At 73.0% G+C, this 115,343-nt stretch carries 77 protein-coding genes (2 of these 77 only partly in view); 36 read left to right on the top strand and 41 right to left on the bottom strand.

What is annotated here, in order from left to right; all coding sequences use genetic code 11:
• Both CP973_RS20260 and CP973_RS20255 read left to right on the top strand, forming a co-directional pair.
• A protein-coding gene (locus CP973_RS20260) for a GMC family oxidoreductase (RefSeq protein WP_150242702.1) crosses the window boundary here: on the top strand, positions 1–244 show its 3' end. The gene continues 1,247 nt to the left of window position 1, outside the view; 244 of the gene's 1,491 nt are visible here — the last part of the coding sequence; the start codon falls outside the window, past its left edge; its stop codon occupies positions 242–244.
• Between the two features lie 66 nt (positions 245–310).
• The gene (locus CP973_RS20255) at positions 311–1,252 is read left to right on the top strand and encodes an aldo/keto reductase (protein ID WP_244409620.1); all 942 of its coding nucleotides are present in this window, start codon (positions 311–313) and stop codon (positions 1,250–1,252) included.
• Between the two features lie 10 nt (positions 1,253–1,262).
• Here CP973_RS20255 and CP973_RS20250 read toward each other — a convergent pair whose 3' ends face one another.
• From CP973_RS20250 to CP973_RS20240, 3 genes are all read right to left on the bottom strand, one after another.
• Complete coding sequence (locus tag CP973_RS20250; protein WP_150242700.1) at positions 1,263–2,003, bottom strand: class I SAM-dependent DNA methyltransferase; 741 nt, start codon at positions 2,001–2,003, stop codon at positions 1,263–1,265.
• 208 nt (positions 2,004–2,211) lie between these two features.
• The gene (locus CP973_RS20245; RefSeq protein ID WP_150242698.1) at positions 2,212–2,994 is read right to left on the bottom strand and encodes a class I SAM-dependent methyltransferase; all 783 of its coding nucleotides are present in this window, start codon (positions 2,992–2,994) and stop codon (positions 2,212–2,214) included.
• A 322-nt stretch (positions 2,995–3,316) separates the two neighbouring features.
• Entirely contained in the window at positions 3,317–3,793 is a 477-nt protein-coding gene (locus tag CP973_RS20240; RefSeq protein WP_167538392.1) for a hypothetical protein, read from the bottom strand.
• A 467-nt stretch (positions 3,794–4,260) separates the two neighbouring features.
• Between CP973_RS20240 and CP973_RS20235 the strand changes: the two genes are divergently transcribed.
• Entirely contained in the window at positions 4,261–5,022 is a 762-nt protein-coding gene (locus CP973_RS20235) for a MerR family transcriptional regulator (protein ID WP_150242694.1), read from the top strand.
• Positions 5,023–5,349: 327 nt separating this feature from the next.
• On the opposite strand, the gene CP973_RS20230 is transcribed toward CP973_RS20235, so the two are convergent.
• Both CP973_RS20230 and CP973_RS20225 read right to left on the bottom strand, forming a co-directional pair.
• Complete coding sequence (locus CP973_RS20230) at positions 5,350–5,910, bottom strand: hypothetical protein (protein WP_167538391.1); 561 nt, start codon at positions 5,908–5,910, stop codon at positions 5,350–5,352.
• A gap of 413 nt (positions 5,911–6,323) precedes the next feature.
• A complete protein-coding gene (locus tag CP973_RS20225) occupies positions 6,324–7,313 on the bottom strand; it encodes an SDR family NAD(P)-dependent oxidoreductase (RefSeq protein ID WP_150242692.1) in 990 nt (329 codons plus the stop codon).
• A 194-nt stretch (positions 7,314–7,507) separates the two neighbouring features.
• Between CP973_RS20225 and CP973_RS20220 the strand changes: the two genes are divergently transcribed.
• The 13 genes from CP973_RS20220 (at position 7,508) to CP973_RS20160 (ending at position 36,410) form a co-directional block, all read left to right on the top strand.
• Positions 7,508–8,311 (top strand): alpha/beta fold hydrolase, encoded by an 804-nt coding sequence (locus tag CP973_RS20220; protein WP_150242690.1) that lies wholly within the window; start codon positions 7,508–7,510, stop codon positions 8,309–8,311.
• Entirely contained in the window at positions 8,311–9,579 is a 1,269-nt protein-coding gene (locus tag CP973_RS20215) for a SpoIIE family protein phosphatase (RefSeq protein ID WP_150242688.1), read from the top strand. The genes CP973_RS20220 and CP973_RS20215 overlap by 1 nt, the downstream gene beginning before the upstream one ends.
• Positions 9,580–9,617: 38 nt before the next feature.
• On the top strand, positions 9,618–9,956 hold the full coding sequence (locus CP973_RS20210; protein WP_150242686.1) for an STAS domain-containing protein: 339 nt from the start codon (positions 9,618–9,620) through the stop codon (positions 9,954–9,956).
• 160 nt (positions 9,957–10,116) lie between these two features.
• Entirely contained in the window at positions 10,117–10,551 is a 435-nt protein-coding gene (locus tag CP973_RS20205; protein ID WP_150242684.1) for a DUF2690 domain-containing protein, read from the top strand.
• A 164-nt stretch (positions 10,552–10,715) separates the two neighbouring features.
• Positions 10,716–11,606, top strand: a complete 891-nt coding sequence (locus CP973_RS20200) for a hypothetical protein (RefSeq protein WP_150242682.1) — start codon at positions 10,716–10,718, stop codon at positions 11,604–11,606.
• On the top strand, positions 11,599–13,365 hold the full coding sequence (locus CP973_RS20195) for a GMC family oxidoreductase N-terminal domain-containing protein (RefSeq protein WP_150242680.1): 1,767 nt from the start codon (positions 11,599–11,601) through the stop codon (positions 13,363–13,365). The genes CP973_RS20200 and CP973_RS20195 overlap by 8 nt, the downstream gene beginning before the upstream one ends.
• 113 nt (positions 13,366–13,478) lie before the next feature.
• Positions 13,479–15,446, top strand: coding sequence for a hypothetical protein (locus CP973_RS20190; protein WP_150242678.1), 1,968 nt, complete (start codon positions 13,479–13,481; stop codon positions 15,444–15,446).
• Between the two features lie 307 nt (positions 15,447–15,753).
• The gene (locus CP973_RS20185; RefSeq protein ID WP_150242676.1) at positions 15,754–16,422 is read left to right on the top strand and encodes a hypothetical protein; all 669 of its coding nucleotides are present in this window, start codon (positions 15,754–15,756) and stop codon (positions 16,420–16,422) included.
• 499 nt (positions 16,423–16,921) lie between these two features.
• Complete coding sequence (locus CP973_RS20180) at positions 16,922–17,836, top strand: phosphotransferase family protein (protein ID WP_167538390.1); 915 nt, start codon at positions 16,922–16,924, stop codon at positions 17,834–17,836.
• Positions 17,837–18,286: 450 nt separating this feature from the next.
• Positions 18,287–29,605, top strand: coding sequence for an amino acid adenylation domain-containing protein (locus CP973_RS20175; protein WP_167538389.1), 11,319 nt, complete (start codon positions 18,287–18,289; stop codon positions 29,603–29,605).
• Positions 29,602–31,458 carry a class I adenylate-forming enzyme family protein gene (locus tag CP973_RS20170; RefSeq protein WP_150242671.1) on the top strand — a complete coding sequence of 619 codons (1,857 nt, stop codon included), beginning with the start codon at positions 29,602–29,604 and terminating at the stop codon, positions 31,456–31,458. Before CP973_RS20175 ends, CP973_RS20170 begins: the two co-directional genes overlap by 4 nt.
• A complete protein-coding gene (locus tag CP973_RS20165) occupies positions 31,455–32,225 on the top strand; it encodes a hypothetical protein (protein WP_244409619.1) in 771 nt (256 codons plus the stop codon). Before CP973_RS20170 ends, CP973_RS20165 begins: the two co-directional genes overlap by 4 nt.
• 312 nt (positions 32,226–32,537) lie before the next feature.
• Positions 32,538–36,410: a WD40 repeat domain-containing protein gene (locus tag CP973_RS20160; protein WP_150242669.1), complete on the top strand. Its 3,873-nt coding sequence runs from the start codon at positions 32,538–32,540 to the stop codon at positions 36,408–36,410.
• Between the two features lie 413 nt (positions 36,411–36,823).
• On the opposite strand, the gene CP973_RS20155 is transcribed toward CP973_RS20160, so the two are convergent.
• Positions 36,824–37,225, bottom strand: coding sequence for a hypothetical protein (locus tag CP973_RS20155; protein WP_150242667.1), 402 nt, complete (start codon positions 37,223–37,225; stop codon positions 36,824–36,826).
• Between the two features lie 374 nt (positions 37,226–37,599).
• Here CP973_RS20155 and CP973_RS20150 point away from each other — a divergent pair, with 374 nt between their 5' ends.
• A complete protein-coding gene (locus CP973_RS20150) occupies positions 37,600–38,016 on the top strand; it encodes a hypothetical protein (protein ID WP_150242665.1) in 417 nt (138 codons plus the stop codon).
• A 288-nt stretch (positions 38,017–38,304) separates the two neighbouring features.
• Here CP973_RS20150 and gyrB read toward each other — a convergent pair whose 3' ends face one another.
• The 3 genes from gyrB to CP973_RS20135 form a co-directional block, all read right to left on the bottom strand.
• The gene (gyrB, locus tag CP973_RS20145) at positions 38,305–40,350 is read right to left on the bottom strand and encodes a DNA topoisomerase (ATP-hydrolyzing) subunit B (RefSeq protein WP_150242663.1); all 2,046 of its coding nucleotides are present in this window, start codon (positions 40,348–40,350) and stop codon (positions 38,305–38,307) included.
• Between the two features lie 432 nt (positions 40,351–40,782).
• Positions 40,783–41,052, bottom strand: coding sequence for a TMEM175 family protein (locus CP973_RS20140; RefSeq protein WP_150242661.1), 270 nt, complete (start codon positions 41,050–41,052; stop codon positions 40,783–40,785).
• Positions 41,053–41,512: 460 nt separating this feature from the next.
• Entirely contained in the window at positions 41,513–41,980 is a 468-nt protein-coding gene (locus CP973_RS20135; RefSeq protein ID WP_167538388.1) for an ATP-binding protein, read from the bottom strand.
• Positions 41,981–42,598: 618 nt separating this feature from the next.
• Between CP973_RS20135 and CP973_RS20130 the strand changes: the two genes are divergently transcribed.
• Positions 42,599–43,159 (top strand): STAS domain-containing protein, encoded by a 561-nt coding sequence (locus CP973_RS20130; RefSeq protein ID WP_167538387.1) that lies wholly within the window; start codon positions 42,599–42,601, stop codon positions 43,157–43,159.
• 173 nt (positions 43,160–43,332) lie between these two features.
• Entirely contained in the window at positions 43,333–43,749 is a 417-nt protein-coding gene (locus CP973_RS20125) for an STAS domain-containing protein (RefSeq protein ID WP_244409618.1), read from the top strand.
• Between the two features lie 49 nt (positions 43,750–43,798).
• On the opposite strand, the gene CP973_RS20120 is transcribed toward CP973_RS20125, so the two are convergent.
• The 8 genes from CP973_RS20120 to CP973_RS20085 all read right to left on the bottom strand — a co-directional run bounded on the left by CP973_RS20120 (position 43,799) and on the right by CP973_RS20085 (position 53,469).
• Positions 43,799–44,164 carry an STAS domain-containing protein gene (locus CP973_RS20120; RefSeq protein WP_150242656.1) on the bottom strand — a complete coding sequence of 122 codons (366 nt, stop codon included), beginning with the start codon at positions 44,162–44,164 and terminating at the stop codon, positions 43,799–43,801.
• Between the two features lie 478 nt (positions 44,165–44,642).
• Positions 44,643–45,032, bottom strand: coding sequence for an SH3 domain-containing protein (locus tag CP973_RS20115; protein ID WP_244409617.1), 390 nt, complete (start codon positions 45,030–45,032; stop codon positions 44,643–44,645).
• 136 nt (positions 45,033–45,168) lie between these two features.
• On the bottom strand, positions 45,169–45,480 hold the full coding sequence (locus CP973_RS20110) for a hypothetical protein (protein WP_150242654.1): 312 nt from the start codon (positions 45,478–45,480) through the stop codon (positions 45,169–45,171).
• A 105-nt stretch (positions 45,481–45,585) separates the two neighbouring features.
• A complete protein-coding gene (locus CP973_RS20105; RefSeq protein WP_150242653.1) occupies positions 45,586–47,307 on the bottom strand; it encodes an acyl-CoA dehydrogenase family protein in 1,722 nt (573 codons plus the stop codon).
• A gap of 130 nt (positions 47,308–47,437) precedes the next feature.
• Positions 47,438–47,995, bottom strand: a complete 558-nt coding sequence (locus CP973_RS20100) for a PadR family transcriptional regulator (RefSeq protein ID WP_150242651.1) — start codon at positions 47,993–47,995, stop codon at positions 47,438–47,440.
• Between the two features lie 110 nt (positions 47,996–48,105).
• The gene (locus tag CP973_RS20095; protein WP_150242648.1) at positions 48,106–49,320 is read right to left on the bottom strand and encodes a cytochrome P450; all 1,215 of its coding nucleotides are present in this window, start codon (positions 49,318–49,320) and stop codon (positions 48,106–48,108) included.
• Between the two features lie 48 nt (positions 49,321–49,368).
• Positions 49,369–50,598 (bottom strand): cytochrome P450, encoded by a 1,230-nt coding sequence (locus CP973_RS20090; protein ID WP_150242646.1) that lies wholly within the window; start codon positions 50,596–50,598, stop codon positions 49,369–49,371.
• 585 nt (positions 50,599–51,183) lie between these two features.
• Positions 51,184–53,469, bottom strand: coding sequence for an ATP-binding cassette domain-containing protein (locus tag CP973_RS20085; RefSeq protein ID WP_150242644.1), 2,286 nt, complete (start codon positions 53,467–53,469; stop codon positions 51,184–51,186).
• A 201-nt stretch (positions 53,470–53,670) separates the two neighbouring features.
• Here CP973_RS20085 and CP973_RS20080 point away from each other — a divergent pair, with 201 nt between their 5' ends.
• The 3 genes from CP973_RS20080 to CP973_RS20070 all read left to right on the top strand — a co-directional run bounded on the left by CP973_RS20080 (position 53,671) and on the right by CP973_RS20070 (position 55,821).
• Positions 53,671–54,456 carry a TetR/AcrR family transcriptional regulator C-terminal domain-containing protein gene (locus CP973_RS20080; RefSeq protein WP_150242642.1) on the top strand — a complete coding sequence of 262 codons (786 nt, stop codon included), beginning with the start codon at positions 53,671–53,673 and terminating at the stop codon, positions 54,454–54,456.
• An 83-nt stretch (positions 54,457–54,539) separates the two neighbouring features.
• Positions 54,540–55,319 (top strand): SDR family NAD(P)-dependent oxidoreductase, encoded by a 780-nt coding sequence (locus CP973_RS20075; RefSeq protein WP_150242640.1) that lies wholly within the window; start codon positions 54,540–54,542, stop codon positions 55,317–55,319.
• Positions 55,320–55,404: 85 nt separating this feature from the next.
• Positions 55,405–55,821 (top strand): DUF779 domain-containing protein, encoded by a 417-nt coding sequence (locus CP973_RS20070; protein WP_150243799.1) that lies wholly within the window; start codon positions 55,405–55,407, stop codon positions 55,819–55,821.
• 190 nt (positions 55,822–56,011) lie between these two features.
• Here the strand turns inward: CP973_RS20070 and CP973_RS20065 are convergent, their stop codons facing one another.
• Positions 56,012–56,959, bottom strand: a complete 948-nt coding sequence (locus tag CP973_RS20065) for a DUF1444 domain-containing protein (RefSeq protein ID WP_150242638.1) — start codon at positions 56,957–56,959, stop codon at positions 56,012–56,014.
• A gap of 362 nt (positions 56,960–57,321) precedes the next feature.
• Between CP973_RS20065 and CP973_RS20060 the strand changes: the two genes are divergently transcribed.
• Positions 57,322–57,852: a methylated-DNA--[protein]-cysteine S-methyltransferase gene (locus CP973_RS20060; RefSeq protein WP_150242636.1), complete on the top strand. Its 531-nt coding sequence runs from the start codon at positions 57,322–57,324 to the stop codon at positions 57,850–57,852.
• On the opposite strand, the gene CP973_RS20055 is transcribed toward CP973_RS20060, so the two are convergent.
• Positions 57,842–58,807 (bottom strand): TetR/AcrR family transcriptional regulator C-terminal domain-containing protein, encoded by a 966-nt coding sequence (locus CP973_RS20055; RefSeq protein WP_150242634.1) that lies wholly within the window; start codon positions 58,805–58,807, stop codon positions 57,842–57,844. The two genes, CP973_RS20060 and CP973_RS20055, sit on opposite strands and share 11 nt — an antisense overlap.
• A gap of 197 nt (positions 58,808–59,004) precedes the next feature.
• Here CP973_RS20055 and CP973_RS20050 point away from each other — a divergent pair, with 197 nt between their 5' ends.
• Together CP973_RS20050 and CP973_RS20045 are read left to right on the top strand one after the other, a co-directional pair.
• Positions 59,005–60,147 carry an FAD-dependent monooxygenase gene (locus CP973_RS20050; RefSeq protein WP_150242632.1) on the top strand — a complete coding sequence of 381 codons (1,143 nt, stop codon included), beginning with the start codon at positions 59,005–59,007 and terminating at the stop codon, positions 60,145–60,147.
• Between the two features lie 458 nt (positions 60,148–60,605).
• Positions 60,606–61,073 (top strand): RICIN domain-containing protein, encoded by a 468-nt coding sequence (locus CP973_RS20045; protein WP_150242630.1) that lies wholly within the window; start codon positions 60,606–60,608, stop codon positions 61,071–61,073.
• A gap of 29 nt (positions 61,074–61,102) precedes the next feature.
• Here CP973_RS20045 and CP973_RS20040 read toward each other — a convergent pair whose 3' ends face one another.
• Positions 61,103–62,206, bottom strand: a complete 1,104-nt coding sequence (locus CP973_RS20040; protein ID WP_150242628.1) for a Gfo/Idh/MocA family protein — start codon at positions 62,204–62,206, stop codon at positions 61,103–61,105.
• Between the two features lie 155 nt (positions 62,207–62,361).
• Here CP973_RS20040 and CP973_RS20035 point away from each other — a divergent pair, with 155 nt between their 5' ends.
• The 3 genes from CP973_RS20035 (at position 62,362) to CP973_RS20025 (ending at position 64,280) form a co-directional block, all read left to right on the top strand.
• Positions 62,362–62,709 (top strand): ArsR/SmtB family transcription factor, encoded by a 348-nt coding sequence (locus CP973_RS20035; protein WP_150242626.1) that lies wholly within the window; start codon positions 62,362–62,364, stop codon positions 62,707–62,709.
• 144 nt (positions 62,710–62,853) lie between these two features.
• Positions 62,854–63,447: a TetR/AcrR family transcriptional regulator gene (locus CP973_RS20030; RefSeq protein ID WP_150242624.1), complete on the top strand. Its 594-nt coding sequence runs from the start codon at positions 62,854–62,856 to the stop codon at positions 63,445–63,447.
• On the top strand, positions 63,444–64,280 hold the full coding sequence (locus tag CP973_RS20025; protein WP_150242622.1) for an alpha/beta fold hydrolase: 837 nt from the start codon (positions 63,444–63,446) through the stop codon (positions 64,278–64,280). Before CP973_RS20030 ends, CP973_RS20025 begins: the two co-directional genes overlap by 4 nt.
• A gap of 58 nt (positions 64,281–64,338) precedes the next feature.
• Here the strand turns inward: CP973_RS20025 and CP973_RS20020 are convergent, their stop codons facing one another.
• From CP973_RS20020 to CP973_RS19970, 11 genes are all read right to left on the bottom strand, one after another.
• The gene (locus tag CP973_RS20020; RefSeq protein WP_150242620.1) at positions 64,339–64,611 is read right to left on the bottom strand and encodes a DUF5133 domain-containing protein; all 273 of its coding nucleotides are present in this window, start codon (positions 64,609–64,611) and stop codon (positions 64,339–64,341) included.
• Between the two features lie 45 nt (positions 64,612–64,656).
• Positions 64,657–65,562, bottom strand: a complete 906-nt coding sequence (locus CP973_RS20015) for an RNA polymerase sigma factor SigF (protein WP_150242618.1) — start codon at positions 65,560–65,562, stop codon at positions 64,657–64,659.
• Between the two features lie 236 nt (positions 65,563–65,798).
• Positions 65,799–66,230 carry a DUF3662 domain-containing protein gene (locus tag CP973_RS20010; protein WP_150242616.1) on the bottom strand — a complete coding sequence of 144 codons (432 nt, stop codon included), beginning with the start codon at positions 66,228–66,230 and terminating at the stop codon, positions 65,799–65,801.
• An 89-nt stretch (positions 66,231–66,319) separates the two neighbouring features.
• Positions 66,320–66,571, bottom strand: coding sequence for a hypothetical protein (locus CP973_RS20005; protein ID WP_150242614.1), 252 nt, complete (start codon positions 66,569–66,571; stop codon positions 66,320–66,322).
• Positions 66,572–66,623: 52 nt separating this feature from the next.
• A complete protein-coding gene (locus CP973_RS20000; protein ID WP_150242612.1) occupies positions 66,624–67,457 on the bottom strand; it encodes an ABC transporter permease in 834 nt (277 codons plus the stop codon).
• Positions 67,454–68,407 (bottom strand): ABC transporter ATP-binding protein, encoded by a 954-nt coding sequence (locus CP973_RS19995; protein WP_150242610.1) that lies wholly within the window; start codon positions 68,405–68,407, stop codon positions 67,454–67,456. Before CP973_RS19995 ends, CP973_RS20000 begins: the two co-directional genes overlap by 4 nt.
• A 59-nt stretch (positions 68,408–68,466) precedes the next feature.
• On the bottom strand, positions 68,467–72,876 hold the full coding sequence (locus CP973_RS19990) for a non-ribosomal peptide synthetase (RefSeq protein WP_150242608.1): 4,410 nt from the start codon (positions 72,874–72,876) through the stop codon (positions 68,467–68,469).
• Positions 72,861–80,393: a non-ribosomal peptide synthetase gene (locus CP973_RS19985; protein ID WP_150242606.1), complete on the bottom strand. Its 7,533-nt coding sequence runs from the start codon at positions 80,391–80,393 to the stop codon at positions 72,861–72,863. Before CP973_RS19985 ends, CP973_RS19990 begins: the two co-directional genes overlap by 16 nt.
• Positions 80,390–91,201, bottom strand: a complete 10,812-nt coding sequence (locus tag CP973_RS19980) for a non-ribosomal peptide synthetase (RefSeq protein ID WP_150242603.1) — start codon at positions 91,199–91,201, stop codon at positions 80,390–80,392. Before CP973_RS19980 ends, CP973_RS19985 begins: the two co-directional genes overlap by 4 nt.
• Before the next feature lie 159 nt (positions 91,202–91,360).
• On the bottom strand, positions 91,361–92,566 hold the full coding sequence (locus tag CP973_RS19975) for a sensor histidine kinase (RefSeq protein ID WP_150242601.1): 1,206 nt from the start codon (positions 92,564–92,566) through the stop codon (positions 91,361–91,363).
• 10 nt (positions 92,567–92,576) lie between these two features.
• Positions 92,577–93,230, bottom strand: a complete 654-nt coding sequence (locus tag CP973_RS19970) for a response regulator transcription factor (RefSeq protein WP_150242599.1) — start codon at positions 93,228–93,230, stop codon at positions 92,577–92,579.
• Positions 93,231–93,401: 171 nt separating this feature from the next.
• Between CP973_RS19970 and CP973_RS40055 the strand changes: the two genes are divergently transcribed.
• Positions 93,402–93,914 carry a hypothetical protein gene (locus CP973_RS40055; RefSeq protein ID WP_167538386.1) on the top strand — a complete coding sequence of 171 codons (513 nt, stop codon included), beginning with the start codon at positions 93,402–93,404 and terminating at the stop codon, positions 93,912–93,914.
• Positions 93,915–94,375: 461 nt separating this feature from the next.
• The gene (locus tag CP973_RS19960) at positions 94,376–96,424 is read left to right on the top strand and encodes a transglycosylase domain-containing protein (protein WP_150242595.1); all 2,049 of its coding nucleotides are present in this window, start codon (positions 94,376–94,378) and stop codon (positions 96,422–96,424) included.
• A gap of 126 nt (positions 96,425–96,550) precedes the next feature.
• Here CP973_RS19960 and CP973_RS19955 read toward each other — a convergent pair whose 3' ends face one another.
• The 3 genes from CP973_RS19955 to CP973_RS19945 form a co-directional block, all read right to left on the bottom strand.
• Positions 96,551–97,828, bottom strand: a complete 1,278-nt coding sequence (locus tag CP973_RS19955) for a polysaccharide deacetylase family protein (RefSeq protein ID WP_150242593.1) — start codon at positions 97,826–97,828, stop codon at positions 96,551–96,553.
• A 144-nt stretch (positions 97,829–97,972) separates the two neighbouring features.
• Complete coding sequence (locus CP973_RS19950; RefSeq protein WP_244409616.1) at positions 97,973–99,106, bottom strand: amidase domain-containing protein; 1,134 nt, start codon at positions 99,104–99,106, stop codon at positions 97,973–97,975.
• A gap of 194 nt (positions 99,107–99,300) precedes the next feature.
• Positions 99,301–101,106: a glycoside hydrolase family 13 protein gene (locus tag CP973_RS19945; protein ID WP_150242591.1), complete on the bottom strand. Its 1,806-nt coding sequence runs from the start codon at positions 101,104–101,106 to the stop codon at positions 99,301–99,303.
• A 470-nt stretch (positions 101,107–101,576) separates the two neighbouring features.
• On the opposite strand from CP973_RS19945, the gene CP973_RS19935 reads away from it, so the two are divergent.
• Positions 101,577–102,320 carry a hypothetical protein gene (locus CP973_RS19935; RefSeq protein WP_150242589.1) on the top strand — a complete coding sequence of 248 codons (744 nt, stop codon included), beginning with the start codon at positions 101,577–101,579 and terminating at the stop codon, positions 102,318–102,320.
• 160 nt (positions 102,321–102,480) lie between these two features.
• On the opposite strand, the gene CP973_RS19930 is transcribed toward CP973_RS19935, so the two are convergent.
• Complete coding sequence (locus CP973_RS19930) at positions 102,481–105,207, bottom strand: FtsX-like permease family protein (protein WP_150242587.1); 2,727 nt, start codon at positions 105,205–105,207, stop codon at positions 102,481–102,483.
• A gap of 2 nt (positions 105,208–105,209) precedes the next feature.
• Positions 105,210–106,022 carry an ABC transporter ATP-binding protein gene (locus CP973_RS19925; RefSeq protein ID WP_150242585.1) on the bottom strand — a complete coding sequence of 271 codons (813 nt, stop codon included), beginning with the start codon at positions 106,020–106,022 and terminating at the stop codon, positions 105,210–105,212.
• A 262-nt stretch (positions 106,023–106,284) separates the two neighbouring features.
• Here CP973_RS19925 and CP973_RS19920 point away from each other — a divergent pair, with 262 nt between their 5' ends.
• Positions 106,285–107,484 (top strand): AAA family ATPase, encoded by a 1,200-nt coding sequence (locus tag CP973_RS19920; protein WP_150242582.1) that lies wholly within the window; start codon positions 106,285–106,287, stop codon positions 107,482–107,484.
• 20 nt (positions 107,485–107,504) lie between these two features.
• Positions 107,505–109,124 (top strand): VWA domain-containing protein, encoded by a 1,620-nt coding sequence (locus CP973_RS19915; protein ID WP_150242580.1) that lies wholly within the window; start codon positions 107,505–107,507, stop codon positions 109,122–109,124.
• Positions 109,125–109,160: 36 nt separating this feature from the next.
• Here the strand turns inward: CP973_RS19915 and CP973_RS19910 are convergent, their stop codons facing one another.
• On the bottom strand, positions 109,161–109,547 hold the full coding sequence (locus CP973_RS19910) for a VOC family protein (RefSeq protein ID WP_150242578.1): 387 nt from the start codon (positions 109,545–109,547) through the stop codon (positions 109,161–109,163).
• Positions 109,544–109,837: an ArsR/SmtB family transcription factor gene (locus tag CP973_RS19905; RefSeq protein WP_150242577.1), complete on the bottom strand. Its 294-nt coding sequence runs from the start codon at positions 109,835–109,837 to the stop codon at positions 109,544–109,546. Before CP973_RS19905 ends, CP973_RS19910 begins: the two co-directional genes overlap by 4 nt.
• A 129-nt stretch (positions 109,838–109,966) precedes the next feature.
• On the opposite strand from CP973_RS19905, the gene CP973_RS19900 reads away from it, so the two are divergent.
• Positions 109,967–110,578, top strand: coding sequence for a GPP34 family phosphoprotein (locus CP973_RS19900; RefSeq protein WP_150242575.1), 612 nt, complete (start codon positions 109,967–109,969; stop codon positions 110,576–110,578).
• 22 nt (positions 110,579–110,600) lie between these two features.
• Here the strand turns inward: CP973_RS19900 and CP973_RS19895 are convergent, their stop codons facing one another.
• On the bottom strand, positions 110,601–111,602 hold the full coding sequence (locus CP973_RS19895) for an ABC transporter substrate-binding protein (protein ID WP_167538385.1): 1,002 nt from the start codon (positions 111,600–111,602) through the stop codon (positions 110,601–110,603).
• Between the two features lie 203 nt (positions 111,603–111,805).
• Between CP973_RS19895 and CP973_RS19890 the strand changes: the two genes are divergently transcribed.
• Both CP973_RS19890 and CP973_RS19885 read left to right on the top strand, forming a co-directional pair.
• A complete protein-coding gene (locus CP973_RS19890) occupies positions 111,806–112,777 on the top strand; it encodes a FecCD family ABC transporter permease (protein ID WP_208853261.1) in 972 nt (323 codons plus the stop codon).
• 5 nt (positions 112,778–112,782) lie between these two features.
• Positions 112,783–113,838: a FecCD family ABC transporter permease gene (locus CP973_RS19885; RefSeq protein WP_167538462.1), complete on the top strand. Its 1,056-nt coding sequence runs from the start codon at positions 112,783–112,785 to the stop codon at positions 113,836–113,838.
• Here the strand turns inward: CP973_RS19885 and CP973_RS19880 are convergent.
• The gene (locus CP973_RS19880) at positions 113,738–114,841 is read right to left on the bottom strand and encodes a UDP-N-acetylmuramate dehydrogenase (protein WP_150242571.1); all 1,104 of its coding nucleotides are present in this window, start codon (positions 114,839–114,841) and stop codon (positions 113,738–113,740) included. The two genes, CP973_RS19885 and CP973_RS19880, sit on opposite strands and share 101 nt — an antisense overlap.
• 151 nt (positions 114,842–114,992) lie before the next feature.
• Positions 114,993–115,343 carry the final stretch of an NsdA family TPR-like regulatory protein gene (locus CP973_RS19875; RefSeq protein WP_150242569.1) on the bottom strand. The gene runs 957 nt beyond the window's last position, so 351 of the gene's 1,308 nt are visible here — the last part of the coding sequence; the start codon falls outside the window, past its right edge; its stop codon occupies positions 114,993–114,995.

Here is a 115,343-nt window from a genome sequence, read left to right as displayed (position 1 = left end):
GGCCCACACGCTGCCCGACGACGAACTCCGCGGCCGGGTGGGCACCTACTGGCATCCCGTGGGGACCTGCGCCATGGGGCCGGCGGACGACCCGCAGGCCGTGGTCGACGGGCAGGGCGCAGTCCACGGTGTGGCGGGACTGCGGGTGGCCGACGCCTCGATCCTGCCGACCGTGCCCGCCGCCAACACGCAGTTGCCGGTGCTGGCCGTCGCCGAGATGCTCGCCCAAACCCTCGGGACCTGACCGGCGTACCCCGCCCGGCACCCAGCCCCTCGCGCCCACACTCCTCACCCCCACCCCGGAGACCGCATGGCAGCACAGACCGACATCCGCAGACACAAGCTGGCCTACGGCTGCATGGGACTCGGCGGCGGCTGGGACACCCGGCCGTACACACCCCAGGACATCCAGCACGCCGAGACCGCGATCGAGGCGGCCCTGGCCGCCGGCATCACGGCGTTCGACCACGCCGACATCTACCGGCACGGCAAGTCGGAGGCCGTCTTCGGCGAGGTGCTCGCCCGTACGCCCGGGCTGCGGGAGCGCGTCGTCCTGCAGACCAAGTGCGGCATCCGGCTGCCCGAAGGCGACCGGCCCGGCCACTACGACCTGCGGGGAGTAAGCATCCTGCGGCGGGTCGAGGAGAGCCTCGCCCGGCTGCGCACCGACGTCCTGGACGTCCTCCTCCTGCACCGCCCCGACCCCCTCGCCGACCCGCAGGACATCGCCGGGGCGCTGGCCTCCCTCCACGCCCAGGGGCTGGTCCGCCAGTTCGGCGTGTCCAACATGAACGGCCCGCAGATCGCCGCCCTCCAAGCCCACCTGGACGTCCCCCTGGTCGTCAACCAGCTCGAAATGAGCCTGGACCGGCGCGACTGGGTGGAGTCGGGCGTCCTCGTCAACACACCGGCCGCCGCCCGGAACGGCTTCGTCCCGGGCACGCTGGAGCACTGCGCGGCCAACGGCATCCGACTGCAGTCCTGGGGCTCACTCGCCCGGGGCCGCCTCACCCACGCGGACACACCGGCGGGCCACCTCGTCACCGCCCTCGCCCGGCGCAAGGACACCACACCCGAAACCGTTCTCCTGTGGTGGCTCCGGCGCCACCCGGCAGGCATCACCCCCGTCGTGGGCACCACCCGCCCCGAGCGCATCGGTGCCTGCGCGGACGCGGTGCGCCGCGAGCCGGAACTCACCCACGAGGAGTGGTACGAGCTGTGGATCGCCGCACGGGGCGCCCCGCTCCCCTGACGGGCCGGCCTCAGGCCGGCTTGCGCCATACGGAGATGTGCTTCGCGGAGTCCTGGGTGAACGGCGTCCCGTCCCAGTCCGCGACGCGGCGTTCGAGCTCCAGCCCGGCGATCCGCGCCATCAGGTCGAGCTCCGCCGGCCAGGCGTAGCGGTGCCGGGAGGCGTCGCGACGGTACCGGTCGCCGTCGCCGTCGCGGGTGAAGTGGTGCGAGACGAGGAGCTGCTCGACGAGGTCGAAGGTGTCGAAGCCGAGGTGCCGCTCGGAGACGTCGAACGGCACCGCGGCCTGGCCGGGCGGCAGGAACCGCAGCGGCGGCACGCCCAGTTCGATGACGAACCGGCCGCCGGGCAGCAGATGGCGTGCGGCGTTGCGGAAGCACTCGACCTGCTCGTCCTGCGTGAGCAGGTTCGAGATGGTGTTGTAGACGAGATAGACCAGGGTGAACCCGCCGGGAACGACGGTGGTGGCCATGTCCCCGATGACCACCGGGAGCGCGTCCTCGTCGATCTTGCGCCGGAGCACCGCCGCCATGTGCTCGGACAGTTCGATGCCCACCACCGGCACGCCGCGCTCCCGGAGCGGGACGCCCACGCGTCCGGTCCCGATGGCGAACTCCAGCGCCCGGCCGTCTCCGGCGAGCCCGGACAGGAAGGCGAGAGTCGGTTGGAGAACGGCGGCCGAGGACATCTCGGTCTCTTCGGCGTCGTAGCGCTCGGCGGTCGCACGGCTCCACAGCTCACTGCTCGTCATGGGCGGCCACTTTGCCGGGCACCGAGGGGCGGTGTCGACGCATTTACGTTCCCGCCCGGCAGAGCGTGCACCGGGTGGATGAACGGTTCGCCGTTCATCCACCCGGGGTCGAGAAGGTCGTGCGTCCACCCGAGGCGGGCGGAGGTGGGGACCGGCCATGGGGCGACGCCAAGCCGAAGTCCCTCCGCGGTATGCCGCCGGCCGGACCCTAGTGGCGGGGCGCCGTTGCCGTCACCGCCCAAGTGCGGTGCGGGACCGCCAGCACCTCGCCGGGGAACTGCTCGCGCAGGACGCGGTGGAGGTCCTCGGTGAAGCGGGCGATGTCCTCCGGCGGCAGGCTCGCCCCCACCCCGGCGCTGGCCCGGATGCGGCCCACCCAGTCCTGCGGGGTGTACGGCACGGCCAGGTCGAAGGAGAACGTCTCGATGCCGGTGAACCCGGCGGTCGCCAGGTCGGTCAGCCACCGCGGGTACAGGCCCGTGCCGCCGCCCATCGTCCACCTCGGGTTGTAGGCGGTGATCAGCGACTCGGTGGCCTCGACCAGGTTGCCGGGCAGGGGCAGCCAGTCGAAGTGGGCGATGACGACGTGCCCGCCGGGACGCAGCAGCCGGCTCACCTCGGCCGCCGCCTTGGGGGCGTCGAACCAGTGCCAGCACTGCCCGGCCGACACCACGTCGAACGACGCCTCCGGCAGTCCTGTGTCCTCCGCCGTCGCCACCCGGTAGTCGACCTCGACACCCGCCGCGCGGTCCAGTTCCTTCGCCTGCTCCAGCAGCGCCGCGGCCGGGTCGAGGCCGGTCACGGTGGCGCCCGCCCGCGCGAACAGCCTGGCCAGGCTGCCGGTCCCGGTGCCGATGTCGAGCACGTCCTTGCCGGGCAGCTCAAGTCCGGCGGTGACGAGCCGTTCGACCAACTCGGGCGGGAACCCGGCACGGTGACGGCTGTAGTCCTGCGCGGTGAGCCCGAAATCGGGGTCGAACTGCTTCGTCATGCGGTGCCTCCGAAGGAAAACGGTGGTGCGGTTGCTGCCGCGCGGAAGGCGTCGCGGGACGCCCGCCGCGGAGTCGGTACGCAGTGATTCGGCGTCGTCACAGCGTAGTTGATCTGTTGTCGCCGCCGTCCGGACGCGTGTGTGAGGTGACGAGCGTCTCGGCCACGTACGGAAGGATCCCGCCCTTGCGCGCACTCTCCGCGGCGACCCCTCCGACCCCGTGTCGGTGGGCACCGTGGCCGGCCGCCGGGTGGCCTTCCTCCCCCGGCACGGCGCCGGCCAAGCGGACTCGACCTGCCGTGACCAGGCGGTACTACCGAGATCAATTCCCTTTCTGCCGGACCCGGTCCTTGAGCGTGTAACCGCCTGCGATCACCTTGGTGTCGGCGGCCGGGGCTGCGCAGGGGGTCACCTTCGGCCTGCCCTTGGCCGTCGGGCCGATGAGGCCGACCCGGCTGGGACCCGCGCCCTTGGGGGCCACGTAGAAGCTCGCCCCCATCCGGGAGTGCGGGGCCATTTCGTGCTGCCAGGCGTGGTGGGGGCTGGTGCGTTCGAGAGTGCCGGTCACGGTCGCGGTGGGGCCGCCGGTGGTCAGGCAGTCGACCTTGAAGTCGGCCCACAGGACCAGGGGCGGCCGGCCCGGCCGTGCCACCTTGTGGTAGAGGCGGAAGGTGCCCCAGGACGTGGCGGGCCGTCTGGAGCCGTCCGCCGGCTCGGCACGGTGGGCGTCGACGGTGAGTTGTACGTCGTCCGCGGCGACGGGGTAGTCCCCGCGGGCCCAGCCTTTCAGAGAGGACACCAGGGTGTCCGTGGGGGCGGCAGCGGTGCGGCCGGCCGGTGCGGCGGCCGTGGGCACTGCGGCCGTGGGCACTGCGGCCATGGCGGTTGCGGTGAGAAGAACGGCGGCACGTATGGGCTGGATCTGCACGGCGGTACTCCGTTTCGTCCGATCCTTGTCGCGCATCCGGTGCGCCCACCGCACCGCGCGCCTGCGGCTGTCCGGCTGCCTGCTATGTCCGGTGCGGGCACGCGTGTGGGTGGGCCCCTCGATCGTCGTCGCTGGCCGGTGGACGGCGCGTCAGCCTCTGGTCCGGGTCGCCTCCGCCGCACGGGTGAGCCTCTGGTGCGGCGGAAACGGTCCCGCGTCGCTCGATGCGCGCGTAAGAAGGATGGAGCCGGGCTTGAAGCTGCCGCAGCGGAAGCCTCTACCGTCCTGAGCAGGGCCGGAGATTCCGGCCCGGTGCGGCACGGGTGAGGGAGGCGGCGATGGCCTGGCCGATCGCGGAGGTCGCCCGGATGTCGGGGGTGACGGCCCGGACATTACGGCACTACGACGACATCGGCCTGCTGCCGCCGGCCCGGGTCGGGGCCAACGGCCACCGCTACTACGAGGAGCGCCAACTGCTGCGGCTGCAACAGGTTCTCGTGCTGCGGGCGCTGGGCCTGGGGCTGCCGGAGATCGGCCGGATCCTGGCCGCGCAGGTCGACGAGCTGGCGGCCCTGCGGGGCCACCACCGTCGGCTGCTCGCCGAGCGCGACCGGCTGGACGCCCTGGCCGGGACCGTCGCCCGCACGATCACCGGACTGGAGCGGTCCAGGAAGGGCGGCACGGACATGATCGGCATCAGCCGGCCGGAGAATCTGTTCGAGGGCATCCGGTCTGCCCAGTGCATGAAGGTCCTGCACGGTTTCCCGGAGCTGGTCGGGGCCGTCGAGCGGCATACCGCGGCGTTGAGCAGGGCCGAGGCCGAGGCCGACGAGCGCGAGCGCACGGCGCAGCTGATCCGGCTGGCGGAGCAGCTGGCCGCCGGGCTGCCCGCCGACGCCGACGCGGTGCAGGCCGGGATCGGCGCCCAGTACCGGACGCTGGCCCGGAGCCGAGCGGCCACCGCCGAGGAGTACCGCGCGATCGGGCGTTGCTGCGTGGAGAACGCGCACTGGCGCGCGGCGTACGAGTCGATCGCGCCGGGCCTGGCCGCCTACCAGCGGGCCGCCATCGAGGCGTACGCCGCGACCCGGTTGCGCTGAGCCGGGACCGGGCCGCCGCGACGGGGGTGCGGCGGCCTCCCTGATCTCGCGAACGACACCACGGGACCGGCCCCGCGAGCGAGGACCGAGCGAATGAGGGCCGCCCGCGGGCGGGCGGCCCTCGTGGTGCGGGCGTGCGCTGGTTCCTGGAACTGCGGTGTTTCCGGTTCGTACGGTGGCCCCGGACGTGCGGTGGTCCTGGAAAGCGCTGGTCGTACGGGTCATGGCTGCGGTGCGCGGTGCCTTTCCGCTACGTCAGGGGCTCGGCCGGACGTGGGGAGCCGGCCGCTCAGCCTCGGGGCCGATGGCCGGTGGTGATCGCGGTCGTCAGCAGGGGCGGGCGTACCAGACCGGGGTCCAGTTGGCGGTGCCGGAGCCGTAGGCCGGGCCGGTGTTCCAGCGCTCGCTGCCGTCCTTGTTGTAGAAGCGGGCCACGGTGCCCGAGGTCTGGTTGTTGACCCAGGTGCCGTTGCCGACGAGGTTGGGCAGCTGGTAGTAGCCGCAGTAGTAGTAGTCGAAGCTGTTGCCGTTGTCGGCCCAGCCGCACAGGTGCCCGTAGTTACAGGCGGGTTTGATGTCGCCCTTGGCCGGTCCGGCGGCCAGGTCGTGCGCGTACTTCTGGCCGGGTGCCCGGACCAGCATGCTGCCGCCCGGCACCAGGATCTTGTTGGCGGAGACCTGCTTGCCGCCCAGGTCGGCGACGTAGTCGTCAACCTGCGCCTGGAGCTGTGCGGACTGGGTGCCGGTCAGGCCGGCCTGCCGTGCCTGTGCGGCGAAGGGGGTGGCGGTACCGGTGTCGGCCGAGGCCGCGCCGGTGAACCCGAAGACGGACGCCGCGGCGAAGGTACCGGCGGCGAGGAGCATCGCGGACATTCTTCTGACTGCCATGAAGGATCTCCCTCGGGGGTCCCAGGTCGGGCGAGCCGGTAACGCCCGGCTCGCCCGTCAAAGATGCCCCGGAGGGCAACCGGCGGACCACCCGTTTCCGGTCCACCTCCCGCCTCCCTTCCCCCACGTCACGGGTGACCGTGAAAATGGCTGCTGACCAGGGCGGAAGCGCTGTTTCCGGTCCGCGCGCCACGGTCGTACGCAGGCGGTCATCCCCGGTGACCAGCGGCACGGGATGCCCTCGGAATGCCCAAAAACGTCACTGGCGGCATCGCGGGATTTCCCTCACAACCCGGACGGTGGTCCGGACGTCGCCAGGTGTTCACCCGGGCGGCGATCAATGGACCGAAAAGCCCGCCTCCGGAATCCCACCCCGGAAGCCGACGCCGGACTCCCCTGCCCGGCAACGCCGTTCACCGGAAGCCCAGATCCGCCTCCACACCGGTCAGCGCGCAGCCGGCCTCCCACAGGCGCGCCGCGAGGGCGGCATCGGCCATCCGCTCCCCCACCGGCTCGGCCCGCGGCAGGCCGCGCAGCCCGAACACCCGCGGCCCCCACAGCTGCCCGCCCGTCGCCCGCGGGTCGAGGACGGCCCGCACGACCGGCCACGCGCCGGCGTCCTTGCCCTGGACGAGCAGTCCGGCGGGCAGTCCGCGCAGCCGCTCGCCGGAGGTCCGTACGTGCACCGGCGGGCGCGACGGCGTGAGGGAGTCCAGGGCGCCGCCGGGGTGGGCCACCAGACTGCGGACCGTGCTGCCCAGCGCGCGCAGACGGCGGTCGAGGGCGAAACCGAAGGACATCTGTGCCAGCGTCGAGCGTCCGTAGGCCCGCTTCGGGCGGTAGTCGTCACCGCGGGACTGGAGATCGTTCAGATCCAGTCGCTCGGATTTCGCCGCGATGCTGCCGACGGTGACCACGCGGGCGGCCGGCGCGGCCGTGAGCAGCGGCGCGAGCCACCGGGTCAGCGCGAAGTGCCCGAGGTGGTTGGTCCCGAACATCAGCTCATGGCCGTCCGCGGTCTCGCGGCGCGGCGGATCGTCGAGCGCCACCCCGGCGTTGTGCACCACCGCGTCGAGACGGTCCAGCGCGAGCGCGTCCACGGTGGCCGGGAGGGACGCCAGGTCCGCCAGGTCCAGCGGCACGTGCCGCACGCAGGCGTCCGGGACGCGGGCGCGGATGCTCGCCGCCGCGGCCTCGGCCCTCGTACGGTCGCGGCTGCCCAGCACGACGGTGGCTCCCGTACCGGCGAGCTGTTCCGCGACGAAGTATCCGATGCCCGCGTTGCCGCCGGTGACCAGGAAGGACCGGTCTTCGGCGGACGGCAGCCGGTGCACGTCCCAGGCCCCGAGCGGGGGCCGGCTCGCATGCGATGGCCGATGCGGGTGCTGGGTTCCGTAAGGCACGGTGACGGGCTCCTCGGTCGTGTCGTGGGGCCGCCGGACGGCGGCGGGGCGCCCGGCCGCCGCGGCGTCGGGCCCTCCCGTACGGCAAGGTCGCAGCGGCCGCCGACACGGCGCCGACGCGTCGCCGACGGCCCGCCGCCCCGCCCCGGTGGGGGCCTGTCGGGGCGATCACGGTGAATGCGAGGATGGGCCGCATGGACATCCTGCGCAGGAACAACGTCACCGTCACGGGGAACCCGGACGGACCGGCCGTGGTGCTGGCCCACGGTTTCGGCTGCGACCAGAACATGTGGCGTCTGACGGTGCCCGCCCTGGCCGATGTCCACCGGGTGGTGCTGTTCGACTACGTCGGCTGCGGCCGCTCCGACCTGTCGGCGTTCCGGGAGGAGCGCTACGCCCGCCTCGACGGCTACGCGCAGGACGTGGTGGAGATCGCCGAGGCCCTCGACCTGCGCGACGCGACGTTCGTCGGGCACTCGGTCAGCGCCATGACCGGCGTGCTCGCCGCCCGGCGGGCGCCGGAGCGCTTCGGCGCCCTGGTCATGGTCGCCCCGTCCCCGCGCTACCTCGACGACGAGGGGTACCGCGGCGGGTTCACGGCGGCGGACATCGACGAGCTGCTGGCCTCGCTGGACGCCAACTACCTGGGCTGGTCGGCCGCCATGGCGCCGGTGATCATGGGCAATCCGGAGCGGCCCGAGCTGGGCGAGGAGCTGACCAACAGCTTCTGCGCCACCGACCCCGACATGGCCCGCGTCTTCGCCCGCACCACCTTCCTGTCCGACTCCCGCGACGACCTGAAGTCGGTGACCGTGCCGACGCTGGTGCTGGAGTGCGCACAGGACGTGATCGCCCCGCGCGAGGTCGGCGCGTACGTCCACGCGCGGATCCCCGGATCGCGGCTGGTCACCCTGGACGCCACCGGCCACTGCCCGCACCTGTCCGCGCCCGAGGCCACCAACCGGGCGATCACCGGCTTCCTGACGGGGCTGCGGTGATGAGCCGCACCGGACGGGACAGCCCCGAGCCGCACGGCGCGGGCGGCGACGGCGCCACGACCGCCGCGTTCGCCGCCCTGCTGGAGGACAGTGCCGAGGAACTCTACGACTCGGCGCCCTGCGGCTATGTGTCCACGCTGATGGACGGCACCATCGCGAAGGTCAACGCCACGCTCCTGGACTGGCTCGGGCTGGAGCGGGAGGCGGTGGTCGGGCGGACGCGGTTCGCCGATCTGCTCACCGTGGGCGGCAAGCTCTACCACGAGACGCACTTCGCGCCGCTGCTGCGCATGCAGGGCGAGATCAACGGGATCGCGCTGGAGGTGCGGCACGCCGACGGCACGCGCATCCCGGTGCTGGTCTCGGCCACCGTCAAGTACGGCACCGAGGGCGAGCCGCTGCTGATCCGCGCCACCCTCTTCGACGCCCGCGACCGGCGCGCGTACGAGGAGGAGCTGCTGCGGCGCCGGCAGGAGGCGGAGGCGGCCCGCCGGCGGGCGGAGGCCGACCGCGCACGGCTCCAGGAGGCGCTGGCCGCCCTCCAGCAGAGTCTGCTGCCCACCGTGCTGCCCGACATACCGGGGCTGGAGGTGGCGTCGTACTACCACACCGCCTCCCCCGACCGGCTCGGCGGCGACTTCTACGACCTGTTCGCCCTGGACGGCAAGCGCTGGGCGTTCTTCCTCGGGGACGTGAGCGGCAAGGGTCCCCGGGCGGCCGCGCTCACCTCGCTGACCCGCTACACCCTGCGCGCCGCCGCCCTGCACGACCCGGACCCGGAGGCCACGCTCGCCACCCTGAACACGGTTCTCCACGAGCGCTACAGCGGCGGCGACCCGCGGTACTGCACGGCCATATTCGGGGTGCTGGAGCCGGACCAGGACAGCGGGGAGGTCACCGTGCGGCTCGCCTCCGGCGGCCACCCTCCGGCACTGGTGCTGCGCGCCGACGGCACCTGCGACTACCTGCCCACCCCCGGCGGGCTGCTCGTCGGCATCCTGCCGGAGCCGCGCTTCGTCAGCGCCGCCACCACCCTCGCCCCGGGTGACGGCCTCCTGCTCTACACCGACGGCCTCACCGAGGCCCGCACCGGCCCCGACCGCGCCCTGTACGGGGAGGAGGCCCTGCGTACGTTCGCCGCCGACCACGCCGGGGCGCCGCCGCGGGCCGTGATCCAGGCGCTGACCGGCCTGCTGGAAGGTTTCGGCGACGGCCTGGACGACGACACCGCCCTGCTCGCCCTCGGGGTCCCCGCCGTACGGTCCTGACCCCGTTCCGTCCCTGTCCCTCCGACCCCCGTGCAGAGATGAGTTCGCTGAAGATAACCACCCGAGACGCCGCGACCGGTCCCGTACTGGAGGTCGTCGGCCACCTCGATTACGACCACGCCGACGAGCTGCGCACCGTCGTGTCCGGCCTGACCCTGCGGCCGGGCCAGCGGCTGGTCCTCGATCTCGCGGCGATGGAGTTCTGCGACTCCAGCGGCATCACCGCCCTGCTGGCGGCGCGCCACCACGCCCTCGCCGCGCAGGCGGACGTCGGCCTGGCCTCGGTGCCCGCCAACACGCTGCGCATCCTGCGTTACGTCGGGCTCGACCAGGTCTTCACGTGCTACCCGGACAGCGACGTCGCCACGGCACCCTGACGGGCCTCCGGCCCGCCTGCCATCGCCAGGGAATGCACCGCCATAAGTCGTATTGCCCGACTTATTACCGCTCAGACCTTTTTCCGTACCGTTCGGCGTAGGCTCCCCGTCGACAGGCGGCCCCGCGAAGGGGCTTCTGCCGCATCAGGGGGTCATCACCATGCACACGCTCTCCACCGCTGTCGCCACTCTGGCCCTCGCGGCCTCCGCACTGATTCCCGCCGGGCACACCACCGTTGCCCACACCTCCGCCAAAGCTCCGCTGCTCGCCTGCAAGGGCCCGGCCTGCAACGGGCTCACGCCCGAGGAAGGCGGGTGCGCCGACAACGCGGACACGCTCGATTCGAGGACGCTGGCCGGTGCCACGGTCGAGCTCCGCTACAAGGCGGCGTGCCGGGCCGCCTGGGTCAGGGTCCACGGCCCGGTCGGGACGGTCGGCACGGTCGCCAACACCGCGAACCCGCAGAACACCTACGAGACCCGGATCGACCGGGGCAGTGACGCGCACTCCCGGATGGTCAACGACATGGACCTCAAGGCCGCCGCGTGCATGACCGTCCCCGGCGCCGGAACCGTGTGCACCGACTGGAAGTGACACCGCCCCGCCGCACGGCCCAGGGCCCTCCCGGAGATGCCGCCCCCGTCGCTCCGCCACGGAACCCGGCGTCCCGGGAGAGGCCCGGTACCTGACGCGCGCTCACCGCGTTGTTCAGTGCCGACGGCCCGGACACGGGCCACCGGACCGGACGGAGCCGCCCCATGACCGAGCCCCTGCCACCGTCCTCCCCGCCGTTGCCACGGCGCGTCTTCCTGGCCCGTACAGGCGTCCTCGGCGCCGCCGGAGCGGGACTCGCCGGTGCCCGCGGCCGGGTCGCCGCCGCGCCGGTGCCGGGCGTGGAGGAGCTGATCGCCCTGGTGCGGCCGGTGCTCACGCGGCTGGCCCTGGACGCCTTCCGAGGTCTCGCCGCCTTCGCGCTGCCCGGCGACGACGCCCACTCACGGGCGCAGGGCACGCCGCGCGGCCGGGCGGGCGGGGTCGCCGCCGAGGCCGGTGACCTGGTCGTGGCCTCGCTGGACCGGTTCGTACCGTTCCCGCAGGAGGTGGCCCGGCCGCTGACCATGGCGCTGGTGACGGCCACGGCGGAGGCGGGGATCGGACTGCCCCGGCACCTTCCGCCGGAGCTGGGGCGGCTGGACGCCGCACTGCGCCTGCTGCTGCGCGGGGACGAGAAGATCCCCCTGTCCTTCGTCGCGGCCGTGCTGCTCGGCGTCCTCGCCACGCGGGTGCACCCGGCGGCGGCCGACGGCCCCTTCCTGTCACCGTTCTCCCGGCTGTCCTACCGGGACAAGACCCGGGTGTTCGAGCTGCTGGAGCACACCGACTCCGACCTCGTCGCCCTGCTGGACACCCACCTCCCGCAACCGCTGCGCGGCTCCGTGTCCGGCCTGCTGAAGTACCTGGGCAGCGGCCTGCTGTCCCTCGTCTCCTTCGGCTGCTTCACCGAACACGCCGTGTGGGACGCCGGGCGGCGCGACATCACCGCGCTGCCCGTGGGCTGGCGGCTCACCGGCTACGACGGCCGGGCCGACGGGCTCGACGATCTCAAGGGCTACTACCGGGGCCGCAAGGAGGCCGTCGGGCATGCGTGATGTCATCGTCGTCGGCGCGGGCGGCGGCGGACCGGTGGTCGCCAAGGAACTGGCGGAGCGCGGGCTGGACGTCCTGCTGCTGGAGGCCGGCCCCCGGCACGCCCACCCCCGCGAGGAATGGACGCACTACGAGAACGACGCCAACCATCCCCTCACCGGATTCTTCCGCTTCGGCCCGGCGGACCGGGCGAAGAGCGCGTGGTTCCGGGAAACTCCGCAGAGTTCCTTTGTCATGCAGCTGTCCGGGGTCGGCGGCACGACACAGCATTACTTCGCCAATTCCCCGCGCGCCTATCCCGGCGTGTTCTCCGGCTGTTCCGGCCCGGACGCCGGCGCGTACGACATCCGTCACCGCTTCCCGTTCCCCTACGCCGAACTGGTGCCGTACTACGAGTGGGTGGAAGCCACCCTGCCCGTCCGGACAGCGGCGATGGGCACCAAGGAGGAAGTCTATTTCCAGGGGTGCGAAACGCTCGGCATTCCCGTGCAGACGGCCCTGACCACCACCGGCGATTCCTACCGTCCGCAGCAGAACGCCATTCTGCAGCCCGGCGGCCACGCCGGGCGCACGTCCGATCCCCGCCTGCTGGTCTTCCCGCGCTCCACCGGCTGTACGTTCTGCGGCCACTGCTCGCAGGGCTGCATGCAGCCGGTACGGGCGCCGCGCAACCAATTCGCCAAGCGCTCGACGGACAACAGCTACGTCCCGATGGCGCTGACCGCCGATGCCTGGTCCCCCGGCGGCCGGGCCGCCGAGCTGATCACCGACGCGTTCGTGACCCGCGTCCACACCGAGGCCGGCGCGGCGACCGGCGTCACCTGGCGCACCGGCGCGACCGGCGAGTCGCACCGGGAGGACGCGCGGGTGGTGGTGCTCGCCGGCGGCTGTACGGAGAATCCGCGGCTGTGGCACAACAGCGGCCTGCCCGACCCGAACGGCTGGGTCGGGCGCGGGCTGACCGACCACCACCTGGACTTCGTCGTCGGTGTCTTCGACCACGACGTCGGCAACAGCCGCGGCGCCGGATCCGCTGCCCGGTGCGACTTCCCCGGCCGCGGCGCCCTGGAGCAGACCGGCTTCCCGCCCGCCCTCCAGGCGCTGATCCTCACCACGTCCGACAGCGGAATCCGCGGCGCGTACACCAACGGCCGTGGCCTGTACGGCCCTTGGGACGGGCCGACCGGACGCGTCTTCGGGCCCCGGCTCGCCGAGCTGATGCAGGACGGCGGCCACGACCGGCTGCTGAACATCCTGGTGCTGACCGACGACGACGTGCAGCCCGGCAACCGCGTCCTGCCCTCCGCCTTCCCGGCCGACGCCCACGGTCCCGTGCCGAAGGTGGAGGTGCACCAGCGCCGCCGCAGCGCCCGTACGCTCGCCAACCGCGAGTTCCTGGCCCGCAAGGCGACCGCGCTGCTGCGGGGCGCGGGCGCCCGTGCGGTGCTGCGCGTCGACATGTTCCCCGTACCGCTGCACGTGCAGTCGTCCCTGCGTACGGGCCTGGACCCGGGTACCTCGGTGCTGGACGCCGACTGCCGCAGCCGCGCCGTCGACCGGCTGTACGTCGCCGACAACTCCGCCCTCGCGAACTCCCTCGGCGGCCCCAACCCGACCCTGACCACCCAGGCCCTGGCGACCCGCACCGCCGAGCGCGTCTTCACCCGGGTCTTCGGCGGGGACCCGTGGGTCCGCACCGGCGCCCCCGTCGTGTCGACCGACGTACGCGTCAGCCGCCGCCTCGCCGACCTCGGACTGTGAGCACCCGGGGACGGCACGCCTCGAAACGTCACGGTGACTCCGGCACCGTTCACTCGTTTGATGGAGGGAAGTGAGGCTCGTACCCCTGCCGGCCTTGGGAGGCGCCCCAGTCCATGGTCATGTCCCGACACCGCACCCCGGCCTGCCGTGAACGGATCACGCTCGACGAAGCCGAGGCCGCACTCGTCGAGCACTACACCGGCCTGGTCCGTCTCGCCTATCTGACGCTTCCGCCGACGCTCGGCAGACACCACAAGATCCTCGCCGCCCACGGCCTGGTGCAGCGCGCGCTGCCCGGGTTCCGGCTCCGCACGGCGGCCCTCCGGGTGCCGGCGCAGCGCCTGGGGCCGGAACGGCACGGGTCGGCATGGGTACGGGAGCGGGTGCTGCGCGCGGCGCTGGTGTACGAGCGGCGTCCGCGCGGGTGGCCGGCGAGCCTGCCGCCGCCGCGTGCGCTGCGGCCCACGCTGCCGGTGGTGTGGGGGCTGCGGCTGTTCCCGCGGGCGGGCGGCCGGGAGGAGATCGCGTTGGGGCAGGCGCTGTCCGGGCTCTCCGCCGACGCGCGCGCGGCGTTCGTGCTGTGCCGTGCGGACGGGCTGCCCGAGGCGCAGGTCCGGGCGCTGCTCTGCGCGGCCGGGGCCCGCCGCCCCGACCGCGCCCTGCGGGCCGCGCGGCAGCTCGACGCCCCGGCCGTCGCGGCGGCCCAGACCCTGCTGCGCTCCGCCGAGTTCGACGCGTGCGCGGTGCAGACCCGGCCCACGGACCTGCTGCGCCGCAGGCACCGGCTCCGCCTGGCCTGGGCGGTGGCGGCGGTGGTGGCGGTCGGCGCGGTGATGCTGGCCGCCACCGGCGCCTCGACGGGACAGCGGCCCTCGCGCCCCGTCGTGGGCGCCGCTCCGGTCGGCCACGACGACCTGGTACGGGCGTCCCGCGACGCATGGGCCGACACCGCCCGGCTGGACTTCACCGCCTGGCCGCCCCGCGGCGGGCGGACCGACGACCGTGACCTGCTCGCCCGCGCCCTCGCGACCTGGACCCACCCCGCATCAGGTACGCGCATCACCCGTACCCCCGGCACCCTCACGGCCCCTCCCCTGCCCGGCACACAACTCCTGTACGCGGGCGAGGCCGACGGCAGCGCCGTGGTGCTCTTCCACGACGGCCGGCGCGCCGTCCGCTACACCGAACCCCTCTCCACCGCCTCCTTCTCCCCCAGTCACGCCACCCTCACCTTCGCCCGCACGGACAACAGCGACATGACGACGGCCGCCGCCCTCGTCGTCAGCCGCACGCACGGCACGGCCCGCTACCTGACCGCCCCCTGGTTCACTGGAGCGCGGACGCGCGACCTGCTGCGTCCCGGTGGCCCGGCGCGGCGGTTGCGGGTATCGGCGGACGGCGTCACCGAGCCGGTGCGCAGGCCTGCGGCCACCGGCTCCTGTGCCTCCTGGCCGACCCTCGAACTCCGCCCAGCCGCCCGCATCACGGGTGATCACGCCTTCCTCACCACCGACCTCGGCGGCCTGGCGCCCGTCCACCTCACCCACACTCCCCTGCCCGGCGGCGAAGCCCCGACGTGGCAACCGCGCGAGGTGGCCGGCACGGCAGCGCTGGAAAGCTGGTCCCGCACAGCCTGCCGCCTCCCGGACCTGCCCGACGGCGTACGAACGGTCAACGTGTGGGACTTCGCCGAGCAGCCCCTGCCCGAGGGCGGCGGACGCGCCGTATGGTCGTGCGTCCGGGCCGACACCTGGCGTGGACCGGGCGAGGTGACCGTACGCTTCACGGCGCCGGGTGTGGCGGGGCGGGTGGTGGCCCGGGAACGCGCGACCGCTGCGTGCAGCCGCTACGGCCCGCGGGTCGTCGCGAGCGGGCGGTGGCGGGCGCCGTCCGGGCAGGGGTATCTGCTGGCGGCCGGGAGCCAAGGGGTTGTAGGGGTCGAGGTGGCGGGGGCGGTGCGGGCCTCGGAGGAGGGGCGGTTTCTCGCGGTACGGGCGCCTGCGGATGAGCGGGCCCGGGTCAGCGCGCGCCTGGCCGGGGGCGGGGAGCTCGTCGAGGTCGGGGGCTCGGCGGAGAACTGACGGGAGGGCGCGGGCGGGCGGCAGCGGGTGCGGCGGAGACGACGGCGCCCCGTTCCAGCCGGGGCGGGGCTTCCCGGGTGCGGGGCAACGGTCCCGATGAGTGAGCCACAGCGCCTCGCAACAGCAGGCGGGGCTGCCCCCCGAACCGCCATGCGCGAGCGTGTCACGGCCCCGACGGAACCGAGTTTTCCCTCGTCGCAGGGGTGCCGGGCTATCCACTGTGCCTTACGGCTCCTGGCGCTGGGCCCGGCATTCCGCTGTCACGTGCTCGATGCGCCGGCCCGGGGCCGTAACGGATACTGCCGACATGGGCACTTCTTCACAGGATGACGGCTCGGCCTCCGCAGGTGCCGTGGAGCGCCAGGACGAGCGGGAGCGCGCTGTCGATGAGCGGGAGCGGCTGGCGGATGCGCGGGACGCGGCCGCTGACCGACGCGAGCGCACGGCCGATGCGCGGGAAGCGTCCGCGGACGCGCGGGAGGAATCCGCCAAGGCGCGCGAGGGCCGTCTGGCCGACTGGGAGCGCGAGGTCGATGAACGCGACCGCGCGGCGGGACGGATCGCTGCCGGTGTGCGCGAGCGTGCGTACGAGCAGATCGGCCGCACCCGCGACCAGTTGGACTCCGCCTACGAGGGCCTGGCACGCAGCGAAGCTGCTCTGCGCCGCAGTGATGCACGCGACGCACGGGAACAGGACGCCGTCGCGCGCGAGGCGGCCTCGTCCGCCGCCCAGCAGGCCGCCGAGGGACGCACGCCCCGGCAGGACCTGGAGCGGCGGGAGCGTTCGTCGCGTGAGCGGGCGGCCGCTGCGCTCGGCGCGCTGGCCGACGTCCAAGAAGCTCTGGCCCGCGACCATGACCGGCACGACCGGGCGCAGCTGGCGGATCGCTACCGGCGCCGCGCCGAGCAGACGCGCCGTACAGAAGACGGACTGCGCGCCGAGACCGGACCGGCCGACGAGGAGACCGGCTCCTAACCGAGGCCCCAGGGGGCGACACGATCCGCTGCTCCGCAACGCTGGGGAGGTGTCGTGGCCCACGGCCTCCGGTGCTCCGTCGCCACGGGCGAGGCGCTGCCGGGCCGGTCGGCTTCCCGCTGGGCGTCGGCGGCGTCCCGCACCAGCAGGTGAGCCTGCCGCTGCATGCTGGCGCCACCCTTGCCCAGTGCACCGGCGGCTGGTCGAAGGCCCGCAGTCAGCGGCAGCCGACACTGCGGATGAGTGCTCGGGCGGTTGTCCTGTGTGACGAGGTGGGTATCTCCCGTTCACGGAGCCGGTACGTGAAGCCGGACCGTTTCGGACGGGCCAGGAGAGAAGCGAGGCCGATGATGAAGCCGACGCAGTGAGGTACGAGCTCTCCGCGCGCGACATGGCCGCTCACATCAGTCACCTGGCGCACAACGAGCCCGGGCGCTTGGGCCTGCCCGAGCGGGCATCAACATCTGCACCGCCATCACGGCATGCGAGGGTCCGGCTGTTGGGGCGGGGCGAGAGCTATACCGCCTGGCGCCTCGACACCGATGGAAGTCCGCCTCTGGTCATCCGGGTCACCCGCCGGGCCCCGGAGGACCTTCCCCGGCCTATCAGCCAGGAGTTCGCCGCCCTCCCTCTCCTGCCCGACGGCATCGGCCCCTCAGCCGTGCTCCTGGAACAGCAACGCGACAATCCTCTGGGGGCTCCCTACATGGTGTGCGGGTACGTTGCCGGCCGGGTGGTGCAGCCCACCCAGTGGAACGACACCCTTCTGGCCGCACACGCCCGCCAGCTGAGCAGGCTCCACGCCCGGACCTTCGACCGGTGCGGCGACATCGACGCACCGACGGACGAACAGGCCACACACCTGTCACTGACCGGATTGTTCACCAGCAGCCTCACCTGGTGGAGCGAGACATTCCCGCACGTGGTCAACGATCCGGAGGTCAGCCGGCTGCTTTCCCGCGTGGAAGCCTTCGTGGCGTCCGCGGAACCCGCCTTCCGGCGCCTGGAACGCTTCGCCCTCATTCACGGGGACCTCGTAGTTCCCAACATCCTGGTCGACGGCGCCGGCACTCCGCGCTACGTGGACTGGGAGTGGGCCCAGATCGGCGACCCGGCACAGGACCTGGCGTACATCGGTGGCTATGTGCCGGCTCCGCCGTGGTACCTGCCGCTGGACCGTACGAGGATCCGCCGGTTGCTGGAGAACTACCTGCGGCATGTTCCCGCCACCCGCGACGAGACGCTGGACAGCCTCACCACACGCCGCGACGCGTGGGAGGTCTACGAGCGGTTCTTCTCCTCCCTGCATTTCCGCACCCGGCGCGACTCCCCCGAGGACCTGCGAACCGGTCTGTATACCCATGCGGTCGCCCAGCTCACCTCCGGTCTCCGCCACCGCCTCGCCTCGTTGTGACCCGGCCCTCGTTGGCGCCGGAGCGGAACCGGTCCTCGATGCAGACACCCATAACTGATCGCCGCGCACGAACCAGCGTGCCCCGGCCTCACCCACGCCGCAGGAGGCGACACGGGCGGGTCGCAGACGGTCTCGCACATCAGGTGAGGTGAGGGGAGCAGGCACCCACCCACGAGTGAGGGGGGTCAACCCGGCCAGGACGCCGCCCCCGCATGGTCCGGCCCGGCGTACGCGCCGCATCTTCTTTGCGTCGGCCGTCCCTTTCACCTCGCTCACCAGGGCACTTACGAGACCCCGGCCAAACGTGAGATAGAACATATTGCCGCCTCTTTACCATTTCATTGCCTTCCGTGTTTCGATGAGGCGGCCCCTTCTTTCGAGCAACCCGGCCACATCCGACGGCAGTTGGCCGGCGTCCTGCCGGCAAGACCGATGGGAATGCTCCTGCTCATGCCCGATGATCGCCGTGAACTGCCACTGTCCGATGCCCAGCTCGGGGTCTGGCTCGCGGAGCAGGCCGGCCTGGGCCGTCCCGGTGCCTATCAGTGGGCCGAGTACCTCGTTCTGGACGGCGTGGTCGATACCGGTCTGCTGGCCGCCGCGGTCGGCAGAGCGGCGGCCGACTGCGAGGCGGTCAACGTCCGCATCGCCGAGTCGACGGATGGCGCGCCGGTACAGCGGCTCCACCGCGGCCGGGGACACTCCGTCGGGGTGGTCGACTTCCGGGGGACCTCCGCCCCGGACGCCGCCGCCCTTGAGTGGATGCGGGCCCGGATGGACGAAGCCGGGGGCAGCGACGCCGGGCCCTTGTTCCTGGGGGCCGTGCTGCGTACCGCCGACGACCGTTCGCTGGTGTTTCACCGGGTGCACCACATCGCTCTCGACGGCGCGGGCATGGCCCTGTTCGCCGAACGCGTCGCCGAGGTCTACAGCTGTCTGTACGAGGGGCGCGCCGTTCCCGGGAGCGGCTGGACCGGACTGCGCTCCTTGTTGCGTGCCGAGGCCGCTTACCGGGAGGCCCCCGACCGCGCCGCGGACCGGGACTGGTGGCTGGAGCGGCTGGCCGGGCGGCCGGACTTCCTGAGCCTCGGCACCCGTCCGGCCGCGGCCACGGCCGGTTCGCTGCGCTTGACCAGGGCGCTGCCGGCGCAGGAGTTCGCCACGTTGCGGGCCGGTGCGCAACGCCTCGGACACCGCTGGACCCGCCTGCTCACCGCGGCGACCGCGGTCTATCTGCACGCGGTGACCGGTTGCCGTGATGTCGTACTGAGCCTGCCGGTGGCCGGGCGTCCCCCCGAATTCACCCGCACCACGCCCGCGATGTCGGCCAACGTCCTTCCCCTGCGGCTGCGGGTCGATCCGGCGGCCGCCGTCGGCGCGCTGCTGGACCAGGTCGCCGACGAGCTGCGGCTGGTTCGCGGGCACCAGCGTTACCGGGGTGAACATCTGCGGCGGGAGCTGCGCTGTCCCGACGACGGCCGGAAGTTCTTCGGCCCGGTGCTCAACATCCAGCGTTTCGACCGCCCGTTACGGTTCGGCGCGGTGGCCGCGACCGTCCACAACCTTCAGGCGCCACCGTCGGAGGACCTCTCGATCGTGGCCTACGACCGTGGCGAGGGCACGCTGCGCCTCGACTTCGACGCCAATCCCGCGAACCACGGCGAGGAGTTGCTGCGGGATGTCGCCGACCGCTTCCTGCACGTGCTGTGGCAGGTGGCGGAATCCGACCGTGACGCGCCGCTGACGCGGGTGGCCGCGACCACTGTGCGGGAGCGTCGGCACAGCACCGCCTTGGGCACAGGGGCCCGCTCGTCGGTCGCGTCCCCCGGCACGGCCGTCGGCCGGTTCGCCGAACAGGCCGACCGCACGCCCGACGCGTTCGCGGTGCGCTCGGTCGAGACCGGTGAACGGCTGACCTATCGGGAGCTGGACGCGCGGAGTTCGGCACTGGCCGCCGAGCTGGCCGTGGGCGGCGCGGGCCCGGAGCGTACCGTCGCGCTGCTGCTCAGCCGGTCGGTGGACCTGGTCATCGCGGCGCTCGCGGTGGTGAAGGCGGGCGCGGCCTACGTGCCCCTGCACCGGGACGACGCGGTCCCGCGCCAGGAAGCGGTGCTGTCCGACGCGGGCGTAAGGGTGCTGCTCACCGACCGGAGCACCGAAGGAGACCGGATCGTCGCATGGGCCCGTGACCACGGGGTGCGGCAGCTGGACGTACGGGCGAGGGGAACGGCGGTCCCGGAGCCGCCGGTCACGCCGCAGGCGTTGGCGTGCGTGATGTTTACGTCCGGCTCCACGGGGCGGCCCAAGGGCGTGGCCGTCACCCAGGGCGACCTCGCCGGGCTCGCCGCCGACCGGTGGTGGGCCGAAGGCGGTGCGGAACGGGTGCTGTTGCACTCGCCACACGCCTTCGACGCGTTCAACCTGGAGCTGTGGGTGCCCTTGCTGACCGGTGGTGAGGTGGTCGTCGCCGCGCCGGGACCACTGGAACCGGCCGGGCTGAGGCGCATCACGGCCACCGGCGGGATCACCGGACTGTGGCTGACCGCCGGGCTGTTCAACGCGATCGCCGCGGACGACCCCGGCTGCCTGGCCGGGCTGCGCCAGGTCTGGACCGGCGGTGACGTGGTGTCTCCCGCGGCGGTGCGTGCCGTCCGGTCCGCGCTGCCGCAGCTCACCGTCGTCAACGGGTACGGGCCCACCGAGACCACGGTGTTCGCGACCAGGTTCGCCGTCGGGGAGCCGGCGGAGGGGACCGGGCCGGTCCCCGTCGGGAGGCCGCTGGACGGCAAGCGGGTGCTGGTGCTCGACGACGCGCTGCGGCCGGTACCGCCCGGCGTGGTGGGTGAGGTGTATGTCGGGGGCACGGGAGTCGCGCGGGGCTACCTCGGGCGGGCGGCCGCGACCGCCGAGCGCTTCCTCGCCGACCCGTACGGCCCGCCCGGGGCCCGCGTCTACCGTACGGGCGACCTGGCGCGCTGGAACCGCGACGGGCAGCTGGAATTCGCCGGCCGGGCCGACGGACAGGTCAAGCTCCGCGGCTACCGGATCGAACCGGGCGAGATCGACGCCGCGCTGCTGGCCGAGCCCGGCGTACGACAGGCCGCGACCGTCCTGCGCGAGGACCGGCCCGGAGTACGGCAGTTGGTCTCCTACGTGGCCGCCGCGGATGACACGACGGCGCTGCGCGAGGCCCTGGCGGACCGGCTGCCCCCGTACATGGTGCCGTCGGCCGTGGTGGCGGTGGACCGGCTGCCGCTGACCCGCAACGGCAAGCTCGACCGGGCCGCGCTGCCCGCTCCGGACTCCGGGGGCGCGGCCTCCGCCGGGACCCCGAGCACTCCCGTGGAACGCCGGCTGGCCGAGCTGTTCGGTGACGTCCTCGGCCTGACGGACGTCCCGCTCGACCGGGACTTCTTCCAGCTCGGCGGCGACAGCATCAAGGCGATCCAGCTCGCCGGCGCGGCCCAGCGGGCCGGGCTGGCCGTCAGTACCCCGGACGTGTTCCGCACGCCCACCGTCTCCGGCCTGGCCGGTGCCGTCGAAGCGGGCCGGCCTGAGCCGGGGCACCGGGTCGCGCTGGGCGACGCGGACGATCCCACGGTCCCGCTGACGCCGGTCATGCACTGGCTGCGCGAACGCGGCGGGCCCGTCGACGGCTTCGTCCAGTCCCTGACCGTACGCACTCCGGCGGGCATGACCGAAGCGCAGGTGTGCGCGGTGGTGCAGGCCCTGGTCGACCACCACGGCATGCTGCGGCTCTCGCTGACCACGGTGGACGGGCTGTGGGCCCTGACAGTGCTGCCCAGTGCCACCGTCGAGCTGAACCGGCCCGGTGCCGTGCCCCATCCCGAGTACGGGCAGGTGGTCCAGGCGCGCTGGCGGGACGCCGGACCGGCGGAACGGGGCGAGCTGACCCTCACCGTGCACCACCTCGCCGTCGACGGTGTCTCCTGGCGCATCCTCCGCGAAGACCTCAGGGCCGCGTGGGAGGCCGTACGGCGCGGGAGCACACCGCGTCTGCAACCGACGGGGACCTCCTTCCCCCAGTGGGCGAAGGCCCTGGTCCAGTACGCGCACCAGCCGTCCGTTCTGGAGGAGTTCTCGCGGTGGCGGAAGACACCCGAGGACCCGCCGGTCGCCGGCCGCGCCCTGGACGGCGCGGTGGACACCGAGGCCACCCGGCGCCGGCACTCGGCCACCCTGTCCGGTGCGCTCAGCGCGCGCCTGGTGTCCGACGCCACCGCGGCCTTCGGCTGCTCGGTGCACGAACTGCTGCTGACCGCGTTCGCACTGGCGGCTGCCGACTGGCGGGAGGGGCCGGACACGCTGCTGGTCGACCTCGAAGGCCACGGGCGCGAGGAGTTCGCCGCCAACCTCGATCTGTCGCGCACCGTCGGCTGGTTCACCACCCTGCACCCCGTGGTGCTCGATCCCGGGTGCTCCTGGGCCGAGGTCCGCACCGACCCAGCGGCATTGGACGGCGCGGTGGCCATGGTGCGGTCCTGCGTACGGGACGCCGCGCGCGCCGGACTGGCGTACGGCCTGCTGCGCCATCTCAACCCGCAGAGCGGACCGGTGCTGGCCGCCCGGCAGGCGCCGCAGTTCGCCTTCAACTACCTGGGCCGGTTCGACGTCGGCGGTGACGGCGACTGGGCGGTGGCGGCCGAGGCCACGGTCCTCGGCGCGCCCACCGGCGGCGGACTGGCGATGAGCCATGTCGTGGAGCTCGACGCGGTGCTCGCCGAGCACCCGGACGGTCCCCGGCTGGTGGCGAACTGGTCCTGGCCGGGCGGGCTGCTCACCGAGGAGCGGGTCGCCGAGCTCGGGCAGCGGTGGTTCGACGTGCTGGCGGCACTGGTGCACCGGGCCCGCGCACGGGCGACGGGTGAGCTGCCGTTGCCGCCGCTGGCCCAGGGGCTGCTGTTCCACTCGCTCTACGACCATGACGGCGCGGACCCGTACCTCGTCCAGTTCGTCTTCGAACTCGGCGGAACGCTGGACCCCGCCGCGCTGCGCGACGCGCTGCACCGCCTGCTGCTGCGCCACCCCCAGCTCGCCGCGGGCGTCCGGCACGGCCCGTCGGGACGCCCCGCGCTGATGGCCGTTCCGGACGTCACCGTGGAGTGGCAGGAGGTGCCCGCGCACCAGGACCTCGAACGTCACCTGGAGGCCGACCGCATGCGGCGGTTCGATCTCACCAGCCCTCCGCTGGTCCGTGCGGCTCTGCTGCGCCGGGCCGACGACCGGCACACCTTCGTTCTGACCACGCACCACCTCCTGCTGGACGGCTGGTCCATGCCGATCCTGGTCAGGGAGTTGTTCTCGCTCTACGCGGGCCATCCGCTCCCGCCCGCGACGCCGTACCGCGACTTCCTCGACTGGCTCTCGACGAGGGACTCCCGCGCGGACGAGGCCGCCTGGCGCGCGCTGCTCTCGTCCGTGGACGGTCCGACGCTGGTCGGCGGGGCAGGGCGGCGCGGTTCGGCCGCGGCCCGCCACCGGCTGACGGCCGAGCTGGACGGGACCACGAGCGCACGGCTCGACACCGTGGCGCGGCAGCACGGGCTGACCGCCAACGTCGTCGTACAGCTGGCTTGGGCCGTGCTGCTGTCCGCCCTGACCGGCCGGGACGACGTGGTCTTCGGCGCGACGGTCTCCGGCAGACCGGCGGAGTTGCCCGGGTCGGAACACATCGTCGGTCTGCTGATCAACACGATTCCGGTACGGGTGCGCCTGGACCCGCGCCGGTCGGTCGCCGAGTCCCTCGCCGCACTGCGTGCCCAGCAGCTGGCCATGCTGGACCACCAGCACGCCGATCTGACGAGGTTGCAGTCGATCGCCGGACATGCCGAGCTCTTCGACACCGTCGTGGTCTTCGAGAACTACCCGATCGACGAGAGCGCGCTGTGCGACGGTGTGCCCGGTCTGGAACTCCTCGACGTCCAAGGGCGGGACGGCACGCACTACCCGCTGACGCTCATCGCCATGCCCGGCGGCGGACGCCTGCGGCTCCGCCTCGACCACAGCACCGATGTGTTCGACGAGGCGGGGGCCCGCCGTCTGCTCGACCGCCTCAGTGCGCTGCTCCACCGGATGACCGCGTGTCCGAAGGCGCGGCTGGGACAGCTCGACCTGCTGCTGCCGGGCGAACAGGACGGACCGGCCGCCGCCGGACCGGAGCCCGGCCCGGCGGACCTCCCCGCGCTGTTCGAGGAACAGGTGCGTCGCCGGCCCACGGCCCCGGCTCTCACCTGCGGGGACACCACCCTGTCGTACGGGGAGCTGAACGCGCGGGCCAACCGCCTCGCGCGGCTCCTCGTCGCACGCGGGGCCGGGCCGGAGCGCCTGGTGGCCCTGCTGCTCGAACGTTCCGCCGACCTGGTGGTCGCCGTACTGGCCGTACTGAAGTCGGGAGCCGGCTACCTGCCTCTGGACCCGGCCCACCCCCAGGAGCGGATCCGGCAGGTGCTGGCCTCCGCCGCTCCCGTGCTCGTCGTGACCGGCGAGCCGATCGCGGGGCCCCACCCGCAGCTCGTGCTCGACGGCAGCGACCCGGCCGCCCGCTGCCCGGCGGAAGACCTGGGCCTGTCCGTACACCCCGACAGCATCGCCTACGTGATCTACACCTCGGGCTCCACCGGTGCGCCCAAGGGTGTCGTGGTGTCGCACCGCAATGTCGCCCGGCTGCTCGCGGTGACCGACACCCGGTTCGGTTTCGGTACCGGGGACGTGCACACGCTGTTCCACTCCTACGCCTTCGACGTCTCGGTCTGGGAGCTGTGGACGGCACTGGGCCGCGGGGGCCGCCTGGTGGTCGTGCCGGACGAGGTCGCCAAGTCGCCACGGGCGTTCCTGGAGCTGCTGGCCCGGGAACAGGTCACCGTACTCAGCCAGACGCCTTCGGCGTTCTACCAGCTCATGCGGGCCGAAGCGGAGGCCGGACCGGAGCTGCCCGCGCTGCGGGCCGTCGTGTTCGCCGGTGAGGCGCTGGACCTCGCCCGCATCCGGTCCTGGTACGGGCCGGGCCGGCCGAAGCTGGTCAACATGTACGGGATCACCGAGACGACCGTGCACGCGACCCACGTCGAGCTGACCGACCCCGACGAGACCGCCGGTGTCATCGGGACCGCCCTGCCCGACCTGCGTCTGCACCTGCTGGACCGCGCCCTGCGGCCGGTACCGCCGGACTGCCCCGGTGAGATCTACGTGGCCGGTCCCGGGGTGACCCGGGGCTATCTGGGGCGGCCAGGCCTGACCGCGAGCCGTTTCGTCGCCGATCCCTTCGGCGCGCCCGGCAGCCGGATGTACCGCTCCGGTGACCTCGCGCGGCGCCGGTCCGACGGCACACTGGAATACCTGGGCCGGACGGACCACCAGGTGAAGATCCGCGGATACCGGATCGAGCCCGCGGAGATCGAGCACGTCCTCGAACAGCACCCCGCCGTGGACCGCGCCGTGGTGCTCGCCGACGCGGACGCCGACGGCGGCAGGCTGCTCTGTTACGCCGTGACGAAGGGCGCGCCGGCCCCCGCCGAACTGCGCGCGTACGCCCGTACGGTGCTGCCCGCGCACATGGTGCCCGCGTTCATCCTGCCGGTCGACGAGATCCCCCTGACCGGCAACGGCAAGCTGGACCGCGGAGCCCTGCCGAGACCGGAGGCGGCGCTGCCGGCGGGCCGGCCGCCCCGGACCGAGCGGGAGCGGCTGCTGTGCAGGCTGTTCGCGGAGACACTGGGCGTCCCCGAAATCGGCGCGGAGGACAGCTTCTTCGACCTGGGCGGGCATTCGCTGCTGGCCACCCGCCTGATCAACAGGGTCCGCGCGGAGACCGGCCGCGAGCTGAGCATCCGTACCCTGTTCGACGCCCCGGTCGTCGCCGACCTGGCGCGGTGGCTGGCGGAGCCGACCGGCCCGGCGCGCGCCGGGATCGTCACGGCCGCGCGCCCGGAGCGGATCCCGCTCTCGCCCGCGCAGCGCCGGCTGTGGTTCTTCAACCGGTTCGCCGGCCCCAACGCGGTGTACAACATGTCCTTCGCGGTCCGGCTGAGCGGCCCCCTGGTGACGGAACACCTGCGTGCGGCGCTCGGCGACGTCCTGGACCGGCACGAGAGTCTGCGCACCACCGTCACCGAACTCGACGGCGAGCCGTACCAGCACATCGGCGCGGGGAACGAGCTGCCGTTCCGTACGGTCACCACCTCGGAGGCCGAAGTTCCCGCCCTCCTCGCCGACGCGGCCGCCCACGCCTTCGACCTGGCCACCGAACTCCCGGTCCGGGGCCTCCTCCTGGAAACCGCGCCCGAGCGGCACGTGCTGCTGATCCTGCTGCACCACATCGCTGCCGACGGCTGGTCGCTGGCCCCGCTCGCCCGCGACCTGTCCACCGCCTACCGGGCCCGCGTCGCGGGCGAGGCCCCACAGTGGGCGGAACCGCCCGTGCAATACGCGGACTACACCCTCTGGCAGCGCGACCTCGACCTCCACGACGGCATCGCGTACTGGAAGGAAGCGCTGCACGGCGCCCCGGAGGTGCTGCCCCTGCCGCTCGACCACGCCAGACCGCCGGTGTCCGCGCACCGCGGGGAGACCGTCGACTTCACGCTGGACTCCGGCCTCCACGCACGGCTCGTCCAGCTCGCGCGATCGACCGGTACCAGCCTGTTCATGGTGCTGCACGCCGCGGTCGCCGTGCTGCTGTCGCGACTCGGCAGCGGCGAGGACATCCCCATCGGCACGCCGGTGGCCGGGCGGCACGACGACGCGCTGCACGAGGCCGTCGGCTGCTTCGTCAATACGGTGGTGCTGCGTACGGACCTCAGCGGCACGCCGACGTTCGCCGAGGTGCTGGAGCGGGTCCGGAGCACCGACCTCGACGCCTTCGCGCATCAGGAAGTGCCCTTCGAGCAGGTGGTGGAGGCGCTCAACCCGCCACGCTCGCTGTCCGGTCACCCCCTCTTCCAGGTGATGCTGGCCTTCCAGGACACGCCGCCCGCCGCGTTCGACATGCCGGGGCTGCGCGTCGAGCCGGTCGCGGCGCACGGCGGCGCCTCCCGCCTGGACCTGCTGTGGAGCCTGCGCCAGCACCATGACGCCGACGGCGCGGAAGCCGGTGTCGAAGGCCAGCTGGAGTACGACACCGAACTGTTCGCCCCGGCCTCCGCACGGCGGCTGCTCGCTCGGCTGGAGGGGCTGCTGCGCGCGGTGGTGGCCGAGCCGCACCGCCGGATCGCCGACCTGCCGGTCCTCACAGCCGGTGAACGGGAGCAGCTGACCGGCCGCTGGAACGCCACCGCCCATGACGTGCCGGCGACCACCGTGGTCGAACTGTTCGCGGCACAGGCGCGCCGTACGCCTGACGCGACAGCCGTACGGCACGGGGACACCGTGCTCACCTACCGGGAGCTGTCCGAGCGTGTGGCCCGCATCGCGGCACAGCTCAGGGCCGACGGGGCCGGTCCGGGCCAGCTGGTCGCGCTGGTGCTGCGGCGCGATCCCGACCTGCCCGCCGCGCTGCTCGCGGTCCAGTCGACCGGTGCCGCCTATCTGCCCCTCGACCCCACGCTGCCGCCGCGGCGGATCGCGGCGCTGCTGGCGGACGCCCGCCCCCTGCTGGTGGTGCGCAATGACGACGGGCTCACCGTCACCGCGGGCGCCGAGGACCCGGCGCACGTGCCGGAGAACACGGCGTACGTGATCTACACCTCGGGCTCCACCGGGCGGCCGAAGGGGGTCGTCGTGCCCCACGGTGCGCTGGTGAACCTGGTGCTCGCCCTGCGCCGGCAGCTGGCGGTCGGCGCCGCGGACCGCGTGCTGGCGGCCTCGCCCGCGGGTTTCGACATGTCCAAGCCCGAGCTGTACCTCCCGCTGGTCACCGGTGCCGCGATGGTCCTCGCCGACCAGGGCGCGCTGCGGGACCCCGACGAACTGTCCGCCCTCCTCGACCGGCACCGGGTCACCGTCATGCAGGCGACCCCGTCGCTGTGGCAGGCCCTCGTGACGCGGCGGCCGGACCGGCTGCGTCGCATCCGTGCGGTCATCGGCGGCGAACCCGTACCCGCGGAACTGGCCCGGGCGCTGTCCGGGCTCACCGCGTCACTGCTGGCCTGCTACGGGCCGACGGAGACCACCGTCTGGTCCACCACCCACCCGGCCGGCCGGGCGGCGACCGGGTGGGTGCCGCTCGGGCGCCCCCTGTGGAACACCCGGTGCCATGTGCTCGACACCCGGCTGCGACCGGTCCCGCCGGGTGTGACCGGCGAGCTGTATCTGGCCGGCGCGGGAGTGGCGACGGGATACCTGCACCGGCCGGGGCTGACCGCGACCCGGTTCGTCCCGGACCCCTTCGGCCCGGCCGGACACCGGATGTACCGCACCGGAGATCTCGCGTCGTGGACCGCCGACGGAGTGCTGCGCTTCCACGGCCGGACCGACGATCAGGTGAAGATCCGCGGCCATCGCATCGAGCTCGGCGAGATCGAGGCCGTGCTGACCCGCCACGAAGACGTCGAGGCCGCCGCGGTGGCCGTGCACGACCGAAGTGCCGACGACCGCCGCCTGGTCGGGTACGTCACTCCTGCCGAAGCCGACCTGCGGTCCGTGGGGGCACACCTGGCCCGGCACCTCCCGGACTACATGACGCCCGCCCGCCTGGTCGCGCTGGACCGGCTTCCGCTCAGCGCCAACGGAAAACTGCTGCGCGACCGGCTGCCCGAACCGGACTGGGCCCGCGCGGGCGACCCGCCGCCCCCGGAATCCCCGCGGGAGCAGCTGATGTGCGGACTCTTCGCCGACGTACTGGGCCTGCCCCGTGTCGGCCCCGGCGACAACTTCTTCGAGCTGGGCGGGCACTCGCTCCTGGCGGCTCGGCTGACCGACCGGGTGCGGACCGTACTCGGGCTGGAACCGACCGTCCGCAACGTCTTCGAGGCAGCCACTCCGAGCGCCTTGAGCCAGCTCCTGGAAGAAGCGCCACCGGACAACGCACCGGCGCACCTCGTGCCGTTCCGCGCGGGCGGACCGGCCGCTCCGGTGTTCTGCGTGCACCCGCTCAGCGGCATCAGCTGGCTGTATGCGGGCCTGCTGCGGCACATCGACCGCGAACACCCGGTGTACGGCATCCAGTCCGAGGGCCCGGGCGGGCTGAGCGATCTGCCCGGCACCGTCGAGGCGATGGCCGAACGGTACGTGGGGCTGCTGCGTTCGGTGCGCCCCCGCGGCCCGTACCACCTGGTCGGCTGGTCGTTCGGCGGCCTGGTGGCGCACGCGATGGCGGTCCGGCTGCACGAACTCGGCGAACCCGCCGGGGCCCTGTTCCTGGTGGACGCGGTCGCCGGTGCCGCGATCGGACCGCGGGAGCCCATCGACGACCAGCGCGTCTTCCGGGTACTGCTGACGGCCGCCGGCCTGGACGACGAACGCTGCGCCGCGGCGGGCCTCGACTTCGCCGCCGTCTCGTCACTGCTGCGCAGGGAAGGCAGCGTCTTCGCCCGGTTCACCGAGGACGACATCGCCCGCGTCATCGCGGTCTCGCGCCACAACGACGAGCTCGCACGGGCCTACCGGCCGCCGGTGTACCCAGGTGACACCACCTACGTCGAAGCGGTGGCACACACCCCGCCTCCCGTGGCGCACCACGCACTGTGGCGGCCCCACGTCGGCGGCGAGCTGACCGTCGGGCACACCACCGCACGCCACCACCGGGTGATGCAGCCGCAGCATGTGGACGAAGTCGGGGTCCAGCTCGGTGACCTGCTGAGGAGGCGGCGTTGAACCGCACCGGTACCGGTGTCCTCGCCGAACTGCCGGCCGGCGCGCGGGTGGTGGTCCGGCTGCCCAACGGGCGGGCACTGGCGGACACTCTGCTCACCTGCTTCGACCTGCGTCTCGTCGCGGTCCCCCTGCCCCCGCGCACCACTGACCTGGCGGTGGCGGGCATCGCCGAGCGGGTGTCCGCGGCGGCCGTGGTGGACGTCGGCGGGACGCGCCGGACCGACCTGCCCGACGTCCACACGGCCCCGGACGACCTCGCCTTCATCATGTTCACCTCGGGCTCCACCGGCCCGCAGAAAGGCGTCATGCTCAGCCGACGCGCCGTGCTGGGCAACGCGGCCAAGACCGCGGCGCTGCACGGGCTGGCACCGGACCGCCCGCACGGCACCTGCCTGCCGCTGTACCACTGCAACGCGCTGGTCATGTCGCTGCTCGGCACCCACCTCACCGGCACCCCGCTGATCCTGCACGCCGCCTTCGACCCGGCCGGCTACTTCGCCGCGCTCGGCGCCGCCGGGGCCAGGACCGCGTCCATCGTGCCCGCGCTCCTCGCGGACCTGCTGGAGGCGGGCCCCGACTGGCCGGACGGCCTGGAGTACCTGATCACCGCGGCGGCCCCGCTGACCACCGACCTCGCCCGCCGCTTCCACCGCCGGTACGGCCCGCGCCTGCGACAGGGCTACGGCCTGACCGAGGCCGTCAACTTCAGCTTCACGATGCCCCGGCTCGACCACGCGGAATTCCGCCGCCACTACCTGGACCGGTTCCCCCCGGTCGGGGCACCGCTCCCGGACACCGAACTGCGCCTGGGGTCCGGTGAGGTGTGGATCAGAACACCGGACCTGATGACGGGCTACTGGCAGGACGGCCGCACCACCGCCGCCACCGTCACCGACGACGGCTGGCTGCGCACCGGCGACCTGGGCGAACTGCGCGACGGGCTGCTGGTCCTCCGTGGCCGCGCCGGCGAACGGATCAACCGCGGCGGGGAGAAGCACCACCCGCTCGACCTTGAGCACGGCTGGCGCGAGGCGGGGCTGACCGGCCGGTTCGCGGCGGTCGCGGTGGACGAGCCCGCACTGGGCCAGGACATCGGGCTGGTCGCCGCGGACCAGCCCGTCTCCCGCGTACGCGCCCTCTGCGAACAGGCGCCGCTGCGGCCGTCGGTGATCCAGTTCGGCGGGTTCCTGGCGACGTCCACCGGCAAGCCCCGGCGCAAGGCGATGAGCCGGCTGCTCGCCACGCGCCGGCTGGCTCCCGCGCGGTACGAACGCTTGCTGCGCTACGCCGCGGCCACCGCGCGGGACCTGCTGCGCTCCGGAGCGGAACACCCCGCTCTGCGCGCACTGGCGGCGCATGCCGGGCCCCTCCCGCCCGCGGACGGCGAGGCCGTCCTCGACGCCTTCGGCTTCCTGCGCGAGCACTGGCACAGCCCGGACGACGCGGAACTGACCCAGGCCAAGGCCCGGTGGCGTACGAAGCTGCTCACCGAGTGGCCCCTGGCGGTCCACACGGAACTCGCCGCGGAAGTGGCGGCCCGCCACGGTTTCGAGGGGCCGCCGCTTCCGCTGGGCACCGAAGCCCGCTTCGCCGACGGCTCACTTGTCGTACTCCCGCACGGGCCCGCGGCCGCCGGCCCGGTGTGGCCGATGGGACCGCTGCTGACCTTTCTGGACGGTTCCGCCGGGGACGGCGGGGCGGACCGCTGGACGCACCTGGCCCGGCTGCGCGGGAGCGGGTTCCGCACCACGGGCTGCTCGGTGCTGCGCGCCGGGCGACACGACGTGGGTGGCGTGCTGTGGGCACGGCAGCCGGATTCCGGACCGAACGAGCACACGGGAGCGACTGGATGACCCAAGGCACCGACACGACCGGCCGGATGAAGCGGTCCCCCGACGACGAGGACGAGATCCTGGACGTCCGGTGGCACCAGGACCCCGACCGAAACCGGCTCACTCCGGTGGTGCAACTGCCCCCACAGGTCGCCCTCGGTGTCGTCGACGCCCTCGCCGGCCTGGTCCGGGCGGCACACCGCGGGGAGGAGGCGGCCCCTCCCCCGGCCGGTGCGCTCAAACAAGCGCAGGAGTTCGAAGAAGGCGACGTCTTCATGCTGGAACCGCCCTTCGAGGGCTTCTTCGCCGACCGCTACCTGATGGACTTCTACGACACCGCCGAGCGCGACATCTGCTCACGCATGCATCTGCACACCGGGCTGCGGTTCGTACGCATGATGACGGGCCCGGAAACCACGATCCGGGTCTCCAGTCTGTCCCCGATCACCGTGCGGCCCACGGCGGCGGACTGGTCCGGCCCGCTGAGCACGTTCACCGACGCGCTGCCCGGTACGTCCACCGGGGTCCACCGGGACCGGCACAACGTGGTCGTGCCGCCGAACTCCTGGGTGGACATGCAGATACCGCGCGGGGTGTCGCACCAGTTCAACGCGGTGGGGCCGAACGCGGTGATCGACTCCGTACACCCGGAGGAGTCCATCGAAACGCTGCGCGAGGGAATGTCGGGATACCGGATGATGGCACAGACCATCTCTCTGGCCAAGGACCGAAGCCCAGCTGTCACCTGCGCCGACATCGTCGAGCCGGAGGGCGGCGAGCGCCGCTGAACGAGCCTTTCGGGGGGCGCACTGTGCTGCTCGTCCAGTGCCGCGCCCTTCCGCCCGCCGACGCCGATGTCCTCCCTCCAACGAGCCGATCGCGTCCATGCCGGCGTGGCGCAGGGCCCGTGCCATGGTGCGGCGCGCGCCGCGGAAGTGAGCGAGGCGCCGTCGGGACAGTGCGCACCCTCGATGTGGAGGTGAAGACGGCCCGCGGCTGGACCGACGCCACCGGCCCGGCAGGAACCTGTCGTTCAGCATCCAGTGGCTGGTGGCGAACAGACGGATGCTGAACAATGCGGGGTTCGGGGAGGTGAGCCGATGCCTCGCGCGGAGCGGCCTCTTGATCCGGGGGACAGTCCGCTGCTGCGGTTCGCCGCGGACCTCCGGCGGCTGCGGGCCCAGGCGGGCGGTCCTACGTACCGGGTGCTGGCGGAGCGTGCGCACTACTCGGCCGCGGCCCTCTCCGGGGCCGCTTCGGGGCGTCAACTGCCCAGCATGGCGGTGGCGTTGGCGTATGCGCGCGCCTGTGGGGGCGATGTCCGGCAGTGGGAGCGACGCTGGCGGGAGGTGGCGGCCGAGCTCGCCGCCGAGGCGACAGCACGGGAGACAGCCGGCGCGGAAGAGGGTGAGTGCGCGCCGTACGCGGGGCTGGCGGCCTTCCGGGCACAGGACGCCGACTGGTTCTTCGGCCGTGAGCGGCTGGTCGAAGAGCTGGCAGCACGCTTGCGAGGACAGCGGTTCGTGGCCCTGTTCGGCGCCTCGGGAGCGGGGAAGTCCTCACTGCTGCGAGCGGGCCTCTTGCCTTGTCTGCGCACTCGGAGCCCGCGGTGCGTTCCCTTGCTCTTCACGCCCGGTGGCCACCCGTTGGAGGAATGCGCGATCCACCTGGCGCCGCATGCGCGCCGCGCCCCCGGCCGGCTGCGCAGCGACCTCCTGGCCGACCACGCGGAGCTGAACCGGGTCCTGCGTCAGATCGCGGTCCAGATCTCGGACGAGGCAGAGGTCGTCGTGGTGGTGGACCAGTTCGAGGAGGTCTTCACCGTATGCGGCAGTGAGCGCGAGCGCGCCGCCTTCATCACCGCGCTGGTCACCGCGGCACACGCTCCGAACAGCCGCTGCCGCGTGGTGCTGGGCATACGTGCCGACTTCTACCCGCACTGCACCCAGCATGCGCAGCTGGTGGAGGCGTTGTGCGACGCGCAGGTCACACTGGGGCCGATGACCAGCTGCGAGCTGCACCGGGCCATCGTCCAGCCGGCCGTCCGCGCCGGGTGCCGGGTCGAGGGGGCGCTCCTGGCGGCGCTGACCGCGCAGGTTCACGGGCAGGTGGGCATGCTGCCGCTGCTCTCCCACGCTCTGCTGGAGACCTGGCGTCGCAGGCAGGGCACCACGCTGTCGCTGGCCGGCTACCAGGCGGCCGGTGGGCTCGACGGCGCACTGACCCAGAGCGCGGAAGCCCTTTACGCAGCCCTCACCGAACACCAACAGCGCCTGGCCCGGGAACTGTTCCTGCGGCTGACCGCTCTGGGTGAGGGCACCGAGGACACCAAACGTCGCATTCCGCGCAGCGAACTCGACGAGACCGCCGACACCGCGGCCATCTTGGACCGGGCGGCCCGTGCCCGGCTGCTCACCTTGGACCGTGGCCATGTGGAGATCACCCACGAGGCGCTGATCCGTAGCTGGCCCCGGCTGCGCCGGTGGCTGGCCGAGGACCGCGACCGGCTGCGCCTGCACCGCCAGCTCACCGAGGCCGCCCAGGAGTGGGAGGCGCTCGGCCGGGACCCCGGCGCCCTGTACCGGGGCACCCGTCTTGCCCTGGCCAAGGGCCTCCTCCACCACGACGGGACAACCCTGACCGTACGCGAGCGGGCGTTCTTGGACGCCGGCCTGTCCACCGAGTCCGCGGAGAGCGCCGCGGTCCGCCGCCGCGCCCGCCGGCTGCGCCAACTCGTCGCACTGCTCGCCGTGTTCGTCGTGCTGTCCGCCGCGGCCGCGCTCTACACGGTGGGTGCCGAACGCCGGGCGACCGACGAACGCAACAGTGCGCTGGCGCGCAAGGCGGTGGCGCAGGCCGTCGCTCTGCAGGTGAAGGATCCGGCCTTGGCGGCGCAGCTACGGCTGGCCGCCCACCGGCTGGCACCGCAGGACGAGACGCGCGACAGTGTGCTCGGCACGTCCTCCCAGCCGTACACGACGCGGTTGACCGGGCACCACCGCGGCACCACCCACGCGGCCTTCAGCCCCGACGGCACCGTGGTCGCGACCACCAGCATGGACAGGACCACCAAGCTCTGGGACGTCAGGAACCGGTACCGTCCCCGGGAACTGTCGACCCTGAGGGGGCACACCGCCACCGTCCAGGCTGCCGCCTTCCGCGCGGACGGCCGTGTACTGGCCACCGTCGGCTGGGACCGGACGGTGCGCCTGTGGGATGTCACCGACCCGCGACAGCCCCGTCGCCTGTCCGTGGTCACGGGCCACTCGGCGGACATCAGCGCGCTGGCCTTCCACCCCACGGGCTCGTTGCTGGCCACAGCGGGCCAGGACGGTACGGCGCGGCTGTGGGACGTGGCCGATCCCCGCAGACCCCGCACGCTGGCCGTCCTGAGGAAGCATCGCGACAACGTCAGCTCCGTGGCCTTCAGCCCCAGCGGCAAGACGCTGGCCACCGCCGACCACGACGCCACGACCCACCTGTGGGACGTCACCCTCCCCGCTCGCCCCCGCCACCTCACCACCCTGGCCTCGGCGGGCTATGCGACAGCCTTCAGCCCCGACGGCAAGACGCTGGCCACCGCCGGGACCGGCCGGACCATCCAGCTGTGGGACATCACCACCGTCTCCGAGCCCCGTGCGCGCACCGCGTCGCTCGCCGGCCACACCGACGTCATCAACGCTCTCGCCTTCAGCCCCGACGGCGAAATGCTGGCCAGTGCCGGCACCGACGACACCGTACGGATCTGGCTCACTGCCGGGCCGGGTGGCCCGCCGACGCCGCTGACCGTCCTGACCGGTCACACCGACATGGTCTCCTGGGCCGCGTTCAGCCCGGACGGCACCACGTTGGCCACCGCCAGCGACGACTACAGCGTCCGCCTGGAGGACCTGCGCGCCCTGACCGCACGCCACACCGACATCATCTACAGCGTGGCCTTCAGCCCCGACGGACGGGTGCTGGCCACCGGGAGCGCCGACCACACGGTCCGGCTCTGGGACGTCACCGATCCCGCCGCGCCCACCCGCCTTGCCGTCCTCACCGGCCAGGGCGAAGCCGTCCATACGGTGGCCTTCAGCCCCGACGGCAGGTTGCTCGCCGCGGGCGGCGCGGCGCACACGATCCAGCTGTGGGACGTCACCCACCCCCGCCGCCCCGAGCACATCACCACTCTCCCCGGGCCCACCGGCACTCCTGGCGGCCCCGGCTCCGGTGTCATGTCGGTCGCCTTCCACCCCGGCGGCCGCCTCCTGGCCAGTGGCGGCACGGACCGGACCATCCGTCTGTGGGACCTCACGCATCCGGCACGGCCCCGCCGCCTGGCCGCCATCGCCGGCCACACCGGTTCCCTCACGTCGGTGAGCTTCCACCCCGGCGGCACCGTCCTGGCCGCCGGCGGTGTCAATTCCATCGTGCGGCTCTGGGACGTCACCGACCCCCGGAATCCCGGGCAATTGCGCGGCATGAACGGTCACACGGACGTCACCGGCCTGACCTTCGCCTCCCGCGGCGACCTCCTGGTGAGCTACAGCGCGGACCGTACCCTCAGACTGCGCGCCGTGACACCGGCGGGATCGGCCCGCGAGCTGTCGGTGCTGCGCGCGCATTCCGCCACTCTCCAGGACGCGGCCTTCAGCCCCGACGGCACCAGCCTCGCCAGCGTGGGCAACGACCAGGTCGTCCGCCTGTGGGACACCGCCGCCCCACGGCACCCCGTGGAGACAGCGCGGCTCACCGGGCACACCGCCAAGATCTACTCAGTGGCCTTCCACCCCCGCGGGGCTCTCCTCGCCACCACGGACGCGGACGGCTCCTTGAAGCTGTGGGACACCGACCTGGACCGCGTCACCGCCCGCATCTGCCGCACCGTTCATCCCGTCATCACCCGCGCCCAGTGGAACCGGTACTTCCCCGGGGTCGCCTACACACCTCCCTGCGCGGAACTGTCCGTCAACCACCGGGACCGGGGCTGAGGCACGTCATCCCCTGCTGCAACCCGGCCGGCCCGTTGTTCGGTGAGTGTTTGTTCAATGCGCCGCCGCGCCCCTGAACAACGAGCCTCCGGTATACCCGGCGAACATGAAGCGTCCATCGGAGGCTGCGCAGGCACGAACTGATCGAGACGCGGAGCCGACGGCACGCCCTTCCCTTCGGCCGGGAGGCTGTACGGCCCGGCTACCGGGAGGAGGCCGGGCCGGCGGGAGCCACGACCGTCATGTTCCGGCACAGCGGTGACGGACGTTTGTCCCGCCGTATTGCGCGGACGGCAGCGGTCCCTGCGGCGCTTGCCGGGGCCCGCTGCCTAGATCTGCCCTTTGGGACCGCACGGCAATGTCAGCACGGTGTCTTCCGGCGGAATCCGCTACGTTTCTGCCGACATCGGTGCTCACTTGCAGTAGGTGACCCCGGTGACACTCGCCGGCTCCGGAGGGAAGGAACCCGCGGGGAAATACCACCCCTCGGTGCGGCCGGGCGCGATGTACTGGCACACCCGGACATAGGTGTAGGTGTTTCCCTTGCCGTTCGAGAAGACCGGCGTCTCGCTCAGGCCGTGGTTGTCCGCCCAGCAGTTGTTCCAATAGATCCAAGCCGGTGCGCCCGTACCTCCCGGCTGGTCGACCGATAGACCGCAAGGCCGTTTCTCCGCTTTCACCTCGGCCGCGGTGAGCACTCGGGGCTGTTGTGGCGCGGTCTTCTCCGCATCACCACCGGTCTGGCCGGCTGCGGGCACCGCGACGGCGACGACCAGGGCGGCTGCTGCCGCGATACCGGCCTTGACGAATCTCATGAAGCCCTCCCCAGCGTTGCCGGAAAAGCGGCGGCGTTTCCCGCTGCACGCCTCCCCGATCGATTGCCGGCCGCCTCGCCGCGGCGAGGCGGCCTGTTCGCGTCCGGTATAGCCGCGACTCGTTGTTCAGTGTCAGGAGACCGCGCTGGACAAACACACGCCGAACAATCGACGGGCACAGGAAGAACCGCGCCCTTTACCCCGGTCGCGCATCCGCAGACATCCCCAGCGTTTCCGGTGCACGCCGTCTCGGCTCCCGTCCCGCTTCCCCGGAGGAGCGCGTCGCCCGAGGGCCTCACGAGGGGGTGGCGGTAACGGGGGCCGTGTGTACCGTGGTTCCCTCAGGCCCGTGCCGAACGGGGAGGCGAAGCGGTATGGACCCGATCGTGATGACCGCCGGGACGGCCGTGGTGAGCGCGATGGCCACGGACGCCTGGCAGCAGACGCGCGATGCCGTCGTGGCGTGGTGGCGCCGGGTCCACCCGCAGCAGGCCGAAGCCGTCGACAGCGAACTGGAGGAGGTCCGGGCCCGCATTCTGACCGTACGGCAGGCCCAGGACGCGGCCGGTGAGGCGGCGCTGGTGTCCGACTGGCGGCACCGGCTGAGCCTGCTTCTGCGCGAGAGGCCGGAGCTGGAAGGCGAGCTGAGGCGGCTGCTGGACCAGGTGATCATCCCGGTGCTGCCGCCCCGGGAACAGTCCTGGGCGGGGTCACAGGTGCTCAGAGCGTCGGCGTCGGGTGAGGGACGGGTGTACCAGGCCGGACGTGACCAGCACATCACCGAACGGTGAATCCGCCCGGCGAACCACCCGGGGACGGCGAGGAACCGCGCCAGTGGCCCCATGCCTCGGCCCAGACCCGGGTCTACCAAGCCCTGCGGGACCTGAACCTCGCCGGGCGTGACCTGCACGTGCACTACACGCACGGCGTCCGTGAGGCACGCCGTGCGGAGCCCGGACCGGGGCCGGGACAGTGCCCGTATCCGGAGCTGGCGGCCTGTGAGGAAGCGCAGGCCCGCTGGTTCTTCGGGCGGGACGAGCTGATCGCCGACCTGCTGGTGCGGCCGGCCAGCGGTCCGATCAGATGTCGAGGAAGCGCACGTCCTTGGCGTTGCGCTGGATGAAGGAGCGCCGGGCCTCGACGTCCTCGCCCATCAGGACGGAGAAGAGGGCGTCGGCGACGGCCGCGTCGTCGAGGGTGACCCGGCCCAGGACCCGGTGCTCCTGGTCCATGGTCGTGGTGCGCAGTTCCTCGGCGTTCATCTCGCCCAGGCCCTTGAAGCGTTGGACGGAGTCGTCCCTGACTCGGTGGCCTTCCTGCCGTCCCCGTTCCAGGAGTACGTCGCGTTCGCGGTCGGAGTAGGCGTACTCGACGTGGTCCCGGCCCCACTTGATCTTGTAGAGCGGCGGGCGGGAGAGGTAGACGTGCCCCTGCTCGATCAGCGGCCGCATGAAGCGGAACAGGAAGGTCAGCAGCAGGGTGTTGATGTGCTGGCCGTCGACGTCGGCGTCCGCCATCAGGATGATCTTGTGGTAGCGGAGCTTCTCGATGCCGAAGTCCTCGTGCACGCCCGTGCCGAACGCGGAGATCATCGACTGGACCTCCTGGTTGTGCAGGATCTTGTCGATACGGGCCTTCTCGACGTTGAGGATCTTGCCGCGGATGGGCAGGATCGCCTGGTACCGCGGGTCGCGGCCGGACTTGGCCGAGCCGCCGGCGGAATCGCCCTCGACGATGAAGATCTCGCTCTTCGCCGGATCGCTCGACCGGCAGTCGGACAGCTTGCCCGGCAGGGCCGTCGACTCCAGCAGGCCCTTGCGGCGGGTCAGGTCCCGGGCCTTGCGCGCCGCCAGCCGGGCGGTGGCCGCCTGTGTCGCCTTGCGGACGATGTCGGCCGCCTCATGGGGGTTGCTGTCGAACCAGTCCGTCAGGTGCTCGTGCACGACCTTCTGTACGAACGTCCTGGCTTCGCTGTTGCCCAGCTTGGTCTTGGTCTGGCCCTCGAACTGCGGCTCCCCCAGCTTGACCGAGATGATCGCCGTCAGCCCCTCGCGGATGTCCTCACCCGTGAGGTTGCCGTCCTTCTCCCGCAGCATCCTCTTCTCCCGGGCATACCGGTTGACGACCGTGGTCAGCGCCGTACGGAAGCCCTCCTCATGGGTGCCGCCCTCGTGGGTGTGGATGGTGTTGGCGTAGGAGTGGACACTGTCGGCGAACTGGCTGTTCCACTGCAGCGCCACTTCCACCGACAGCGGCCGCTCGGCATCCTCGGCGGTGATGGAGATGACGGAGGGGTGGACCGGCTCGCCCTTGCGGGCATTGAGGTAGGCGACGAAGTCGGTGACGCCGCCGTCATAGCGGTAGTTGGCCGTCTTCGCGGCCTGCTCCCCGGCGGTGTCCGGACCCGCTTCGCCGGCCGCGGCCGCCGCGCGGGCCGACGCACGCTCGTCGGTGAGGGTCAGGGTCAGCCCCCGGTTGAGGAAGGCCATCTCCCGGAACCGTCCGGCCAGCGTCTCGAAGGAGTACTCGGTGGTCTCGAAGATGCCGCCGTCCGCCCAGAACGTCAGGGAGGTGCCCGTCTTCGAGGTGGCCTCGTGGCGGGCCAGCGGCGCCGTCGGCGCTCCGTCCTCGTACTCCTGGGTCCACCGGTGGCCGTCGGTCCAGATCTCCGCCGACAGCCTGGTCGAGAGCGCGTTGACCACCGACAGGCCCACACCGTGCAGACCGCCGGAGACCGCGTATCCGCCGTCCCCGAACTTGCCGCCCGCGTGCAGCACCGTCAGCACGACTTCCACGGCCGGCTTCTTCTCCACCGGATGCATGCCCACCGGGATGCCGCGCCCGTTGTCGACCACCCGCACGCCGCCGTCGGCCAGGATCGTCACGTCGATACGGTCGGCCACCCCGGCCAGCGCCTCGTCGACGGAGTTGTCCACGATCTCCTGCACCAGATGGTGCAGGCCCCGCTCGCCCGTGGAGCCGATGTACATGCCGGGCCGCTTGCGTACGGCATCGAGCCCGTCGAGGACGGTGATCGCGGTGGCGTCGTACGCGGCGGACCCGGGATGGCCGTTCTGCTGGGCGCCGGAGACACCGGAAGCAGCGTGAGTGTCGGAAGTGGTCACAAAGCTCTCTTTTCGGGCACGGCAAACCGCACCGCTCCCGCGCGCCTCGGCGCGAGAACGGTCGGATCGCTGGACGGAAAACGCGTCGCGGGCACGCCGAAGTAGACCCTCGGGGGCCGCAGGACCCGGCACCGGAAGGGCAACGGGACGCTTTTCAGGCTACCGAAACCCTGACGCGTTCCCGGGGCGAGAAGGCGCACAGGCGCCCGCCTCGCCGCCGTCGAGCCCGCAAGACAATCCCCCCTGTCTGTCTGGCGGCAAAATCCCTGAGAGTGGCACTCAGGGGCTTTCTCGACGCTTTGACGCGCCGGGCTACAGAGGCTTTTTCGAGCGTGGCGCTGCACGGTCGAAAGCCGGCCTTCCGGAGCGCGCGGGGCCCCGGTCCTCAGCGGTCAACTACATACTGGAAGGCGTTCGCAGAGCCATGAACGCCTAACTGCGCCGCCTCGGGACCTGCACCGTGGACGTGCGCATGCGGGAGATCAACGCTCCGCCGTACGGAGCTGCCAGCGCGAACGCCAGATACGCGTCCCGCTGGTCCACCAGGAAACCGCCCAGCGCACGGGCCGACGCGAGTTCCTTCTCGTCGGGGCGCTTCAATTCGACGGCCAGCAGCGTCATCGCGATCGCGAAGATCGCGTCCGTGAAGAAGACCAGCCTCTCGGGCGAGAACCCTGGCTCCGGCCGCGCCTTCCCGCTCATCCGAACTTCCTGACGTCGGTGTCCCAGCGCCGCGGAACGGCATGACTCGCTCGTGCGACGTGACGCCTCGGCGCCTGGAACCGCACGGCCGACGACCGGTTCCTCCTCCCACCCTTTCCGGCGGCCCTGTTGATGACATCCCCGCCTCAGGGAAAGCTAACGCGCTTCGGTTCACCCTGTGGCAAAAACCCAAGAAGCGGCATAAGCGCCAAGCCGCGTCACCGCGCCAGGCAGGTGCGGGCGGTCCGAGCGGTCAACAGGGAGCACGGTCGTGGGAAGCTCCCTGCCGGCCCGGCAGGCAAGTGGAGAGCGGGGTTGCGGACGAAGAGGTCCGTCAGGGTCGCGCTGACGCGCATTTCGACGCCGAGGACACCCTTCCGCGCCGCACCGCCTCCGCCACGCGAAACCGCATCGGGCGGCAGTGGAGTCTCGAAACTTCTTCCGGCGCCCAGGGCCTGCGTCATACCCCCGGCCACGTCACGGCAGCCGGGGACACGAGGCCGGATCCCCGCGGCCGGGCCGCGCTCAGTGTCGCGCGGATCGTCTTGCCGCCCGTGGGGGTGTCCAGGACGTCGAGGGTGCGGGCGAGGGCGCAGACGATGAGGAGGCCGCGTCCGCTCTCGTCGCCGGGGCCGGGCGGGCGGAAGCGGGGGCGGTCCGGGCTGTCGTCGCTCACCTCGACGGTCAGGGCACCGGCCGCGACGTACAGCCGCAGCCGGCAGCTGCTGCGGGTGTGGCGGGTGACGTTGGCGACCAGTTCGGTGACGATCAGGTAGGCGTCGGCCGGGTCGCCGGACGCGGCTCCGCCGACGGGGTTCCGGGTCAGAAAGGCGGCGGTCAGCCATCGGGCCCAGAAGACCGTTTCCCGGGCGTGGGGTAAGAGGTATTCGACACGCGTGGTCCGGACGCGGGCGCGACGGGTACGCAACGTTCGGCTCACTCCCCCCAAGGGCCGGTCGGCCCCCTTGGGTCGCGCCTCGGTGGCCGGTTCGTGACGGTTGGTCTGTACCACTCATGCCCGGTTCGAATGACAGCCACGCACGGAAGTCGGGTCGTGTCCCCGGAAGTCCACACCGCCGCTCGGGTACGTCCGGCCGCGCCAACGGCCACGAGCACCGGCGGCGCCGGCACGGGTTCCCGTACGGGAGCGGGAACGGGAACGGGAACAGGAGCCAGTGCCGGGACCAAAGGCTCCCGACCCGGCACCGGCCCCGGATCAGGCGGTCCCGCCCCCGCCCCGGCTCCGGATCAGCCGCTCCCCGTCCGCGCACCCGCACTGGCTCGGGCCGCCCGAACGGCCGCCCGACGGCCGCGTCGCACAGTGGCCGGGCGGCCGCTCAGGTGTCCGGGTTACGCGTGCCTCCGGTGGGACGGCTTCGTGGCGGGTGCTTGTCCGTGCGGAATCGAGGGCATCACACCGGATGAGGCCGACGGACGGGGCCGACGCGACGCCCTGGAAGGCGTCGGCCCGCCCACTGCGCTCGGCCGCGGCTGCCCGGCCGTCCCCGCCAAGGGCGGGGCACGTCCACCGACGGAGGAGACGCCTGTGACCGGTCTCTGCTCACGCTACTTCCGTGGCCGCGGCACGTCCGCGCGCCGGCTCACGCTTTCCGGCCGCCGATGGTGGCGGCAGGACCGCGGGCAGCTCGGGTGGATCACCGGACCGTACCGCCGGGGCGACGGGCCGTGCTGGCGCGCGCGGCGGGACGGGGAGACGCTGCTGCTGTGGGTGCGCGGCGATCTCGACCTGGAGCTGGCCCAGCGCCTCGCCCCCGCCCTCCCCCAGGTGTCGTCGCCCGCCGTGCGCACGGTGGTGCTGGATCTGAGCGAGGTCACCTTCTTCGACTGCAGCGGTCTGCAGTGGCTGTGCGAGGTACGGTCCCGCGTGGCCGCGCACGGCGGGGAAACCTATCTGCGCCAGCCGCCCCGGTGCGTGTACCGCGTGTTGCAGCTGGTGCCGCTCGCGCGACCGTTCGCGTTGCTGCCCGCACCCGGGCCCGGCGCCGCACGCCTGGCGGCCGGGGGCCGTTCCTCCCGTAACGGCGCCCGCCGCCTCGGCACCCGCCGGAACGCCGTGTTCGGGGCCACACGGCCGCACGGCGGCTGAGGGACCTTCTGGCGGTGCGCGCCGGGACGACCGGCCCCCGCGCCCCCCAATTTCCGGGGTGGCGCAAGGGCCGGTCCCCGGGACGGCCGTGCCTGGTACCCCCGCCCGCCTACGGATAGCGTGTTCTGCCCGGCTCATGGGGTGTTGGAGCGGACGCCGCTCGGAGGTGCGATATGCCGCACGCTGACGGGTTGCTGGTCAACATGGTCGCCGACTGCGACGCGTGCGCGGTGATACGCGTCAGCGGGGCCCTCGACCACCTCGGGGAGCAGTATTTCCGTACGACGATGGGCGGCCATGTCGACGCCGGTTACTGGTACGTGGTTCTGGACTGTTCGGCGCTGGTCTACTGCAATTCCCGCGGCCTGAACTGCCTGCTGGGACTGCACTGGCTGCTCAGCCGCCGGGGCGGCCGCCTGCTGCTGGCGTGCGTGGGCCGCCGTGTGCTGTGGACGCTGGACAGCACCGGAAGCAGAGAGGTGCTGGCCGTCTTCCCCAGCGTCACCCGGGCCCTGGCCAGCCTGCCGGTCGCGGACCGCCCCGCCTGGCCGCCGACGTATCCGGTGAACGCGGGGCCGCCCGGATCCTGAACGGGCAGGCGTCCGGAGCGGTCGTCAGTCCACGCTCACCGGTCCCTCGTCACCGGGGCGCCGGGGGACAGGGCAGCGAGGGGCGGCCGTTCCGGGCGTCGTCGACGTCGGCGTACCGGGGGAACTGCTGCTCCAGCCCGGTCAGTTGCAGCAGCAGATCGATGGAACGGTGGTCGTAGACCAGGCGCAGCCAGCCGCCGACCGCCTCGCACCGCGCCTGCGCGGTGCGCAGTTCCTCCAGCCCGCTGCTGTCGATGAAGGTCACGCGCCGCAGGTCGGCGATGACGCGGGCCGAGGGTGCAGCATCGTTCCCTCTCAGCTCGTCGCGGAGTGCGGCCGATGTCGCCAGGTCGAGTTCGCCCACCGGACGGACGATCCGGCAGCCCTCCTTCTGCTCCGGGCACCGGGTGTCCATGGCGGTCAACTCCTCGGCTGCTCCAGTGGGTGGCGCGGTCCGGACGGCGGGCCTGCGGCGGGGACTGCTGGCAGCTTACGGACCCCGCACGCGAAGACGAAGCAGAAGGTTCACGAATCAATGAAACCTTCGCGAAAGAACGCTCCAGATCGCCAAGTGACCGTTTTTGAACCTATGTCATGGCGTTTCGACCGTGCCACCCCAACCGGTCGGATGATATTCCGCGCAATGGTTCGACAGTTGATACTACGGACGGATCAAGAGGTCATCGGGCTCGGCCCGGCGCCCCGCCCCGCCCGCCCGGTCCGCCCCGCCCACTCGGGCCGGGCCCCGACGATCGGCTGCCAGGTACGGCGCCCGAACGGCAGCGCCGCGGCCACCGGCCGCGGCGCCCCCGGAACCACCGCCCTCCCGGGCCACACCGCCGCTGTTCCCGTGCGGTGCGCGGCCTTCAGGAGAAGCGTCGGTCAGCTGTCCCTCAGCACTTGTTGTCCGGGTGGACGGACCCGCCGTCGTCCAGGTTGCCGTTGTAGACCCAGCCGTTGATCTGCGTACCGTCGATACGGACGTGCGTCCACTTGTTGCCCGCGGAGTTCTTCACCCAGCAGTGGTACTGGAGCACGACGGACGTGCCGACCGTGGCGGTGACCCCGCAGTCCTCGCTGGGGCCGGTGCGGACCTTGGCGTCGGCGCCCTTGGCCGTGCCCTTGCCGGGCGACTTGTTCGACCAGCTGGGGTGGGTACACGCCTCCGCACCGGTGGGCGCGGCGCTGGCCGCGGGCGCCGTCGCGGTGAGCGTGGCTCCCGACAGGAGGAGCGGTGCGGCGACGGCCGCGGCGAGTCTGGCGCGCTTCGTCAATGGGCTCACTGGAATTCCCCCTTGCTCTGCGGGCGCCCCCCACGGCCGCCCTGGTGGTGCTGAGCATGCCGGATACCCACGTGAAACGCGGGGTTCGGGAAAACTTTGACCAAAACTCGCCCGTGAGGCCCGCACCGGGCCCGCCTCAATCCGTGGCGAACGCCGTCAGCAGCGTGTCGGCGCGCAGACACATCTCGTACGTCCCCGCCCCCACGATGACCACCGACAGCTCGTCGCCGCCGACGGTGTTCGCCAGCCGCACTTCCAGGGTGTCGCAGCGGCCGACGAGCGGGTACGAGTACCAGCCGTCGGCGTCCGCGGCGTCGGTGGCCTTCACGCCGGCCTCGACGGCGGCCCAGTCCGTCGCGTCGAAGTCGTACCCGGCATAGCGCGACAGCAGCTCCAGGAACGGGCGCGCGCGGTGGGTCAGGATCCACCCTCGGATCGCCTCGGTCACGATCGTCCACCTCCCTGGTCACGGATGCCCGTCGGCCCCGTCCACGATGACGGCCCCGCCCACGTCGAGTATCCGACGTACGGGCGGGGCCGCTCCCCCGCGGTGCTACGGCGCCATCTCGTACGTCCCGGACAGCGCCTCCACGCGCTCCCAGACGCGGGCCGAGCGGGCCTCGTCGACGACCGGGCGGCGGACCGCGGCCAGGGCCCAGCGCTGCTGGGCGTCGGTGGCGGAGTCCTTGCCGTGCAGTTCGACGGCGTACGCGGAGAAGTCCCGGACGAGGACGGCGAACAGCTCGTCCAGGACGTCCTCGTCCAGGCCGGTCAGGCGGGCCTGTTCCAGGATCAGCTGGCCGTGCACGACCAGCGCGAAGAGCTGGCCGACGGCGAGCAGCAGGTCGAGGTCGCGGCTCTGCTGCTCGTCGGGCGCGGCGGTGGTGACGAACTCGCACAGCGCGTCCGCCTGTTCGCGGAAGCGCGCGACGTTGGGCAGCGCGGCGTACGCGTCGAAGGCGGGGCGCCAGTCGTGGAACCGCACGGATCCCAGGCCGCGGGCCGGGCCCTGGCGGAAGAGGAACGCGTCGTCGGCCGCGTCCAGGCGGGTGGGCACGGGCTCGTACGCGGCCGGGTTCAGCAGGTGGTTGCCCAGGAACTTCAGGATCAGCGCGAGGTTGACGTGGACCGTGCCCTCCAGCTTCGGCAGCCCCCGGATCTCGGTGGCGGCCTGGGCGAAGTAGGTGTCCTTCTCGAATCCCTTGGCGGCGATGACGTCCCACATGAGGTCGATGACCTTCTCACCCTCGGTGGTCACCTTCATCTTCGTCATCGGGTTGAAGAGCAGGTAGCGGCGGTCGTCGGGCCCGGCGGAGCGGAAGTAGTCCACGGCGCGGTCGCTGAACAGCTTCATCCCGGCCAGGCGCACGTAGGCGTCGGTCAGCTCGCGGCGCACGTGCGGGAAAGCGGTGACGGGACGGCCGTACAGGATGCGGTTGTGGGCGTGGGTGACGGCCTCGTACATCGCGTGCTCGCAGATGCCTATGGAGGCGGTGCAGAGGTTGAACTTGCCGACGTTGACGGTGTTCAGCGCGGCGTCGAAGGCGGCGCGGCCGGTGTGCAGGACGTCGTCCGGGCCGACGGGGTAGTCGTCGAGGCGGAACTCGCTGACGTACTTGGAGGAGTCGACGACGTTCTTCACCAGGCGGTACGCCGGGTGGCGGCTGTCGGCGGCGAAGAAGACGTAGCCGTCCGGGCCCTCGATGTCGGTGCGGCGGCCGAAGACGGAGACGAGTCCGGCGGCGTTGCCGTTGCCGATGTAGTACTTGGCACCGCTCGCGCGGAAGCCGCCGTCGCCGTCGGGCTCCAGCAGCATGTCGGTGCTGTAGATGTCGGCGCCGTGCGCCTTCTCGGAGAGCCCGAACGCGAACACCTCACCCTGGTCGAGGAGTTCGGCCGCCCGGGCGCGGGCGGCGGTGTTGTCGCTCTGCCAGACCGGGCCGAGGCCGAGGATGGTGACCTGCCAGGCGTACCAGTAGTCGAGGCCGTAGAAGCCGAAGATCTCGTTGAGGGCGGCGATGCGGGCGGTGTCCCAGCGCTTCTCCGGGTGGCCGTCGGCGGCGGAGGCCGGGGTGAGGAAGGTGGCGAACAGCTTCTCCTTCGCCGCGAACGCGAGGAAGTCGGCCAGCCAGGCCCGCGAGCGGTAGTCCTCGATCAGCTTGCGCTTGCCGCGGTCCTCGAACCAGTCGACGGTGGCGCGCAGCAGCCTGCGGGTCTCGGGGTCGAAGTGCGCCGGGTCGTAGGTGCGGGGGTTGAAGAGCAGCGGGTCGGCCATGGGACGCGCCTTTCGGGGTCGGGTGAGGGTCGGGGAGGAAGCTGGGGTGTACGGGGGCGGGGGCGGGTGCGCTACGGACCGCCGGGCGCGCGCCGGGACGTGCGGCCGGCCGGCGCGGACGGTCCGGCCCTCACCCCTCGCTCCGCAGGCGGTGGAGCGTGGCGAGCACGTCCTCCAGCCAGGCGATCGTCATCCGCTCGTACGCGATGCCGCCGCGCAGGACGACGTGCTGGAGCTGCTGCCCGGCATCGGGCGCCGCGGGTGCTTCGGGGCCGGTGAAGTCGCGCCGCTCCCCCGCGAGGTAGTGCGCGAGCCGGTCGGTGTGCGCCCGGTGGTGCCGTTCGACCTCGCGGATCAGCGCGGCCGGGTCGTCGAAGGCCGCGCCGCGGATCTTCACGGCGAGGTCGTGCCGTACGCTCTCGGGCTCGATCGGCTCGTGCAGCCACCGGGACAGGGCGTCGCGGCCGAGGGCGGCGACGGAGTACTCCTTCTTGTCCGGCCGCGCCTGCTGCGGGACCTCGCGGACATCCACCCAGCCGTCGTTCTCCATGCGCTTGAGGACGCGGTAGATCTGCTGGTGGGTGGCGGTCCAGAAGTAGCCGATGGACCGCTCGAACCGCCGGGCCAGCTCATAGCCGGAGCCGGGCTTCTCCAGCAGGGAGACGAGGATCGCGTGTTCGAGCGCCATACCCCGATCCTGCTATGCAACGAGTTGCATAGGCAAGCGGCCCCGGGCAGGTGAGACGCGGGTCACCCGGCCGGCGGCCGGGACGCCGAGCGGCGGGCGCGGAGCACGCGTCACCACTCCACCGGCAGCTCCACCACCCCGTCCGCCACCGCGTTGGTCCGGTACGCGATCTCCTCCACGGGGACGGCCGGCCGCAGCCCGGGAAAGCGGTTCCACAGGGCGCGGTAGGCGATGCGCAGTTCCATCCTGGACATCGCGGCGCCGATGCAGTGGTGGATGCCGTGGCCGAAGGCGACGTGGGGTGCGGGGTCGCGGGTGGCGTCGAAGCGGTCGGGATCCGGGAGGAAGGCCGGGTCGCGGTTGGCCATCTGGAGCGAGCACAGGACCTGCTCGCCCTTTTTGATCACCTGGCCCGCCACGGTGACGTCCTCCAGGGCGATCCGCCGCTGCGGCGCGTGGGCCACCGACAGGTAGCGCAGCAGTTCCTCCACGACACGGTCCGCGGACGCGGGGCCGGCGCGCAGCGCGGCGAGCTGGTCCGGGTGCTGGAGCAGGACGAGGATGCCCAGACTGATCATGCCGGACACGTTGTCGAGCCCGGCGAGCATCATCACGCCGCAGACGCCGCGCAGCTCCTCGTCGGTGATGTGGTCGCCGTGCTCGCGTACGAGCGTTCCGATGAAGCTGTCGTCGGGGTCCTTGCGCCGGCGGCGCACCATGGCGCCCAGGTAGCGCAGGTACGACTCGCCGGCGTCGGCCCGCTGCCTGCGCGGCCGGTCCTGTTCGAGCTGCCACTGGACGCGGCGGACGAAGTCCGTACGGTCGTCGCGCGGCACCCCGAGCAGTTCGCACAGCGCCTCGCCCGAGACCGGGCGGGCGAACCGTTCCACGAGGTCGGCGGGCTGCCCGGCCTTGGCCACACCGTCCAGGCACCGCGCCACGACCGCTTCGATACGGGGTTCCAGCTGCCGCATCCGCCGGACCGTGAACGCCGGGGTCAGCATCCGGCGCAGACGGGTGTGCTCGGGCGGGTCGTAGTCCATCAGGTGCCCGACGACCTCCGGCGGCCGGAAGCGGCTCGGGGTCCCGTACACCGGGCCGGAGGCGAAGCCGTTGCCGAACCGTACGTGGTCGCCGAGGACCTGGCGCACCTCGTGGTAGCCGGTGACCAGCCAGACCGACGCGCGGCCGGCGTCCGAGTCGCGTATCGGGCCTATCTCGACCTTGCTGATCGGCGCTTTCCCGTGCAGCTCGCGGGTGTAGGCGTCGGGGCCGAAGGCGGCCCTGGGCGCCCGTTCGAACCGGTGCGAGGTGTCCTGCGGCATGTTGTCTCCTCGATCGTCAGCGGCCGGGACCTTCCGCAGCCGGAGCCCTCACCAGCCGACGGGCAGCGCGTCCAGGCTGAACTGCCGCGTCTGCGCGGACCGGAAGCGGATCCCGTCCGGCGCCACCGCCGGCCGCAGCGCGGGGAACCGGCGCAGCAGCGCCGGGTAGGCGATGCGCATCTCCAGCTTGACCAGCGGCGCGGCGACGCAGTGGTGCATGCCGTGGCCGAAGGCCATGTGCGGGGCACACTCGCGGGTGATGTCGAACGCGTCCGCCTCGCGCCCGCCCTGCGCCCGGTTGACGGCGAACAGCGAGCACGCCACCATCTCGCCCGCCTTGATCACCTGGTCCCCGATGGTCACGTCCTCCAGGGCGGTGCGGGGCGAGACGGTGTGGATGACGGTGACGTAGCGCAGCAGTTCCTCCACGGCCCGGTCGATCAGCTCCGGCCGCTCCCGCAGCAGCCGGAGCTGGCCGGGGTGGTCCAGCAGCGCCAGCGCGCCCAGCCCCAGCATGCTGGAGACCTGGAGGAAGCCGTCGGACACGAAGGTCGCGCCGACACCGGCCAGTTCGTCGTCGCTGATGTCCGCGCCGTGTTCGCGCACCACGTGGCCGAAGAGGCCGTCGCCGGGGCTGCGGCGCTGCCGCTTGGCGAGCCGCGTCATGTACGCCCAGTAGGCCTTGCCGACGGCCGCCTGCTGTTCCGGGGGCGCGGACTCGTCCTGGGAGATGTCGAGGTAGCGGGCCAGTTCCGCCCGGTCGTCGCGGGGAATGCCCAGCAGCTCGCAGGTGATCAGCCCCGCCACGGGCCAGGCGAAGTTCCGCATGAAGTCGGCCGGCGGCCCGACGCGCTCCATGATGTCCAGGCTCTCTTCGACGATCGCGGTGATGCGCGGCTCCAGCCGCCGGGTCCGCCGCGCCGTGAACTCCGGTGCCACCATGCGGCGGAGGCGGGTGTGGTCGGGCGGATCGCACTGCAGGAGGTTGCCGGGTGCGGCGGGGGTTCCGGACTTCTCCCCCTCGTCGTCGGGCAGCCGGTTGCTGAAACGTTTCTGGTCGCCCAGTACCTCCCGTACCTCGGCCTCACCGGTGGCCACCCACTTCACCCGGCCGAAGATCCCGAACTCGACGTCGGCCACCACGAGCGGTGCCTCCCGGACCTGCCGCCGGAGTTCGGGTACCGGATCGAAGCGGTCCCGCCGGAGGTGGGCGGGCGTCTGCTCGGGGTGGGCCGGACGGGCGTCCGGCCGGCTCGTCCTGGTGTCCGGCTGCGTCATCCCGGTACCCCTTTCTCCGTCGTCGGCTGCGGGCCGCCGCCCTGGCGGAGCGCGGCGACGGCGGCGGATACGAGGTGGCCGCGCACCTCGTGGACGGCGCCGGCCCCGGACGGAGGGAGGCCGTTGGCCGGCGCCGAGTCGGTTCGGCCCGTGGTGTACGGGCGGGGAAAGGCGCGGCGAGGGGTGGGGAAACGGGCGGGGAGTTTTCCCGGGCCGGGAAATGCCGGACCCGGACGAACCTGACCGTTCATCCTTACCCCCTCGAATCGGCGATGCGCGGGCTTCCGGAAGGACCGGGAAAGCCGTGCCGACGCACGCGATGGAAAACCGCGCCCTTCACATCGGGACCGGATGCGCGTCAGGATGCGGATGCGGTTGCGCATCGGAATCGGCTGCGGCGCATCGGAACCGGAATACAACCGGCTGAATTCCCGCGATTCCGGGACCGGTCGCTCCACTCTGCGATGGCCCGAAAACCGGGTCAACCGCAACCAGTTGGACGGCGCGGATGGGACATCAGTGGCGTCCAACTGGTTGCTTTACGTGTTCCGTTCACGCACCGCCCCCGGCCATCGGCCCCGGAATTCACCCCTCGACGTATTCCCGCAAATGCCGGGCCGTCAGCGTCTCCCCCTTGGCCACCAGTTCGGCGGGCGTGCCCGTGAAAACCACCCGGCCGCCGTCGTGTCCGGCGCCGGGCCCGAGGTCCACGATCCAGTCCGCGTGCGCCATCACCGCCTGGTGGTGCTCGATGACGACGACCGTGTTACCGTCGTCCACCAGGCGGTCCAGCAGGGCGAGCAGCTGGTCCACGTCGGCCATGTGCAGGCCGGTGGTCGGCTCGTCCAGGACGTACGTCGTGGCCTTTTCGTTCATGTGGGTGGCCAGCTTGAGGCGCTGCCGCTCGCCGCCCGAGAGGGTGTTGAGCGGCTGGCCGAGGCGCAGATATCCCAGCCCCACGTCGTTGAGCCGCCCCAGGACGGCGTGCGCCTGACCGGTCGGGAAGAAGTCGTACGCCTGGGCGACGGACATCGCCAGCACCTCGCTGATGTCCTTGCCGCGCAGCTGGTAGGTGAGCACCTTCGGCGTGAAGCGCTTGCCCTGGCACTCCTCGCACACCGACGCCACCCCGGCCATCATCGCGAGGTCGGTGTAGACGAGCCCGATGCCGTGGCAGTGCGGGCAGGCGCCTTCCGAGTTGGCGCTGAAGAGGGCCGCCTTGACGCCGTTGGCCTTGGCGAAGGCGGTACGGATCGGGCCGAGCAGACCGGTGTAGGTGGCCGGGTTGGAGCGGCGCGAGCCGCGGATCGGCGACTGGTCGGCGACGGCGACGCCCTCGCGTCCGGCGACGTACCCGTGGATGAGCGAACTCTTGCCGGAGCCCGCGACGCCGGTGACGACGGTGAGCACGCCCAGGGGTATGTCCACGCGCACATCTCGCAGGTTGTGCAGGTCAGCGCCCTCGATCGCCAGGGCGCCGCGCGGTGTGCGCACCCGCTCGCGCAGCCGCGCCCGGTGCCCCAGATAGCGCCCGGTCAGTGTCCCGGAGGCACGCAGGCCGGCCACGTCCCCCGAGTAGCAGATCCGCCCGCCGTCCGTACCGGCGCCCGGCCCCAGGTCGACCACGTGGTCCGCGATGCTGATGACCTCGGGCTTGTGCTCGACGACGAGGACCGTGTTGCCCTTGTCGCGCAGGCGCAGCAGCAGATCGTTCATGCGCTGGACGTCGTGCGGGTGCAGGCCGGTGGTCGGCTCGTCGAAGACGTAGGTGACGTCGCTGAGGCTGGAGCCGAGGTGGCGCACCATCTTCACGCGCTGCGCCTCGCCGCCGGAGAGCGTGCCGGCCGGGCGGTCGAGCGAGAGGTAGCCGAGGCCGATCTCCACGAGGGAGTCGAGCAGGTGCCGCAAGGTGGCGAGCAGCGGCGCCACGGAGGGGTCCTCGACCGAGCGCAGGAACGCGGCCAGGTCGCTGATCTGCATCGCCGAGCACTGGGCGATGCTGACGCCGTCGATGGTGGCGGACCGGGCCGCGGCGCTCAGCCGGGTGCCGTCGCAGGCGCGGCACCCGGTGAAGGCCACGGCCCGGTCGACGAAGGCCCGGATGTGCGGCTGCAGCGCGTCCCGGTCCTTGCCCAGGAACAGCCGCCGGACCTTGGTCACGAGCCCTTCGTACGTCGTGTTGAGCGTGCCCTCCTTCACCTTGGTCGCGGGCTTGTGCAGGAAGTCCTGCCATTCCCGCTCGGTGAAGTCCTTGAGCTTCTTGTCCACGGGGAAGAATCCGGAGCCCGCCATGACCTGCCAGTACCAGGAGCCGACGGCGAAGTTGGGCACCGTGATGGCGCCCTGCTCCAGGGAGCGCTCGCGGTCCACGAGCTGGTCCACGTCGATCTCCGACACCTGGCCCAGGCCCTCGCACGCGGGGCACATGCCCTCGGCGCTGTTGAAACTGAAGGCGGAGGAGGTGCCGATGTGCGGGGTGGCTAGGCGGCTGAAGACGATGCGCAGCATGGTGTACGCGTCGGTCGCGGTGCCCACCGTGGAGCGGGAGTTGGCGCCCATCCGCTCCTGGTCGACGATGATGGCGGCGCTCAGGTTGCGCAGCGCGTCCACGTCCGGGCGGCCCATGCTGGGCATGAACGACTGGACGAACGCGGTGTACGTCTCGTTGATCAGCCGCTGCGCCTCGGCGGCGATGGTTCCGAAGACGAGCGAGGACTTGCCCGACCCGGAGACCCCGGTGAAGACGGTGAGGCGCCGCTTGGGCAGATCCAGGGACACATCGGCCAGGTTGTTCTCCCGCGCGCCGCGTACCTCGATGACGTGGTGCAGGTCCGCGGCGGACGGCTGGAAGCCGGAGGGGTCGGCAGGCATGGGGGATTCCTTCTCCTCGCGTACGGCGGCCCGGCGGCGACGGCCGGGCGGGAAAGGGAGCGGCGGCGGGGCGGGCGGCGGCCACGGCCTCGACGGCGTCCCCGTACTCTGCCACACTTTCCGCGTACGGCGTACTCTATACGGCGTACAGAGTTACGGCGACCGCCCCGCGGACAGGGGCACGCGGACAGGACGGGACACATGACCGACGAACCGGGCGCCGACGCGGCCCGCACCCTGCGCCTGCTGTGGCGGGAGCCCGGCAGCGGACCGCCCCGGCGCGGCCCCCGGCAGGCGCTGAGCATCGACGCCGTCATCGAGGCCGCCACCGCGCTCGCCGACGCGGACGGGCTGGACGGGCTGACCATGCGCGGCGTCGCGCAGCGGCTCGGCGTCACACCGATGACGCTCTACACGTACGTACCGGGCAAGGCGGCGCTGCTCGACCTGATGCTGGACGCCGCGTATCTGCGGATGCCGCGCGGCGCGCACGACGGCATGCCGTGGCGGGCCCGGCTGGAGGGGGTCGCGCGTGAGAACCGCGCGCTGTACCGGCGCCATCCCTGGGTGGCGGAACTGCCGGTCTCCCGCCCGCCGCTCGGTCCCGGCGTCATGGCCAAGTACGAACACGAACTGGCCGCCTTCGACGGGCTCGGCCTGGACGACGTGACGGCGGACGCCGCGCTCACGTACCTGCTCGGCTTCGTGGAGTCCGTCGCCCGCGCGGAATTCCGGGCACACGCCGCGGTCCGGGACAGCGCACTGACCGACGAACAGTGGTGGGCCACCCACGCCCCGGTCCTGGCCACGGTTTTCGATCCGTCCCGCTATCCCCGCGCGGCCCGCATCGGCAGCGCCGCGGGGCAAGCGCACCACAGCGCGTACGACCCGGAGCACGCGTTCACGTTCGGCCTCGGGCGCGTACTGGACGGACTGGCCGCGCTCGTGGAGCCGGGGCGGGTGCCTCCGGAAGACGGCACCCCCTGATCAGGCGGGCGCCTCGCGCGGTGCGCGGTCCGTGCCCCCGCCCCGGCCGCTGCGGCCCGTGACCTGCCGTCTAGGGTGCGGCAATGACTTCGGAAAGCTATCTCTCGTCCCTGTTCTCGCTGGACGGACTGGTCGCCGTGGTGACCGGCGGCAGTTCCGGCATCGGCCGGGCCGTCACCGGTGCCCTCGCCCGCGCCGGCGCGAGCGTCGTGATCGTGGCCCGCAGGGAGGCGGAACTCGCCGCCACCGCGGATGAGTTGGCGGCCGACGGTGGCCGGGCCGCCTGGGTGAGCGCCGACCTCGGCACCCGGGAGGCCACGCGCGCGGCGGCCGAGGAGGCGGCCGGAATCTTCGGTGAGCCCGACATCCTCGTCAACTGTGCCGGGGTCAACCTGCGGCCGCCGATGGGCGAGCTGGACGACGCGGTGTGGGACACCACGATGGCGGTGAACCTGGAGGCGCCCTTCGTGCTCGGGCAGCGGTTCGGCCCCGGCATGGCCGAGCGGGGCTTCGGGCGGATCATCCACGTCACGTCCCAGCAGGCGCACCGGGCGTTCGTCCGGAGCGGCGCGTACGGGGTGTCCAAGGGCGGGCTGGAGTCGCTGGCCCGCTCCCAGGCCGAGGCGTGGTCCCCGTACGGCGTCACCTGCAACACGCTCGTGCCCGGCTTCGTCCCCACCCCGCTGAACACCCGTCTGTCGTCCGATCCGGAGCAGGTGGCGGCGCTGGCCGCCCGCACCATGGTCGGGCGCAACGGCCTCGCCTCCGACTTCGCGGGCGCCGCGGTCTTCCTGGCGAGCCGCGCCTCGGCGTACGTCACCGGGCAGTCGCTGTTCGTGGACGGCGGCCTGTCCGTCCACTGACCCCGCGCGTACGGTGAGGAGCACGGCCGACGGCGAAGGAGTGGCACATGAGCAGCCGCACGTCCGGGAAGGCGGGACCCTCCTGATGGACGCCATGGACACCACGCATGCCAGGGACCCGGAACACCGCACCGAGCGCATCGCGCTCACCCCGGCGGCCGAGGAGCTGATCCGCACGCTCCGCGCCGCGCACGGTCCGCTGATGTTCCACCAGTCCGGCGGGTGCTGCGACGGCAGCTCGCCGATGTGCTACCCGGCGGGCGAGTTCCGTACGGGCGCGTCGGACGTGCTGCTCGGGCGGCTGTCCGTGGCCGGGGTGGCGGAGGCGGTGGACTTCTGGATGTCGGCGGAGCAGTTCGCGCGCTGGCGGCACACCCACCTGACGGTGGATGTCGTGCCGGGGCGCGGCGGAGGCTTCTCACTCGAAGCGCCGGAGGGGGTGCGCTTCCTGATCCGCTCGCGGCTGTTCACCGAGGAGGAGCGGGCGCGGCTGGGCGAGTGAGGCACGGCCGGTGGTGCGCGGTGCAGCTGGTGAGGCCCCGCGCACGGGGGATGACGCGGGGCCTCACCTAGTGGAACGAGCGGAGGGGGCTTGGGGTTCCCCTTCGGGGCGGAATTTCCCGAATATTTTTTCCGCGGGCGCACGACACCGTCCTCATACGGGCCGGCCCCGGCCGCGCCCCTCCCCCTCCTCAGGCCTCATCGTCCACCAGCCGCTCCAGCATGTCCTGGAACTCCACGTCCACGACCACCCGCAGCCCTTCGCCGTCCGGCTCGCTCAGCCGCGTCATCTCGCCGCGCCGCCACCAGAACACATTGGGGCTGATCGCCCCCGCCGCGTCCTCGTGGCCGGCCGCGGCGAACTGCGCCATCGCCTGGAGGGCCGGCACGACCTGCGGGTCGCGGATGGGGTGGAAGGCCAGCTGGTGCCGGAAAGGGAGGGCGACCAGCGCGCCGTCCGCGGTCAGCGGCGTACCCGTGATCCGCTGGACCAGGTCCTCCAGGACCAGCACCCGGCTGGCGGTGAAGAACGAGTCGCCCAGCACCACCTCGAAGGACGAGCCGTCACCGCGCCGTACCGTCTCGTGGCCCTCGACCGGCAGGGCGCGCAGGTTGTTCAGCGCCCTGATCCGCAGCTCGGGCACCTCGCCGAGGTCCGTCAGCGAGTCCTCGCTGAGCATCTGCACGGCCTCGGGCAGGTCCAGGGCGAGCACCTCGCGCAGCCCGGGGGCGGGCGCCCGCCCGTACCGGAAGGAGTCCGCGGGCGGCAGCGTCTCCTCGGCGACCACCCGCGGGAACAGGCGGGCCCGGATCTCGTCCTCCGCCAGGGTCTCCATCGGCTGCGGCCCGTCCATCGTGCGCAGCACCTTGCCCACGTGATCGCGGATCATGCCGGCCCAGACCCGCTCGCCGCGCCGGTCGCGGTGGCAGACCGCGGCGAGGTTGCCGAGCCCGAACTGCCGGCCGGCGGAGTCGGCGACCACGCCGGCGTACACCGTGACCTCCAGGCCGCGCTCGGCGAACGCCTGCCGGACCTGTGACCGGAAAACGCCGCCCTCCCGCTCGGAGAAGAAGGAGAACTCCCCGTCGCGCGGGGCTTCGCGCGGATCCCGCTTCGGTCCTCGGCGGAACAGGCCCATCTCTTCCTCCCGGCGACGGCCACGATGCCGCCGATCGTAACGGGTGCGCCGGAGCCCCCGACCGCTCCCCCGCCCGGCCGCGCCCGGCCTCCCCCGGCGCGCCGCGGCCCGGCCGGCCGAAGATCTCCCTGGTCATCCTGCCCAGGACGGCGGCCGGTCATGGCGCCCGCGGGCAGCGGAAACGGGAGCCGGACCGGAGCACCCGGCGTCTCGGCCCCGTACCGGGGTACGCTGCGGAGCCGTCGCACCGGCGGGGACGCGACGTCCGATTCCCGCCAGCCGCGGGGCCCGCGCCACCGCACAGTGGAAGGTGACGGATGAGCCGGTGAACGGCACGGGAGCACAGAGAAAGGGGCCGGACCATGACGGCCACGACGGTCCACACCACACTCGCCAGCCCGCTCGGCGACCTGCTGCTGGTGGGTGAGCCGTCCGCCACCGCGCCGGGCGGCACGGCGCTGGCCTCCCTGTCCGTGCCGGAGCAGAAGGGCGCCGCCACGGTCCGGCCCGGCTGGATGCACGCCCCGGCGGCCTTCACGGAGATCGCCGCCCAGCTCACCGCCTACTTCGAGGGCGGACGCACCCGCTTCGACATCGAGTACGTCCCCGGCGGCACCCCCTTCCAGCAGCGCGTCTGGCAGGCCCTGGAGGAGATCCCGTACGGCGAGACCTTCACCTACGGCGACATCGCGACCCGCATCGGCGCCCCGCGCGCCGCGGTCCGCGCCGTGGGCACCGCCATCGGCCGCAACCCGCTCCTGGTGGTCCGCCCCTGCCACCGCGTCATCGGCGCCGACGGCACCCTCACCGGCTACGCGGGCGGCCTGCGCCGCAAGGAACAACTGCTGCGCCTCGAAGGCGCGGCGTGCGTGGCCGAGGCGCTCACGGGGTGAGCCGACGGCCGGTCCGCGCGGCGTCGACGAGCGCCGAGACCCCGTCGAGGAGCGACCGCAGTCCGAGCGCGAAGAGGGCGTCGAGATCCAGGTCGTACCCGGCCGTACCGCAGCCCTCGACGACCCGCGCGAAGGTCGGGTAGGCGCCGGAAGCGATCAGCCGGGTGAGCGCGTCGGCCTGGGTGTCGAGCCACTGCTCGTCCGACAGCCCCGTGGCGCCGCGGGCCTGCGCCTCACGTTCCAGGTGGACTGCCAGGCCTTGCACATGCGCGTACAGCAGCACGTTGACATCGAGCATGGTCGCCGGGCCGAGGCCGTGCCCGTCGAGGGCGCTGAGCATCCACTCGGAGTAGGCGAGCATGTTGGGCAGCAGCAGCGGTCTGGTGAGCGACCCGGTCTGGGCCAGCCAGGGATGCGCGCGGTGCAGCGCCCACAACGCCCGGGCGCCGGCCTCCAGCCGGGCCCGCCAGTCGGCCGGGGTCCCGGCCGGACGCGGCAGTTCCCCGAACACCGTGTCGGCCATCAGCAGCACCAAGTCGTCCTTGCCGTTCACGTAGCGGTACGGCGACATCGCGGCGGTCCCCAGGCGCGCGGCGACGCCCCGCATGGACAGCGCGGCGAGGCCTTCCGCGTCGGCGATGGCGATGGCCGCGCGCACCACACCGTCGCGGCTCAACTCGCGCTCCGGTGCGGGCCCCTTGTCCGTGTGCCGGGCCGTGCCGGAGCGCCCTGGGACGGGCGCCACCACGGTGCCGACCCGCGCCTGGGTGTGCACCGTCTCCTCCTGCCGCAGGACGGTCAGCGCTTTGGTCGCGGTGGCGAGGGCGACGTTCCAGTCCCGGGCGAGCTGCCGGGTCGACGGTATCCGGTCCCCGGGAGCCAGTTCACCTTCCGCGATGCGCCGCCGGATGTCGTGGACGATGCGCTGATAGGGCGGGGTGCGGGATGCGGTCACCGGTGTGTTCTCCCTTACACGGCCGTCGACGCAGCTGGAAGAGGCCAGCTGTACTAGTACAGAGGCTAGCAGGGAAGTGCGGGCGAGCGACCGCTCCTGAGCTAGTACAGCACCAACTCAACGAGCAGTTCGGGAACTTGGCGAGGCTGTGCGTACGGCGTACATTCAGCGCGCATACACCGTACAGAGGAGTCGCGATGCAGACCGTTTCCCCCTCCCCCGCGCCCGCCCGGACCGTGCTGATCTCCGGCGCGAGCGTTGCCGGGCTCGCCCTCGCCCACTGGCTGCGCCACCACGGCTACGCGCCCACGGTGGTCGAACGGGCCCCGGCGGTACGGCCCGGCGGGCAGGCGATCGACGTGCGCGGCGCGGCGCTCGACGTGCTGGACCGGATGGGCCTGCTGGCCGCCGCGCGTGCGGCGCGTACCCGGATGCGCGGGATGTCGATGCTCGACGCGCGCGGCGACGAGCTGTGGCGCTCGACGGAGATGACGCTCAGCGGCGGCCGGCTGGACGGTGACGACATCGAACTGCTCCGCGACGATCTGACGGACCTGCTGTACGAGCGGGCGCGGGACGGCGTCGCCTATGTCTTCGGGGACTCGATCACCGCCCTCGACCAGCACGCGAATGGCGTCCGGGTGGCCTTCGAGCGTGCCGAACCCCGGGACTTCGACCTGGTCGTCGGGGCGGACGGGCTGCACTCGAAGGTGCGCGCCCTGGCCTTCGGTCCCGAAGAGCGGTTCGTCCGCCATCTCGGAGCGTACGTCGCCGTGTTCACGACGGAGAACTTCCTCGGCCTGGAGGACTGGCAGACATGGGTCCAGGACGACGACCGCGCGAGCCTGTGCGTCTATCCGGCGCGCGGCAACACCGAGATCAGGGCCACGGTCGGATTCCGGTCGGAGCCCATCGGCCTCGATCACCGGGACACCGGACGGCAGCGGGCCGTGATGGCCGAGCGGCTGGCTCATCTGGGCTGGGAGACGCCCCGGTTGCTGAAGGCCATGCACGAGGCGCCCGACTTCCACTGCGACGCGATGGCCCAGATCCACCTGGACCGCTGGACGGACGGCAGGGTCGCGCTGGTCGGCGACGCGGGGTACTGCGCGTCGCCGCTGTCCGGTCAGGGCACCAGCCTCGCGCTGGTGGGCGCATACGTCCTGGCGGCGGAGCTGGGCCGGGCGGACGGCGGGCACGGTGCGGCGTTCGCCCGCTACGAGCGGCGGATGCGGCCGTTCGTGGCCCGCAACCAGGCCCTGGCCACGGAGCACACGGCCGGTGCCGCCGGAGAAGCGGCCCTCGACGCGGCGAAGAACGCGATCGCGCTCGACGGATGACGGCGCCGGAGCACGGGCCGCCGCGAACACCTCGTCCGCGCCGTCACCCCCACAAAGGAGAACGGCGCCAAGCCCCCCAGACATGGCGCCGTTTCCGTGTGCCGCTCCTCCCTTCCCCCCACCACCCGCCTATGCGGGCCGGGAGGAGCGGCCGGATCACGGCTGGGCCCGGGTCGGACGATCCCCCGCATCACCCGACCCAGGCAGCCGCGACCGGGGCCCGTCCCGTGCGGGACGAGCTCCCGAAGCCCTGCTGAGTATATTGGCTCCGGGCCAGTCAACGCAGGACCTACACCATGACCGTTTTCGAGCGGCCTTCCCGAAGGGCCCCGGACCTGCGGCGCGCATCGCCGCACGACTCGTCTCCCGGCACGTCGGTCACGGCCGTCACGGCATTTTTCGTACACTTGAGCGACTGTGGTGGCGGTGGGCCGCCACGACGGGTGAAGGGCCGGGGCGTGAGTGGTGCGGAGGGTCTTGCGGCGGTCGGCGAGGGGGCGTATGTGCTGCGCAATGTGGGCAGCGGGCTGCTGCTGGAGGTCGAGGACGACCGCAAGGGCAGCGGGGCGAACGTGCGGCAGGGCGAGGACGACGGCTCGCCGGGCCAGTTGTGGCGGATCACCGAGGTCCACCCGGGCGGCGGACTGCGGCATCTGACCAACGTGGGCAGCGGGAAGCGCCTGGACGTCACCGGCGCCTCCACCGAGAACGGCGCCAACGTCCAGCAGTGGAAGGCCAACAACTACGGCGCGCAGGAGTGGCTGCTGGAGCAGCACGTCGACGCGCCCGGCACCTTCACGCTGACCAACTACGCCAGCGGCCTGCTGCTGGAGGTCGAGGGCGACAGCACGGAGCCGGGGGCCAACGTCCAGCAGTGGGAGGACCGGGACCGCGCGGGTCAGTGGTGGCGGCTGGAGAGCCGCTGACCCGCGCCCCTCCAGGACGCGCGGTCCTCTCAGAAGCCGGCGGCGCGTTCGATGCGGTCGAGCAGCCGGTGACGGCGTACGGCGTGGGCGAAGTCCGGTGCGTGATGGGTGCCGTCCCTGAGGTCGGCGCGGATCTGCTGGTAGGCGTGGGCCACGGTGTACGCCATCTCCGTGTCGCGGCCGGCGAGCGCGGGCAGCGTGGAGTACGCGGCGGGGACCGGCAGTTCCGCGAGCGCGGTGTCCTCGCCACGGGCGCCGTACACGGCCACCTGGCCGAACTGGAGGTGACCGGAGTCCCCGGTGAGCAGCAGGTCGCCGTCGGTGCCGTTGATCTCCCAGTGGAAGTTGGTGGCGCGGGACAGGCCGCCGCGGAAGTGGACCGAGGCCACCGCGCCGCCTTCGAGTACGCCGTTGACGGCGATCTGGTCGGGCACGTCCATCCGCGCGGCTTCCCCGGTCACCTGGTTGCGCACCTTCGGGCGGCGGGTCGCCAGCGTGGCGCCGAGGTCGGTGAACTCGCCGAGCGCCATGGTCACGGCGTCGATGGTGTGGCCGAAGGGAATGGTGAGCATGGAGGCGCCGTTGGTGCGGTCGAGGAGGTAGGCGCCGCCCGGCTCGAACTCCGCTCCCCAACCGCGTCCGGAGGCGATGACGCTGGTGGACAGGACCTCGCCCACGTACCCGTCGGCGATCAGGTCGCGTACGTACCGGATCTGGGGCGCGGAGCGGGCCTGGAGGCCGACGAAGGTGCGGATTCCCTTGGCCTCGGCGACGGCGGCCAGCTCCTCGGCCTCCGCGAGGCCGTTGCCCAGCGGCCATTCGCTGAGCACCATCTTCCCGGCTTCCAAGGCGGTCAGGGCCAGTTCGCGGTGGTGCGGAACCTTGACGTTGACGACCACGAGGTCCACCTCGTCGCGCCGTACGAGTTCTTCCGCGCTGCCGAAGGCCAGCGGGATGCCGTACTTCTCCCCCGCGGCCCGGGCCGACTCCGGCGTACTGGCGGACAGGGCGCGGACCTCGAAGCCGGGTACGGCGGCGAGCGCGGGCAGGTGGGCGCGGGCGGCCCAGCCGCGGGAGGCGCTGAGGCCGATGATGCCGACGCCGATGGGGGCGGCGGAGGTGCGGGAAGGCATGACGAAGTCCTTTCGGCGGTGCCGGCGGGTGGTGGGTGACGCGGCGGCGTGCCGCCTGCCGCGCCGGGACGAGCGATCATGACAGTAGCCCATGTTCGCGCAAAAGTGAACATGGGCTTCTTCGGCGCCGGACCCCGATGGGGGATACTGGGCGCATGGCCAGCCGTACGTCCTCCCCGCTGCTCCACCCCGACGAGCGGGACTTCGACCTGTTCGCCGTCATGAACGCGCTCACCGACCCGTGCCGGCTGAGCATCGTCCTCAGGCTCGCCGGCGAGTCGGCGGTGCCCTGCGGCACCTTCGACCTGCCCATCGCCAAGTCCGCCCTCAGCCGCCATCTGCGCGTGCTGCGCGAGGCGGGCGTCATCAGCCAGCGGGACGAGGGCACCCGCCGGGTCAACTCCCTGCGCGCGCAGGAGCTGGAGCGCCGCTTCCCCGGTCTGCTCGATCTCGTCCTGAAGGAAGGCGCCAAGCGCGACAGCCCGCAGCCGGTTCCCGCGTAGCGGGCGCCGCCCCCTTCGTTCCGAGCGCCGCATCCCGCCTCCACGGCGGGGTGCGGCGCTTTTTCGCTTGCCTTTCCTAGACCCCCTAGGCTAAACCTAAGGCCTCTAGGAAATGCCGGCGAACGAGGAAGGCACGGAGGGCACATGGCGCGGGCCGGACTGACGGCGGAGCGGGTGACGCGGGCAGGGGCCGAGCTGGCGGACGAGGCCGGGCTCGACCAGGTGACCATGTCGCGGCTGGCGCGGCGGCTCGGCGTGAAGGACGCGAGCCTGTACTCGCACGTCCGCGGGCTGGAGGATCTCCGCGGGCGGATCGCGCTGCTGGCGGCGGACGAGAAGACGATCCGCATCGCGGAGGCGACCGCCGGGCGCGCGGGCAAAGAGGCGCTCGTCGCGTTCGCCAACGCCTGGCGGGAGTACGCCCACCAGCACCCGGGCCGCTACACGGCGACACAGATCCCGATCGACATCGATCCCGAGCTGGCCGCGAAGGCGCCCGGCCCGCGGCGCGCGGTCGAGCTGACGTACGGCATGCTGCGCGGCTACGGCCTGGCCGAGCCGGACCTGACCGACGCGGTGCGGCTGCTGCGCAGCACCTTCCACGGCTTCGTGGCCCTGGAGGCCGCCGGGGGTTTCGCGCACGCGCGCTCGCCGCAGCGTTCATGGGACCGCGCCCTCGACGCCCTGCACGCCCTCCTGGAGCACTGGCCCTCGTCCCGAGAAGGAGACTCCTCATGACCGACCCGACCACCGGCAGTCTGCGCGTGAACGGCGCGACCCTGCACTACGAGGTGCGCGGCCGGGGCCCGTTGCTGCTGCTGATACCCGGCGGGACGGGCGGCGCGGCGTCGTTCGACGGCGTCGCCGACGAGCTGGCCGCCACGTACACCGTCGCGGCCTACGATCCGCGCGGCCTGTCCCGGAGCCCGCTGGACGACCCCGGTGCCGAGCAGCGGGTGGCCGAACACGCCGAGGACGCGTTCCGGCTGCTGGAACTGCTGTCGCCCGGCGAGCCCGCCCGGGTCTTCGCCTCCAGTTCGGGCGCGATCGCCGCCCTGCACCTGCTCACCGCCCACCCCGACCGCGTCGAACGCGTCGTGGCGCATGAGCCGCCGGTGGTGGAGGTCCTGCCGGACGCGTCCGAGCACCGCGCGTTCATCGCGCGGGTACAGGAGACGTTCCACGCCCAGGGACTCATGCCGGCGATGGCGGTGTTCGCCGCGGGGCTGAAGAAGGACGGCGACACCGCCGATCCGGCGCCCCCGCCCGGACTTCCGCCGGAGGCGGCGGCGCGCGCCGAACGGACGCTGGCCGGCCTGCCGTTCTTCCTCAGCCGTATCGTTCCCGCCTTCATGACGTACGCCCCGGACCTCGACCGCCTCAAGACGCTGTCGGACCGGCTCGTCCTGGCCTGCGGGCAGGACTCGCGCGGCGAGCTGCCCTACCGCGCGGCCGCCTTCCTGGCCGAGCGGTTCGGTACGGAGCTCCGGCACTTCCCCGGCGGGCATGTCGGTCTGACCACGCACCCCGTCGCGTTCGGCGAGGCGCTCAAGAAGGCGCTGCGCGGCTAGGAAAAAGCCGCTCCCCTCCCGGCAGGTCCGGGAGGGGAGAGCGTAAGCGTCATCGCGCTCAGGCGGTCAGCCGCACCTCGGTACCGGCCGTCGGTGCCGCGTCCTTCATCTGGCGCAGGGTGTCCGCCGCGTGGGGCGTGGTCGCGAGCTGCTGCCGGGCGACGGCGAGGGCGTCCTCGGGCCGACGGGTGCCGGTGGAGACGCACAGCGTGTAGGTCACGTCCTCCAGCCGTCGGCGCGAGGCGTCGGTGCCCTGCTCCGCATGGTGGGCCCGCAGCGTCTCGTAGCGCTCGACAAGATCCCGCAGCACCGCGGGGTGGGCCATCAGCACGTTTGTCCTCTCCTCGTCGTAGGGATGCCGGGAACGGGAAAGGCGTCAGGCTTCCGCGCACAGCCCGGTGCGCAACTTGCGGAGAGTACGGGCCAGCAGCCGGGAAACGTGCATCTGCGAAATGCCGAGCGCCTCCCCTATCTTCGACTGCGTCATTTCCTGGCCGAAGCGCATTTCGATGATCTGGCGCTCCCGCTCGTCCAGTTCCTGGATCAGCGGCGCGAGGGCGTGCAGGTTCTCGACGGTCTCGATGGCCGGGTCCGTGTCGCCCATGGTGTCGGCGACCGTCCGGGCCTTGCCGTTGGCCGGGCCGTCCTCGGAGTTCTCGTTGGGCGAGTCCAGGGAGCCGGCGGCGTAGCCGTTGGCGGCGATGAGGCCGTCCAGGACCTCTTCCTCGGTGATCTTCAGATGGGCGGCCAGGTCCTTGACCGTGGGGTCGCGGTCGAGGACGCCGGCGAGCTGTTCCTTGGCCTTGGCGATTTCGACCCGCAGTTCCTGGAGGCGGCGCGGCACGTGCACCGCCCAGCTGGTGTCGCGGAAGAACCGCTTGATCTCGCCGACGATGTACGGCACCGCGAAGGAGGTGAACTCCACCTCGCGGGACAGGTCGAAGCGGTCGATCGCCTTGATGAGGCCGATCGTGCCGACCTGGATGATGTCTTCCATCTCGCCGCTGCCGCGGTTGCGGAACCGGCCGGCGGCGAACCGCACCAGCGACAGGTTCATCTCGATGAGCGTGTTGCGCGCGTACTGGTATTCGTGTGTGCCCTCTTCGAGGACCTGGAGCCGGTCGAAGAACAGCTTCGACAGCTCACGTGCGTCCTTGGGGGCGATCTTGCCCGCGTCCTCGACCCACGGCAGTCCCTCGGCAACGCCCGCTGCTCCGCCCGACGGCTGGTCGGTGCCGGCCGCCCGGTCGAGCTCCACAGTCCGCACTGCTGCCGTTGTCATGACTCGCCCTTTCCTGATGTCGACGACATGCTGAGGACCGGGTTCCCCGATCGGCACCGGTCATTCCTCACAGATCAAAAACTGTCGTCGCAGGTGGCGGGCGCCACAGCGGGTTCAGGCCAAGGGCGGGAGCGGGGTGGCTCCTTGCGGCATCGGCCCAGATAACCGCCATAATAACCGCATAGTTGGACAGAAAAGGGCAAAGGCCAGCGAAAGTCCGTCCTCTCCTGCCGACTTCACGCCCGGGCCGCGGACGCCGGCGGCGCCGCCGGAGGCGTCCCGTCGAACGCGTCCGCCGGAATGTTGGGCATGGCCTGGCTGGATATGCGATAGCGGCCGTCGAGGGGTCCCCCGGCCCGGGTCACGTGGACGGTGAGCGGGCCGGCCCATTCGTAGTGGTGTTCCGCGGCGTGCCGGGCCAGTACGTCGGTCAGCTCCTGGCCGACCTGCGCCTCACGCTCGCCGAGCTGTTCGTGCACGGCGGGGGCGAGTTCCACTTTGTAGGCGTTGGGGACGAGCACCCGGTCGTGGGCGGCGACCACGGCGTGGTCGTCGCACTCGCGTCGCAGGTCGTCGCACAGTTCGACCGGGTCGTTCCCGAGCACCTTGTCGACCAGCGCGCTTTCCCAGTGCTCCACCGTCTTCTCCATGCGCGTGAGCAATCCCATGCCGGCCGGGTGCCCGGTTCGCGGTGTCCCATTCGGCACGGTGGGCGGCGGTGGGCGACGACCCGCGGTCCGCGTGGTTCCCGTACCGGTTACGGGTGTTGGGCCTCCGGCGGGGCGGGCGCCGCGGGGGCCGGCGGAGCCTCCGGGGCGGCGAACGGCGGCGGCTCCTCGGCCGTCGAGGACTTCGGGCGGGCCGGGCGCGGCGCAGCGGGAGCCGACGGCGGGGCCGGGGCCTCCGGTACGGCCGGAGCCGGCGGCGCGGCGGGGGCCGCGGGTGCGGCCGGCTCGGGCGGGGCCGGGAACCGGGCCGCGGTGTCCTGGTTGTCGCGGGATGTGGACATGGTGTTTCCCCTTCCGGGTGTCGGGTGGAAACCGGCGGGCCGCCGGTGTCCGCTACTGCGTGACGCGGCGGGCGAACGACCGCATGGCGAGCCATACGAACGCCGCCGCACCCACGGCCAGGGCCGTGAGGAAGGCCCAGGTCGGCATGTGGCCCACCTGGGGTGTGAGGACGGCGCGCAGGCCCTCGTTCATGTAGACCATCGGGTTGAGGAGCACGGCGATCTGGAGCCAGGGCGTGCCGTCCAGCGACGACCACGGGAAGTAGACGCAGCCGAGCATCATCGCCGGGAACATCACGAGGGTGAAGAGCACCTGGATCTGGCGCGGGTCGATACGGGTGGCCAGGTACATGCCGATCGCGGCGGCCAGCACCGCGCCCGCGAGCAGGACGAGGACGAGCATCGGCCAGTTGGCGACCGACACGGCGGGGCCCTGCCCCTGGGCGTGCACCAGCAGGACGACGGGGAAGACCAGGACGCCGGCCACCAGACCCTCGACGACGGCGGAGAGGATCTTCTGGAGCCCGAGCACCCGGACCGACACCGGCGCGAGCGCCCGGTCCTCGATGGCGCCGGGCCCGGACAACTCCATCACCAGGGGGAAGGTCACCGCGGCCATGGCCTGGAGGACCATGGAGGAGCCCACCAGGCCCGGCACCATGATGGTGGAGAAGGCCTCTCCCCCGGGCCCGGCCCCGCCGCCGCCCACCTTCGGCAGCACATAGGCGAAGACGAAGACGAACAGCAGCGGCTGGATGATGATGCGTACGGCGCTCATCACGAAGTTGCGGCGCAGCACCCGGGCGTCGCGCGCCATCATGGCCGCGAAGGTGTGCAGGGCCCGGCTCCGGACGGCGGGCGCCTCGGTCAGTACGGTGGTGGTCATTCGCGGAACTCCCGTCCGGTCAGCGTCAGGAACACGGTTTCCAGGCTGGGGCTGATCTGGGACGCGTCGAGGACGGTGAGCCCGGCCTTGGCGGCCAGCGCGACCAGGTCGCTGAGCACGCCGTCGGCGTCCCTGGCGAAGACCCGTACCTGTCCGTCCGCGGCCTCCACCCGGTCGGCGCGCGCCATCGCGTGGACCGCGGCGAGGTCGAAGTCGCCGCCCTCGTAGACGACGGTGACGACGGTCTCCGCGCCGATCGAGTCGCGCAGCGCCTTGGCGCTGTCGCAGGCCAGCACCCGGCCGTGGTCGATCACGGCCAGCCGGTCGCACAGCGTCTCGGCCTCTTCCATGTGGTGCGTGGTGAGCAGGATCGTCTGGCCGTCGGCCTGGAGTCCGCGCAGGATGTCCCACAGGTGGAGGCGGGACTGCGGGTCGAGGCCGGCCGTCGGCTCGTCGAGGAAGAGCACGTCGGGGCGGTGGACCAGGGCCCGCGCGATCATGACGCGTTTGAGCTGGCCGCCGGAGAGCTCGAAGACGCGGGCCCGCGCGCGGTCGGTCAGGCCGAAGAGCGCGAGGAGGTCCTGGGCCCTGGCGCGGGCGGCGCGGCGGCCGAGGCCGAAGTAGCGGCCGCGGAACTCCAGGTTCTCGGCCACGGTCAGCTCGATGTCGAGGGTGTTGTCCTGTGCCACCACGCCGATGCGCCGTTTGACCGCCACGGGGTCGGCGGCCACGTCCAGGCCGCAGATCCCGGCGTGGCCCGCCGAGGGGCGGACCATGGTCGTCAGCATGCCGATGGTGGTGGACTTGCCGGCGCCGTTGGGGCCGAGCAGCCCGAAGAACTCTCCTTTCGGCACGCTCAGTGAGAGGCCGCGCACGGCCTCCACCGCGCCGCCCGGCCCTGGGTAGCTCTTGCGCAGGCCGTCGGCGTGGATCGCCAGATTGCCGGACATCCGGGCACCTTCCTGTTGTCGCCGCCCGCTCGGTGCGGGACGTGTTCCGGTGGAATGGGTCATGGCGCCGGGCTCGCGTCCCGGTGCGGGCGGCCGTCCGCCGCCGTGGGCGGGTCGATGCGGAGGCGGCCGAGTTTCGCCGCGGGCTCCGCCGCGACCTGTCGCAGTACGCCGGTCAGCTGGGCGGCGAGCGCCTCCACGGTCGGCCGCTCGAACAGGTCGGCGCTGTACCAGATGACGCCCTCGACGCCGGCCGGACCGCCGTCCGCCGACCTCGACTCCCGCAGCGTCACGGCCAGTTCGCCGCGCGCCGCGCCGCGGTTGCGGTGGGCGGGCTGGAGCGGCTCGGCCGTCAGGCCGGGCAGGTCCCAGGGCGCTTCCGGCAGGTTCTCCATGCCGATGATCATCTGGAAGGGCCGGTGTCCGAGGCGTTCCTCGACGGGCTGGGACGGCAGGTCCTCGTGGGCGTACGCGGCGAGGTCGGCCTTGCGCACCCGGCGGACGAGTTCGGCGAACGCCGGGTCGCCGCCCGCGTCGGCGCGCAGCACCAGGTGGTTGGCGAACAGGCCGACCACATCGCTCGTCGCGTCGTCGGCGCGTCCGGCGGAGACGGTGCCCATCGGGACGCTCTCGGCGCCGCGCCGCGCCCACAGGGCGGCGACGGCCGCCCGCAGCACCATGAAGAGGGTGGCCCGCTCGCGCCGGGCGGTCTCCAGCAGGGCCCGGTGCGCGGCCTCGTCCACCGTGAAGGTGACCTGGCCGCCCTGGCCGGTGGGCGGGTCCGGCGGTATCCGGTCGTGGGCGAGCAGGGGCTCCTCCGGCAGGTCGGCGAGGACGCCGGTCCAGTACGCGAGGCGGCGGCCGAACGGGCTGTCCGGATCGTCGAGGCGGGCCAGCTGCTCGTGCTGCCGTACGGCGAAGTCGGCGTACTGGAAGGGCAGCGGCGCCCACCCGGGTTCGCCGCCGGCTGCCCGCGCGGCGTAGGCGGTGGACAGGTCACGGGCGATCAGCCCGGTGGACCAGCCGTCCGCGGCGATGTGGTGCACCACGATCTGGAGTACGTGGTCGTCGGGCGCGAGGGCGAAGAGGGTGGCCCGGCAGGGCGGTCCGGCGGCCAGGTCGAAGGGGCGGGCGTGGGCGGCTTCCAGCGCCGCGGTCAGCTCGTCCTCGGTGAGGGGCACGGCGGGCAGCGGCACCGGCGCGGGTTCGGTGACCACCTGCCCGTCGGCCTCCGTGAAGCGGGTGCGCAGGGATTCGTGGCGGGCGAGTACGTCGTTCCAGGCCGCTTCCAGGGCGTCCGGCCGCAGCGGGCCGCCGAGCCGTACCGTCAGCGGGATGTTGTACCGACTCTCGCCGGAGAGCATCGCGCGCTGACCGGGCGTCAGCGGAATGGTGCCGGGGCGCGGTCCCGCGGCGGGTGCGGGATGCTCTGCGGCGTCGGCCAGGCGGGCGGCCAGGTCGGCCGGGGTCGGCGCCTCGAACAGCTCGCGCACTTCCAGGTCCTTGCCGAGGACGGCCTGGACGCGGCCGGCGAGCCGGACCGCCAGCAGCGAGTCGCCGCCGAGGTCGAAGAACCCGTCCTCGGCGCCGACCCGGGCGACGCCCAGGATCTCGGCGAACAGGGAGCACAGGATCTCCTCCACGGGGGAGTTCGGGCCGCGGCCCCGGTATCCGGCCGGGTGGTCCGGTGCGGGCAGGGCGGCCCGGTCGACTTTGCTGTTGGCGGTCAGCGGCAGCTCGTCCAGCACCACCGTCGCCGACGGCACCATGTAGTCCGGCAGCCGCTCGGCCGCGAAGTCCCGTACGCCCGCCGCGTCCCCGACGACGTACGCCACCAGCCGCTTGTCGCCCGGCCGGTCCTCCCTGGCCAGCACCGCGACCTGCCTCACCCCGGGGCACCGGGCGAGGACGGCCTCGATCTCGGCCGGTTCGATCCGGAAGCCCCGGATCTTCACCTGGTCGTCGGCCCGCCCCAGGAAGAGCAGGTGCCCGTCGTGGTTCCAGCGGACCAGGTCGCCGGTGCGGTACATCCGCGCGCCGCCCTCGTACGGGCACGCCGCGAACCGTTCGGCGGTCGGCGCGGGACGGCCGAGGTAGCCGCGGGCGACGCCCTGCCCGGCGATGTACAGCTCGCCGGTGACCTCGGGCGGGACCGGCCGGAGCGCGGCGTCCAGGACGTAGACCCGGACCGCGTCGCGCGGGCCGCCGATCGGGAGGACGGCCGGGGCCGGGGCGCCGGGGCCGACGGCGAAGGTGGTGGCGCACAGGGTGGTCTCCGTCGGCCCGTACAGGTGGCTGACGGTGAGGCCGGGGCAGGCGTCGCGGACGCTCGCGACGGCCTCGGCGGGCACCGCGTCGCCGCCGGTCAGGACGTGCCGCAGACCGGTGAAGCACTCGGGCGTCTCCTGCGCGAGGACGCGGAAGAGCCCGGCCGTCAGGTGCACGGCCGTCAGCCCGTGGTCGGTGACCAGGCGGGCCAGGGCCTTCGCGGTGAGGTCGTCCGGGGGCGCGATCACCACGCGCCCGCCGTTCAGGAGCGGGACCCACAGTTCGAGGGTGGAGGCGTCGAAGGTGTGCGGCGCGTGGAAGAGGACGCGGCCGGTGGCGATGCCGTCCCAGCAGGCGTCGAGGGCGAGGGCGGTGATGTTGCCGTGGGTGGCGACGACGCCCTTCGGCTCCCCGGTCGAGCCGGAGGTGTACATCACGTACAGGCCGGAGTCCGGGGTCACGGTGGCCGGGAGCGGGGTGTCGGCGCGGTGGCGCAGGGCGTCCTCGACGTCGGCCTCCGTCAGGACGGCGGCGGGCGCGGCGTCGTCGAGCAGGGCCCGTACGCGTTTGGCGGGCAGGGCGGTGTCCACCGGCACGGCCACCGCCCCCGCCTTGGCCGTGCCCAGCAGCGCGACGACGAGTTCGGGCGAGCGGGCGAGGGTGACCACCACCCGGTCCCCCGGCCGGGTGCCGGCGGCGCGCAGGTGCCGGGCGACCCGGTCGGCCCGCGCGTCCAGGGCGGCGTAGGTCAGGGTCGTCTCGCCGGAGACCAGCGCGATGTCGTCGGCGTGCTGCCGTACGGTCCGCGCGAACAGTTCGGGGACGGTCGTCGGCACGGGTCCCGCGGCGCCGGTGTTGACGCCGTGCAGCAGCCGGTCGCGTTCGCCGGGGACGAGGATGTCGATGTCACCGGCCCTGATGTCCGGGTCGGCCGCGAGCTGTTCCAGGATGCGGACGAAGCGCGCGGCGAGCAGTTCCGCGCTGCGGCGGTCGATCAGCTCCGGGCGGTGGGTGAGCAGGAACAGCAGCTCGGGGCCCGGGAAGGCGGCCAGGCTGAGCGGGTAGTGGCTGACGTTGTGGGCGCGTACGGGGGTGAGCTTCAGCGGCGGTCCCTCCTCCTCCGCCAGGGGGCCGCGCGGGAAGCTCTCGTAGACCAGCAGGCTGTCGAACTCGGCCCCGGGCCCGCCCGCCCGCTGGATTTCACTGAGCCCCAGGTACTGGTGGGGGATCAGGGCGCCCTGCCGGGTCTGCACATCGGCGAGCAGTTCGGCCACCGGCCGGTCGGCCGCGAGGGGCACCCGTACGGGAATGGTGTTGATGAACAGCCCGAGCATGCTCTCCACGCCGCGCAGTTCGGCGGGGCGGGCCGCGACCGTCGCGCCGAACACCACGTCGTCCCGGCCCAGCAGGCGGCCGAGGAGGAGCGCCCAGGCGCCCTGGACGCAGGTGTTGGGGGTCAGGCCGGAGCGGCGGGCCAGCTCGGTGAGCGCTTCGGTGGCGGGCCGGTCCAGTTTCACGGTGACCTGTTCGTGTCCGGCGGAGGGCGCCGGGCGGCTCGCCGAGGGTGCCAGCAGCGTCGGTTCGCGCAGCCCGGCGAGGTCGGCCCGCCACGCGGCGCGGGACGCCTCCTTGTCCTGGGCGGCCAGCCAGCCGAGGTAGTCGCGGTAGGGCGGGACGGGCGGCAGACCGGACGGGTCGCCGCCCGCCTCGTAGAGGGTCCACAGCTCGTGCTGGAGCGTGGGCAGGGACCAGCCGTCCATCAGGATGTGGTGGTTCGTGCAGATCATCCGGTGCCGGTCGGGGGCTAGGCGCAGCAGCATCAGCCGGAGCAGCGGCGGTACGGCCAGGTCGAAGCGCCGTACGCGGTCCTCGTGGGCCAGCCGTTCCGCCTCCGCGAGGGCGGCCTCGGGCGGCCGGTCGCTCAGGTCGACGTCCCGCCAGGGCAGTTCCACCCGGGCCGGGATGACCTGGACGGGCTGTTCCAGGCCCGGCGGCTGGCGGAAGCAGGCCCGCAGGGTGGCGTGCCGGGCCACCAGCGCCTGCCAGGAGGCGCGCAGCGCTGCCGCGTCGAGGTTCCCTTCGATGTCCACGGCGTCCTGGACCACGTAGGCGTCCTCGGCCCGCTCGTCGAAGAGGGAGTGGAACAGCAGTCCCTCCTGGAGCGGCGTCAGCGGCCACACATCTTCTATGCGGCGTTCCACGGCATACCTCCCGTACCGGGTATTTCGTTGAAGTCGTCCTCCAGGGCCTCCAGCTGACCGAGCGTCAGGTCGACCAGCGGCAGGTCCGAGGGGGTCAGGCCACCCGCGTGCGGGGCCTCTCCGAGCGCGGCCAGCCCGGCCAGCAGGGCGGTCCAGCGGTCCGCCAGTCGCTCCGCCCCGTCCTCGGACAGGGCCCCTTCCAGCCACGACACCAGCAGCACCAGCTCGGGGCCGGTGTCGGAGTCGCGGACCAGGCCGCCGAACTCCAGCGCGTGCAGGGCGGGCAGCTCCGGGTCGGCGTCGGCGCCCATGGCGCGGGGGCCGGCCGGCTGCCAGTCGCCGGTGTCCGGGCCCGCGACGGCGAACCGGCCCAGGTAGTTGAAACCGGCCGCGGGCGTGGGCAGCTCCCCGTACGTCCGGGCGGCCTGTTCCTTGACGCGTTTGAGCAGCCGGTCCGCGGCCGGGCCGCCCGCGCGCACCTCGTCGAAGTCGGTGACGCCCGCGTCCAGGCGGACCGGGCGCAGGGTGGTGAACCAGCCCACCGTCCGCGACAGGTCCAGGTCGCCGTCGCGGCCGTGCCCTTCCACGTCCAGGACGACCGGGCCCGGCCGGTCCTCGGTGAGGGCCGCGGTGAGCGCGGCGAGCAGCACGTCGCCGGTGGTGGCGTGGAAGGCGGCGGGCACGGTGGTCAGCACCGCGTCGGCCGTCCGCGCCGGCACGGTGAACGTGCGCTGCCGCATCTGCCCTTCGGTGCCTTGGACCGGCCCGGCGGCCCGTGGCCGGTGGGCCGCCGCCGCTTGTTCGGCGTACGTGCGGAACGCGGCGGCGACCGGCGCGAGCTCCGCGTCCGGCTCGGCCCAGGCCGCCGCGAGGTCCGGCAGCAGGATGCGCCAGGAGACCGCGTCGAAGACCAGGTGGTGCACGACGACCACGAGCCGTCCGGACCGTCCGCTCCCCCGGTCGAACCAGACCGCCCGCAGGGTGGTGCCGGTGCGCGGGTCGAGCCGGCCGGACGTGGCCCGCGCCTCGGCGTCGATCAGGTCCTCGAACGCCTCGCCCGTCAGTCCCGTGGCGTCGACGCGCCGGACCCGGTCCGGTACGGGCGCCGCGTCGCCGACTTCGAGGTACGGCTCAGCGCCGTCCGGGACGACCAGGCGGGCCCGCAGCATGGCGTGGTGGTCCACGGCCTTCTCGACGGCCCGGGTCAGCCGGTCGAGCCCGGCCCGCGCCGGGACGCGTACGACGGTCCACTGTGCGAAGCGGGCGGCCAGTGCGTCCGGTCCGCCGCGCGCCGCCAGCTCCCGCATGATCGGGGTGAGCGGGACGACGCCGTGGCCGTCCTCGTGCCGGACGCCGTCGTCCGTGACGGGCCGGGCGACCAGGGCGAGCGCTTCCGGCGTCTTGTGCTGGAAGATCTCGGCCGCGGTGATCCGGTACCCGGCCTTGGCGGCGCGGGCGACGAGCAGCAGGGAGATGATGCTGTCGCCGCCGAGCTCGAAGAAGCTCGCGTCCGCGGCGACGGGAACGGACGGTTCCGTGTCGTCGTCCGGTGTGCCGATGCCGAGGAGTTCCGCGAAGAGGTGGCAGAACAGCGTCTCCAGCGGGGTGCGGGGCGCGCGCCCCGCGGAGGCCGCCGTGTACTGCGGGGCCGGCAGGGCGGCCCGGTCGACCTTGCTGTTGACGGTCAGCGGCAGCTCGTCCAGCACCACCGTCGCCGACGGCACCATGTAGTCCGGCAGCCACTCCGCCGCGAAATCCCGTACACCTGCCGCGTCCCCGACCACGTACGCCACCAGCCGCTTGTCCCCCGGCCGGTCCTCCCGCGCCAGCACCGCGACCTGCTCCACCCCCGGGCACCGGGCGAGCACCGCCTCGACCTCCGCGAGCTCGATCCGGAATCCACGGACCTTCACCTGGTCGTCGGCGCGCCCGAGGAAGACGAGGTTGCCGTCCCGGTCCCAGCGCACGAGGTCCCCGGTGCGGTACATGCGCCCGCCGCCGTCGTACGGGCACGCCACGAACCGCTCGGCGGTCAGCGCGGCCCGCCCCAGGTAGCCACGGGCGACACCCTCGCCCGCGATGTACAGCTCGCCGGGCACGCCCACCGGGACGGGGCGCAGGAACCGGTCCAGGGCGTAGACCCGGGCGCCGTCGCGCGGGCGGCCGATCGGCAGGACGGCCGGGGCCCGCGTGCCGGGCGCGACGGCGTGGGTGGTGGCGCAGAGCGTCGTCTCGGTCGGTCCGTACAGGTGGTGCAGCGTGACGCCGGGGCACGCCTCGGCAACCCGGGCGACCGCCTCGGGTGGTACCACGTCGCCGCCGGTCAGCACGTGCCGCAGGCCCGCGAAGCACTCGGGCGTCTCCTGCGCCAGCGCCCGGAACAGCCCGGCCGTGACGTGCGCCGCCGTCACCCCGTGCTCCGCGACGAGCCCGGCGAGCGTCCCGCCGTCCATGTCCACGGCGGGCGCGACCACGACGCAGCCGCCGTTGAGCAGCGGCACCCACAGTTCGAAGGCGGAGGCGTCGAAGGCGTGCGGCGCGTGGAACAGCACCCGGCCCGTGCCGATGTCGCCCCAGCACGCGTCGCGCGCGAGCGCCGCCGCGCCGCCGTGGGTGACCATGACGCCCTTGGGCGTCCCGGTCGAGCCGGAGGTGTACATCACGTACAGGCCGGAGTCCGGCGACACCCGCACCGGGGGCGGCGACGCGGGGAAGCCGTCGAGCACGTCCGCCGTGGGGACCTCGGTCACCACCAGCGCGGGGGCGGCGTCCTCCAGCAGGAACCGCACCCGCTCGGCCGGGTACGCGGTGTCCACCGGCACGAACACGGCGCCCGCCTTGGCGGTCCCGAGCAGGACGGTCACCAGCTCGGCGGTCCTGGGCAGCAGCACCGCCACCCGGTCCCCGGCCCCGACCCCCTGGGCGTGCAGGTAGTGCGCGAACCGGTTGGCCCGCGCGTCGAGTTCCCCGTACGTGAGGGCCAGTGCGCCGGACACCAGGGCCGCCGTGCCGGGGTGGCGGGCCGCGGCCTGCTCGAACAGGCCGGGCACCGTCCGGCCGGCGGCGCCGGTGCCGGTACGTCCGACGTTCACCCCGGACACCAGCCGCTGCCGCTCACCGTCCAGCAGGAGGTCGAGGTCGCCCACCCGGGTCCGCGCATCGTCGGCGAACCGGCGGAAGACCGCCACCAGGCGCTCGGTCAGCGCCTGCGCGGTGGCCGGGTCGAACAGGTCGGTGGCGAACTCCAGCAGACCGTCGAGGCCGCCCCCGTCCGGCCGCTCGCGCAGCACCACCGACAGGTCGAACTTCGAACTGGTCAGCCCCACCTGGACGACCTCGGCGTCCAGGCCGGGGGCCGAGAAGCCGGTGCCCGGCGCGTTCTGGAGGGCGAAGGCGACCTGGAACAGCGGGTGCCGGGCCAGCGAGCGCACCGGGTTCAGTACATCCACCAGGTGCTCGAACGGCAGGTCCTGGTGGGCGTAGGCGGCGAGGTCGGCCTCGCGTATCCGCCGGACCAGTTCGGTGAAGGCGGGGTTGCCGCCGACGTCGGCGCGCAGCACCAGGGTGTTGAGGAAGTTGCCGACCAGCCCGTCCAGCGTCTCGTCCGTACGGCCCGCGATGGGCGTGCCCAGCGGTACGTCCTCGGCGCCGCCGAGCCGGGACAGCAGCGCCACGACGGCGGCCTGCGCGACCATGAACAGCGTCGCGTCGCACTCGCGCGCGATCTCCTGGAACCGCCGGTGCACGGCGGCGTCCACGGTGAACGGGAGCATCGCGCCCCGGTGACTCGCCGTCGCGGGCCGGGGCCGGTCGAAGGGCAGCTCCAGCTCTTCCGGCAGGTCGGCGAGGGTACGGGTCCAGAAGTCGAGCTGCCGGCCGAAGAGGCCGTCCTCGGTGTCCTGGGCGAGGAGTGCACGCTGCCAGAGGGTGAAGTCGGCGTACTGGACGGGCAACGGCGCCCAGCCGGGCGCGCGGCCGTCGGCGCGCGCCGTGTAGGCGGTCGCCAGGTCGTCGGCCAGCACGCCCATGGACCAGCCGTCGGCGGCGATGTGATGGACGACGACCAGCAGGACGTGATCGGCCGGTGATATCTCGTACAGCGTGGCGCGCCAGGGCAGTTCCGTTTCGAGACGGAATCCGCGGGCGGCTTCGGCGGCCATGACGGCGTCCAGCGCCTCGTCGCGGACAGCGGCCGTCTCGATGCGGGCCGGTACGGCGGCCAGGATTTCCTGGTGGGCGCTGCCGCCGTCGTCGGGGTAGCGGGTGCGGAGGGTTTCGTGCCGAGCGACCACATCGCCCCAGGCCGCCTCCAACGCCGCGACGTCCAATTCCCCGGTCAGGCGAATGGCGAGAGGAATGTTGTTGGTCGGGCTCGGCCCTTCCAGGCTGTGCAGGAACCACATCCGCTGCTGCCCGAACGACAACGGCATCGGATCGGGGCGCTCGGCCGGTACGAGAACAGGCCGCACCGCCTCGAATTCATCCAAACGTCCCGCAAGCCCGGCAACGGTGGGCGCCTCGAACAGCACCCGCACCGAAATCTCCGCGCCCAGAGCCCCCTTGATACGACTGGCCAGACGCGTCGCCAGCAGCGAATCCCCGCCCAGGTCGAAGAACCCGTCATCGACACCGACCCGCTCCAGGCCCAGCACCTCGGCAAACAGACGGCAGAGAATCTGCTCCTGAGGCGTACGCGGCGCACGGTCCGAGACAGAACCCGCATAGTCCGGCGCGGGCAACGCCGCCCGGTCCACCTTGCCGTTGGCCGTCAACGGCAGCTCGTCCAGCACCACCATCGCCGACGGCACCATGTAATCCGGCAACCGCTCCGCCGCGAAATCCCGTACCCGTACGGCATCCCCGACGACATACGCCACCAGCCGCTTGTCCCCCGGCCGGTCCTCCCGCGCCAGCACCGCGACCTGCTCCACCTCCGGGCACCGGGCGAGCACCGCCTCGACCTCCGCGAGCTCGATCCGGAAGCCCCGGATCTTCACCTGGTCGTCGGCCCGGCCGAGAAAGACGAGGTTGCCGTCCCGGTCCCAGCGCACCAGGTCGCCGGTGCGGTACATCCGGCCGCCGCCGTGCGGGGACGCCACGAAGCGTTCCGCGGTCAGCGAGGGGCGGCCCAGATACTCGCGGGCCACGCCGCGCCCCGCGACGTACAGCTCCCCGGGCACGCCCACCGGGACCGGGCGCAGGAATCCGTCGAGGACGAAGACCCGCACACCGTCCCGGGGCCCGCCTATCGGCAGCACGGACGGCACCTTCGCCCCCGGTTCGATGGCGAACGTCGTCGCGCACAGCGTGGTTTCCGTCGGGCCGTACAGATGGCGCACCGTGACGCCGGGGCAGGCGTCCAGGACGCTCGCGGCGGCGTCGGCCGGTACGACGTCGCCGCCGGTCAGGACGTGCCGGAGGTCGGCGAAGCAGGCGGGGGTCCCCTGGGCGAGTACGCGGAAGAGGCCCGCTGTGACGTGGACGGCCGTGAGCGCGTAGGTGTCGATCAGGCGCGTCAGGGTGTGGCCGTCGAGGTCCGTCTCGGGCGCCACGACCACGCACCCGCCGTTCAGCAGCGGCACCCACAGTTCGAACGTCGAGGCGTCGAAGGCGTGCGGCGCGTGGAACAGGACGCGGCCCGTGCCGATGTCGCCCCAGCAGGAGTCCAGCGCCAGGGCGGCGACGCCGCCGTGGGTGGCCACCACTCCCTTGGGAGTGCCGGTCGAGCCGGAGGTGTACATCACGTACAGACCGGACTCCGGCGTCACCTCGATCGGCAGCGGTTCGGCCGGGAAGTGCCGCAGCGCGTCGTCCGCTTCGGTGCCGCTCACCACCAGGGCCGGTGCGGAGTCCGCCAGCAGGAACCGCACCCGCTCGGCCGGATACGACGTGTCCACCGGCACGAACACGGCGCCCGCCTTCACGATGCCGAGGAGCGCGACGATCAGCTCCGCCGAGCGCGGCAGTGTCACCCCGACCCGGTCACCGGGCACCACCCCCCTGCTGTGCAGATACCGGGCGAACCGGTTCGCGCGCGCGTCCAGTTCGCCGTACGTCAGGGAGCCCTCGGCGGAGATCACCGCCGGCTCGTCCGCGTGCTGTCCTGCCGCTCGCGCGAAGAGGGCGGGGACGGTCGTCGGGGCGGCGCCCGGGGCGCCGGTGTTCACGCCGTGCAGCAGCCGGTCGCGCTCGCCGTCGACCAGCACGTCGAGGCCGCCGACGCGGGCGCCGGGGTCGGCGGCCAGCTGTCCGAGGATCCTGACCAGGCGCCGGGCCAGGAGGTCCGCGTCGGCGCGGGTGAACAGGTCGGGGCGGTAGGTCAGCCGGAAGCGCTCGGCCATCGCGGTGAACGTCAGCGGGTAGTGCGCGGCGTCCCGGCCGCCGACCCCCACCAGGTCCAGGTCCCCGGACACCGTCCGCGCGGTGGTGGCGGTGAGGTCGAGCAGGTCGACGGGATAGTTCTGGAAGACGGTCAGGGTGTCGAACAGGGTCCGGGTCCCGGCGGCGTTCTGGACCTCGGAGAGGCTGAGGTGTTCGTGCGGGAGCAGCGCCGCCTGGGCGTCCTGGAGCCGGGTGAGCAGCTGGGCGACGGTGTCGGCGGGCGCCCACCGGGCCCGTACCGGCAGGGTGTTGATGAACAGGCCGACGGTGGTGTCGATGCCCGGGATCTCCGGCGGGCGGCCGGCCGTGGTCCCCCCGAAGACCACGTCGTCGCGGCCGGTCAGCGCGCCGAGGAGCACGGCCCAGGCGCCCCGCATCACGGTGCTGGTGGTGACGCCCAGCCGACGTGCCAGCCCGGCCAGACCGGTCACCAGCGGGGCGGGCAGTTCGACCCGTACCTCGTCGGGGTCGACCGGGGCGCGGTTGCCGGTCTCCGGTGCCACGAGGGTGGGCTGCGCGCCGTCGAGCGCCTGCCGCCAGGCCTCGGCGGCGGCCGGGCCGTCGCGCCGGGCCAGCCAGGCGAGGTAGCTGCGGTACGGGGTGACCGGGGACAGGGCGCGTTCGTCGCCACCGTTGCGGTACAGCTCGACCAGTTCATCGGCGATGATCGAGGTGGACCAGCCGTCGCACAGGATGTGGTGGACGGTGAGCACGACGCGGGTGCGGGTGTCGCTCACGCGGATGGCGGTGAGCCGCAGCAGCGGCGGTGCCGCGAGGTCGAAGCGCCGGGTCCACTCCGTGCGCACCGCCTCGTCCAGGGCGTCGTCCCGGCGGTCGGCCGGTACGGCGCGCAGGTCCAGCTCCTGCCACGGAAGGTCGGTCTGCTGCGGGATGATCTGCACCGTCTCGCCGGACCTGAGGGTGCGGAACCCGGCCCTGAGCGTCGGGTGCCTGCGCAGCAGCGCGTGTCCCGCCGACCTGAGGGCGTCCGTGTCGAGGCGGCCGTCCAGGTCCAGGACCACCTGGCCCCGGTAGATGTCCGTGGCGTCCGCGTCGTACAGGGCGTGGAACAGCATGCCCTTCTGCATCGGCGCGAGCGGCCATATGTCGGCCAGTCCGGGCTTGCTCACGGTCACTTTCCCCATTCCGTTTCGAGCTGGTCGATGTCGTCCTGTGTGAGGGAGATGAGATCGAGGTCCGACGGGGTGCGGCCGCCCGCGCCGGCCTGCTCGGCGCAGGCCGCGAGGGTCTCGGCGGCCCGGGACCACGCCTGGGCGAGGCGCCGCATGCCGTCCTCGGAGACCAGCGCCGGGTCCCAGGCCCAGCGCGCCGTCAGCCGGGGGCCTTCGGCGGTGTCCTCGGTACGGGCGTCGAGGTCCACGGGGTGGGTGCGGACGCCTTCGGGCGGGTGGGGGTCGCCGGTGGCGGTCCAGGCGGTGGCCGCGTCCGGTCGGTCCGCGGCGGGGACGCGGCCGAGGTAGTTGAACAGGATCGGGGGTTCGGCGAGACCGGCCAGCGCACCGGCCGTCCTCGTGTTCAGCCGGCGGAGCAGGCCGTGCCCGATGCCGTGCTCGGGCAGTTCCCTGACCTGCTCCTTGACGCGTTTGAGTACGGTTTCGGCGCCGAGGGGGCCGGGTTTGCCGCCGCCCGGGTCGAGCCGGACCGGGTGGACGCTGGTGAACCAGCCGACCGTACGGGACAGGTCCACGCCGGGGGCGAGATCACTCTCGCGGCCGTGCCGTTCCAGGTCGACCAGGACGGCGCCGGGCCGGCCGCGCCAGTCGGCGACCGCCAGCACCAGCGCGGCGAGGAGCACTTCGGTGACCTCGGCGTGGAAGGCCGCCGGGACGGTGGTCAGCAGCGCCGTCGTGGTGGCGGCCGACAGCGTCGTACTCATCTCGCCGGAACCGCCCGGCCCCGTGGGCGCCGTCGGCAGGAGCGGGGCCGTGGGTGCGCCGACCCGTTTCCAGAGCGGCAGTTCGGCGGCCCGCGCCGGGTCGTGGGCGCTCCGCCGCAGCAGTTCGGCCCAGCGGCGGAAGGACGTGCGGACCGGGGGCAGCTCCGGCTCGGCGCCCGCCGCCACGGCTTCGTGGGCGAGGGCCAGGTCGTCGAGGAGGATGCGCCAGGAGGCGCTGTCCACGCAGAGGTGGTGCGCGGCCAGGAAGAGCCGTCCTGGCCGGTGCTGCCCGGCGTCGAACCACACGGCTTGCAAGACGCGGCCGGTGTGCGGGTCGAGGCGGCCGGTCGCGGCGGCGCACTGTTCGCGGACGATCGTGGCCGTGATCTGTTCGGCCGGGCCGGGCAGGCGGACCGTACGCAGCAGCTCCGCCGCCCGCACCTCGCCCGGCGGCCGGACGCGCAGGCCGCCGGTGCCGTCGTCGGCACCGGTGTCGCTCACGGGATCGAGCTGGAACCGCAGGGCGCCGTGGTGGTCGAGGACGGCTTGCAGGGCGGCGGTGAGTTCCGCGCCGGTGAGGCCGGTCGGCGTCCACACCATGGCGGTCTGGAACAGCGGTCCGGCCAGCGCGTTCCGGTCGGCGAGCTGACGCATGACCGGGGTGAGCGGCACCGGGCCCGCGCCGTCGTCGTGCCGGGTCTCGTCCTCCGTGACGGGCTCGGCGACCAAGGCGAGGGCTTCCGGCGTCTTGTGCTGGAAGACGTCCGTGGTGCTGATCCGGTATCCGGCCCGGGCGGCGCGGGCGACGAGTTGGAGGGAGATGATGCTGTCGCCGCCCAGCTCGAAGAAGTTGGCGTCGGCGCCGACGCCGGTGTCCGCCGCGGTGTCCGGGCCGGCCGGGCCCGTACCCGCGTCTCCCGTACCGAGACCGAGGACTTCCGCGAACATGCGGCAGAACAGTGCTTCCAGCGGGGTGTGGGGAGCCCGTCCCGCCGACGCCGCCCTGTAGTCGGGAGCGGGCAGCGCCGCCCGGTCCACCTTGCCGTTGCCGGTGATGGGCAGCGCGTCGAGGGGGACGAGGGTGCCGGGGATCATGTAGTCCGGCAGCCGGTCGGCCGCGAAGTCCCGTACCCCGGCGGTGTCGCCGACGACGTACGCGACCAGCCGCTTGTCGCCGGGCCGGTCCTCCCGCACGACGACGGCCACCTGGTCCACACCCGGCGCCTGCCCGAGGACCATCTCCATCTCGGCGGGCTCGATGCGGAACCCCCGGACCTTCACCTGGTCGTCGGCGCGCCCGAGGAAGACGAGGTTGCCGTCCCGGTCCCAGCGCACCAGGTCCCCGGTGCGGTACATGCGCCCGCCGCCGTACGGGCAGGCCACGAACCGCTCGGCGGTCAGCGCCGCGCGGCCGAGGTAGCCGTGCGCGACACCGGAGCCGGCCACGTACAGCTCCCCCGCCACGTCCGTGGGCACCGGGTGCAGGTGGGTGTCCAGGACGAAGACCCGTACGCCCTCGCGCGGGCGGCCGATCGGCAGCACGGGCGGGGCTTCCGCGCCGGGCGGGAGGGTGTGGGTGGTGGCGCAGAGGGTGGTCTCGGTCGGTCCGTACAGGTGGTGGACCGCGGCGCCGGGGCACGCCCCGGTGACCCGGGCGACGGCTTCGGCCGGGACCACGTCGCCGCCGGTCAGTACGTGCCGCAGGCCCGCGAAGCACCCGGGGGTCTCCTGCGCCAGGACGCGGAACAGCCCGGCGGTCACGTGCACCGCCGTGACCTCGTGCTCCGTGACGAGCCCGGCGAGCGTCGCGCCGTCCAGGTCCACGGCGGGCGCGACCACCACGCAGCCGCCGTTGAGCAGCGGCACCCACAGCTCCAGGGTGGAGGCGTCGAAGGTGTGCGGGGCGTGGAAGAGGACGCGGCCCGTGCCGATGCCGTCCCAGCAGGGGTCGAGGGCGAGCGCGGCGACGTTCGCGTGGGTCGCGACGACGCCCTTGGGCGTTCCGGTCGAGCCGGAGGTGTACATCACGTACAGGCCGGACTCCGGCGACACCGGTACCGGCAGCGGGACGGCCGGGAAGTGCTTCAGCGCCTCCGCCACCTCGGAACGCGTCATGACCACGACGGGGGCGGAGTCCTCCAGCAGGAACCGCACCCGCTCGACCGGGTAGGCGGTGTCCACCGGTACGGCCACCGCGCCCGCCTTGGCGATGCCGAGGAGCACGGTGACGAGGTCCGCCGAGCGGTCCAGCATCACCGCGACCCGGTCCCCGGCGGTGACGCCCTTCGCGCGCAGGTACCAGGCGCACCGGTTCGCCCGCGCGTCCAGTTCCGCGTACGTCAGCGTGGCGTGCCCGTACCGCACCGCGGGCGCCTCCGCGTGCCGGGCGGCGATCCGCTCGAAGCACCGCGTGACGGTCTCGCCCCGCGCGTCCGCCCGGTCCGGCGCCGCCGCGGCGGTGACCCGGTTCCGCTCGTCCTCGCCGAGCACGTCGACCCGGCCGGCCCGTACGGAGGGGTCGGCGGTGACCTGGTCGAGCACCCGCAGCAGACGGGCCACCAGGCCCTCGGCGGTCGCGCGGTCGAAGAGGTCGGTGGCGAATTCGAGATAGCACTCCAGGCCCGCGGCGGCGCCCTCGGCGTCCCGGCGTTCCCACATCAGGACCGACAGGTCGAACTTCGAGGTGGACATCTCCACCGGCACCAGCCGGGAGGCCAGGCCCGGGGCGTCGAAGTGGGTCTCGGGCGCGTTCTGGAGGGCGAAGGCGACCTGGAACAGCGGGTGCCGGGCCAGCGAGCGCACCGGGTTCAGCACCTCCACCAGGTGCTCGAACGGCAGGTCCTGGTGGGCGTAGGCGGCGAGGTCGGTCTCCCGTACCCGGGCGACGAGTTCGGTGAAGGCCGGGTTGCCGCTGACGTCGGTGCGCAGCACCAGCGTGTTGAGGAAGTTGCCGACCAGGTCGTCCACGGCCTCGTCCGTACGGCCCGCGATGGGTGTGCCGAGCGGGATGTCCTCCCCGGCGCCGAGCCGTGAGAGCAGCACGGCGACGGCGGCCTGGGCGACCATGAACAGCGTGGCGTCGCAGTCCCGGGCGATCTCCAGCAGGCGGCGGTGCGCGGCGGCGTCCACCGTGAAGGGCAGGAACGCTCCCCGGTGGGTCGCCACCGGTGGGCGGGGCCGGTCGAAGGGCAGTTTCAGGTGCTCGGGCAGTCCGGCCAGCGCCTGGGACCAGAACGCGGCCTGCCGCCCGAAGAGGCCGTCCTCGGTGTCCTGGGCGAGGAGTTCACGCTGCCAGAGGGTGAAGTCGGCGTACTGCACCATCGGCGGCGCCCAGCCGGGCGCGCGGCCGTCGGCACGCGCCGTGTAGGCCGTCGCCAGGTCGTCGGCCAGCACGCCCATGGACCAGCCGTCGGCGGCGATGTGATGGACCACGATCAGCAGCACGTGCTCGTCCGGCGTCACCTCGAAGAGCGTGACGCGCCACGGCAGTTCGCTCTCGATGCGGAAGCCCTGCTCGACACCCGCCGCGAGGGCCTGTCCGATCTCGTCGGCGCCGACCCGGGCGGTGGAGAGGCGTACGGTCACGTCCGCCGCGTCCACGATGTCCTGGCGGGCGCTGCCGCCGTGCTCGGGGTAGCGGGTGCGGAGGGTTTCGTGCCGAGCGACCACGTCCCCCCAGGCCGTCTCCAACGCCGCGGTATCCAATTCCCCGGTCAGGCGAATGGCGAGGGGAATGTTGTTGGTCGGACTGGGGCCTTCCAGGCTGTGCAGGAACCACATCCGCTGCTGCCCGAACGACAACGGCATCGGGTCGGGGCGCTCGGCCGGTACGAGAACAGGCCGCACCGCCTCGAATTCATCCAAACGTCCCGCAAGCCCGGCAACGGTGGGCGCCTCGAACAGCACCCGCACCGAAATCTCCGCGCCCAGAGCCCCCTTGATACGACTGGCCAGACGGGTCGCCAGCAGCGAATCCCCGCCCAGGTCGAAGAACCCGTCATCGATACCGACCCGCTCCAGGCCCAATACCTCGGCAAACAGACGGCAGAGAATCTGCTCCTGAGGCGTACGCGGCGCACGGTCCGAGACAGACCCCGCATAATCCGGCGCGGGCAACGCCGCCCGGTCCACCTTGCCGTTGGCCGTCAGCGGCAGCTCGTCCAGCACCACCATCGCCGACGGCACCATGTAATCCGGCAACCGCTCCGCCGCGAAATCCCGTACCCGTACGGCATCCCCGACGACATACGCCACCAGCCGTTTGTCGCCCGGCTGGTCCTCCCGTACGAACGCCGCCACCTGGGCCACGCCGGGGCACTGTCCGAGCACCGCCTCGACCTCGGCCAATTCGATCCGGAATCCCCGGATCTTCACCTGGTCGTCGGCGCGCCCGAGGAACACGAGGCGTCCGTCCCGGTCCCAGCGGACCACGTCGCCCGTCCAGTACATCCGCCCGCCGAAGGGGCAGGCCACGAACCGTTCCGCCGTCGGGCCCGGGCGGCCCAGATAGCCACGGGCCACGCCGCGCCCCGCGACGTACAGCTCCCCGGGCACGCCCACCGGGACCGGGCGCAGGAATCCGTCGAGGACGAAGACCCGCAGACCGTCCCGGGGCCCGCCGATCGGCAGCACGGACGGCACCTTGGAGCCCGGTTCGATGGCGAACATCGTGGCGCACAGCGTGGATTCCGTCGGGCCGTACAGGTGGTGGATCACGGCGGCGGGACAGGCCTGGGCGACGCGGGCGACGGCTTCGGCGGGGACCACGTCACCGCCGGCGAGGATGTGGCGGAGACCGGCGAAGCACTCCGGGGTCTCCTGCGCGAAGACGCGGAACAGGCCTGCCGTGACGTGTACGGCCGTCAGCGCGTGGTCGGCGGTCAGCCGGGCCAGCGCCGCCCCGTCCAGATCCACCGGCGGCGCCACCACCACGCACCCGCCGTTCAGCAGCGGCACCCACAGCTCGAACGTCGAGGCGTCGAAGGCGTGCGGCGCGTGGAACAGGACGCGCCCGGTGCCGATGTCGCCCCAGCAGGAGTCCAGCGCCAGGGCCGCGACGCCGCCGTGGGTGGCCACCACTCCCTTGGGCGTGCCGGTCGAGCCGGAGGTGTACATCACGTACAGGGCCGACTCCGGCGATACGCGTACCGGCAGCCGGGCCGCCGGGAAGTCCTCGTCGGCCGCCTCCCGCACCTCCGCCTCGCCCACCACCAGGGCCGGTGCGGAGTCCGCCAGCAGGAACCGCACCCGCTCCGCCGGATACGACGTGTCCACCGGCACGAAGACGGCTCCCGCCTTCACGATGCCCAGCAGCACGGTGATCAGCTCCGCCGAGCGCGGCAGTGTCACCCCGACCCGGTCACCGGGCACCACTCCCCTGCTGTGCAGATACCGGGCGAACCGGTTCGCGCGCGCGTCCAGTTCGCCGTACGTCAGGGACACGTCGTCCGCCCGTACGGCGATATCGGCCCACGACCGCCGCACGGCCGCCTCGAACAGGCCGAGGACCGTACGGTCCTCGACGGTCGCCGCTCCGACGTTGACGCCGGAGACGAGCCGTTCCCGCTCCCCGGGGGCGAGGAGTTCGACCTCGCCGAGCCGTATGTCCGGGTCGGCGGCGACCTGGCCGAGCACCGCGAGCAGCCGGGTGATCAGCTGCTGAGCGCCCTCCGGGTCGAAGAGGTCGGTGGCGTACTCCAGGTAGCCGTCCAGGCCCGCGCCGCCGGGCCGCGCCGCCAGGCCGAGGGCCAGGTCGAACTCGACCGTCGCAGGCGGGACGGGGACCGGGGCCGCGGCGAGGCCGGGCAGGTCCCAGGCGGGGTGGAGCGCGTCCTCCAGCACCAGCAGCACCTGGAACAGCGGGTGCCGGGCGGCCGACCGGGCGGGTTTCAGGGCTTCCACGAGGTGCTCGAAGGGGAGGTCCTGGTGGGCGTAGGCGGCGAGGTCGGCGTCCCGGGCGCGGGCCACCAGCTCCCGGAAGCTCGGATCGCCCGCGGCGTCGGTGCGCAGGACCAGGGTGTTGAGGAAGAAGCCGACGACGTCGTGCAGGGTCTCGTCGGTGCGGTCCGTGACGGGGGTGCCGAGCGGGATGTCGTCGCCCGCGCCGAGCCGGGACAGCAGCAGGACGACCGCGGCCTGGGCGACCGTGAACAGGGTGGTGTCACCGTCGCGGGCGATCTCGCTCAGCCGCCGGTGCACCCGGGCGTCGACGGTGAACGGCAGGACGGCGCCGTGGTGGCCGGCCGCGGCGGGGCGGGGCCGGTCGGTGGGCAGGGCGATCTGGTCCGGCAGGCCGGCGAGGGTCCTGGTCCAGTGGGCGAGCTGTTCGTCGAGCAGGCCGTTGCGGCTGTCGAGGAGGTCGTGCTGCCAGAGGGTGTAGTCGGCGTACTGGACGGGCAGCGGCCGCGGGTCCGGCGCGCGGCCCGCACTGCGCGCGGCGTACGCCGTCGAGAGGTCGCGCGCGAGGACGCCCATCGACCAGCCGTCGGCGGCGATGTGGTGCACGACCACGAGCAGGACATGGGCGCCGTCGGGCAGCTCGAACAGCGTCGCCCGCCGGGGCGGTGCCGTGTCGAGGGCGAACCTGCGGCCGACGTGGTCGGCCAGGTCGGTGTCCAGGGCGTCTTCGGTGGTGGGCACGATGAGCAGGTCCTCGGCGTGGTCCCCGGCGTCCAGCACGAGCTGGTGGGGTACGCCGTCGCGCTCGGGAAAGACCGTGCGCAGCGGCTCGTGGCGGGCGATGACGTCCGCCCAGGCGGCACGCAGCGCGGGGATGTCCAGGGCTCCGGTGAGGCGGACGGCCATCGCCATGTTGTAGGCGCCGCTGGTTTCCTCCAGCCGGTTCGCGAACCACATGCGCTGCTGCCCGAACGACAGCGGCAGGACATCGGGCCGCTCCGCCGGGACCACGGGCGGCCGGCCGGCGCCCAGCTCGTTCAGCCGTCCGGCCAGCCCCGCGACGGTGGGCGACTCGAACACCACGGTGATCGGTATCTCGACGCCCAGGGCGGCGCGGGCGCGGCTGGTCAGCCGCATGGCCAGGAGGGAGTCGCCGCCCAGGTCGAAGAACCGGTCGTCGATGCCGACCCGCTCCAGGCCGAGGACCTCGGCGAACAGTCGGCACAGGGTCTGCTCGTGCGGGGTGCGGGGCGCGCGGTCCGTGGTGGCCGCCGCGTAGTCGGGGGCGGGCAGCGCGGCCCGGTCGACCTTGCCGTTGGCGGTCAGCGGCAGCGTGTCGAGGGTGATGACGGTGGCGGGGACCATGTGGTCCGGCAGCCGGTCGGCGGCGAAGTCGCGTATTCCGGCGGTGTCGCCGACGACGTACGCGACCAGCCGCTTGTCGCCGGGCCGGTCCTCCCGTACGACGACGGCCACCTGGTCCACGCCCGGCGCCTGCCCGAGGACCGTCTCGATCTCGGCGGGCTCGATGCGGAAGCCCCGGACCTTCACCTGGTCGTCGGCGCGGCGCAGGAAGACGAGGTTGCCGTCCCGGTCCCAGCGCACCAGGTCGCCGGTGCGGTACATGCGCCCGCCGCCGTACGGGCAGGCCACGAAGCGTTCCGCGGTCAGGGCGGGGCGGTTCAGGTAGCCGGGGGCCACGCCGCGCCCCGCGACGTACAGTTCGCCGGTCACGCCGACCGGTACCGGGCGCAGGGCGTGGTCCAGGACGAAGACCCGTACGCCGTCGCGCGGAGCGCCGATCGGGAGGACCGCGGGCGCCGGTGTGCCGGGCGGGAGGGTGTGGGTGGTGGCGCAGAGGGTGATTTCCGTCGGGCCGTACAGGTGGTGCAGCGCAGCCTGCGGGCAGGCCTCGGCCACCTGGGCGACGGCTTCGGCGGGGACCACGTCGCCGCCGGTCAGGATGCGCCGCAGCCCGGCGAAGCACTCCGGGGTCTCCTGCGCGAGGACGCGGAACAGGCCTGCCGTGACGTGTACGGCCGTCAGCGCGTGGTCGGCGGTCAGCCGGGCCAGCGTCGCCCCGTCCAGATCCACCGGCGGCGCCACCACGACGCACCCGCCGTTCAGCAGCGGCACCCACAGCTCGAACGTCGAGGCGTCGAAGGCGTGCGGCGCGTGGAACAGGACGCGCCCGGTGCCGATGTCGCCCCAGCAGGAGTCCAGCGCCAGGGCCGCGACGCCGCCGTGGGTGGCCGTCACGCCCTTGGGCGTGCCGGTCGAGCCGGAGGTGTACATGACGTACAGACCGGACTCCGGTGATGTCCGGACCGGCAGCGGCGCGGGCGAGAAGTCGCGCAGGGCGTCCTCCCGGACCGCTTCCGGGCCGCTGATCACCAGCGCGGGCGCGGAGTCCGCGAGCAGGTACCGCACCCGCTCGGCCGGGTAGGACGGGTCGACCGGTACGGCCACCGCGCCCGCCTTCGCGATGCCGAGGAGGGTGACGACCAGGTCCGCGGAGCGCGGCAGCAGGACGCCCACCCGGTCACCGGGTGCCACTCCCCCGGTGTGCAGGTGCCGGGCGAAACGGTTGGCCCGTGCGTCCAGTTCGGCGTACGTGAGGGTGCGCGCGCCGCAGACGACGGCGGGCGCGTCCGGGAAGCGGCCGGCGACCTCCGCGAAGCGGGCGGGCACGGTCGTGTCCGGCGGGGCCGGGCGGCCGGTGTTCACCTCGGTGAGCAGCCGCTCCCCTTCGCCGTCGAGCAGCGCGTCCACCCGGCTCACCGGCAGCGCCGGGTCCGCCGTCAGCTGGGCGAGGACCGCGGTGAGCCGGGCGGCCAGGGCGACGGCCGTCTCCCGGTCGAAGAGTTCCGCGTTGTGCCAGAGCCCGCCCTCGATGCCGCGCGGCGCCCCGTCGGCGTCGTGCCGCTCGCTGAGGTTGAGGTAGAGGTCGAAGAGGCCGAACGTCAGGTCGTCCCGGGCGGCCTCGATACCGACCCGCTCCGGTACGGCGGTCAGTCCGGCCAGGTCCCAGGCGGCGCCGGGCGCGTCCTCCAGCACCAGCAGGACCTGGAAGAGGGGGTGCCGGGCCAGTGAGCGGTCGGGGTTCAGCACCGCGACGAGATGCTCGAACGGGAGGTCCTGATGCGCCTCGGCGGCCCGTTCCGTGGCGCGGACCCGCCGGACCACCTCGGTGAAGACCGGGTCGCCGGTGAGGTCCGTCCGCAGGACGAGGGTGTTGGCCGCGAATCCCACGAGGTCTTCGAGGGCGGGGTCGGTGCGGCCGTCGGCCGGGGAGCCGGTGGGAATGTCCGCACCGGCACCCAGCCGGGAGAGCAGGACGGCCAGCGCGGCCCGTACCACCATGAGCGGCGTGGCGTCGCAGTCGCGGGCGAGTTCCAGCAGCGCCCGGTGGGTGTGCGCCGGGATGCGGACCGGGACGGAGCCGCCCTCGTGCCGGGGCTCGGCGGGGCGGGGCCGGTCGCAGGGGAGGTCGAGCTGGGCGGGCAGCCCCGCCAGGTTCCGCTGCCAGTAGGCGAGCTGGCGTCCGTACACGCTCTCCGGGTCCCGCTCCGCGCCGAGCAGTTCCTGCTGGCGCCGGGCGAAGTCCGTGTACGCGAGGGGCAGCGGCGCCCAGTCCGGCCGGCGCCCCCGCGAGCGGGCGGTATAGGCCCGGGACAGGTCGCGGGCCAGGATTTCCAGCGACCGGCCGTCCACGGCGATGTGGTGCACCACCAGCAGCAGCACGTGTTCACGGGCGGACAGGGCATACAGCGTCGCCCGGCACGGCGGCTCGGACCGGAGGTCGAACTCCCGGCCCGCCTCCGCCGCCAGGGCGCCGGCCACCTCCTGCTCGGTGACGCCGCGCGCCGTGAGCCCGGCGGGCGGATCGTCCAGGACCCGTTGCCGGGCCTCGCCGTCCGCCTCGGAGAAGACCGTGCGCAGCGCCTCGTGGCGCCCGACGACATCGGCCCAGGCCGCTTCCAGGGCCGGCCGGTCCAGCGCGCCGGTGAGCCGGACGGCCGTCGCCATCGTGTAGGCGGTGCCGGTGTTCTCCAGCCTGTTGACGAACCACATGCGCTGCTGGCCGGACGACAGCTCGATCCCCGCCGTCTCCGTCCGGGCAGCGCGGATATTCCGGTTTCCGCGCACGCCGAGCTCCCCCCGTGAATTACAACGCCGCGCGGCCACAACTCTTTACGGGGCGCGCGGCGGCAGCTCTTGCGGCGAAGATACCCGTACGGCGGCGGCACCACGCAATGTCCAGCGATGCGGAATTTTGACATCCAGAAAAGAAAATCAGCGCCGGGTTCAGGGTGCGACGGGAGGGAATTCGACGCGGATTTCCAGACCGCCGTCCGGCAGCGGTTCGGCGTGCAGCCGGGCGTCATGGGCGGCGGCGATGGCGGCGACGATCGACAGGCCGATGCCCTGGCCCTCGTGGCCGCCGAGGCGGGTCGCCCGCAGCCGCTGGAACGGCTGGAAGATCAGCTCGATCTGGGACGGCGGGACCTCGGGCCCGGTGTTGCGCACGCACAGCGCGGGCCGGTTCCCGCGCAGGCCCGTCCACACCCGTACCCGGCCGTCCGGCACGTTGTGCCGCACCGCGTTGTCGACCAGGTTGATGATCAGCCGCTCCAGCAGCGGCGGGTCGCCCAGGACCGCGGCCGGCGCCAGCTCGCTGCCGATCCGTACGCCCGGCGGCCCGTCACCGGCGCGGGGCTGCTCCAGATACTCGGCGGCCAGCGCCGCCAGGTCCGCCGGCACCCGCCGGTCCAGGCCGCGCTGGCTGCGCGCCAGCGTCAGCAGCGCCTCGATCAGCTTCTCCTGCCGGGCGTTGCTGCCCAGCACCCGTACGCAGGTCTCGCGCAGCTCGGCGGCGCTCGCGTCCGGGTCGGCGAGGGTGATCTCCAGCAGGCTGCGCTCGAACGTCAGCGGGGTGCGCAGTTCGTGGGAGGCGTTGGCGACGAATCTGCGCTGCGCCTCGAACGCGCCCTCCAGGTGGTCCAGAAGCGCGTCGAAGGTGTCGGCCAGGTCCTTGATCTCGTCGGACGGGCCGGGCGCGCTCAGCCGCCGGTGCAGGTCGTTCGCCGAGATCGCCTTGGCGGTGTCGGCCATCGTCCGCAACGGGCGCAGCACCCGGCCGGCCACCACCCAGCCCAGCCACACCGACAGGAAGGTCAGCAGCGCCAGCGCGATCCCGGACGAGGTGAGCAGCTTTTCGAGATAGTCGCTGCGCTGCTGTTGCAGACGCTGCTCCAGGTCCACCGTCGGTGCCGGCACGCCGGTGGGGGAACCGAGACCGCTGGGGCTCACGGACGCGGCGGGCGGGTTGGGCGGCTCGACGCCGGACCACGGCGGCCGGCCCGCCACCAGCAGGTAGACCACGGTGAGCAGCAGCACCCCGGTGACGAGGAAGAGGCCCCCGTACAACAGGGTCAGCCGCAGCCGGATGGTCCAGCGGACCCTGCGGAGGCGGCCGGGCGCGGGCCGGGCCGGGCGCGGTACGCGGCGCATCCCGGCGTCCTCAGATCCGGTATCCGGCCTGGGCGACGGTCTCGATGAGCGGCGGGTCGCCCAGCTTGCGGCGCAGCCGGCTGACGGTGACCTTGACCGTGTTGGTGAACGGGTCGGCGGCCTCGTCCCAGGCGCGCTCCAGCAGTTCCTCGGCGGAGACCACGCGGCCGCCCGCGGACAGCAGCAGTTCGAGGACGGCGAATTCCTTGGGGCTGAGGTCCAGGCGCTTGCCCGCCCGCGACGCGGTGCGCTTGCCCGGGTCCAGTTTGAGGTCGGCGTGGCACAGCACCGGGGGCAGCGCGGGCTGGCTGCGGCGGCCCAGGGCGCGGATGCGGGCGACGAGTTCGGCGAACGCGAACGGCTTGGGCAGGTAGTCGTCGGCGCCGCCGGCCAGGCCCTCGACCCGGTCCTCGATGGTCGAGGCGGCGGTCAGCATCAGGACCCGCGCCGGGTACCCCTCGGTGACCAGCGTCTGGCACACCTCGTCGCCGTGGACGCCGGGCAGGTCGCGGTCGAGGACGACGACCTCGTACCGGTTGACCGAGGTGCGTTCCAGCGCGGCCGTGCCGTCCAGGGCGACATCGACCGCCATGCCTTCCCGGCGCAGGCCCGCGGCCAGCGTCTCCGCGAGTTCGCGATGATCCTCCACCACCAGAATCCGCATGGCCCCCACCGTCGGCTCGACTCCGTTGATCGTGACCTTGCTCGCGGGGCGGTTACAGCGGCGTAAGGGCGCCGGCCGGGGTTACAGGCGCCTAACACCCGGCGTTCCGTCGCGGTAACCGCCCGGTTGGTGAACTGGCTTCCAGACGTCCAGCGTCCCAGAGGAGTTGACATGTCGGCACCGTCCGAAGAGGAAACACCACGTAGGAAGAAGCGCAGGCTGCTCGTCGCGGCGCTGGCGGCCGGCGGTACCGTGCTCGTGCTGCAGACCGGCACGTCGTCCGCGGCGCCGGCCGCGTCGTCGGCCAAGATCGGCGCGGCGGCGGCCACGTCCTCGGCGTCGGCGTCGAGCGGTACGGGCGGGTCCGGCGAGGACGCCTCGACGCGGGAGAAGCAGGCCGAGGCGTTCACCCAGTGCATGCGGGAGAACGGGGTCAAGGACTTCCCGGGCATCACGATCAAGGAGAACGGACAGCTTCAGCTGAAGGGCGGGAGCAACATCAACCCGGTCTCCAAGGCGTACCGGTCGGCGGCCAAGACCTGTGCGTCGAAGCTGCCGTCGGGCACCAAGAGCCTGCCGAAGGAGCCCACCGCGGTGACCCCCGAGACGCCGTCGCTCGGTTTCACCTGCACCGAGGACTGCCCTTCGACGCCCAAGGCGCCGAGTCTGCCTTCTGATTTCTGACCCGCGGGCACCACGTCCAACCGCCCCAATTGGGCGGTTGGACATTCCCGGCATGCCAGGAATCCACAAACTCCGACCCGGCATCACGACAAAATCCGACCTGTAACCGCGGCGTAACCGCCTGCCGGTCACCATGGAAGATTTGCGCCCGCCCATGAATTCCGGCCACCGGTCGAATAACAGTCCCAATTCAGCTTCACGAGCATGACCCGGCGCCGAATTGGCCTCCGCATCGGCCGCCGGGGACCGCGTGGCCCGCCACGGCCGATCCCCCGTGCGCAGATGCGACGGCCGGGCGCCGCGCCCCGGTCCCCGGCGGCGCACCACCCCGCCCGGCCGGGCCGGACGGCCCCTCCCCCGGGGCCGCCGGGCGGCCGTCCGGCAGCGTCCGACCCGGAAACGTAATGTTTTCGTGGCAGAGCAGAACATAGGTGCGGTGAGTCATCCCATAGGGTCGAGCGGTGATCGAACGTCGAAAAGGGGCACACGCCCGGACCACCGAAGCCGCTCCGGGCGGCCGATGGCCCGCCCTCCTCCTCCGGTGGTGGCGGGCCGGATACCACCGCATACGCCGGCTCCGGCCGGCCTACCCGCGACCGGGGCGCACCGGTTTTCGGCGCTGGATACCATCGTGGCGCCAGTCGCTGGGCCTCGGCGGCTCCTTCGTCGGCGTGCTGGCGGGCATTCTCGCGATCATGTACGCGCGGACCGAGATACCCGCCGACCTGAACGCCTTCGCCACCCAGCAGGACAACGTCTACTACTGGGCCGACGGCACCGAGATGGCCCGTACCGGCGACATCAACCGGCAGGACATGCCGCTGGAATCCGTCCCCGAGAAGGTCCGGTGGGCCGCGCTGGCCGCCGAGAACGAGACGTTCTACTCCGACAGCGGCATCTCGCCCAGCGGCATCCTCCGGGCCGCCACCCGGATGGTCACCGGGGGCGACACCCAGGGCGGTTCGACCATCACCCAGCAGTACGTCAAGAACGCCTACCTCAACCAGGACCAGACGTTCACCCGCAAGCTCACCGAGGCGTTCATCGCGATCAAGTTGGACAACAAGATGTCCAAGGACGAGATCCTCGAACGCTATCTGAACACCAGCTGGTACGGACGCGGCACCTACGGCATTCAGCGCGCCGCCCACGCCTACTACGGCAAGGACGCCTCGCAGCTGAACGTGAGCGAGGGCGCGTTCCTCGCCTCGCTGCTGAAGGGCGCGGCGCTGTACGACCCGGCGCTCGGCTCCGACGCGCACAAGCGCGCCGTGGAGCGCTGGAACTGGGTCCTGGACCGGATGGTGGCCATCGGCAAGCTCTCCCAGGAGGAGCGGGACGGCTACACCCGCTTCCCCGAGCCGCAGGCCCCGCCCAAGCCCGCCGGGCTGACCGGGCAGAACGGCTACCTGGTGGAGACCGCCCGCGCCTACGTCGACGCGCACACCGACATCTCCGAGAAGGACTTCGCCCTCGGCGGCTACCAGATCCACACCACCTTCGAGAAGCCCCGGATGACGGCGCTGGCCCGGGCGGTCGGCGCGGCGCGCGCCAAGCTCGACCCGGACACCCGGCAGGCCGACCGCAATGTCCGCATCGGCGCGGCCTCGGTGACCACGGACGGGCGGATCGTGGCGCTCTACGGCGGGCCCGACTACCTCAAGCAGGGCTTCAACGACGCGAACTCCTCCGTGGTGCCGGCGGGCAGCGCGTTCACACCGTTCGTCTACGCCGCGGCGCTGCGCGACGGCGTCGAGCGCGAGCGCGGCAAGCCCCGTACGCCGGTCACCCCGGCCACGGTCTACGACGGCAACAACAAGATCACGCTGCTCACCCCGGAAGGGCCGTACTGGGACCGGGCCGGCAAGATCGCCAAGGCGGAGAACGACGGCGGGAAGTCCTGGGGCAGGATCCCGCTGAAGAGCGCGGTCGCGAACTCCGTCAATACCGCGATCATGCAGCTGGGCATGGACGTGGGCCTGGAACGGGTGGGCAAGGTCGGCGTGCAGACCGGGCTGCTGGAGAGCAGCCTCGGCGAGAAGCTGCCGTCGTTCGCCCTCGGCACCGCCACGCCCAGCGCGATCCGGATGGCCGACGCGTACGCCACGTTCGCGGGCCGGGGCCGGCACAGCGAGCCGTATTCGGTCGGCAGGCTGATGCGCAACGGCAGCAACGTGCCGGTCGGGAAGCCGGCCGTCAAGCAGGTGCTGCCGCAGAACGTGGCGGGCGCCGTGGACGACGCGCTGCGCGAGGCGGTCGCCCGGGGCAGCGCCACCGCGGCCAAGGCCGCCGGTCCGGGCGCGGCCGGCAAGACGGGCACCGCGCAGGACAACACATCCGCCTGGTTCGTCGGCTACCGCGGCACCTTGTCGACCGCCGTCTCGCTCGCCCGCATCGACCCGCGCAGCCAGGAGCTCCAGCCGCTGGACGGCATCGGCGGGCAGCGCAAGGAGACGGCCGGCAGCACGCTCCCGACCGACATCTGGACGCGCTACATGAGCGGCCGCTGAGGGCCCGCGGCCGGTGCGTCCACCGGCCGCTCACCGGTCCGCGAAGCTCCCCGGGGCTTCGCGGACCGCGCCGGACGGCTTCCCGGACCGCGGCGGGGGCTCCTGCCCCCGGACCCACGGCGGGGGCTACTTCACCACCGACGACCAGTCCGTGATCTGCGCCGGGTCCAGACCGCGCAGCCGCTCCAGGACCGCGGGGTCCTGGGCGTCCAGCCAGTCGGCCACCTGCTTGAAGGTGGCGCAGCGCACCTCCTTCTTGGTGCACACCGCCTTCACCACGTCCTCGATGGCCTTCATGTAGATGCCGCCGTTCCAGTCCTCGAAGTGGTTGCCGATGAACAGCGGCGCGCGGCTCCCGTGGTAGACGCGGTTGAATCCGTTGAGATATCCGTCCCGCGTCAGTTTCCGCCACTGCTCGTACTTCGCCGGGTCGCCCTTGGTGTTGTCACCGGACTGGTTGTAGAGGAAGTTGAAGTCCATGGACAGGACCTGCTTCTCACTCTTGGGATACGGCAGCAGCTGGAGCGGGAAATTCCATATGCCGTTCTTCTTCGACGGCCACACCTGGAAGTCGCCCGGCGAGCTGGCGTCGTAGCGCCATTTGAAGTCCTTGGCGGCGGTGAGCAGGTTCTCCTGGCCCTCCAGGCACGGCGCCCGCCCGCCCACCAGCTCCTTCTCGTAGTCGAAAGGCAGCGGCGGCAGGCTCTTGTAGCCGGTGTTCGTCTTCCAGTTCTGGACGAAGGAATACGCCTGCTGGATCTCGCTCTTCCACTCCGCGACGCTCCAGTCACCGCCGCCCTTGGCCCCGCAGAAATGGCCGTTGAAGTGGGTGCCGATCTCGTTGCCCTCCAGCCAGGCGCTCCGGAGCTGGCGCAGGGTGTCCTTGATGTGCTCGTCCGTGGCATAGGAAATCGCCGACGCGCCCGGCTTGTGCTGCGGCGGCTTGTACATCGTCGCCTTGGATTTCGGCAGCAGATACGTACCGGTGAGGAAGTACGTCATCTGGGCCTTGTTCTGCTTGGCGACCTCACGGAAATGGGAGAAGAGGTGGTCGTCCCCCTCCAGCGCGCCGTCCCAGGAGAACACCACGAACTGCGGGGGCTTCTCGCCGGGCTTGAGCCTCGCGGGCTTGGGCTGCTTCGGCTGCGGGCCGGTGTACGACGTCGAGCCGTCCCCGAGCACCTTGACCTTGCCGTCCCACTTCTCCTCGGGCTTCGGCGTCGTGCCGTCCTTGCCCTTGCCGTCCTCCCGCGGGGCCGGCCGTGGCTGGGCCGAGTCCTGGGCCGGCGCCGCCGTCTGCTTCCCGTCGCCGCCCTGGTCGTCGGAGCCGCAGGCCGACAGGCCGAGGGCGAGCGCCGCCACGGTGACCAGAGCCGGCGTGCCGAGCACGCTCCTCTTCGACATTTTCCTACCCCCTGGCACCAAAACACGTGTTCTGGCCCAAGTATCACAGAGGCACCATGCCGATCATCATCCACCGGTGCCGCATATCACATCACCGGGGCGGCCGGGCGGCGGTGCCTCGCGGTACACCGCCCGGCCCGGCCGTCAGGTGCGGTAGGCGTAGTAGACCGCGTCCGGGTAGGACGCGATGATGCTCGCCACCGACTTCCGGTAGGTGTTGGTCGAGTGGTACGTCAGGTACGGCACGCCGTAGCTGCTGCGGTACGTCGTCATCATGGAGTGGTCCTTGGACCCGTCACCGTCGAAGTCCATCTGCATGACGTCGCCGATGTCCATCTGGTAGACGTTCGACAGGCTGGTCACGCGCTTGGAGTTCAGCGCGTACCAGGACCACTCGTTGACCCCGAGCCAGCTGTCGGACTGGCCGTTGGCGTCGTACCACCACTTGCGGTAGTCGGAGGAGGCCCCGCCCTCGGGCTTCCAGCCGCCCGCCTTGAGGGCCTGGCTGAGGAAGTTGGTGCAGTCGCCGCCGTCCGCGTTGAACTTGCGGTACTGGGGGTTGTAGTTCCGCCAGTACTTCTCCGTGTACGCGGCCATCGCGGCGTAGTCGTACCCGCCGGTCAGCTGCTTGCGGGGGGTGGCCCGCAGGGGCCGGGAGGTCGAGGCGGGCGGCGCGCTGGGCATGGTGTTCCCGTCGTCCGCGACCGCCGCCGCCCGCAGCGCGGGGGCGTTGATCGCGCCGGGCCCGTCGTCCTTGGACCGGATGCCCGTCAGCTCCCACGTCCCGCCGGGGACGGCGGTGAAGTCGAGTTCGTGGCGGGCCTTGAAGCCGGTGGTGCCCGGCTCGTCGCCGCGGATCTTCTTGTAGGTGAGCGTGGTGCTCTCGGTCACCTCGACCGTGGCGCGCCGGCCGGTGACCCGGGTGCCGTCCACGGCGACCTTGGTGTCGGCGGCGGTGTACGCCTCCCCGAGGGCGGCGAGGCGCTGCTTGCGGGCGCGCAGGGTGGCGACCCCGGCGTTCTCGGCGCGCGCCAGTCCCGCCGACAGGCGCACCTGCTTGCGGGGCAGCGGGGCTATCCGCGCGGAGCGGGTGTCGAGCAGTGCCGCCGTACGCTGCGTCAGCAGGGCGTCGGCGGTGCGGATGAACGTTTCTGCGGTGGCCTGGTCCACCCCGCCGGTACGGGCGGTCGCCGCCGCGGGCACGGCGGGCAGCAGCACGGCCGCCGTGGCGACGGTGAGCACCGTGCCGACGGCGGATCTGAGGGTCGTTGATTTCACGAATTTTCCCCTTTACACCCCGGCCCACCCGGGCCGGGCAGGGAATCTTTACACAAACTCCCCAAGATTGGATCAGGCGAGAGGGCTCCGATGGCGTCGCCGCCCGGCGGGCGGGACCGGGACGGGTGGCCCTGCCGGTCGGCCGCCACCCGTCCCGCCCCCGCACACCCGCGCCCCTCCGGACCGGCCCCGGCTCAATCCGCCGCCGTACGCACCCACGCCGTCGTCCACGGCGGCAGTTCGTCACCGGTGACGGGCGCCGACGACAGCAGCAGCGTGCCGGCGGGCAGTGGCTGCGGCGTGTCCGAGAAATTGGCCAGGCAGTGCCAGCCGCCCGAGCGGCGGAAGTGCAGCAGGCCCCCGGCCACCGCCTCGTCGCCGCCGACCCATTCCAGCGCTTCGTCCGCGAGCAACCCGCGGCGCAAGTGCAACGCCCTCCGGTACAGCTCCAGCGGCGCGGACGGCCGCCCCTCCTGTGCCTCCACGGACAGTTCGCCCCAGTACGACGGCTGCGGCAGCCAGGACCCGCCGCTGCCGAAGCCGTACGAGCTGCCGGTGCGCCGCCAGGGCAACGGCACCCGGCAGCCGTCCCGGCCCTTCGACCGGCCCTGGCTGCGGGTCCACACCGGGTCCCGCAGAGCGCCGCGGTCCAGATCGGCGACCTCCGGCAGGCCCAGTTCCTCGCCCTGGTAGAGGTATCCGGAACCGGGCAGCGCCAGCATCAGCAGGGTCGCGGCGAGCGCCCGCCGCAGCCCGTACTCCCGGTCCAGGGGCGGCTGCCGCCCGTCGGAGAGCAACCACGCCTCCGCGTCACAGCCCTCCGGCAGGCCGTGCCGGGAAGCGTGCCGGATCACGTCGTGGTTGGAGAGCACCCAGGTCGCGGTGGCCCCGGCCGCCCGCGCGTCGGCGAGCGCGGTGTCGATGCAGGCGCGCAGTTCGCCCGCGTGCAGCGAGGCCTCCAGGAACTCGAAGTTGAAGGCCTGGCCCAGCTCCTGGGGCGTGGCATAGGCGGTGCGGCGGGAGTTGCGCACCCACGCCTCGGCCACCGCGATCCGCGGCGGGTCGTACTCGTCGAAGACCCTGCGCCACTCGCGGAAGATGCCGTGCACCTCGTCGCGGTCCCAGAAGGGGTGGCTGCCGTCCTCCGGCAGGTCCTGCGGGTCGTACGCCTCGACGGTGCCGATGTCGCGGAGCGGCGCAGCCAGGTCCTTGGCCAGGCCGTGCGCCACGTCGACGCGGAAGCCGTCCACCCCGCGGTCGGACCAGAAGCGCAGCGTCGTACGGAACTCGGCGCGGACCTCGGGGTGGTCCCAGTTGAAGTCCGGCTGCTGCGGGGCGAAGAGATGCAGGTACCACCAGCCGTCGGGCAGCCGGGTCCAGGCGGGGCCGCCGAAGCACGACACCCAGTCGGTGGGCGGCAGTTCACCGTGCGCGCCCTTGCCCTCGCGGAAGACGTACCGTTCCCGCGCCGCGGAGCCCGGACTGGCCCGCAGCGCCTCCTGGAACCAACGGTGCTGGTCGGACGAGTGGTTGGGCACGATGTCGACCATCACCTTCAGGCCCAGCCGGTGGGCCTCGGCAACCAGCGCGTCGAAGTCGTCGAGGGTGCCCAGGCGCGGGTCGACGTCCCGGTAGTCGGCCACGTCGTAACCGCCGTCGGCGAGTTGGGACGGATAGAAGGGGCTGAGCCAGACGGCGTCCACCCCGAGGCCGGCGAGGTGGCCGAGCCGGGAGGTCACGCCGGGCAGATCGCCGATGCCGTCGCCGTCGGAGTCGGCGAAGCTGCGCGGATACACCTGGTAGACGACGGCCTGCCGCCACCATTCGCGGGTACCGGGGGCACGCCCGGTCCGGTCGGAGGCCGTGGTGACCTGACGCTTCGCGGTGGCTTGTTGCTGTGTGGTGGCGTGGTGCTTCGTGGTCACGTGACTGCCTTTCAGGTCGCGGTACGCAGTGGGAGCGCTCCTAGGGCACAACGGCGTCGGCGCCGTTTCCGTCATCCCTTCACACCCCCGAGGTCGTGTCGGAGACGGGAACGGCGGAAGACCAGGACCAGGACACCGGTCGGCGGGGTGACCGCCACGGCTCCCGGGAACAGCGTCCCGTACGGGGCGGCGGACCGCTCGCATCCACGGCACAGACCTCCGGCCGGTGAACCCGGCGAGCCCGGTGATCACTTGCCTGTCAGGGGCAGTACGAGGACGGGTTGACCGATCGGACAGCGGATTTCGCCCACTGCCGCGATACGGGCCATGGGCACGGGCCCCGGACTCCGTCGAGCAACGCCCCCGGCGAAGCCCTGGCCACCCGCAGACCATCCCGGTCCGGGCCGAGTCCTGCTCCGCCCGCCAGCTCGTCGGGCCTGACTCATTCCCGCCTCTTTGCCACTTCTTGACTTTTGCTTGACCGCTCTTTGCCGGTAGCGTCCGACCTTGATCAGCTCGATCCCCTCGATGCCACCGGAGGACGCATGCCGCCCCGTACCGCCGCCGGAATCACTGTGTGCGCGCTGAGCCTCGGAGTCCTCGCCGCAGGCGCGGGCGTCGCCACAGCCGCTCCTTCCCCTTCGCCCGCCGCCTCGGTCGACGCGCGCGCCGCGGCCGTGGACCGCTGCACGTACCAAGTCGTCCGCGACCACGACTCCCGCTACGTCTACGCCGTCAGCGGAGTCTTCGGCGGCACGGTCCGCGAGCTGAAGTTCCAGAAGGAGGCCGACGTCAGATTCTCCTCGGGCTGGCGCAAGGTCACCCAGGTCGACGCGTGCGCGGGCGGGCAGAACCAGGCTCCTACGGAACTCCGTGTCACGGGGAAACTGGACAACCCCGACGGCTACGAGGAGTGGGTGCCGCGCACCATCCGCAGCAACGGCCTCAAGCCCGCCGCCTCCTCGTCGATACCGAAGGCGCCGGCGATCACCTCGGTCGACCGCGTGGACGCGGCCACCGTACGCGTCAACTGGCAGCCCCCGCAGGGCAGTCCGGACCTGGTCATGCTGATGGAGCGCAAGCCCTTCTACATCAGCGAACTGGGCCTGTGGGACCCCTACACGTTCCAGCGTGACGTCCCCTCCGGCGCCACCTCCACACACCGCAAACTGGAGCGCGACGCCGCCATCCCCGCCAACGTCCGCACCCACTCCTACTGGATGCGCGTAGCCAAGAACGGCTTCGTCAACGACCTCCGCACCGAAACCGCCGTCGACGTCCAGCCCTGACAACCCGCCCCGGGCCCGTTCCCACAACGGGCCCGGCCACGGGGAACCGGTCCCGGGGCCGCTGGAGCAGCACCGCCCCGCGCGGAAGCACGCGTACGGCCCTCACCGGAGTCCGGTGGGGGCCGTACGCGCCTTTGGGGTGCGGCCAGAAGACCGGCCGTCACTCGCGGTTCAGCGCCGCCGGGCACCGCCGGCGCAGTGCCGGCCACGCGGGCAGCAGGGCACCCGCGGTGACGGTCACCACGACGACCAGGACGATGGCCGCCGCCTGCACCGGCGGGAGGTGGGGCAGGGAACCGGTGACGGACAGGCTGAACGCCGTGAGGGGTATGGCGGCGGCCAGCGTGCCGACCACCAGGCCGGTGGTGATCACGATGACGGCCTCGGCCCTCAGCATCCGTCCGATCTGGCGCCGGCCCGCGCCCACCAGCCGGAGCAGCACCAGTTCCTGTCTGCGTCCGACGAGGATCAGCACCAGGGTGCTGAGGACGGCGATGACGGTGAACCCGCCGACGACGGTGACGACCACCGCCGTGAGCACCTGGCTCACGTCCCGGTCCGCGGACAGCAGGTGCTCCGGGCTCGGGGCGCCGGCCACCCGTACGTCCAACGCGACGCCGGACAGTGCCGTGCGTACGGCCCGCCGCACGGCGGCCTGGTCGGCGTCCGGCGCGACCCGGGCCAGGACGCGGGTGTCGAGGGGTGCCGACACATGTGCGGCCAGTGCGTCACGCGCGAACAGGAAGTCGCCGAGTGCGAGGGAACGTTCGTAGACCGCCACCACGCGCAGCGAGGCGGTGACGCCGTCGCCGTAGCGCAGCCTGACCTGGGAGCCGACCGTGACGCCGAGCGAGTCGGCCCGGGCGGCGCCCACCGCCACGGTGCCCTCGCGCAGGTCCCGCAGCGACCCGGAGGTGACGCCGGGGTCCAGCGTCCCGGGCAGCGCGCCGGGAGTGACGCCCACCACCGGAAGCCGGTCGAGTACGGGGTCGCCCGCTTCGCGCCGGGCCAGGAGGACCGTGCTGTGGAGCGTGCCCGTGGCGGCCCGGACACCGCGCACCGCGGCGACGTCCTGCGTGGCCCGGGCCGGGAGCCCGGCCTGCCCGGTGGTCACGACGAGGTTCGCGTGCATCGCCTGCCGGGCCTGCGCGCCGCCCTCGTGGTCCATGGTGGCGCCTGCCGTGAGCTGGACACCGGTGAAGGCGACCACGAGGGCCACGGGGGTGATGGCCGCGCCCAGCCGGCGCGCGTTCGCGGTGGTGGACGCCGCGGCGAGGTAGCCGCCCGGGCCGCCCAGCTTCCGGGCGAGCGGGGCGAACAGGCGCATGGCCCCGCGGGCGATCCACGGGCCGAGCAGCGCGCAGGCGATGATGAGGGCGATCGTCGCGCTGCTCGCGGCCATGGCGGCGAGTTCTCCCGACTGGAGGGCGGCGGTCCCCGCGGAGCCGAGGCCCGCGAAGAGGACGGCGAGGCCGGTGACGGTGCGGCCCCGGCCCGGCCGCCCGGGTTCGCCGGCTGCCTCGCCGAGCGCCTGGGCGGGACGGATCCGGGCGACGCGTCCGCACGCCACGGCGGCCGAGACCCGGGCGACGACCAGGGTGAGGACGGCCGTCAGGGCCGGCGCGGCGAGCATCCACGGCAGCACCGGGAGGTCCAGCCCGACGGGTACGGCGCCGCGGTCGCGCAGCATCCACAGCAGCATCAGGAAGACCGGCACGGAACCGGCCGCGCCGAGGACGGCGGCCGCCGTGGCGACACCGGTCACCTCCCGGCCCACCGTGGACCGCAGTTGCCGGGGCGTCGCCCCGACCGCGCGGAGCAGCGCCAGTTCACGGGACCGCTGGTGCACCGCCTGGCCGACGGTGCCGGCCACCACGAGCAGCGCGATCATGAGGACGGTCGCGCAGAGGGCGGCGAGCAGGTCCAGCAGACTCGTGCGGCTCGGCGCGGCCTCCAGGAACTCCGCCCGGCCCCGCTCGTCGCCGGTCAGCACCCGCAGCTCGGCCGAGTCCTGCCGGTCCCGGCTTCCGGCGACGGCGTCCCGGGCCGGGTGGGGCCCGCCGAGGGCCTTGCGCAGCTCGGAGCGGAGCCGGTCACCGCTCACACCGTCCGCGGCGAGCACCCCGACGGCGTCCACGGTGCCGGGGTGGCCGCCCAGCCGGGCGGCCCGGTCGTCGGTGAAGAAGACGGCGCCCTGATGGGCGAGTCCGGTGTCGTCGGCACGGCCTTCGGGGGCGACGATGCCGGAGACGACGTAGGAGGCCGGTGTGCCGAGCGCCTGCACCCGGATCCGGTCGCCGGGGCGTATTCCGGCGCGTGCGGCCAGGTCCCCGTCGATCGCCACCTGCCCCGCCCGGGAGGGCGCCTCGCCTTCGCGCAGGGTGTACGGGGCGAGGGCTGCCGCGGCCCAGCCGTGGCCGTACACGGGGGCGGCACCCGCATCACCGGCCGGTCCCGGCACGAGCCGGCCGTCGGCACCCGCGAGCGCGACCGGGAAGCTGCTGTCCGGGATGGCGGCCCGTACGCCGGGCGCCTTCGCGAGCCGGTCCACGACCTCGGCGGGGACGCGGATCCGTTCGGTGAGCGACTGCGTCACGGTGGTCGGCGCGTCGCCCCACGGCTTGGCCCGGTACCGGGCGTTCTGGTCGGCGGCGACCACGGCGCCGGTCGCCGCGTAGCGCTCCACCCGAGGGTGCCCCACGAGCGCCGACACCGTCGCCAGGGCGAAGCTGCCGAGCAGCAGCGAGGTGAGGACGAGTGCCGCGAACACCGCGGCCCACGCCTTGCGGTGCAGGCGCCCGGAGCGACGGGCGAGGAAACGGGCGGTGCGCCGGGCGGGCTCTTCGCGCGGAGTTCGGGACGGCGTCCGAACGAGGTCTACGCTCATGGTCACCGCTCCGCGAGCTGCGCGAACCGGTGCGCCACGGTCTCCGCGGCGGGACGTTCCAGCCGGGCGACACAGCGTCCCGCCTCGATGAACATCACCTCGTCGGTCCAGGCGGCGGCCTGCGGATCGTGGGTCACCATCACCACGGTGTGCCCCGACGTGTCGACGGCCCGGCGCAGCAGGCCCAGCACCTCGCGGGCGGTGACCGGGTCCAGCGCGCCCGTCGGCTCGTCGGCGAAGATGACGGCGGGGTCGGTGACCAGGGCGCGGGCGACGGCCACGCGCTGCTGCTGGCCGCCCGACATCCGCAGCGGGGAGTCGTCGGCCCGGTCGGCGAGCCCGACGGCCTCCAGTACGTCCAGGGAGCGCTCGCGCACCCCGGGGTCGTCGGGGTGCGTACCGCGCAACAGCAGCGGGAGTGCGACGTTCTCCTGGACGCTCAGCGACGGCACGAGGTTGAGCGCCTGGAAGACGAAGCCGATGCGGTCCCTGCGCAGCCGGGTCAGCGCCGCCTCGGACAGCCCGGACAGGTCGGTGCCCCCGATCCGTACCGTGCCCGAGGTGGGCTGGTCGAGCCCTGCCGCGCACTGCAGGAAGGTCGTCTTGCCGGACCCGGAACGGCCCATGACGGCGAGGAACCGGCCCGGCGGCACATCCAGGCTCATGTCCCGCAGCGCGTGGAACTGCCGGCCCGCGCGCCGGTGACTGCGGGAGACCCGGTCCAGGGTGAGCGCGGAGGCACTGGCCGCGCCGTGGCCCGTCGTCCGGGTCGTGCCGAGGGGCGCAGAGGGTCTTCTCCCCGTGCGAAGTGCCATGGATCTGCCTTCCGAGTCGCGGTCACCGGCCGTGTCGTTCACCTGCTCCCGCCTCGCGCTGGTCAGGGCGAGGGAGAGGGGCGGCCGTCCCGGGCGACTCTAGGTTCGGGCCGTGGGGCGGCACGATGGTGCGCCCACCCGTCCCGGGGTTCGCTCAGCACCACCCTGGGCCTGGGGAGATGGGTGCACCGACCGGCCTCTAATCTTGTCCGCACAACCAACCGCCCCGCGCCCGCCAGGGCACCACAGCGAGGAGTCGCCCATGGGCGCACCGGACGCGCAGGACACCGCCAAGCGGCTGCGGGCCGTCTGCGACGAGCTGTCGGAGCGGTTCTACGAGCGGGACGACGTGGTGCGGACGCTGGTGGTGACGCTGCTGGCCGGGCGGCACTCGTTGGTGCTCGGGCCGCCCGGGACGGCGAAGTCCGAGCTGGCCCGGGAGCTCACCGGCCGGATCGAGGGCGCCTCCTACTGGGAGATCCTGCTGTCGAAGTTCACCGCGCCGACGCGGATGTTCGGGCCCATCGACGTCGCCGCGCTGGCCCGGGGCGAGTACCGCCAGGTCTACGACGGGCGCGCCACGACCGCGCATGTGGCGTTCATCGACGAGATATTCAAATGCTCGACGGCGGCGCTCAACGAGACGCTGGGCTATCTCAACGAGCGGATCTACCACCCGGAGAACGGCGGCGCGCCGGTCCGCTGCCCGCTGATCGGGGCCATCACGGCGAGCAACGAACTGCCCGGCGGGGAGGACGCGGCGGCGATCTACGACCGGCTGCTGGTGCGGATCGAGGTCGGGTACCTGGAAGACCCCTCGAACTTCGCCGCGCTGGTCCGCTCGGCCGTCAGCCGCCCGGCGGCACCGGCCCGGACGACCGTCGAACTGGCCGCGCTGCGGCACGCCGTGACCGAGGCCGTCCCGGCCGTGGACGTGCCCGACGGGATCGTGGACGCGGTGTGCACGCTGCGGGCCGCCCTGCGCCGCAAGGAGCTCGTCGCCTCGGACCGCCGCTGGCGGCAGGCGGTGGGGCTGCTCCAGGCGTCCGCGTACCTCGACGGCCGCCCGGCGGTCGCCGAGGCCGATCTGTCGGTCCTGACGCATGTGCTGTGGGACTCCCCCGCCCAGCGCCCGGTTGTCGAGCGCGAGGTGCTGCACCTGGTCAACCCCGACGCCAAGGAAGCACTCGACCTGGCCGACGCCATCGACGAGCTGGAGGCCCAGCTCGACGCCATGGCCGGGCAGTCCCGCGAGGCGCTGAGCGAGTGGGTCATCAAGAACGCCCACAACACGCTGGCCAGGGCGGGCAAGCGGCTGGAGCGGCTGCGCGCGGAGGCGGCGGGCGCCGGGCGCTCCACCTCGGCCATCGAGCGGGTCGCCGGGCGTCAGCGTGCCGTCCGGGCCCGGGTGCTCACCGAGGCCCTCGGCGTGGACGCGAGCACGGTGCAGACCCAGCTTTGAAACGAGGCGGGAGTACGGATATGAGCGGGACGCCGAGCAGCCTCGACGCGCCGGCGAACCGGGCCGAGCCGTGGCTGGGCCGGGCCGGCGCGGCGACCGGGCAGCACACCACGGCCGTGGTCGCGGACCCGTTCGAGCAGATCGCCTGGCGCGACACCTACGCGCAGTCGGCGGGGCTGCGCGAACTGGCCGAGGAGCTGACGGCGCGTCACGAGCACACCACCGATCTCCTGGCCGACGCCTTCCTGGCCGCCTACCAGGCCGGCCCGCGGCTGCGCGAGCGCGCCGAGATGGCCCCCTCCCGGCTGGTCAACCACCAGATCATCAGCTCCCTGGTGGAGTCACCGGAGTTCGCCGGGCTGCACCGGGAGACGGCCGGCGACCCGTACGCCGCCGCCATGGCGGTACTCGCCCAGGCTGCCGCGCTGCGCGACATGCTGGAGCGGTTCCGGCCTGCCCGGGGGCAGACCGAGCGGGCGGCGAAGGCCCGGCAGGACGCCGAAGGCGCGTCGGCCGCGGTGGGTACGGCGCTTCGGCAGGCCGCCGACGAGACCGGTGCGGACGGCACCGTACCGCCCCCGGCCGCCGAGGCCGTGCAACGGGCGACCGAGACCGCCGAGGCCGCCGGCGCCGCCGTGCGGCAGACCACCCAGGGCGCCGCGCAGGCCCTCGCGGCGGCGGCCCCCGGCCTTCGCGCCACCGCGCGGAGCGCCGTGGCGAAGGCCGCCGGAACCGTACGGGAGGAGGCGGCACTGATGCGGGCGTGGGGGGTCGGCCCCGGCGAGCTGGAACGGATGCCGTACGACGAGCGCGCCCGGCTCGCCGAACGGCTGCGCACCGGCCGTTTCGCCCCATGGGCCGAGCTGATCGGCCGTTTCCGGCAGATGGCCGACGGCGAACGCGCCCGCAAGATCGAGAACGCCACCGGGGAACTGATCGGCGTCACCCTCGGCAACGACCTCTCCCGCGTCATCCCCTCCGAGCTGGCCAACCTCGGCCTGCCCGAACTGCGCGCGGTGTTCGCCGCGCGCTACGCCGCCGGGGAGCTGATGCTCTACGACAGCCAGGGCGAGCAGACCACCGGCCAGGGCGCCGTCATCGCGTGCGTCGACACCTCGCACTCCATGTACATGGAGGGACCCGGCGGAGGCACCCGCGAAGCGTGGGCCAAGGCGTGCGCCCTGGCACTGCTGGACCAGGCCCGCCAAGCGAAGCGCGACTTCGTCGGCATCCTCTTCTCCTCCGCCGGCCAACTCCGCGTCTTCCGCTTCCCGGCCGACGAGCCCGCCGGCATCACCCGGGTGCTCGACTTCGCGGAAACCTTCCTCGGCGGCGGCACCAGCTACCAAAGCCCCCTGTCCGCAGCCGTCGAACTCCTGGAGGAGGAATTCGACGCCGCCGCCCGCGCCCGCGGCGACATCGTCATGCTCACCGACGACGAGTGCGACGTCACCGAGGCGTGGATGCGCGACTGGAACGCCGCCAAGCACCGGCTGGGCTTCCGCGTCTTCGGCGTGGCCATCGGCGCTCCCCGCGCCGCCGCGGCCGATTCGGTCCTGGACGCCCTGAGCGACAACCTGCGGTCCGTGGAGGACTTCATGGATGTGCGGGGGGCGGCGGATCTGTTTCGGGTGATCTGACGGGGCCGGACGCGCGGGGCGCGGCCGTCCCGCCTCCTACGCCCCCTGCACGATCTGGATCAGATTGCCGCAGGTGTCGTCCAGCACCGCGGTGGTGACGCCGCCCATCTCCAGCGGCTCCTGGGTGAACTCCGCGCCGAGCTCGCGCAGCCGGTCGTACTCCGCCCGGACGTCGTCCACGGCGAAGGAGGCGGCCGGGATGCCGTCCTGGACCAGGGCCGTCTTGTACGGGGGGACGGCGGGGTGGCCGGAGGGCTCCAGCAGGAGTTCGGTGCCGTCGGGGGCGTCCGGGGAGACCAGGGTCAGCCAGCGGGCCTCGCCCATCGGGATGTCGTGCTTCTTCTCGAAACCCAGGACGTCGGTGTAGAAGCGCAGCGCCTTCTCCTGGTCGTCGACGAAGACGCTGGTGATGTAGATCCTCATGGGGTGCTCTCCGGTGGTTCGGGGCTGAGCCATCGGGTCACGATGTGCTCAAGGGGCTCGGTGTTCAGGTCGTGGAACTTGTAGCGGCCCTGGCGGCGTGACACGACCAGGCCGGCGGATTCCAGGACGGCCAGATGCTGGCTGATCGCCTGGCGGGACAGGCTGAGGCCGTGCTTGGTCACCAGCCGTGCGCATATTTCGAACAACGTCTGGCCGTTCCGTTCGGCCAGCTCGTCAAGGATGCGCCGACGGGTGGGGTCGGCCAGCGCCTTGAAGACATCCTCTGCCATGACCACCACCATAGGCAAGTCGCGACTTGCCTATCAAGGCGGATACGCCCTTGTGGAGGGTGTCCGGGCCCGCCCGGCACGGTTACAGTCGGCGCTGCCCCGCCCGACGCCCGCGCTCCGGAGCCGCTGATGACCACACCCCGGGACCTGTCGATCATCGCCGTGGACGCGGGGGCCGGCCGCGCCGTGGAGCCGGGCGATCTCTCGCTCGCCCTCGCCGGGGCCGAGGTGATCGATCTGCTGGCGGCCGGTGTCCTCGTACTGGACGGCGACCGCCTCGTGCCCGGCGAGCGGCGGCCGCCGGCCGATCGTCTGCTGTCCGAGGCCGCCGCCTCGCTGGTGCGGCAGGAGCCCTACGAGTCGGTCGAGGACTGGCTGTGGCGCCGGGGCCGCGGCCTGTCGGAGGTCTACCAGGGCGTGCTCGTATCGGAGGGAGACCTGGTCCGGCGGCGTCGCCGGTGGGTTCCCGTGCGGAGCGGCCGCCCGGAGCCGGCCGGCTCACCGGCCGGCCGGCACGCCGCCGGCCGCTGGGCCTCGGGCGAGCCGGTCCTCGCCGCCCTCGCGGCCGCCGCCGGGATCCGCGACCGGGCGGCCGGGGGCGAAGGGGCTCCCGGCATCACCGACGAGGCCGTGCTGACCGTGCTCGCCGCGGTCAACGAGGCGGTGGTGGAGCTGGAATCCGTACGGCAGCGGCGGACCGTCGAGAAGGCGGCCTTCGACAACATCTGGCGGGGTGCGTGAAGGACGGGCGGCCGGGCGGCGGTCAGGCCGGCAGGCGGTGGGTGCGTTCGAGCGTGGTGACCAGGTCGTTGTAGACGCGGGCCATGGCGGGGTACGTCAGGACGGGTTCGGGGTTCCAGGGGGCGGTCTGGCCGGCGTGGACGGCCGGGAGGCTCTGCCAGACGCGGTTGGTGGCGAGCTGGTCGCGCTGGAGGCTGCTGGTGCGGATGTCCATGAGGATCAGGTCGGCGGGGTAGCGGTCGGCGTCCTCCCAGGAGAGCTTCTGCGCGTAGGCGCTGGTGCCCGTGGACGGCACCACGACACCGAGGCCGAGGCCCTTGAAGTCGGGGAGGCCGGGCCAGGCACCGCGGGCCACGCGTAAGCCGTCCGGGTCGGCGGACACGCACAGGACGCGCAGGCCGGGGCGGGTTCTGATGGTGTTCTTCAGTCGGCGGCGGGCGTTCTCGAAGGCCGTACGGTCGCGTTCGCGGACCTCGCCGCCCAGCGCGCGGGCGAGTTGGGCGAATCGGTGCACGGCGCGCGGTATCCCGGTGTGGTACACCTCCAGGCCGACGACCGGGGCCAACCGCCGTACGAAACCGAGGGTGTTGGGCTCGATCTGGTGCGCCCCGAACTGGAGGGTGTCGACGACGAGGTCGGGGGCGAGCCTGCCGAGGACTTCGAGGTTGACCTGTCCCCAGGTGCGGCCGAGCAGCGTGGTCCGGTCCAGGTCGACGCCGCCCAGGATGGCCGTGTTGACGCCGCCTCCGCTGGTCTGGATTCCCCCGTACACGCCGACGGCACGGATGCCGTACTCCCACAGGGCCGCGGCGGCGGTCGCGTACGCCACGACCGTACGGGGCCTCCGGGGCGCGCCGACGGACGTACGGGTGTCGTCGGTGAAGGCCCAGCGCCGGGGTCCTTCGGGGCGGGACGCCGCCGGCCGGGGGGCGCAGCCCGTGGCCACCAGGCCCGCCCCCACCACGGCCGTCGCGCCGGCCAGGAGCCGCCGCCGGCTCCACCGCGCACCGTCGGTGTGCAGCATGGCTGATCCTCTCTCGTCGGTTCGCACCATTTCCCTTGAGGATCATGGACGGCCTTGCCAAGTTAGGCCAGCCTTTCCATAGTCCTGCTGTGGCACATGTACCGGAACAGATCACTCAGCCGCCGCCCCCACCGGGGCAGGCGAACACCGCGGCCGCACCTCGGCGTCGGCCGCACCGGCGGTTACGCCTGGCCGCCGGGCTCGTGGTGGCGCTCGTCGTCCTGGCGGCGCTGGCCACGGCCAGTGTGACGATGGGCAGCAAACCGCTGTCCGCGCACACGGTCGGGGAGGCCCTGTTCCGCTTCGACCCGTCCGACACCGAGCACTTGGTGATCCGTTCGTTACGGCTGCCGCGCACCGTCGTCGGGTTGCTGGCGGGGGCGGCGCTCGGGCTGGCGGGCGCGGTGATGCAGGGCATCGCCCGCAACGCGCTGGCCGATCCCGGTGTACTGGGCGTCAATTCCGGCGCGGCGCTCTTCGTGGTGGCCGGGATCAACTTCTTCGGGGTCACGTCGCTGTCGGGCTATGTGTGGTTCGGGATGGCGGGCGCGGCCGTCGCCGCGGCGGTGGTGTACGCGGTGGGCTCCATGGGCGCGAGCGGGGCGACCCCGCTGAAGCTCGTCCTGGCCGGGACGGCGACGACCGCGGTCCTCACCTCGGCGACCCAGGCCGTACTGCTCCTGAACGTCAGCGCGTTCGACCAGTTCCGGTTCTGGCAGGTCGGGTCGCTGGCCGGGCGGGACGAGGCGGTGGCCTGGCAGGGGGCGCCGTTCGTGCTGGCCGGCGCGGTGCTGGCGCTGTCGCTGGGCCGGTCGCTCAACCTGCTGGCGCTGGGCGACGACACGGCCCGGGCGCTCGGGCAGCACGTGGTACGGGTACGCCTGGCGGCGGCGCTCGCGGTGGTGCTGCTGTGCGGCACGGCGACCGCGATGGCCGGGCCGATCGGGTTCGTGGGGCTCGCGGTGCCGCATGTGGCCCGCATGCTGACCGGCGCCGATCACCGCTGGCTGCTGCCCTATTCGATGGTGCTCGCGCCGGTGCTGGTGCTGCTGGCGGACCTCGTGGGGCGGCTGGTGATCCGGCCGACCGAGGTGCAGGTGGGCATCGTGACGGCGGCGATCGGCGCGCCGGTCCTCATCGCCATGGTGCGCAGCCGGAAGGGGGCGGCGCTGTGACGGCCGTGACCGTGCGGACCAGGAGCGTCCGCGGCGCCGTACGACGGCGGCGCGCCCGGCCCGTGGTGGTCGTGCTGGCCCTGGCGGTGCTGCTGACCGCCGTCACGTTGCTGGCGGTCGGCGACTTCGTCGTACCGCTGTCCGAGGTGATCGGCGCGATCAGCGGCGAGGCGGAGTGGAAGAGCCGGTTGTTCGTCCTCGACATCCGGCTCCCCCGCGTGCTCACCGGGCTGCTGGCCGGACTGGGGTTCGGCATGTCGGGCGCGATCTTCCAGAGCCTGGTGCGCAATCCGCTGGCCAGCCCGGACGTCATCGGCATCACATCGGGTGCGGGCGCGGCGGCGGCGACCTGCATCGTGGCGCTGGGGCTCGGCGGTATGGCGGTCTCCGCCGGGGCGCTGGCCGGGGCGCTGGTCACCGCCGTGGCGATCTATCTGCTGTCGTGGCGCGGCGGGCTGTCCGGCCGGCGGCTGGTGCTCGTCGGGATCGGCGCGACCGCCCTGTTGTCCAGCCTGGTCTCGTACTTGATGACCAGCGCGGCGGTCTGGGACGCGCAGCAGGTGCTGATCTGGCTGACCGGCAGCCTGAGCGGCCGCACCTGGACCCACGCCACGACGCTGGCCTGCTGTCTGGTCCCGCTGGTCCTGGCGGCCGCCGTGCTGGCCCGTCCCCTGAACGTGCTGTGCCTCGGTGACGACCTGGCCCGGGGCCTGGGCCTGCGGGTCGAGCGGAGCCGGCTCGCGCTGCTGCTGACCGGGGTGGCGCTGGCGGCGACGGCCACCGCGGCGGCAGGCCCGGTGGCGTTCGTGGCCCTGGTCTCCGCGCCGGTCGCCCGCCGCCTGGTACGCGACGGCGGGCCGGCCCTGGCGGCGTCGGCGCTGGTGGGGGCGCTGGTGACGCTGGTGTCCGACTTCGTCGCGCAACACGCCTTCACGCCCGTCGAGTTGCCGGTGGGGGTGGTCACGGGCGTGGTGGGCGGGCCGTACCTGCTGGTGCTGCTGGTGACGGCCAACCGGGCGGGTACGTCCGCGAGTCGCCGAGGAAGTCGACTTCTGAGGTGAGCGCCACACCGGTGTGCCGCAGGACGGAGCGGTGCACGGTGCCGACGGCCTGCCCGAAGCTGGCCGCGCTCGCGCCCGACCGCGCGACCAGGGTGTAGTGCCGGGAGGAGACCCGGACGCCGTCGGCGACGGCCGTCCGCAGCCCGAAACCGGCCCGGCGGATCAGCCAGCTGGCGCTGACCCGGGTCGAGCCGTCGGGAAAGGAGTTCAGCGGGGCACCGGCCGCCCGCAGCCGCGCCTGCTGCGCGCCGGTGACCTCGGGGCTCAGGAAGACGCTGCCGACCGTACGGTGGTCGATGCCGGAGTCCTCCAGCACCATGCCCTTGCCGCGGCGGACGGCCAGCACGGCCCGCGCGGCGTCTTTCAGCGGCACCCTGCTGCCGAGCGGGACGTCCAGGACGCCCGCGACGCTGCGGTAGGTGATGGGCGCGCTCAGCGGGGACGGCCGCAGCGCGAGCACCAGGGTGAGCAGGGTCCAGCGGGTGGTTCCCTTGAACCTGCTGGTGCGGTGGCCCAGGGCGCACTCGGCGGCGGACAGGGTCACCGCGCGGCCCAGCTTCCAGTCCCACGCCCGCACCCGCACGAGGCAGTCGCCGATCTCCTGGCCGTACGCGCCCACGTTCTGCACCGGTGTGGCGCCGACCGTGCCGGGGATGCCGCTGAGCATCTCCAGCCCGGACAGGCCCTCTTCGACCGTCTTCTCCACCAGGTCCCGCAGCGGATGGCCGACCTGCGCCTCGACCAGGACCCGCCCGTCCGGTGCGGTACCGCGCATCTCGACGCCCCGGGTCGCCAGGCGCAGTACGGGGCGGCTGCACCCCGCGTCGCTGACGAGGACGTTGCTGCCGTGCCCGAGGCAGAAGGGCGCGGCGCCGTACCGTTTCGCCCAGGCGACGACGGCGGGGAAGTCGGCGAGGTCCCGCAGTTCGGCGAGGGCGGTGGCCGGGCCTCCCAGATGCAGGGTGGTCATCGGCGCCAGCGGTACTCCGTACGCGATGTGCAAGATGTCTCTCCTCCAGACGCAACTGCCCGGTCCCGGTCGGCCGGGGCGGCACGGAGGTCCGGTGGGCGGGACGCGCCGCCGCGTCACCGGCCGCGTCCCGGCGGGGCCGCGGCCGGAACCGTACGGCAACGGCTCCCGCCGTGCACCGCGCTCAGCCGCAGGAGGCCAGTCGGCGCGCCTCGTCGAGCACCTCCGCCGTGCCCTGCGCGACCTGCCGGGCCACCCGCGCGTCGCAGCGCGTGAAACGGCCGCGCAGCCGGGTCAGCCGGACGCGGGCGCGGTGCGAGGTGACCCGCTCGTAGAGCCCCAGGGCCTCCCAGGTCGCGGTCGCGGCGCCGTCCACGTCACCGTGCGCCAGCCGGGCCTCGGCCAGTGAGGTCCAGTGCAGCAGCCGGTTCAGCGGCTGGCTCTGGCCGAACAGCTCCAGCCCGCGCACCAGATGGCGTTCCGCCCATGCGGACCTGCCCACATCCAACCAGGACCGGCCCGCGTCGGCGACCAG

The organism is Streptomyces albofaciens JCM 4342 (genome assembly GCF_008634025.1).
Lineage (GTDB): Bacteria > Actinomycetota > Actinomycetes > Streptomycetales > Streptomycetaceae > Streptomyces > Streptomyces albofaciens.
This window is presented reverse-complemented; position numbering and strand designations above follow the sequence as displayed.

What these genes read in the sequence shown, in the direction of transcription:
- CP973_RS20255 (WP_244409620.1), top strand. Translation starts at nt 311, where the DNA reads ATGGCAGCACAGACCGACATCCGCAGACACAAGCTGGCCTACGGCTGC.
- CP973_RS20250 (WP_150242700.1), bottom strand. Translation starts at nt 2,003, where the DNA reads ATGACGAGCAGTGAGCTGTGGAGCCGTGCGACCGCCGAGCGCTACGAC.
- CP973_RS20245 (WP_150242698.1), bottom strand. Translation starts at nt 2,994, where the DNA reads ATGACGAAGCAGTTCGACCCCGATTTCGGGCTCACCGCGCAGGACTAC.
- CP973_RS20235 (WP_150242694.1), top strand. Translation starts at nt 4,261, where the DNA reads ATGGCCTGGCCGATCGCGGAGGTCGCCCGGATGTCGGGGGTGACGGCC.
- CP973_RS20230 (WP_167538391.1), bottom strand. Translation starts at nt 5,910, where the DNA reads ATGGCAGTCAGAAGAATGTCCGCGATGCTCCTCGCCGCCGGTACCTTC.
- CP973_RS20220 (WP_150242690.1), top strand. Translation starts at nt 7,508, where the DNA reads ATGGACATCCTGCGCAGGAACAACGTCACCGTCACGGGGAACCCGGAC.
- CP973_RS20215 (WP_150242688.1), top strand. Translation starts at nt 8,311, where the DNA reads ATGAGCCGCACCGGACGGGACAGCCCCGAGCCGCACGGCGCGGGCGGC.
- CP973_RS20210 (WP_150242686.1), top strand. Translation starts at nt 9,618, where the DNA reads ATGAGTTCGCTGAAGATAACCACCCGAGACGCCGCGACCGGTCCCGTA.
- CP973_RS20205 (WP_150242684.1), top strand. Translation starts at nt 10,117, where the DNA reads ATGCACACGCTCTCCACCGCTGTCGCCACTCTGGCCCTCGCGGCCTCC.
- CP973_RS20200 (WP_150242682.1), top strand. Translation starts at nt 10,716, where the DNA reads ATGACCGAGCCCCTGCCACCGTCCTCCCCGCCGTTGCCACGGCGCGTC.
- CP973_RS20195 (WP_150242680.1), top strand. Translation starts at nt 11,599, where the DNA reads ATGCGTGATGTCATCGTCGTCGGCGCGGGCGGCGGCGGACCGGTGGTC.
- CP973_RS20190 (WP_150242678.1), top strand. Translation starts at nt 13,479, where the DNA reads ATGGTCATGTCCCGACACCGCACCCCGGCCTGCCGTGAACGGATCACG.
- CP973_RS20185 (WP_150242676.1), top strand. Translation starts at nt 15,754, where the DNA reads ATGGGCACTTCTTCACAGGATGACGGCTCGGCCTCCGCAGGTGCCGTG.
- CP973_RS20175 (WP_167538389.1), top strand. Translation starts at nt 18,287, where the DNA reads ATGCCCGATGATCGCCGTGAACTGCCACTGTCCGATGCCCAGCTCGGG.
- CP973_RS20165 (WP_244409619.1), top strand. Translation starts at nt 31,455, where the DNA reads ATGACCCAAGGCACCGACACGACCGGCCGGATGAAGCGGTCCCCCGAC.
- CP973_RS20160 (WP_150242669.1), top strand. Translation starts at nt 32,538, where the DNA reads ATGCCTCGCGCGGAGCGGCCTCTTGATCCGGGGGACAGTCCGCTGCTG.
- CP973_RS20155 (WP_150242667.1), bottom strand. Translation starts at nt 37,225, where the DNA reads ATGAGATTCGTCAAGGCCGGTATCGCGGCAGCAGCCGCCCTGGTCGTC.
- CP973_RS20150 (WP_150242665.1), top strand. Translation starts at nt 37,600, where the DNA reads ATGGACCCGATCGTGATGACCGCCGGGACGGCCGTGGTGAGCGCGATG.
- CP973_RS20140 (WP_150242661.1), bottom strand. Translation starts at nt 41,052, where the DNA reads ATGAGCGGGAAGGCGCGGCCGGAGCCAGGGTTCTCGCCCGAGAGGCTG.
- CP973_RS20125 (WP_244409618.1), top strand. Translation starts at nt 43,333, where the DNA reads ATGCCGCACGCTGACGGGTTGCTGGTCAACATGGTCGCCGACTGCGAC.
- CP973_RS20120 (WP_150242656.1), bottom strand. Translation starts at nt 44,164, where the DNA reads ATGGACACCCGGTGCCCGGAGCAGAAGGAGGGCTGCCGGATCGTCCGT.
- CP973_RS20105 (WP_150242653.1), bottom strand. Translation starts at nt 47,307, where the DNA reads ATGGCCGACCCGCTGCTCTTCAACCCCCGCACCTACGACCCGGCGCAC.
- CP973_RS20100 (WP_150242651.1), bottom strand. Translation starts at nt 47,995, where the DNA reads ATGGCGCTCGAACACGCGATCCTCGTCTCCCTGCTGGAGAAGCCCGGC.
- CP973_RS20095 (WP_150242648.1), bottom strand. Translation starts at nt 49,320, where the DNA reads ATGCCGCAGGACACCTCGCACCGGTTCGAACGGGCGCCCAGGGCCGCC.
- CP973_RS20090 (WP_150242646.1), bottom strand. Translation starts at nt 50,598, where the DNA reads ATGACGCAGCCGGACACCAGGACGAGCCGGCCGGACGCCCGTCCGGCC.
- CP973_RS20085 (WP_150242644.1), bottom strand. Translation starts at nt 53,469, where the DNA reads ATGCCTGCCGACCCCTCCGGCTTCCAGCCGTCCGCCGCGGACCTGCAC.
- CP973_RS20080 (WP_150242642.1), top strand. Translation starts at nt 53,671, where the DNA reads ATGACCGACGAACCGGGCGCCGACGCGGCCCGCACCCTGCGCCTGCTG.
- CP973_RS20075 (WP_150242640.1), top strand. Translation starts at nt 54,540, where the DNA reads ATGACTTCGGAAAGCTATCTCTCGTCCCTGTTCTCGCTGGACGGACTG.
- CP973_RS20070 (WP_150243799.1), top strand. Translation starts at nt 55,405, where the DNA reads ATGGACGCCATGGACACCACGCATGCCAGGGACCCGGAACACCGCACC.
- CP973_RS20065 (WP_150242638.1), bottom strand. Translation starts at nt 56,959, where the DNA reads ATGGGCCTGTTCCGCCGAGGACCGAAGCGGGATCCGCGCGAAGCCCCG.
- CP973_RS20060 (WP_150242636.1), top strand. Translation starts at nt 57,322, where the DNA reads ATGACGGCCACGACGGTCCACACCACACTCGCCAGCCCGCTCGGCGAC.
- CP973_RS20050 (WP_150242632.1), top strand. Translation starts at nt 59,005, where the DNA reads ATGCAGACCGTTTCCCCCTCCCCCGCGCCCGCCCGGACCGTGCTGATC.
- CP973_RS20040 (WP_150242628.1), bottom strand. Translation starts at nt 62,206, where the DNA reads ATGCCTTCCCGCACCTCCGCCGCCCCCATCGGCGTCGGCATCATCGGC.
- CP973_RS20035 (WP_150242626.1), top strand. Translation starts at nt 62,362, where the DNA reads ATGGCCAGCCGTACGTCCTCCCCGCTGCTCCACCCCGACGAGCGGGAC.
- CP973_RS20030 (WP_150242624.1), top strand. Translation starts at nt 62,854, where the DNA reads ATGGCGCGGGCCGGACTGACGGCGGAGCGGGTGACGCGGGCAGGGGCC.
- CP973_RS20025 (WP_150242622.1), top strand. Translation starts at nt 63,444, where the DNA reads ATGACCGACCCGACCACCGGCAGTCTGCGCGTGAACGGCGCGACCCTG.
- CP973_RS20015 (WP_150242618.1), bottom strand. Translation starts at nt 65,562, where the DNA reads ATGACAACGGCAGCAGTGCGGACTGTGGAGCTCGACCGGGCGGCCGGC.
- CP973_RS20010 (WP_150242616.1), bottom strand. Translation starts at nt 66,230, where the DNA reads ATGGGATTGCTCACGCGCATGGAGAAGACGGTGGAGCACTGGGAAAGC.
- CP973_RS20005 (WP_150242614.1), bottom strand. Translation starts at nt 66,571, where the DNA reads ATGTCCACATCCCGCGACAACCAGGACACCGCGGCCCGGTTCCCGGCC.
- CP973_RS20000 (WP_150242612.1), bottom strand. Translation starts at nt 67,457, where the DNA reads ATGACCACCACCGTACTGACCGAGGCGCCCGCCGTCCGGAGCCGGGCC.
- CP973_RS19995 (WP_150242610.1), bottom strand. Translation starts at nt 68,407, where the DNA reads ATGTCCGGCAATCTGGCGATCCACGCCGACGGCCTGCGCAAGAGCTAC.
- CP973_RS19975 (WP_150242601.1), bottom strand. Translation starts at nt 92,566, where the DNA reads ATGCGCCGCGTACCGCGCCCGGCCCGGCCCGCGCCCGGCCGCCTCCGC.
- CP973_RS19970 (WP_150242599.1), bottom strand. Translation starts at nt 93,230, where the DNA reads ATGCGGATTCTGGTGGTGGAGGATCATCGCGAACTCGCGGAGACGCTG.
- CP973_RS40055 (WP_167538386.1), top strand. Translation starts at nt 93,402, where the DNA reads ATGTCGGCACCGTCCGAAGAGGAAACACCACGTAGGAAGAAGCGCAGG.
- CP973_RS19955 (WP_150242593.1), bottom strand. Translation starts at nt 97,828, where the DNA reads ATGTCGAAGAGGAGCGTGCTCGGCACGCCGGCTCTGGTCACCGTGGCG.
- CP973_RS19945 (WP_150242591.1), bottom strand. Translation starts at nt 101,106, where the DNA reads ATGACGGAAACGGCGCCGACGCCGTTGTGCCCTAGGAGCGCTCCCACT.
- CP973_RS19935 (WP_150242589.1), top strand. Translation starts at nt 101,577, where the DNA reads ATGCCGCCCCGTACCGCCGCCGGAATCACTGTGTGCGCGCTGAGCCTC.
- CP973_RS19930 (WP_150242587.1), bottom strand. Translation starts at nt 105,207, where the DNA reads ATGAGCGTAGACCTCGTTCGGACGCCGTCCCGAACTCCGCGCGAAGAG.
- CP973_RS19925 (WP_150242585.1), bottom strand. Translation starts at nt 106,022, where the DNA reads ATGGCACTTCGCACGGGGAGAAGACCCTCTGCGCCCCTCGGCACGACC.
- CP973_RS19920 (WP_150242582.1), top strand. Translation starts at nt 106,285, where the DNA reads ATGGGCGCACCGGACGCGCAGGACACCGCCAAGCGGCTGCGGGCCGTC.
- CP973_RS19915 (WP_150242580.1), top strand. Translation starts at nt 107,505, where the DNA reads ATGAGCGGGACGCCGAGCAGCCTCGACGCGCCGGCGAACCGGGCCGAG.
- CP973_RS19910 (WP_150242578.1), bottom strand. Translation starts at nt 109,547, where the DNA reads ATGAGGATCTACATCACCAGCGTCTTCGTCGACGACCAGGAGAAGGCG.
- CP973_RS19905 (WP_150242577.1), bottom strand. Translation starts at nt 109,837, where the DNA reads ATGGCAGAGGATGTCTTCAAGGCGCTGGCCGACCCCACCCGTCGGCGC.
- CP973_RS19900 (WP_150242575.1), top strand. Translation starts at nt 109,967, where the DNA reads ATGACCACACCCCGGGACCTGTCGATCATCGCCGTGGACGCGGGGGCC.
- CP973_RS19895 (WP_167538385.1), bottom strand. Translation starts at nt 111,602, where the DNA reads ATGCTGCACACCGACGGTGCGCGGTGGAGCCGGCGGCGGCTCCTGGCC.